At 34.7% G+C, this 115,343-nt stretch carries 80 protein-coding genes, 1 tRNA gene and 1 pseudogene (2 of these 82 cut by a window edge); 21 read left to right on the forward strand and 61 right to left on the reverse strand.

The genetic code is table 11. The features are described from left to right. A protein-coding gene (locus tag G9Q29_RS04735; protein WP_166133862.1) for a choice-of-anchor I family protein crosses the window boundary here: on the forward strand, nt 1–1,154 show its 3' portion. Its footprint begins 367 nt before the window's first position; only the last 1,154 of its 1,521 coding nucleotides appear in the window; its start codon lies off the left edge, out of view; its stop codon occupies nt 1,152–1,154. 76 nt (nt 1,155–1,230) lie between these two features. On the opposite strand, the gene G9Q29_RS04740 is transcribed toward G9Q29_RS04735, so the two are convergent. Together G9Q29_RS04740 and G9Q29_RS04745 are read right to left on the reverse strand one after the other, a co-directional pair. Continuing rightward, complete coding sequence (locus G9Q29_RS04740) at nt 1,231–2,118, reverse strand: carbon-nitrogen hydrolase (protein ID WP_166133864.1); 888 nt, start codon at nt 2,116–2,118, stop codon at nt 1,231–1,233. A 134-nt stretch (nt 2,119–2,252) separates the two neighbouring features. After that, entirely contained in the window at nt 2,253–4,958 is a 2,706-nt protein-coding gene (locus tag G9Q29_RS04745) for a S8 family peptidase (protein WP_166133866.1), read from the reverse strand. Nucleotides 4,959–5,500: 542 nt separating this feature from the next. Here G9Q29_RS04745 and G9Q29_RS04750 point away from each other — a divergent pair. The 3 genes from G9Q29_RS04750 to G9Q29_RS04760 all read left to right on the forward strand — a co-directional run bounded on the left by G9Q29_RS04750 (nt 5,501) and on the right by G9Q29_RS04760 (nt 11,979). Further along, nucleotides 5,501–6,331, forward strand: a complete 831-nt coding sequence (locus G9Q29_RS04750) for a M57 family metalloprotease (RefSeq protein ID WP_166133868.1) — start codon at nt 5,501–5,503, stop codon at nt 6,329–6,331. Between the two features lie 268 nt (nt 6,332–6,599). Next, entirely contained in the window at nt 6,600–10,958 is a 4,359-nt protein-coding gene (locus G9Q29_RS04755) for a PKD domain-containing protein (protein WP_166133870.1), read from the forward strand. 16 nt (nt 10,959–10,974) lie between these two features. Then, a complete protein-coding gene (locus G9Q29_RS04760; RefSeq protein ID WP_166133872.1) occupies nt 10,975–11,979 on the forward strand; it encodes a PorP/SprF family type IX secretion system membrane protein in 1,005 nt (334 codons plus the stop codon). Nucleotides 11,980–12,121: 142 nt separating this feature from the next. On the opposite strand, the gene G9Q29_RS04765 is transcribed toward G9Q29_RS04760, so the two are convergent. The 5 genes from G9Q29_RS04765 to clpB all read right to left on the reverse strand — a co-directional run bounded on the left by G9Q29_RS04765 (nt 12,122) and on the right by clpB (nt 20,667). Beyond that, nucleotides 12,122–12,511, reverse strand: a complete 390-nt coding sequence (locus G9Q29_RS04765; protein ID WP_166133874.1) for a hypothetical protein — start codon at nt 12,509–12,511, stop codon at nt 12,122–12,124. Nucleotides 12,512–12,685: 174 nt separating this feature from the next. After that, nucleotides 12,686–12,940, reverse strand: a complete 255-nt coding sequence (locus G9Q29_RS04770) for a PH domain-containing protein (protein ID WP_166133875.1) — start codon at nt 12,938–12,940, stop codon at nt 12,686–12,688. Between the two features lie 244 nt (nt 12,941–13,184). After that, on the reverse strand, nt 13,185–14,060 hold the full coding sequence (locus tag G9Q29_RS04775; RefSeq protein WP_166133877.1) for a DUF808 domain-containing protein: 876 nt from the start codon (nt 14,058–14,060) through the stop codon (nt 13,185–13,187). A 462-nt stretch (nt 14,061–14,522) separates the two neighbouring features. Further along, entirely contained in the window at nt 14,523–17,804 is a 3,282-nt protein-coding gene (locus G9Q29_RS04780; RefSeq protein ID WP_166133879.1) for a YCF48-related protein, read from the reverse strand. Between the two features lie 259 nt (nt 17,805–18,063). Beyond that, a complete protein-coding gene (gene clpB / locus G9Q29_RS04785) occupies nt 18,064–20,667 on the reverse strand; it encodes an ATP-dependent chaperone ClpB (protein WP_166133881.1) in 2,604 nt (867 codons plus the stop codon). Nucleotides 20,668–20,810: 143 nt separating this feature from the next. Between clpB and ytxJ the strand changes: the two genes are divergently transcribed. Further along, nucleotides 20,811–21,200 carry a bacillithiol system redox-active protein YtxJ gene (gene ytxJ / locus G9Q29_RS04790; protein ID WP_166133883.1) on the forward strand — a complete coding sequence of 130 codons (390 nt, stop codon included), beginning with the start codon at nt 20,811–20,813 and terminating at the stop codon, nt 21,198–21,200. Nucleotides 21,201–21,345: 145 nt separating this feature from the next. Here the strand turns inward: ytxJ and G9Q29_RS04795 are convergent, their stop codons facing one another. The 12 genes from G9Q29_RS04795 to fahA form a co-directional block, all read right to left on the reverse strand. Next, on the reverse strand, nt 21,346–22,509 hold the full coding sequence (locus tag G9Q29_RS04795) for a hypothetical protein (protein ID WP_166133885.1): 1,164 nt from the start codon (nt 22,507–22,509) through the stop codon (nt 21,346–21,348). Continuing rightward, nucleotides 22,493–23,494, reverse strand: coding sequence for a DUF2157 domain-containing protein (locus G9Q29_RS04800; RefSeq protein ID WP_225872887.1), 1,002 nt, complete (start codon nt 23,492–23,494; stop codon nt 22,493–22,495). Before G9Q29_RS04800 ends, G9Q29_RS04795 begins: the two co-directional genes overlap by 17 nt. Before the next feature lie 133 nt (nt 23,495–23,627). Further along, nucleotides 23,628–24,908: an argininosuccinate lyase gene (gene argH / locus G9Q29_RS04805; RefSeq protein ID WP_166133887.1), complete on the reverse strand. Its 1,281-nt coding sequence runs from the start codon at nt 24,906–24,908 to the stop codon at nt 23,628–23,630. Between the two features lie 144 nt (nt 24,909–25,052). Next, complete coding sequence (locus G9Q29_RS04810; RefSeq protein WP_166133889.1) at nt 25,053–26,123, reverse strand: M20 family metallo-hydrolase; 1,071 nt, start codon at nt 26,121–26,123, stop codon at nt 25,053–25,055. Between the two features lie 78 nt (nt 26,124–26,201). Next, the gene (gene argB, locus G9Q29_RS04815) at nt 26,202–26,987 is read right to left on the reverse strand and encodes an acetylglutamate kinase (protein ID WP_166133891.1); all 786 of its coding nucleotides are present in this window, start codon (nt 26,985–26,987) and stop codon (nt 26,202–26,204) included. Nucleotides 26,988–27,063: 76 nt separating this feature from the next. Beyond that, complete coding sequence (locus G9Q29_RS04820; RefSeq protein WP_166133894.1) at nt 27,064–28,005, reverse strand: N-acetylornithine carbamoyltransferase; 942 nt, start codon at nt 28,003–28,005, stop codon at nt 27,064–27,066. Between the two features lie 100 nt (nt 28,006–28,105). Beyond that, nucleotides 28,106–29,242 carry an aspartate aminotransferase family protein gene (locus G9Q29_RS04825; protein ID WP_166133896.1) on the reverse strand — a complete coding sequence of 379 codons (1,137 nt, stop codon included), beginning with the start codon at nt 29,240–29,242 and terminating at the stop codon, nt 28,106–28,108. A gap of 88 nt (nt 29,243–29,330) precedes the next feature. Continuing rightward, nucleotides 29,331–30,308, reverse strand: a complete 978-nt coding sequence (argC, locus tag G9Q29_RS04830; RefSeq protein ID WP_166133898.1) for an N-acetyl-gamma-glutamyl-phosphate reductase — start codon at nt 30,306–30,308, stop codon at nt 29,331–29,333. Between the two features lie 192 nt (nt 30,309–30,500). Beyond that, nucleotides 30,501–31,703 carry an argininosuccinate synthase gene (locus G9Q29_RS04835; RefSeq protein ID WP_166133900.1) on the reverse strand — a complete coding sequence of 401 codons (1,203 nt, stop codon included), beginning with the start codon at nt 31,701–31,703 and terminating at the stop codon, nt 30,501–30,503. A 103-nt stretch (nt 31,704–31,806) separates the two neighbouring features. Then, a complete protein-coding gene (locus G9Q29_RS04840; protein WP_166133902.1) occupies nt 31,807–32,430 on the reverse strand; it encodes a GNAT family N-acetyltransferase in 624 nt (207 codons plus the stop codon). Between the two features lie 465 nt (nt 32,431–32,895). Then, complete coding sequence (locus tag G9Q29_RS04845; RefSeq protein WP_166133904.1) at nt 32,896–34,080, reverse strand: hypothetical protein; 1,185 nt, start codon at nt 34,078–34,080, stop codon at nt 32,896–32,898. A 143-nt stretch (nt 34,081–34,223) separates the two neighbouring features. Continuing rightward, entirely contained in the window at nt 34,224–35,507 is a 1,284-nt protein-coding gene (gene fahA / locus G9Q29_RS04850; protein WP_166133906.1) for a fumarylacetoacetase, read from the reverse strand. Nucleotides 35,508–35,615: 108 nt separating this feature from the next. Here fahA and glyA point away from each other — a divergent pair, with 108 nt between their 5' ends. Together glyA and miaE are read left to right on the forward strand one after the other, a co-directional pair. After that, nucleotides 35,616–36,890 (forward strand): serine hydroxymethyltransferase, encoded by a 1,275-nt coding sequence (gene glyA / locus G9Q29_RS04855; RefSeq protein WP_166133908.1) that lies wholly within the window; start codon nt 35,616–35,618, stop codon nt 36,888–36,890. A 135-nt stretch (nt 36,891–37,025) separates the two neighbouring features. Continuing rightward, nucleotides 37,026–37,619, forward strand: a complete 594-nt coding sequence (gene miaE, locus G9Q29_RS04860) for a tRNA-(ms[2]io[6]A)-hydroxylase (protein WP_166133910.1) — start codon at nt 37,026–37,028, stop codon at nt 37,617–37,619. A 115-nt stretch (nt 37,620–37,734) separates the two neighbouring features. Here the strand turns inward: miaE and G9Q29_RS04865 are convergent, their stop codons facing one another. Beyond that, nucleotides 37,735–38,304, reverse strand: coding sequence for a pentapeptide repeat-containing protein (locus G9Q29_RS04865; protein WP_166133912.1), 570 nt, complete (start codon nt 38,302–38,304; stop codon nt 37,735–37,737). A gap of 216 nt (nt 38,305–38,520) precedes the next feature. On the opposite strand from G9Q29_RS04865, the gene G9Q29_RS04870 reads away from it, so the two are divergent. Further along, nucleotides 38,521–39,564 (forward strand): NAD(P)-dependent alcohol dehydrogenase, encoded by a 1,044-nt coding sequence (locus tag G9Q29_RS04870; RefSeq protein ID WP_166133914.1) that lies wholly within the window; start codon nt 38,521–38,523, stop codon nt 39,562–39,564. Between the two features lie 78 nt (nt 39,565–39,642). Here the strand turns inward: G9Q29_RS04870 and G9Q29_RS04875 are convergent, their stop codons facing one another. The 6 genes and pseudogenes from G9Q29_RS04875 to G9Q29_RS04900 all read right to left on the reverse strand — a co-directional run bounded on the left by G9Q29_RS04875 (nt 39,643) and on the right by G9Q29_RS04900 (nt 44,519). Then, nucleotides 39,643–41,796: a S9 family peptidase gene (locus G9Q29_RS04875; RefSeq protein WP_166133916.1), complete on the reverse strand. Its 2,154-nt coding sequence runs from the start codon at nt 41,794–41,796 to the stop codon at nt 39,643–39,645. A 261-nt stretch (nt 41,797–42,057) separates the two neighbouring features. Continuing rightward, a tRNA-Tyr gene (locus tag G9Q29_RS04880) sits at nt 42,058–42,138 on the reverse strand. A gap of 173 nt (nt 42,139–42,311) precedes the next feature. Continuing rightward, nucleotides 42,312–42,698 (reverse strand): annotated as a pseudogene (locus G9Q29_RS14960) (TlpA family protein disulfide reductase); the annotation flags it as partial. A gap of 18 nt (nt 42,699–42,716) precedes the next feature. Continuing rightward, nucleotides 42,717–43,481 carry a DUF4369 domain-containing protein gene (locus G9Q29_RS04890; protein WP_166133918.1) on the reverse strand — a complete coding sequence of 255 codons (765 nt, stop codon included), beginning with the start codon at nt 43,479–43,481 and terminating at the stop codon, nt 42,717–42,719. A gap of 215 nt (nt 43,482–43,696) precedes the next feature. Beyond that, nucleotides 43,697–44,137, reverse strand: coding sequence for a KTSC domain-containing protein (locus tag G9Q29_RS04895; RefSeq protein WP_166133920.1), 441 nt, complete (start codon nt 44,135–44,137; stop codon nt 43,697–43,699). Between the two features lie 136 nt (nt 44,138–44,273). Then, on the reverse strand, nt 44,274–44,519 hold the full coding sequence (locus tag G9Q29_RS04900) for a hypothetical protein (RefSeq protein ID WP_166133922.1): 246 nt from the start codon (nt 44,517–44,519) through the stop codon (nt 44,274–44,276). A gap of 86 nt (nt 44,520–44,605) precedes the next feature. Between G9Q29_RS04900 and G9Q29_RS04905 the strand changes: the two genes are divergently transcribed. Next, nucleotides 44,606–45,160 (forward strand): hypothetical protein, encoded by a 555-nt coding sequence (locus tag G9Q29_RS04905; protein WP_166133924.1) that lies wholly within the window; start codon nt 44,606–44,608, stop codon nt 45,158–45,160. A gap of 28 nt (nt 45,161–45,188) precedes the next feature. On the opposite strand, the gene G9Q29_RS04910 is transcribed toward G9Q29_RS04905, so the two are convergent. Together G9Q29_RS04910 and G9Q29_RS04915 are read right to left on the reverse strand one after the other, a co-directional pair. Further along, entirely contained in the window at nt 45,189–45,590 is a 402-nt protein-coding gene (locus G9Q29_RS04910; RefSeq protein WP_205729831.1) for a response regulator, read from the reverse strand. Further along, nucleotides 45,587–48,433 (reverse strand): PAS domain S-box protein, encoded by a 2,847-nt coding sequence (locus G9Q29_RS04915; protein ID WP_166133926.1) that lies wholly within the window; start codon nt 48,431–48,433, stop codon nt 45,587–45,589. Before G9Q29_RS04915 ends, G9Q29_RS04910 begins: the two co-directional genes overlap by 4 nt. A 320-nt stretch (nt 48,434–48,753) precedes the next feature. Between G9Q29_RS04915 and G9Q29_RS04920 the strand changes: the two genes are divergently transcribed. Genes G9Q29_RS04920 through G9Q29_RS04930 form a run of 3 tightly spaced genes read left to right on the forward strand, consistent with a single transcriptional unit; the run spans nt 48,754 to nt 49,555 of the window. Then, on the forward strand, nt 48,754–48,903 hold the full coding sequence (locus G9Q29_RS04920) for a hypothetical protein (RefSeq protein WP_166133928.1): 150 nt from the start codon (nt 48,754–48,756) through the stop codon (nt 48,901–48,903). 18 nt (nt 48,904–48,921) lie between these two features. After that, complete coding sequence (locus tag G9Q29_RS04925; RefSeq protein ID WP_166133930.1) at nt 48,922–49,164, forward strand: hypothetical protein; 243 nt, start codon at nt 48,922–48,924, stop codon at nt 49,162–49,164. Between the two features lie 7 nt (nt 49,165–49,171). Then, nucleotides 49,172–49,555 carry a YchJ family protein gene (locus G9Q29_RS04930; protein WP_166133932.1) on the forward strand — a complete coding sequence of 128 codons (384 nt, stop codon included), beginning with the start codon at nt 49,172–49,174 and terminating at the stop codon, nt 49,553–49,555. A gap of 92 nt (nt 49,556–49,647) precedes the next feature. Here G9Q29_RS04930 and G9Q29_RS04935 read toward each other — a convergent pair whose 3' ends face one another. Further along, nucleotides 49,648–50,106: a hypothetical protein gene (locus G9Q29_RS04935; protein ID WP_166133934.1), complete on the reverse strand. Its 459-nt coding sequence runs from the start codon at nt 50,104–50,106 to the stop codon at nt 49,648–49,650. A gap of 124 nt (nt 50,107–50,230) precedes the next feature. Then, nucleotides 50,231–50,863 (reverse strand): DUF4412 domain-containing protein, encoded by a 633-nt coding sequence (locus G9Q29_RS04940; RefSeq protein WP_166133936.1) that lies wholly within the window; start codon nt 50,861–50,863, stop codon nt 50,231–50,233. 330 nt (nt 50,864–51,193) lie between these two features. Here G9Q29_RS04940 and G9Q29_RS04945 point away from each other — a divergent pair, with 330 nt between their 5' ends. From G9Q29_RS04945 to G9Q29_RS04955, 3 genes are all read left to right on the forward strand, one after another. Next, nucleotides 51,194–52,312, forward strand: coding sequence for a vWA domain-containing protein (locus tag G9Q29_RS04945; RefSeq protein WP_166133938.1), 1,119 nt, complete (start codon nt 51,194–51,196; stop codon nt 52,310–52,312). Between the two features lie 142 nt (nt 52,313–52,454). Then, entirely contained in the window at nt 52,455–53,912 is a 1,458-nt protein-coding gene (locus tag G9Q29_RS04950) for an AAA family ATPase (protein ID WP_205729832.1), read from the forward strand. Nucleotides 53,913–54,035: 123 nt separating this feature from the next. After that, nucleotides 54,036–54,881: an EamA family transporter gene (locus tag G9Q29_RS04955; RefSeq protein ID WP_166133940.1), complete on the forward strand. Its 846-nt coding sequence runs from the start codon at nt 54,036–54,038 to the stop codon at nt 54,879–54,881. A 38-nt stretch (nt 54,882–54,919) separates the two neighbouring features. Here G9Q29_RS04955 and G9Q29_RS04960 read toward each other — a convergent pair whose 3' ends face one another. Both G9Q29_RS04960 and G9Q29_RS04965 read right to left on the reverse strand, forming a co-directional pair. Then, nucleotides 54,920–55,558, reverse strand: coding sequence for a response regulator (locus tag G9Q29_RS04960; RefSeq protein ID WP_166133942.1), 639 nt, complete (start codon nt 55,556–55,558; stop codon nt 54,920–54,922). Nucleotides 55,559–55,584: 26 nt separating this feature from the next. Continuing rightward, nucleotides 55,585–56,937 carry a sensor histidine kinase gene (locus G9Q29_RS04965; RefSeq protein ID WP_166133944.1) on the reverse strand — a complete coding sequence of 451 codons (1,353 nt, stop codon included), beginning with the start codon at nt 56,935–56,937 and terminating at the stop codon, nt 55,585–55,587. A 438-nt stretch (nt 56,938–57,375) separates the two neighbouring features. On the opposite strand from G9Q29_RS04965, the gene G9Q29_RS04970 reads away from it, so the two are divergent. The 3 genes from G9Q29_RS04970 to G9Q29_RS04980 are packed head-to-tail and all read left to right on the forward strand — an operon-like array spanning nt 57,376 to nt 69,845. Further along, the gene (locus G9Q29_RS04970; RefSeq protein ID WP_166133946.1) at nt 57,376–66,918 is read left to right on the forward strand and encodes a DUF7507 domain-containing protein; all 9,543 of its coding nucleotides are present in this window, start codon (nt 57,376–57,378) and stop codon (nt 66,916–66,918) included. 52 nt (nt 66,919–66,970) lie between these two features. Continuing rightward, on the forward strand, nt 66,971–67,885 hold the full coding sequence (locus tag G9Q29_RS04975) for a PorP/SprF family type IX secretion system membrane protein (RefSeq protein ID WP_166133948.1): 915 nt from the start codon (nt 66,971–66,973) through the stop codon (nt 67,883–67,885). 1 nt (nt 67,886) lies between these two features. After that, nucleotides 67,887–69,845 (forward strand): OmpA family protein, encoded by a 1,959-nt coding sequence (locus G9Q29_RS04980; RefSeq protein WP_166133950.1) that lies wholly within the window; start codon nt 67,887–67,889, stop codon nt 69,843–69,845. Between the two features lie 149 nt (nt 69,846–69,994). On the opposite strand, the gene G9Q29_RS04985 is transcribed toward G9Q29_RS04980, so the two are convergent. Beyond that, the gene (locus G9Q29_RS04985) at nt 69,995–70,327 is read right to left on the reverse strand and encodes an ArsR/SmtB family transcription factor (protein WP_166133953.1); all 333 of its coding nucleotides are present in this window, start codon (nt 70,325–70,327) and stop codon (nt 69,995–69,997) included. 179 nt (nt 70,328–70,506) lie between these two features. Here G9Q29_RS04985 and G9Q29_RS04990 point away from each other — a divergent pair, with 179 nt between their 5' ends. Beyond that, entirely contained in the window at nt 70,507–73,635 is a 3,129-nt protein-coding gene (locus tag G9Q29_RS04990) for a TonB-dependent receptor (protein WP_166133955.1), read from the forward strand. Nucleotide 73,636: 1 nt separating this feature from the next. Here the strand turns inward: G9Q29_RS04990 and G9Q29_RS04995 are convergent, their stop codons facing one another. From G9Q29_RS04995 to G9Q29_RS05040, 10 genes are all read right to left on the reverse strand, one after another. Then, on the reverse strand, nt 73,637–74,929 hold the full coding sequence (locus G9Q29_RS04995) for a type II toxin-antitoxin system HipA family toxin (RefSeq protein ID WP_166133957.1): 1,293 nt from the start codon (nt 74,927–74,929) through the stop codon (nt 73,637–73,639). Further along, on the reverse strand, nt 74,929–75,276 hold the full coding sequence (locus tag G9Q29_RS05000) for a helix-turn-helix domain-containing protein (protein ID WP_166133959.1): 348 nt from the start codon (nt 75,274–75,276) through the stop codon (nt 74,929–74,931). Before G9Q29_RS05000 ends, G9Q29_RS04995 begins: the two co-directional genes overlap by 1 nt. Nucleotides 75,277–76,002: 726 nt before the next feature. Further along, a complete protein-coding gene (locus G9Q29_RS05005; protein WP_166133961.1) occupies nt 76,003–79,275 on the reverse strand; it encodes a dsDNA nuclease domain-containing protein in 3,273 nt (1,090 codons plus the stop codon). 91 nt (nt 79,276–79,366) lie between these two features. Continuing rightward, nucleotides 79,367–80,494, reverse strand: a complete 1,128-nt coding sequence (locus G9Q29_RS05010) for a hypothetical protein (protein ID WP_166133963.1) — start codon at nt 80,492–80,494, stop codon at nt 79,367–79,369. 338 nt (nt 80,495–80,832) lie between these two features. Beyond that, complete coding sequence (locus G9Q29_RS05015; RefSeq protein WP_166133965.1) at nt 80,833–81,681, reverse strand: HNH endonuclease; 849 nt, start codon at nt 81,679–81,681, stop codon at nt 80,833–80,835. 7 nt (nt 81,682–81,688) lie between these two features. Next, the gene (locus G9Q29_RS05020; RefSeq protein ID WP_166133967.1) at nt 81,689–83,212 is read right to left on the reverse strand and encodes an AAA family ATPase; all 1,524 of its coding nucleotides are present in this window, start codon (nt 83,210–83,212) and stop codon (nt 81,689–81,691) included. Between the two features lie 228 nt (nt 83,213–83,440). Next, nucleotides 83,441–85,492, reverse strand: coding sequence for a DUF3732 domain-containing protein (locus G9Q29_RS05025; protein WP_166133969.1), 2,052 nt, complete (start codon nt 85,490–85,492; stop codon nt 83,441–83,443). Further along, complete coding sequence (locus G9Q29_RS05030) at nt 85,492–86,001, reverse strand: three component ABC system middle component (RefSeq protein ID WP_166133971.1); 510 nt, start codon at nt 85,999–86,001, stop codon at nt 85,492–85,494. Before G9Q29_RS05030 ends, G9Q29_RS05025 begins: the two co-directional genes overlap by 1 nt. After that, a complete protein-coding gene (locus tag G9Q29_RS05035; RefSeq protein WP_166133973.1) occupies nt 85,998–87,215 on the reverse strand; it encodes an ABC-three component system protein in 1,218 nt (405 codons plus the stop codon). The genes G9Q29_RS05030 and G9Q29_RS05035 overlap by 4 nt, the downstream gene beginning before the upstream one ends. 125 nt (nt 87,216–87,340) lie before the next feature. Further along, nucleotides 87,341–89,479 carry a KAP family P-loop NTPase fold protein gene (locus tag G9Q29_RS05040; protein ID WP_166133975.1) on the reverse strand — a complete coding sequence of 713 codons (2,139 nt, stop codon included), beginning with the start codon at nt 89,477–89,479 and terminating at the stop codon, nt 87,341–87,343. Between the two features lie 359 nt (nt 89,480–89,838). Between G9Q29_RS05040 and G9Q29_RS14910 the strand changes: the two genes are divergently transcribed. Together G9Q29_RS14910 and G9Q29_RS14915 are read left to right on the forward strand one after the other, a co-directional pair. Beyond that, nucleotides 89,839–90,120 carry a recombinase family protein gene (locus tag G9Q29_RS14910; RefSeq protein ID WP_166133977.1) on the forward strand — a complete coding sequence of 94 codons (282 nt, stop codon included), beginning with the start codon at nt 89,839–89,841 and terminating at the stop codon, nt 90,118–90,120. Next, the gene (locus tag G9Q29_RS14915; RefSeq protein WP_166133978.1) at nt 90,117–91,535 is read left to right on the forward strand and encodes a recombinase family protein; all 1,419 of its coding nucleotides are present in this window, start codon (nt 90,117–90,119) and stop codon (nt 91,533–91,535) included. Before G9Q29_RS14910 ends, G9Q29_RS14915 begins: the two co-directional genes overlap by 4 nt. 431 nt (nt 91,536–91,966) lie before the next feature. Here G9Q29_RS14915 and G9Q29_RS05055 read toward each other — a convergent pair whose 3' ends face one another. From G9Q29_RS05055 to G9Q29_RS05140, 18 genes are all read right to left on the reverse strand, one after another. After that, nucleotides 91,967–92,692: a superoxide dismutase gene (locus G9Q29_RS05055; RefSeq protein WP_166133979.1), complete on the reverse strand. Its 726-nt coding sequence runs from the start codon at nt 92,690–92,692 to the stop codon at nt 91,967–91,969. Beyond that, on the reverse strand, nt 92,689–93,858 hold the full coding sequence (locus tag G9Q29_RS05060) for a chromate transporter (RefSeq protein ID WP_166133980.1): 1,170 nt from the start codon (nt 93,856–93,858) through the stop codon (nt 92,689–92,691). Before G9Q29_RS05060 ends, G9Q29_RS05055 begins: the two co-directional genes overlap by 4 nt. A gap of 11 nt (nt 93,859–93,869) precedes the next feature. Continuing rightward, on the reverse strand, nt 93,870–94,361 hold the full coding sequence (locus tag G9Q29_RS05065; RefSeq protein WP_166133981.1) for a hypothetical protein: 492 nt from the start codon (nt 94,359–94,361) through the stop codon (nt 93,870–93,872). 64 nt (nt 94,362–94,425) lie between these two features. Then, nucleotides 94,426–95,295 (reverse strand): chromate resistance protein ChrB domain-containing protein, encoded by an 870-nt coding sequence (locus G9Q29_RS05070; RefSeq protein ID WP_166133982.1) that lies wholly within the window; start codon nt 95,293–95,295, stop codon nt 94,426–94,428. A 59-nt stretch (nt 95,296–95,354) separates the two neighbouring features. Beyond that, nucleotides 95,355–96,476, reverse strand: a complete 1,122-nt coding sequence (locus tag G9Q29_RS05075; protein ID WP_166133983.1) for an efflux RND transporter periplasmic adaptor subunit — start codon at nt 96,474–96,476, stop codon at nt 95,355–95,357. Next, the gene (locus G9Q29_RS05080) at nt 96,473–97,723 is read right to left on the reverse strand and encodes an MFS transporter (RefSeq protein ID WP_166133984.1); all 1,251 of its coding nucleotides are present in this window, start codon (nt 97,721–97,723) and stop codon (nt 96,473–96,475) included. Before G9Q29_RS05080 ends, G9Q29_RS05075 begins: the two co-directional genes overlap by 4 nt. 10 nt (nt 97,724–97,733) lie before the next feature. Continuing rightward, entirely contained in the window at nt 97,734–102,062 is a 4,329-nt protein-coding gene (locus G9Q29_RS05085; RefSeq protein ID WP_166133985.1) for a CusA/CzcA family heavy metal efflux RND transporter, read from the reverse strand. A gap of 115 nt (nt 102,063–102,177) precedes the next feature. Next, nucleotides 102,178–102,513, reverse strand: a complete 336-nt coding sequence (locus G9Q29_RS05090) for a hypothetical protein (RefSeq protein WP_225872888.1) — start codon at nt 102,511–102,513, stop codon at nt 102,178–102,180. Nucleotides 102,514–103,331: 818 nt separating this feature from the next. Then, nucleotides 103,332–104,558 carry an ATP-binding protein gene (locus G9Q29_RS05095; RefSeq protein WP_166133986.1) on the reverse strand — a complete coding sequence of 409 codons (1,227 nt, stop codon included), beginning with the start codon at nt 104,556–104,558 and terminating at the stop codon, nt 103,332–103,334. A 57-nt stretch (nt 104,559–104,615) separates the two neighbouring features. Next, nucleotides 104,616–105,056 (reverse strand): response regulator, encoded by a 441-nt coding sequence (locus G9Q29_RS05100; RefSeq protein WP_166133987.1) that lies wholly within the window; start codon nt 105,054–105,056, stop codon nt 104,616–104,618. A gap of 6 nt (nt 105,057–105,062) precedes the next feature. Continuing rightward, nucleotides 105,063–106,223 (reverse strand): sensor histidine kinase, encoded by a 1,161-nt coding sequence (locus G9Q29_RS05105; protein ID WP_205729833.1) that lies wholly within the window; start codon nt 106,221–106,223, stop codon nt 105,063–105,065. 1,550 nt (nt 106,224–107,773) lie between these two features. Then, the gene (locus G9Q29_RS05110; RefSeq protein WP_166133988.1) at nt 107,774–108,451 is read right to left on the reverse strand and encodes a DUF2461 domain-containing protein; all 678 of its coding nucleotides are present in this window, start codon (nt 108,449–108,451) and stop codon (nt 107,774–107,776) included. Continuing rightward, complete coding sequence (locus G9Q29_RS05115) at nt 108,448–108,906, reverse strand: DUF1905 domain-containing protein (RefSeq protein ID WP_166133989.1); 459 nt, start codon at nt 108,904–108,906, stop codon at nt 108,448–108,450. Before G9Q29_RS05115 ends, G9Q29_RS05110 begins: the two co-directional genes overlap by 4 nt. A gap of 274 nt (nt 108,907–109,180) precedes the next feature. After that, on the reverse strand, nt 109,181–110,779 hold the full coding sequence (locus G9Q29_RS05120) for a cryptochrome/deoxyribodipyrimidine photo-lyase family protein (RefSeq protein WP_166133990.1): 1,599 nt from the start codon (nt 110,777–110,779) through the stop codon (nt 109,181–109,183). A 252-nt stretch (nt 110,780–111,031) separates the two neighbouring features. Next, nucleotides 111,032–111,631 (reverse strand): GTP cyclohydrolase I FolE, encoded by a 600-nt coding sequence (folE, locus tag G9Q29_RS05125; protein ID WP_166133991.1) that lies wholly within the window; start codon nt 111,629–111,631, stop codon nt 111,032–111,034. A gap of 70 nt (nt 111,632–111,701) precedes the next feature. Beyond that, a complete protein-coding gene (locus G9Q29_RS05130; protein WP_166133992.1) occupies nt 111,702–114,038 on the reverse strand; it encodes a hypothetical protein in 2,337 nt (778 codons plus the stop codon). Nucleotides 114,039–114,124: 86 nt separating this feature from the next. Further along, nucleotides 114,125–115,009: an NmrA family NAD(P)-binding protein gene (locus tag G9Q29_RS05135; protein ID WP_166133993.1), complete on the reverse strand. Its 885-nt coding sequence runs from the start codon at nt 115,007–115,009 to the stop codon at nt 114,125–114,127. 170 nt (nt 115,010–115,179) lie between these two features. After that, on the reverse strand, nt 115,180–115,343 hold the 3' portion of the coding sequence (locus G9Q29_RS05140; RefSeq protein WP_166133994.1) for an endonuclease III domain-containing protein. Its footprint extends 499 nt past the window's final position; only the last 164 of its 663 coding nucleotides appear in the window; its start codon lies off the right edge, out of view; the stop codon is at nt 115,180–115,182.

Below are 115,343 nucleotides of genomic sequence, written 5' to 3' on the forward strand. Positions count from 1 at the left end.
AAGCAAATGGAAAAGTAGTTGTTTTTAAAACGACTGATTATAGCTTGATTAAAGAAATAACTGTGGGTGCATTACCTGATATGTTAACCTTTTCGCCTGACGGGAAATTTATTATGACAGCCAATGAAGGAGAGCCAAATGCAGACTATTCAGTAGATCCTGATGGAACTATTTCGATTATTGATGTAAATAATAACTATGCTGTTACTACTTTGAATTTTTCGGGATTCGAAAATCAATTAACAGCTTTGAAAGCAAAAGGATTTCGAATTTCTAAAAAAGCAAAATCTTTTGCAGCAGATATTGAGCCTGAATATATTACTATCTCTGAAGATTCTAAAACGGCTTGGATCACTTTACAAGAAAACAATGGAGTAGCTAAAGTCGATTTGACTAACAAAACCATAACGGCTCTTTTTGGATTAGGTTATAAAGATTTCAACAGCGTTGAAAATGGTATTGACGTTAGTGATAGAGACAATGCAATTGCCTTCACTCCATGGAAATTAAAAGGATTGTTCATGCCAGATGCAATTGCCAGTTATATGGTAAACGGAACTACTTATTTTGTAACAGCAAATGAGGGAGACGCTAGAGAATATGGTGCCTATAGTGATGTTGCACGATTGAAACCCTTGTCATTAGATCCAACTGCTTTTCCTGATGCAGTAACTTTAAAAACCGATCCTAAAATGGGACGTTTGAATTTAGTTGCTACCGAAGGTGATACTGAAGATGACGGTGATTTGGATGAATTAATTAGTTTTGGAGCGCGTTCTTTTACCATCTGGAACGGAAATACAGGCGCTTTGGTTTTTGATAGCAAAAATGATTTAGATAAACGTTCTCAAGATTTTGGAACCTATGACGATGCACGTAGTGATGATAAAGGTTCAGAACCAGAAGCTGTTGTAGTGGCAAAAATGGGGAATAAAAATATTTTATTTGTTGGCTTAGAACGAACAGATACTGTAATGGTTTATGACATTACTAACCCAGCACTTCCACAATATTTGCAAAGTTTTAAAACTGGCGATGCACCTGAAGGATTACTTTTTATACCACCATCAAAAAGTCCTACTAAAAGAAGTTTACTCGTTGTAAGTAGCGAAGGAGATGGAGTAGTGAAATTTTTCCAACCGGATTTGAATTAAATAGAGTCATTATTTAAAACAAACAAGCCTGCTGATTTTGAAATTAGCAGGCTTGTCTTGTTTTTACGATATAAATTTAGTCGATGGCTCTTTTTGTGATATCACCAAAAGCATCAATACGTCGGTCTCTAAAAAATGGCCAGTTTTGACGCACATTTTCTTGTAAGTCAAGATCAACTTCGGCAATTAATATTTCTTCTTGATCGTGTGAGGCTTGTGCTAAAATTTCTCCTTGAGGTCCGGCAATAAAAGAAGATCCCCAGAATTGAATTCCAGCTGTGTCAGGTAAATATTGCTCTAAACCAATACGGTTAGCTGCTGCTACGTACACACCATTTGCTACTGCGTGCCCTTTCATTACGGTCATCCAAGCATTGTGTTGGTTTTCACCATATTGCTCTTTTTCTTGCGGGTGCCATCCAATTGCGGTAGGATAAAACAATACTTCAGCACCTTTCAAAGCAGTCAAACGAGCTGCTTCAGGATACCATTGATCCCAACAAATTAAAGTTCCAATATTTCCTTTTTTGGTTGGATTGTTTTTAAATCCTAAATCACCTGGTGTGAAATAAAATTTTTCGTAAAAAGCAGGATCGTCTGGAATATGCATTTTGCGGTACAATCCAGCTTCTGTCCCGTCAGTATCAATAATGTAGGCACTGTTATGATAAATACCCGCCATTCTTTTTTCAAAAAAAGGAACAATAATAACCACTCCTAGTTCTTTTGCTAAAGCACTAAAAGCAGTAAAAGAAGTGCTGTACAAAGGCTCTGCAATCGAAAAATTTTCAACATCTTCGCTTTGGCAAAAGTAATGACTGCTGTATAACTCAGGCAAAGAGATAACTTCAGCCCCTTGTTGTGCGGCATCGCGAACCCAACTGATGCATTTCTTCAAGTTGTTTTCGGCAACATCATTCAAATTCAACTGAATAACCGCTATTTTGTATTTTTTATTTGACATGCTTTCTAATTTTAGACTGCAAAAATAGTGAATTTTAGAAAGAGTAAAAAATAGGGTATTAGCGAATTTGTTTTTAGAAAGCCTCGCTTTTTCATAGCAACCCTTTTTTTGGCAATTTTATTAGCACAATACCACTAGATTTTGATCAATTTCCCGGTTTGAGTCTCGCCTTTAGCGGTAATAAGCTTATAAATATATACGCCAGATGTGAAATTAATAAGCGTGATTTCCGAGGATTTTGAACTAATTGGATTGGTTTGCATTAATTGTCCGCTACTATTAAAAAGTTGTAATTCGCCAGTGCCTTCGGATTTAGCTTCAATTAAAAGTTTGTTGTCTTTTTGGACCAAGGTTGGAGTAACCAAAAATAACTGTTCAAAGTAATAATTAGTCTCGAATACGGATGAGTCGAATACAGTTCCATCAATTAAAGTTAATCTTATAAAGTAGCGATTAATACCAATTTCGGGATTGTCATCTGTTACGGTAATTGTTTTTGAATTGATGTTTAAGATTGTATTTATTGAAGTTTCTTGATTATTTTTTGTTTTAAGTATTTCTATTTTTTTTATCTGAAAAAGACTAAAAAGACTAGCGCTTATTTTAATTTGATTTTCTGATTCAATTTCAGCTAGAGTCGACTCAAAATAACAATCTGTATTTGGTCTTGTTACTACAGTTGATTCACTTTTGATGCCTTCAATTCCTTTAAAAACGGGTGCTACCGTATAATTTGTGGCATCGGTAAAGGTGTAAGTATTAGTTGTTATTTGCTCTTTAAATTGTAAGCTGCTGTTGCGTAATGTATAAATATTGAAAGCGGTCACAGCTGGTGGAGTAGACCAAGTAATCTCGGTAATTCCATTACAAACCAATGTTGTGGTAACATTTAAGTCGTACGATAAAATAAAGGAATCACTCAGATATTCTCGTTCGTTAATCTTCATTTTTAGTTTAGCTTGCTCAAAAAGAGGTTGAGCTGGTGCGTACAAATAGCGTTGATTTTGTATGTCGATATTATTTTGAATCGGTGTCCATGATAATCCGTCATCGAAGCTAATGGACAATGTTCCGTTTGTATTTGTTTGATTGGTTTTCCATTTAAAAGGAGAAGGATTTTTTCCATCAAATGGGAAATTATCATTGCGTTTTGGATACAACCATTCAAAGGTATCGGCTGATTCATAATCATAAACAATACTGTAATTTTGAAAATCATTTTGTAAAAGCTGACTTTTTACTGTTAAAGTATAAGTTTGCTCCTGAGGATTTGCTAATTCAATTTGTTCGATTGTATTGAGATGGTCCGGCGCCTTAGTTGCAGGAGCTGCTGGATTTGCTGCATTAAGTACCCAAGGTAATTCATTTTCTGTAGTTGAATTTAAAGATAAATCGAGGTCATTTACCAAACAAAAGGTACTATTGGCAGGCGCTTCGGGATCAGTCCAAACTAATGATATTTTTAGATTTTTTGCGGAGGCAGGCAATTCTATTTGATGGGTGTTAGTTTGCATGGATCCAATTTTCCCCAAGATAATCCGATTTTCATTTATAGTATTCAAACATTTTGTAGCATTTATATTCCCGAAACCGTAGGTAAAATCAGGACCTTTATTACCTAAATCTTTAGCACTGTTTATTAAAATGGCTTTGGCAGTATCATTACGTAGCGGCAGTTTGTTTTTTGCAGTATGCAGTTCGTTCATCAATGCGATAACTCCAGTAGTAATGGCTGCGCTATTTGATGTACCTTCTGTACTGTAGGCTACTATTTCGGGTTTAATTCGACCATCATTAGCAGGTCCTTTTGACGAAAAAGGCATTATTTGTTCATTAGTATCTACACAACCAACTACAATACTATTTTTAGAGTTTTTGAAGTTACCTGTAATGGTTTTGTAGCCCTCAGTTCCTCTGTTTCCTGCCGAAAATACATGGTTTAAGCTGGTGTTTTCAAATGAATTTTTGTCGTAAGCGTTTGCTAGTAGACCATAAAAATTTTCGATAGTTGTTCCATACGAATGATTTTGGACGGTTACACCTTGTAAGGAATTAATTGGATCAGGAAAAAGAGAATTAAAATTGGAGGATTGTAATTTAGCCTTTGGCGCGACACCTTTGCCTAATGCTGAGCTGTTGCCTAATCCAGCAGCTATAGTTGCCATAGCAGTTGCATGAGCACCTACTTGTGCTGACTCTGAGCTGGAGGTAATGTATTTTCCGAGAAGGTCAATATCGGCGGTATCAAACAAATCATCTTTAATGGAAATAATTTGAGTGGCGCCATCAACGAGTGGAAATTTTTCTGAAAGCCCGTTTATTTGATTTACGGTTAAATTTTGATCTCTAATTTTAGATTCAAGGGTGGGAGTAAAGGATTCTGTTGTAATAGATAATACAAAAGGTAATGGTAAAATATGCTCTTGTATTGTTTGTAAATCTGTGCGTAACATGATCATATCACCAACAATTTTGTGTGCTATTTGCAACTTGTTTAATGTGGCTTGAAGTAAGTTGGTATTAGATGTTGAGAGATTGAAATTGTTTTTTCTATTTTTTTTAAGGGTTTGTTCCGGGAGTTTCCAATCGTTGTTAACCCGATAAATTTGTTCCTTAAATTTTTCCGATGGTTCGTTCGAAACAGGAATAATACAAAATTGCGAGTCTAATTGCTTTATTATTTTATACTTGTTAGTCAATGCATTAGAAACAGTAGTTAGAAAATAGGTTGAAGGTTTCTTTTGGTCTGTTGTAGTAAGCAAATGTTTCCATCGATCTGTTTTTTGCGAAAAAGATATCAAAGGAATAAAGAGTAGTGCTATAATGATTTTGAAATTCATGTAATAAAGTATTTTGAATGCTATTTTTAGTTGGATTAAAATATATTGCACTTTTTTATTTTCTGATAATTTATTTGTAAGAATTTGTTATTTCGGACCATTTTGAAACTATTATATAAGTCTTTTTTTGATTTTAACAACTTACAAAAATTATGTTAAAATATATAAAATTATTCCTCTTAGTACTTATTTTTTTAACTAAATTGATTTTTTACTTTTTTTCAAATATAAAAAATAATTTCTAATTTTTCTTTTCATTTCATTAGTAAAAAATAATTGAATGTTATTTTATTACTCAATTTTAGATGATATTGTTTTTATTTAACAATAAAATTATCGTATTGACAAACGGCCTTTTGTTTTTAATTTGTTCTTGATTGTCTTTTTTTAAAACATTTGTTACAAATATAACTTTTTTAGTTAAATTTGTTATTTTAATAAAAATATGATTTTCGTACAAATTTAATTGTCTATTTTCGGCTTTTTGATTTTGCAAAGTGCTTCAAAAAAAACAATTAACTTTTCTTAAAATTAACCAAACGATGAAAAAAATTAAAAGAATTTTAATGTTGTCTTGTGCAGTTTTGGCTTTTGTAGCTTGTACTAAAGATGACGAAACTACTGCTGTAAAAGCAGATGCAACTAAGGTAACACCAGAGATCTTAGCTAAACTTAGTTCGCTTTCATTCAACAATAAAGATGTGAAAGTTGTAAAGCATGTAAACCAAAATGGTGTTACAGAAGATGCGTTTTTAATAGAAGGTGATATCATTATGACCAAAGCGCAAATTAATAGTATGGATTTGCATGGTGGTATTACCACAGAACAATACAGAACCAATAACCTTGTGTCTGGACCAAGAACAATTCGTGTTGTTGGTTTATCAGGAACTGGTGCATCGGCGCTTAGTGCAAACATGCGTTCTGGATTACAAGCGGCAATTAACCGCTACAATAACTTGAACCTGACTTTAAAATTCTCTTTAACTTTCAGTTCTAGTACTACCGGTGCAAACATTGTAGTACGTAGAGCTGCAGGTGGTGCAGGAGGAGTAGCAGGATTCCCATCAGGAGGAAACCCATTCAATACAGTGACTTTGTACTCTGGTATGGATACGTATTCAGTTGGTGTAAACTCGCATGTAGCTGCTCACGAAATCGGACATTGTATTGGTTTGCGTCACACAGATTGGTTTAGCCGTCAAAGTTGTGGAGAAAACACTAATGAGGGGACTTCAGGCGTAGGTGCTGTGCTTATTCCGGGAACTCCGTCAGGATATGATCCTACTTCATACATGAGAGCTTGTTTTAGTTCAAGTGACACAGGTGTATTTAATACTAACGATGTTACTGCTTTAAATTATTTATACTAGATAATTCTTCGAAGCACTTTGCAATAATTAAAAAAGGCTGTTTCTCTCACGGGAAATAGCCTTTTTTATTTTGAATATAATTCTTTGTAACAGTTTGTTTAATTTGATAAATAGGTATTGGGATGTGATTTGGAACAAGGCTAATTCATTCTTCCTGTTTAAGAAGTCTAAAACATGTTTCGTATTTATTTTTGTAAATAACTAGTATTACTATTGCCCAGTTAATTAATTATGATATTTTTGTGAGAAAATTATATATTTTGTTTTCATGCAAAAAAATACTCTTCTGTTCCGATGGTATGTGCTATTGGGACTCTTTTTTGGAATTAATTCGTTACTTGCCAAAACGATATACCCTAACATTGAGATTAAGGAATTTGCTCCCACTGTAGACTTTAATTTTAATAACAATAGTAGTTGTTCTGAAACCCCAATTACATTCAACCCAACTGTGAGCGGTAATGCTCCTTATACCTATCTTTGGGACTTCGGAGATGGAAAAACATCTTCAGACAGCAATCCGACTCATACTTTTACGGCTTTAGGTTGCGGTATCCAAACCTTTATTGTCAAATTAACAGTTAAAGACAAGAATGGGGAGGAAAGCATAGTTAGTAAACCTGTTTTGGTACAACAAAAACCCGATCTGAAATTTGTAAACAGAATGGCAGGTTCCAACTTGGTTTTTGAACGTTGCGGAGATAATAATTCCAGTTTAAGTTACACCATTGATGTTGGAAATGAATCGGCGTCAACTTCATGTGTTACTTCTTATAATATTGATTGGGGAGATGGTAGAACAGAGACCAATGTTGTTTTTCCTAGACAGCATACTTATGAAAAGTTAGGCTCTTTTAATATGGTAATTACGGCAGTAGGTGCCAGTGGCTGTAATAACCGTGTTTCATATATTGTAAAAAATTCAAATAACCCGATTGGAGCCTTAATTGCTCCGGGAAATACGACCAATTTTTGTCTACCTGTGGCACCAATGAATTTTGCAATTGGGTCTTGGGCTCTCAATCCTTCAGATACAAAATATCAGGTAAATTATGGAGATGGAACTATTGTAAATTACACTCAAGCACAATTAGAGAGCTCGATTTATTACAACAAGGCTAATCCAGCAGCTTCTCAAAATTTTCCAATTCCACATACCTTTACTAGATTCAATTGCCCAAACGGAAATACTGTTGCTTTAATTATTTCTACCTCATGCGGGAGCACTTATTTAACAGCTGGTCCTATTATTATTTTAGATGTTCCTGTGGTTGATTTTAACGTGAATCGCGTTAATTGTGTAGGTAGATCAGTGTTTTTCAATAATAACACTATTGCAGGTTACACTAATGACTGTAGTACTTTTAATGTTTATACTTGGGATTTTGGAGATGGTAGTCCTGTTTCAAGAGCAGTTAATCCATCACATATTTATAACAATCCAGGATCTTATACAATAACTATGTTTGCCCAAACGCCGTGCGGAATTGGAAGAACAGTTACCAGAACAATTTGTGTAGAACCAGTATTGCAACCTAGTTTTACCTATTCAAAACCATGTGCGAATTCAAATACTCAAATCACCAATACAACAGATGTACGACAAAGTTGTGGAACAGAAACGTACATTTGGGAGGTAATAAATTATTTTGAAGGTTTTTGTGGTAAAAAGCCAGAACAATGGTTTTTTGCTAATGGTACCGGACGTAATTCAAAGGATCCAGTAATTAATTTTGTAACTCCAGGAACTTATTATTTACGCCTTACCACTATAAATTCTTGTGGTGTAGAAAGAGTTAATGTACAGATTATAGAAGTTAAAACACCACCAAAAATCACTTTAAATCCAATATCCGATTTTTGTAATTCGGCTACTATCCAACCTGTTGGTAATGTGTTAGATGGTTGTGCACCACAATCAGAGTTGACTTACTTATGGAGTTTTCCAGGCGGAACACCATCAACATCAACACTTTTGAATCCGGGTTCTATTACTTATTCAGTTAGTGGAAATTACCAAGCTACTTTTAGTGTAACCAATAGTTGTGGTACCACATCTGCAACACGAAATTTTTCAGTAAATACGGTTCTTTCGCCAATTATTAGCCCAAAATCTGAATCAATTTGTAGTGGTTCTTCATTTTTAGTTCGTCCTACATCTAATGGTATTGATAATGTTCCTGCAAATACGACTTATACTTGGACTAATCCGGTTGTTTCGCCTGCAGGAGCAGTAAGTGGTGCTGTCGGACAGTTTTCTCCCGTTAGCGCCATTGGTCAAACATTAGTAAATAACACGAACACTCCTGCCACAGTTACCTATACCATCAACCCAACGGCAGGAAGTTGCCCTGGGCCAGCCTTTACAATTACTGTTGTGGTAAACCCCTTGATTAAAGTAGTAGAAACGAATAAAAAATCAAGTTGTTTTGGTGCAAATGATGCTTCGTTGAGTATTGTAGTTTCTGGAGGAATTCCATTTGCAACGGGCAGTCCATATCAGTTTTCTTGGTCAGGTCCTGACGGATTTTCTGCCAATACCAGCTCAATCCTCAATTTAAAACCCGGATTGTATACATTAAGAGTTATTGATAATGGTAATTGTCCATTTGTCAAATCATATCTGGTAGAAGAGCCAGGTAAGTTTCAGTTTGGAGCCTCAAAAGTAGATATCAGTTGTTTTAATAAAAACGACGGAACGATTGACCTCAATGTGATAGGAGGTAATTTGCCTTATACCTATGAATGGACCAAAGATGGGGTTTCATTTTCTACAACTGAAGATCTTAGAAATCTACAAGAGGGTATTTATAAGGTCACGATCAAAGAAGCTAATAATTGCGATATTTTAACAGGTACCTATGTGGTAATAAATCCGCCATTACTTGAGGTAAAATTAGAAAGTAAGGTAGATATTTTATGTTATGGTTTTAGTACGGGTGAAATAAATGTTACACCTAGTGGTGGACGAGCAGTTGAAACCACTCCTGGAAATTTTAATTACCGTTACAATTGGTCAGGTCCAAATGGGTTTAGCAGCAGCAATAAAAACCTAAGAAATGTTCCTGCTGGTACTTATAATTTAGTGGTTACAGATAATTCAAATTGTACAGCAAATTTACAAGTGATTCTTACCCAAAACGATGAAATTGCACTTGAGTTTACCAAAACCGAAATAGCATGTTACAATGACGCGAATGCATCTATTACAATTACCAATATTAAAGGTGGAATTCCTTTTGCAACAGGAGCGCCGTACCAAGTACAATGGAGTAATTTAGGAACAGGTTTGGTTCAGAATAATTTATCAGCAGGAACGTATTTAATTACCGTGACGGATGCCTTAAATTGTTCGAAGATTTTCCCAGTAATCATTGACAATGCACCAGTATTTACAATCAATCCTGATGTTAAAAACATCTCGTGTTTTGGGGCTAAGAATGCTTACATTCGTTTGAATTTAGTTGGTGGATTGACTCCTGTAAAATTAGTATGGGATGATGACTCAACTGCTGGAATTGAGCGAAATAATATAGGGCCTGGCCGCTATACTGTTACGATTACAGATGCTAAAATGTGTCAAATTAAAAGAACTTTTATAATTAATGAGCCTTTGAAACTAGAATTGAAAGCTGACGTAACTAATACATTAAGCTGTTCAAATGCCAATACTGGAGCTATCAATTTGGTAGTAACAGGTGGCGCGCAGCCGTTTAAATACTTATGGTCAAATGGTGCAACTACTGAAGATTTACAAAATTTACCTCCTGATAACTATACTGTAATTGTTACCGATGCAAATGGTTGCACGGAGACTCAATCATGGAAAATAACACGTTTTGATCAATTAACTCCTACTGTTGAGGTGCTTACGGATTATAATTGTGAAACTAAATTTGTAAAACAAACGTTTGTGGGTAAAGTAAAAGGAGGAATACCGCCCTATACTTTGAGTTGGTCTGATGGTATTGTTTCTGGAAGCAACAACGAGATTATGAATACCAACAATAATGGTTTGATCATTTTTAGTGTAACGGATAGTTTTGGTTGTAGCGCAGCCATTAATTTTAATGTTGCTACGCCAGTTCTAGGAACTCCAAATTTTGAAACAAGTTCGTATGGCAACGATGTTTACCAGCTTTATTCCATTCATGATCCTGTTCAATTTTCCAATTTAGCTACTGGCGATTTCACTAGTATTTCTTGGGATTTTGGAGATGGAAATTTCTCTGATCAAGCGAGTCCGCAGCATATTTATACAAAGCCTGGAACCTACACAATTAAACAAACTGTAAATTATCCTTTTGGATGTCAATATGTAAATACCAAAACACTACTTGTGCAAAAAGGCTATAGTGTAGTCATGCCTAATGCCTTTACACCAAATGGTGACGGAGTAAATGATTCATTTGCGCCCGTGTTTTTAGGTTTTATTGAGATGACATTAGATGTTTATGATAGCTGGGGAAGTATCGTTTATACTGAAAAGGGCCAAACACTTAGCGGTTGGAACGGGAAAGTAAAAGATTTAGATGCAGAAAACGGAAATTATTATTTCAAACTTTCAGCAACTACTTTTTACAATAAAACAGTTGTCGAAGAAGGCGCATTCACATTAATTAAATAAAGAAAAGCATTGTAGAATGAATTTTAAATTTTTTATTACCACTGTTATTACTGCTTGCTTTTTTGCGACAAGTACTGCACAAGATCCTGTTTTCACACAATATTTTTTGGTTCCTGAAACACTAAATCCCGGTTTTACAGGTTTTATGGAAACAACTTACACGGGTATAATTCACCGTGAACAATGGCCTGATTTGGCTTTAAAAATTGATACAGATTATGCTTTTTTAAATACTTGGAATGAAGAAATGAGTTCTGGTTTTGGAATTAGCATTTTGAATCAAAGAGAAAATGCCAGTAATTACACGTTCACGCAACTGAATGCCAACTATGCTTATCGTGTCCAAATTAGTGATAATTGGCAATTTCGACCAGCTATAGAGGCAGGTTTTGGCTTTAAATCATTTGCATTTCAAAACTTACTTCTTGAAGATCAAATTAATATTAGAACAGGAATTATCAATGCTAGTTCGATTGATCCTTTGCTTAGAAACGAGAAAATCAGCTTTTTTGATGTAAGTGCAGGAATGGTTTTTAATACCGATGGTATGTGGATTGGTTTATCAATGAAACATTTAAACAAGCCAAATATTGCGCTTACTCAAGATGGAAATTTACCTTTGAACACATTTTTTTCATTGAGTGCAGGATATGAATTTTTATTAGCCAATTACATTGATGTTAAATTCTTTCCATACGAAACAAAGTTGTTTTTGACGTCTAATTACATGCAACAAGGTCGCTACAATCGAGTTGATTTAGGAGCCTCTTTATTGTTTGAAAAAATGTTTTTTGGTGCCACTGCAGTGACCAATCCTGCTAAAAATGGTTTGAATAGTCAATTGCTAACTTCTGTCAATTTATTTACAGGCTTGCAATACGATCATTTAAGATTGGGCTTGGCTTATGATTTAAATACTTCAAAAATTGGTAAAACAGGCGGAATTTATGAGTTATCCTTAACCTATCAATTTAATCTGGATAAAAAGTGTTTTGGTTGTCCCAATTATACCAGACGTTAGGATTATATAGTTCTAGCGCTTTGCGAGGTTGGTATAAGAGATTCGAGATTATGGATTAAAGACAAAATTTCAAATACAAAACTATATTTTAATTCATCCTAAATTCCCAGTATTGCTAAACGCCTTTAATTTGCTGTACTTTTTACAAATAATTTTTCGTTATCAAATACATTGGCAACATTATACTCAGTATTATAAAAATTAAACCAAAAAGTCTGTCAGCAAAAAAATCTACATTTCCATTATAAAATAGTTCACGCTTTGGAATTTTCGGATCTCTTTTTTTTCTTGCCCAAAATGCGATTAATAATATTCTGTATAAGAGAAGAGAATATAATGGACAAAACCAAATAAGTGCAAAGTTTGGTTTTCCATTTTCGGCTGATTCTAAGTTTAAGATTGCCAAAATTCCGCAAAATATGCAAACACATAAAATTATTAAAAATGTTTGTCTTTCGCGTAATGCTTTTCGGCTTTTGAAAAAAATTGCTGGAATTAATATCAAACCAATAAAAGAGAAATCTTCGAGCATGTTTTTAGGTTTGTATTCTTTTCAGCGCAATCTTGGTAGTAAAACATATTATTACTTTTCATTTCTGATGAAAAAAGAATCTTTAGGTGGCTAAGTATTTCGATTTAAGTCTTTTAACTAGAATATTTTTTTTTTGATTAGCTTGCGCTAAAGCTTGGGCTTTGGTCTATTATTTTACTCTGAATCTTGTTCACCAACTTCTTCAATTTGATCTAGTATATTGGTTTGATTGGGTGAAATGTAGTTTTTTATTTCTGTGGGAGTATCTTTTTTAAATAGTAAATCTAAAGCATTATAAAGTTTTAAAAGTACGTCTCGATCTTCTTTCGCAATGGCTACGGAGTTGTTAAAATCAAAAACATAGTTGTTCGAGTTTCGAACTTCAACTTTAATGGTTTTGGGTGTGATTTTAAATTTTACAATATCCATAATACTATATTTTTAACGCTGATTCTCTTTTATATCTCGCTTATTTAGCAAGTGTTGTATTTTTATTTGATACTTCAAAACTACTAGAAATTTCTATAAATACAATAATCAAAAGAGGGTCTTTTTGAATAATCTTTTGTTGTATTCGAAAATAATCTTTTGAATTTTTATATCGACTAAAATTGCTTTCAAAAAAAAAATCAGTCCGAAGACTGATTTTGTAATCCGTGTATAAAGCGAACACTTAATGTGCTTTCTTACCAAAAATTTTCTTTGCTAACATTACTACGATCAAAACGGCTATTCCAAATCCTAAACCGTAAGCGAATTCCATTACAAATGCAGGAAGTGGTGTTTCAATATGGTGCAAAAATGGAATGTAGTGTGCAAATATGCCTCCTGCTACCAAAAGTAAAGCGATCGTACCAATTACAGATAAAGATTTGATGATTAGCGGTAATGCTTTGACTAATACTGTTCCGAATTTGTAAGTGAAACTTTTTTCATTGGGGTTCAATTGAATTAGTTTTAAACCTGCTTCGTCCATACGAACAATTAGCGCCACAATACCATAAACACCAACTGTTGCCAATAATGCAATGATTGACACTACTGTAATTTGTTTTGCAATAGGTTCACCAAGTACGGTACCAAGTGCAATGATTACTATTTCGACTGAGAGAATAAAATCAGTGATAATAGCCGATTTGATTTTTTCTTTTTCAAATGCGAGTATTTGCTCTTCGGTCAATTCTGCGGTAGTAATTTCTGTTTTTTCGTGTTCGTGCGGGAAAAAAAATTCGTAGATTTTTTCGGCTCCTTCATATGCCAAATACAAACCTCCCAATACCAAAATTACAGTTACCGCTGTTGGTAAAAAATAACTGAGCACAAATGCAATGGGTAAAATTATTACTTTGTTCAAGAGAGATCCTTTCGAAATGGCCCAAAGTACTGGTAATTCTCTGTTGGAAACGAAACCTGATGCTTTTTCAGCATTTACGGCCAAGTCATCGCCTAAAATTCCTGCTGTTTTTTTTGCAGCTACTTTGCTCATTACAGCCACATCATCCATCATTGCTGCGATATCATCTAATAATGCGAAAAATCCTGATGCCATAGTTCTAGTTTTTAGTAGGGCTTACACGAACTTCTTACCCGTAGTAGCCACCCTTTTGATTGTTTTGTGGTGCGAAGCTAAAACTTTTTTGCTTTAAAAAAAAGTATTAACGTTATGCTTTGTAGCAGTTTTATTCAATATTTGATGCCTTTGTTCTGAAGGGTTACGCAAATGTAAGCGACTGCTGAAAAATAGTTGTCGATTATAGCCCTGATCGTAGCGGTATCCACGGAGCGTAGCGTAGTGATTTAGCGTAGAGCAGGAGCAACCGTGATTGGAAGATAAGTTGGTGCTGCAAAAAAAATGCATCAGATTGTACTGATGCATTTTGTTATCAATGGACTTAAATAGCTATGCTGTTTTTTGCAATTATGAAACCAATTCTGTTTGATTCCTGAATACCAATTTGCCATCAAAGGCATCGATAAGAACAATGGTGTCGTTTATTGTTTTTAATTGAAATTACTGGAATAAAATCTTTTTACTAACAGTAGTATTATCTTTAAATTGTAGTTTTATAATATAAATGCCTTTTGCATGATTTGACAGCAAAAGTTTAAAAATATTGTTTTGATTTGGATTGTTTTGAGTCATTAAAACTTTGCCTGCTATATCGATTAATTTAATACTCGATACTTCACTAAGATCATCTGTGATAATATTTACCTCATCATTCGCAGGATTTGGATATAATGTGATTAATTTAGAATCAGTCTTAAAATCATTAATGCCTAGCGTTTTTGTTGTAAATTGATATTTGTTAGAGTAAAGTTTGTTTCCGTTAAATGTGGCCACCAATCTATAATAGTAGGTTTGATTTGGTAATAAATTAGTTGATGGGGATGTTATAGTGGTAGTATTATATCCAAATGCATAGTTAGGCGAACCACTAATTGTTGAACCGTAGCTTTCTGTTAGTCCATATTCAAATTGAATATCGTCGAGCAATTTTCCATAAGCATTGATAAGTCCAACGAAATTGAAGCCAGAGTTCGTCTCGATTATTGGATTAGGAATTATAATGACATTACCGGAAGTATTAAAAACATTTTCTTTGCTATAAATGACATCAGGTCCATTTAATGCTTTAATTCTAAAATAATAATTCAGATTTGGGTCTAGATTGCTAATTGTAGCACTTACATAATTTGAAGTGTTTACAGGTATCTGATTAATAGCAGTTGCGATAGATTTTTCATAATTTATGGTTCCATATTCAAAAACTATGTTAGTAATATTTTTACTATAACTGCTTATGTAGGCTTGCAAAGTAGCATTATTTCCATTAATATCAGGATTGTATAAATTGATTGCATATTCTGCTTTTGTTTTAAATGATTTTACTGAACTGTAAACGTTTTGCCCTTTATGTTCTGCCTTAATTCTGATGTAATATGTGGTTTTTGGAAATAAATTTGTCAAATCGCCGTTAATATTTTGATTGGTATTCCCAATGACAGTAGTACTTAGTGGTAAAGTACTAAATTCAGAAAATTCATTTTTGGTGGCATATTGAAACTCAATATTAGAAATTTCATTTTCATTAGATTTTATGTTTCCTGATACTTGTGCGGTATTTGATGAATAGTTGTAAATATCATTTATTGATAATACCAAATCAGGAAGTGTTGTAAAGCTCAATATTTGACTAGAATAATCGAGGTTGTTGTAAGTTCCTACTAGTTTATAGTAATATGTTGTATTTGGAGTTAAATCAGTTAGTGATGAAGATATATCCAAAGAAGTATCAAATGTTACTGAATTAAGATTTGTATTTTTAACATTCGTTAGGGCTAAATTTGTTCCATATTCAAATCTTATATTTTGTAATGTTCCATCGTTCGAGGCAGCATTACCAGAAATAGTTGCTCCTTTGTTTGTTAGATTAAGAGCGGGATAAACATTTATTGCAAATGGATTAAATGAAATAGCGCTTTTTAAAAGTTTACCATTACTACTACTTACATAGAGATCTTTTTGCACTATGGCCATATCATTAGATGGTGAGCCATACGAGTTGATTAGTGTTATATTTTCCCAATTGGCGCCTCCGTTAGAGGTTTTGTACAATTGTCCATAATTATCAAAAACGTAACCTACATTTTTAGAATAAAACTTTACAGTTCTTAAATCAACATAAGGAACAGTCAATTTTTCCCATGTTATTCCACCATTTTTAGTTTTATACATTGAACCGTTTTCAGCTGCAAAGTAACCGTTGTCTTCATCCAAAAAATGGATGGAATTAATGTTTTGATCTATATCAAAATTGATGGTCCAAGTACTACCTCCATCTTGAGTTTTGTATATCCTGCCACCTGAATAACCAATACGGTGCGCGTAGCCTATCTGATCATTTACAAATTGTATTTGTCCAAAACTTTGATCTAACACCTGCTGCCAAGTTGTACCTCCATCAGTTGTTTTCATTACTTTTTTTTGATTGAACCCTCCTGATACAAAACCAATGTTTTTATCGAGAAAAAAAATAGAACTAATCCCTTCATCAATAATGTCATTTCCATTGTTTAAAATTGTCCAAGTAACCCCTTCGTCAAGAGTTTTGTATACTTGTCCACCATAAGTTGAACTAGTTGTTGCGTAGCCTATACTATTATTTACGAATTGAAATTTACCTGCGAATATTGATTGGTTAAGCTTTAAAGAGCTAATGTTTTTCCAATTTTTGCCACTGTCAACAGTTTTAAAGAATTTATCTCCAACTGCTGCAACCCCAATGTTGTTATCAATAAACTGTATCTGTTTTATGTCGTCATAAGTAGGTGAGTTTTCAATCCAAGTTTTACCGCCATCACTAGTTTTAATAATTCTCCCCCGAGCACCAGTTGCATAACCTATGTTCTCGTCTAAAAAATGTAGTCCATACAAAGTTGAGTTGTTAAAACGTCCGTTTTGAAAACCACTCCATTTCCATGTGGTCCCACCATCTATTGTTTTGAAGATGACTCCACCATCACCAGTTATATAACCAATATTCTCATTTATAAATGAGATAGCATATATGGCATCAGAAATTCCATTTATTTTGGACCAGCTTTCTCCGCCATCAATTGTTTTGTACAAATCGCTATGTTCTTTTGTGTAAAAACCAATATTTTGATTTATGAAATGAACCATCAATAAATCTGATGGAACTATATTTGAACTCTGAGTAATGTACCAAGTGACACCCCCATCAACACTTTTTAACATTTTTCCATCATTACATGCGGCATGACCTATTAGGGGACTAACAAAAAATGTTTTATTAACGGTGTTGTTAGGGATAGTTTTCTTAGTCCAAGATGAACCTCCATCTGAGGATTTAATAATGCTATTGGAAGATGAAATAATAATATCAGTTGCATTTAAAATATTTACTGTATTAAAATTGTCAATAAACCCTGTTTGAATTTGTGCCCATGATGTTCCACTATCACTAGATTTTAAAACATATCCATTATTTCCAACAATAAAACCTATGTTTCCATTGAAATTTAGGTCATTCGCACTGTTAATATTTTGTTTTTTTTGCCAAGAAATTCCGGCGTCTAAAGTCTCTAGTATTTCATTAGAATTTATGATAAATCCCCTTCCTGCAGAAACAAAACGAATATCTAAACCAATATTACTACTTGGTTTTGGGTTTAACAATTCCCAATTGGTTTGTGAATTGATGTTTTGGAAAAAACAAAGACAAACGGCAAAAAATACCAATTTTAGTACTGTTGTAGAATTTTTCATGATTCTTGTTTTTTTTATTTTATAAGAATAGTTCTGTAAAAGTAAAGTTTTTATTACTGATTTTTTAAAATTACTTTTAAAATTTTGTTTTAGGCGGATAAAATAGATAGATAAAAATTTGAATTTTTTGTAATCATTTTTCAAGAAATTTCAAGGATTTTTTCTCTATGCATGATGATTTAACCAGAGTGATTTTTTTTCAAAAAAATAACACTAGCCTCTCGACCAGTGTTATACAAGTATTAAAGTTTATTTAATTTTAATCAACGAAATTGGTTTGATTCCTAAACACTAATTTTCCATCAAAGGCATCGATTAACACAATGCTATCGGTGGTAATTTTTCCAGAAAGTATCTCTTTTGAAAGCTCATTGAGTACTTCTCTTTGGATGACTCTTTTTACCGGTCTGGCTCCAAATTGCGGATCGTATCCTTTTTTTGACAAGTAATCAATTGCTTCGGGCGTTGCATCTATCGTGATTCCTTGCGCCGCTAACATTTTCACCACACTTTTTAATTGTAAACCTACAATTTGAGCGATATTAGAATGAGATAATGGCGTGAACATTACAATTTCGTCAATACGATTGATGAATTCTGGGCGAACCGTTTGTTTTAATAATCCTAAAACTTCAACTTTGGCAGCTTCGGTTGCGGCTTCAACGCTTCCGTTTAAATTATCAAATTTATCTTGAATGATTTGGCTTCCCATGTTAGAAGTCATAATTATAATCGTGTTTTTGAAATCGGCCAAACGTCCTTTGTTATCCGTTAAACGTCCTTCGTCTAAAACTTGTAACAAGATATTGAATGTATCAGGATGTGCTTTTTCAATCTCATCCAAAAGTATAACAGAATAAGGTTTTCTACGCACAGCCTCAGTTAATTGCCCGCTTTCGTCGTAACCCACATATCCCGGAGGCGCACCTACCAATCGGCTCACACTGTGGCGTTCCTGATATTCACTCATATCTATTCGGGTCATTGCGCTTTCATCATCAAAAAGGTATTCTGCTAAGGCTTTGGCCAATTCGGTTTTTCCAACTCCCGTTGTTCCCAAAAACAGAAAAGTTCCTACTGGTTTTTTCATGTCTTGTAATCCTGCACGGCTTCGTCTAACGGCATCGCTCACGGCTTGAATTGCTTCTTCTTGACCTACAACACGCAGGTGCAATTCATCTTCCAGTTTTAGAAGTTTTTCGCGTTCGCCTTGCAGCATTTTCATGACCGGAATTCCTGTCCATTTAGCAACAACTTCGGCAATATCTTCTTTGGTTACTTCTTCTTTTATCAAAGAGGTGCCCGATTGATTTTCTTGCAATTGTTTTGTCAAAGCAGCAAGTTGCTCTTGCGCTTCTTTGATTTTTCCGTAACGAATTTCGGCTACTTTACCATAATCCCCATCTCGTTCCGCTCTTTCGGCCTCGTATTTTAAGTCTTCTATTTGTATTTTGATGATTTGTATGCCATCAACAACATCTTTTTCTGATTTCCATTTGGCAAAAATCTCGTTGCGTTCTTCCTTCAAATTAGCCAAATCTAGACCTAAAATTTTGAGCTTATTTTCGTCTTTCTCTCGTTTGATGGCCTCGATTTCAATTTCGAGTTGCATGATTTTACGATCCAAAACATCCAATTCTTCTGGTTTCGAATTGATTTCCATGCGCAATTTTGAAGCTGCTTCGTCCATCAAATCGATGGCTTTGTCCGGAAGAAAGCGGTTGGTAATATAACGCTGTGATAATTCGACAGCAGCAATAATTGCCTCGTCTTTGATTTGCACCTTATGGTGCGTTTCGTATTTTTCTTTAATGCCTCGTAAAATTGAAATGGCGCTTTCGGTATCCGGTTCCTCGATCATGATTTTTTGAAAACGTCTTTCAAGTGCCTTATCTTTTTCAAAATATTTTTGATACTCATCAAGCGTGGTAGCACCAATGGCTCGTAATTCACCACGTGCCAAGGCCGGTTTCAAAATATTGGCCGCGTCCATAGCGCCCTCGCCACCGCCTGCACCTACAAGTGTGTGAATTTCATCTATAAAAAGAACAATGTCACCATTAGCAGCGGTCACTTCTTTCACTACCGATTTTAAGCGTTCTTCAAACTCACCTTTGTATTTGGCACCAGCAATTAAAGCGCCCATATCAAGAGAGAAAACCAGTTTGTCTTTTAAATTTTCAGGAACATCACCATCCACAATTCGGTGCGCCAAACCTTCGGCAATAGCTGTTTTTCCTACACCAGGTTCACCAACCAACATTGGATTATTTTTGGTTCTTCGGGTTAATATTTGCAATACCCTTCTGATTTCTTCGTCGCGACCTATAACAGGATCTAATTTTCCAGAGCGCGCGAGTTCGTTGAGGTTTTTTGCGTATTTGTTCAAGGAATTATAAGTTTCTTCTGCTGATGCTGATGTTACCTTTTCGCCTTTTCTGAGTTCGTCAATAGCAGCTTTTAGTCCTTTTGAGGTAACGCCTTGATCTTTTAAAATTTGAGCGACTTTGGCTTTCGATTCGAAAATAGCCAGTAGCAAATGTTCGATAGAAACATATTCATCATTCATTTTTTTACTGATGATTTCAGCGTCGTTCAAGGTGCTGTTTGCGATGCGAGAAAGCATGATTTCGCCTCCAGAAACCTTTGGAAAATTCTGCAAACTGCTATTGAGAATTTGTTGAAGTAACGGAAGGTTTACGTTCAGCTTTTTTAATATAAAGGGCGCTACATTTTCGTCTACTTCAAAAATAGCTTTTAATAGGTGTTCGTTTTCAATTTGTTGTTGTCCCAATTCCTGCGCCAATTGCTGTGCGCGTTGTATGGCTTCTTGCGATTTGATAGTAAATTTATTTAAGTTCATCTTTCGGTATTTTTAGGTTGAATTAAGTAACTTTGCGTGAGAATATTCAATTTATATTCCATTAGTAAATATACGACAAATTGACACATTAAAGCTGTTTTTTGCTTTTTTAAAATGTCAAAATGTCTTAAAAACAGACAATTATGAGTTTTTTGAAGAATATTTTTGGTAGTTCTGAGAATCAAGAACAAGCCCAATCAAAAATGCAGTGGAACAATTTAGAGACAATTTCACAGCTTGATGAATTAGTGGCTTTATCACAAGATAAATCGGTTGTTATTTTTAAACACAGTACACGCTGTAGCATTAGTCGCATGGCTTTGAAGCAATTTGAAAACGAGTTTGACTTTTCAGATCTTGTACAACCTTTTTATTTAGATTTAATTGCTTTCCGCGAGGTTTCAAATGAAATCGCAGCTCGTTTTGGAGTTGTTCATCAATCGCCACAATTAATTTTGATCAAAGAAGGGAAAGCGGTTTACAATGTTTCGCATAGCGATATCGATGCGGGAGAATTGAAAACTAAAATGTAATCATCAATTGATCATTATTCAAAGAAAAAACAACTTTACAATTCTTAAATGTAAAGTTGTTTTTTTATTTATTTATTTTTTCTTAGGCTGAAGGGTAATAATTTTTATTCGAAATCAATCTTTGAGATAGATAATATTTATAGATTTAATATTCTCCCGAAGCGCCACCGCCGCTGTAGCCACCGCCACCAAATTCCATCGGCGAATCGGTTGTTTGTTGATTGGATTGTGCACCACCCAATTGTGTTGAGACTATAATTTCGGCCGCTTGAAATGGAGTAGAATTACTAAAACGATCTGGCTTAAAGGTAATTCCAGTTGTTTGATTTTGTAATTTTTTGATCAAATAATAGGTAACTCCAAACAAAAATAATCCGCCAAAAGTTAATACCAACTCCAATGGTAAAACGCTATAGTAAAAACGAATGCTGTAAATGGAAAATGCTAATGCTGATAAACCAAGCCAAAGTAAAATTTTATTTTTTTGTTGTAACCCTTGATAGATATAACCAAAAGGTATAATAAATGTAAATAGATAGAAAAACCAAGCAAAAGGTATATCTTGACCAGGTTTGATGGTTTGCTCTAGTAAAACTACCGAGAGTTCCCGAACCACCAAATAATTCCCCGAAAGATAAAACAACAGATAGCTGTAATAACGAATTAAATCTAAATCAAATTTATAAAACGTTGAAGTATGCTGTAGCTTTTTGTTCCAAAGTAAAAAAAGGAGCAATGCAAACACCATGCTTACAATTGGTAGTATTGCTGCGATTTCAGTACCAAGGTTTAGCATTCCGTAAAAAATACTTGCCGTTGCGGCAACACAAGCTAACAGCAACATGCTACGGTGTAAATAACGCAAATAACAGAATGCGGCTGATGTTGTTACTACAATGGCTATCAAAAATTCATCTCCCGAAGTTATAATACCGATGGTAGCTGCCAAGCATATTTGAAATCCGATCATAAAAGCATCATCTAATCCATGACCGAAATAGTTTTGTCGGGCAAAAAATTCAGTTCCTGCAAGACCAATCAAGGCAAATACAAAAAATAGAACTTCAAGATGCTCTCCTGTAACTTGAAGGATTGATAACGCAAAAAATCCACAAATCGAAGAATATAAAAAACTCCCTAGTAGTAAAAATGCAATTCGTAAAAGCAAATTGTGGTTACTTTTAAAATCGGCTAACTCTATTTTAATGTTGCTGTGATGCTCTTTAGAAATAAAGCCAGTATCTTGTAATGCTTTGGCTTCTTCAAGTAGGTATTTGTTTTGTAGGAGTATTTTATCGTGGGCTATCATGTGCGATTTTTTTATTGAAGTCTTTAATAACTTTTATGAATAAAACAATAGAACCTATAAAATAGCCTGGAATTATCATAAAAAACAGGCTTACTAATTCACCAAGATCAATAAGGGAAAGTAGTCTTCCAAGTAGAATGTTGCAGCCGATATAACCATATAGACAAGTAAATACAAAAAGTGAAACTGCTTTTTCCTGATAACTAAATTTGTAAAACAAATAACAAGTATATCCAAGTACAATAGCAAAAATAGGCCAATATGTTTCAACAAGCTGCGAAAGACAAGCTAATGCAATAAGGTGCAGTGCGAAAGTGAGGTACAAAAATGTAAAATGGGTTTTTAAATCGATGCGTTTGCTGTATTGCGACCAAAATAGAAGTGTAAATCCAAGTATAATTGAGGTGTAACAAAGAAAATCGGTAGCGATGGTTTCGTTATTTAGTAAAGCTTGCGGGCTTACTGTAAGTCCAACTGCAGCAGCAAGGCCGGTGATTGAAAGCGATAAAATATTCTTGTTGTCAAAATAGTAAGCGCAATAAAAACCAATTGCGGTTGGCACCAAGGTAGCTAGGTTGTTATAAGTGCCAAAAACTTTATATTGGTATTGCAAATAGCCAAAAAAGACACAAGTTAAAAACTGAGCTGCTAAAAGGAGATAATCCAAAATAGGATTATCAAAGGAAACTTCCTGCTTGTGAAAACCTTTTGCATTCTTACTGCAAAAGTAAAAACAGCCGATAGTTGCCATTAAAATCAATCCTAAAAGTATCGTGTGGCCAATGGTATCAATGTTTTGATAAATTAGTATTCCAATACCGCTACTTATTGCCAATACGGATCCATAAAGCATCAATTTCAGTTCGTTGTGCAATGAAAATATCTTCAATTTTCGGTAGTCTTGAACTGCATCGAACTGTGATTTGTCGATAAGTTTTCGATCAAAAAGGTCTTGAGTAAGTTGCTCTTGGTGGTTATGCATCATTGAAATTGACTTTTTGTATTTCAAATATAAACATTAATTGCTAATGAAATCTTTAGGGCGATTATCAAAAAAAAATCCACTCAAAGCGAATGGATTTTTAAAAGTAGTTGTGGTTGTTGCAGTAGTTGCATTTTTAAAATGTGTTGTTCATTTTTTGTTTGATCTCATCTAGGCAAAGGTTGTTGATACTGCCTTCGTGAGTGTGTTGCGTAGCTTGAGGCGATTGGTAGCTGCCGTTTTCCAATTGTTCTGCAACGGCTTTGTAGGCATCTCTAAAAGGCATTCCAGCTACTACCATTTCATTTAAAGTGTCTACCGTAAACAAATAATCGTATTTTTTATCATTCAAGATATGCTCCTTAATTTGAATGTCTTTGATTGAAAATAAAGCAATATCCAAACAAGCTTTTAAGTTTTGTATGGCCGGAAACAGACCTTCTTTTAAGAGTTGTAAATCACGGTGGTAACCACTTGGTAAATTGTTAGTTATTAGCGTAATTTCATAAGGCAAAGCTTGAATTTTGTTGCATTTTCCACGAATTAATTCAAAAACATCGGGGTTTTTTTTGTGAGGCATGATGCTCGAACCCGTGGTTAAATATGCAGGTAAACCAATAAAATCAAAATTCTGACTCATGTACAAGCATACGTCCATTGAGAATTTTGCCAAAGTTGCTGCTACACTGCTCATGGCAAAAGCAACGCTTTTTTCTGATTTTCCTCGGCTCATTTGTGCAGCTACCGAGTTGAATTTTAAAGTTTTAAAACCCAATTCAGCAGTTGTAAAACTTCGATTGATGGGAAATGAACTGCCATAACCTGCTGCCGAGCCAAGCGGATTTTGGTCGACAATAGCAAGTGCTGCATTGAGCATGCTTATGTCGTCAATTAAAGTTTCGGCGTATGCAGAAAACCACATCCCGAAAGAGGAAGGCATGGCGATTTGCAAATGTGTATAACCTGGCAATAGTACATTTTGATGCTGCTTAGCCAAATCCATCAGCAAATCGAATAGTGCTTTTACTTGGGTTTTGAAATCGGTTACGACATCTTTTAGGTACAAGTTTACATCTACAAGAACTTGATCGTTACGAGAACGAGCGGTGTGTATTTTTTTACCAGCATCGCCGAGTTTTTCGGTTAGTAGGTATTCAATTTTTGAATGCACATCTTCAAAACTATCTTCAATTTCAAATTGACCAGCTTCCACATCTTTTATGATTTGTTCCAAGGCTTTGACCAAAGAGTGTGTTTCTTCGTTGCTTAATAAGCCAATGGAGCCTAACATTTTGGCATGCGCAATGGAGCCTAGCGCATCGTACTTAGCAAGTACTAAGTCTAATTCTCGGTCGTTGCCAACGGTAAAATGTTCTATTTGTTTGTCTGTAGGTATTCCTTTTTCCCAAAGTTTCATATTCGTTTTTGTTTCAGGTTTACCATTTCGATTTGTATTTGAAAAGGTAAAATAGGTTTTTATTAGTTTTGTTTGTAGCCATGGTAGTAGTGAAAATCCTTTTATGGCGGGGTTCGCCATGAAAGATTGCAACGTATAGCAGGATTAGCTCCTAAAAAAATCGCTTAGGATTTGAATGTACAATTGAATTCCTTCTTCGATTTCGTTGAGGTATATAAATTCGTTAGCTGAATGTGACCGCAGTGTATCGCCAGGACCAAGTTTTAAAGATTGGCAACTCAAAACCGACTGATCAGAAAGGGTAGGAGAGCCATATGTGGTGCGGCCTAGCGCAACTCCTGCCTGAACTAGCCCGTGATTTAAAGGAATAGACGAGGCGTTGAGGTGCATGGATCTTGGGATAACTTGCGCTGTAAGATGTGCTGCTATGGTTTGTAAAATCTCTTCATTGCTGTAGCAATCATTTACTCGAATATCGACCACCAAATGGCATTCGGCGGGAACTACGTTGTGTTGTTTGCCTGCATTGATTTGCGTTACCGTCATTTTAACCGGCCCAAGAACTTCTGAAACTTTATCGAATTGAAAACTATTGAACCACTCGATAATCGGAATGGCATTGTAAATAGCGTTATCCGGATTGTGATGTGCCGCATGGCTTGCTGTACCTTTAACGACTACATCAAGCACTAATAATCCTTTTTCGGCAACGGCTAGTTGCATTAAAGTTGGTTCGCCCACAATGGCGCAGTCTAGTTCAGGTAAGTGTTGCAAAACGCTGTTTAAGCCGTTTTTTCCGCTGCTTTCCTCTTCTGCCGAAGCTACTATTACTAAATTGTATGGTAGGTTTTCAAGAGGGAAAAAATGTGTAAAAGTAGCCAATAACGATACCAAGCAACCTCCAGCATCATTGCTACCTAAGCCAAAAAGTTTGCCCTCTTGTTCGATTGGTTCAAATGGATCGAGGGTATAACCTTGATTGGGTTTTACCGTATCATGATGTGAATTGAGCAGTAAGGTTGGTTTTGATGCATCAAAAAAGCGGTTGTAGGCCCAAACATTATTGTTTTCGCGCTCAAAAGGAATGGCATTGGTGCGAAACCAATTTTCAATCAATAGTGCGGTTTGCTGCTCTTCGCTGGAGAAAGATGGAGTCGCGATGAGTGCTTTGAGCAAACTGATGGCCTCTTGTGTAAGTTGTGCTGTGTTTTTCATAAGTTGGGTTGCCACAAATATGGGTTTGGAACGGTGAAAGGTTGCAATAAATTGTAAGTAGTACAGTTCCTAGGTGGTTTATAAGTTAATAGTGGTACAAATGGTTTTATTGTTTTGTAACATTTGGCGTTTGCCAATTTTGATGCTCTGCACACCTTGTTTAAGGCTTTTGAAGCAGTTGTCCAGTTTTGGAATCATGCCTGAATGTATGGCGTCTTCTTCTTTTAATTTGGCATACAAGCTAGCGTTTAATTGTTCGATTACCGAATCATCATCATTGCTATCAGATAGAACGCCTGCTTTTTCAAAACAATAATTTAAAGTTACCTCAAAATGTGCTGAAAGTGCAATGGCCAATTCACTGGCAATAGTATCCGCATTTGTGTTGAGTAATTGCCCCTGTTTATCATGAGTTATAGCGCAAAAAACAGGTACAATTCCGGTATTTACTAGTGTTTGAAGCAAAGTCGAATTTACATGAGTAACATCACCTACAAAACCGTAATCAATAGTGGGGTGATTTCTTTTTTGTGATTGGATTAAATTTCCATCAGCACCGGTAAATCCCATTGCGTTGATTTGGTTAGCTTGCAACTGTGCCACAATGTTTTTATTGATTTGGCCTGCATAAATCATAACGGCAACATCAAGCATTGCGGCATCAGTGATGCGTCGCCCATCAATTAAAACAGGAGTTAAGCCCATGCTCTCAGCCATTTTAGTAGCTGATTTTCCGCCACCGTGAACGAGTAATTTAAACCCTTCCATGTTTGCGAAATCGTTTAAAAACAGCGCTAATTCAGTTGGATTGTCAATGACATTGCCACCAATTTTTATTATCGTTATTGGTTTTTTATCTTCCATTTAAAAAGGTTTCTGAGGCACTGAAATACAAAGCTTCTGAGGACTTAGAGCCTTAGAAAGTTTGCATCCCAATGCCTTATTTTTTTAATATTTTTTGCAAGACCAATTGTGCAGAGTAAGTTCGGTTATTGGCTTGTTCAATTACAACAGAATTTGGACCGTCAAGTACTTCATCAGTTACAATTACATTTCTACGTACTGGCAAACAATGCATGAATTTAGCGTTATTGGTCAGTTTCATTTTTTCGGCCGTAACTGTCCAATTTGGGTCGGAATTTGTAATTTGACCGTATTCGTTGTAATTGCTCCAGTTTTTGGCGTATATAAAATCAGCATTTTCAAAAGCTTTGTCTTGATCGTATTCAATGTGCGAATCTTTAGTAATTTCTGGATTAAGCTCATAGCCTTTCGGATGAGTGATTACAAATTCGGCATCTTGTAACTGCATCATTTCTACAAAAGAATTGGCTACAGCTTGAGGCAAAGCTTTAGGATGAGGTGCCCAAGTGAGAACTACTTTGGGTCGTGCTTTTGTTTTGTACTCGGCAATCGTGATGGCATCGGCCAAAGCTTGTAGCGGATGACCAGTAGCACCTTCCATATTGACAATAGGAACGGTAGCGTATTTTAAAAACCCCGCCATTACTGTTTCAGCATTGTCTTTTTCTTTGTCTTGCAAACCCGCAAATGCACGTACAGCAATAATATCACAATATTGGGAAACTACCGCTGCAGCTTCTTTGATATGCTCTGACGAACCAGAATTCATTATGGCGCCATCTTCGTACTCAAGCGTCCAACCTTCGCTGCCAAAGTTCATCACCATGACGTTCATACCAAGGTTTAAGGCTGCTTTTTGCGTACTCAAACGGGTACGAAGGCTTGGATTAAAAAACAACATTCCTAGTGTTTTATTTTTGCCTAGTTTTTTATTCTTTAAAGGTTTTTTCTTGATTTTTATGGCTTGTTGAACCCATTGGTCCAAATTATCTATGTCTTTAATTGAAGTGTAATTCATGGTACAATTGATTTAATTTTCTAAAATCGATTTGTTGTGCAATGTATTGATTTAAGGTAATTGTTTACTTTAAGTAATTGATGTAATCATTTTATCCTTATTATTTTAATTCTGCTAATGATTCTTGTAATGCTTTGATAAAAGTATCTATTGCAGCAGTTGTAATTGTAAGAGGTGGTAAAATGCGCAATAAGTTTTTATTGCTTGATCCTCCGGTGAAAATGTGTTTTTCGATGATCATTTTCTTTCTCAAGTCGTTTACATCAAAATCGAACTCTACACCAAGCATTAAGCCGCGTCCTTTTACTTTGATGATTTCTGGAATAATCTTGATGGCTTCCATAAAGTAAGCTTCCACTTTTTGTGCATTTTCCATTAAATGCTGTTTTTCGATGATATCTAATACGGCAATACTAGCTGCACAGGCCAAATGACTTCCTCCAAAAGTAGTCCCAAGTAAACCGTAGCTCGCTTTAAAATGTGGTGCTATTAAAATTCCGCCAATAGGAAAACCGTTGCCCATACCTTTTGCCATGCAAATGATATCAGGTTGAATATCATGAAACTGATGTGCGAAAAATTTACCGCTACGTCCAAAACCTGATTGTACTTCATCTAAGATTAAAACCACATCATGTGCCTTGCAAGCTTTTTCTAAGGCTTGAAAAAAGCCTGTGGTTCCCATGTCAAGACCACCAACTCCTTGAATTGGCTCAATAATTACGCCTGCAACATCTCCTTTGGCTAATTCTGCTTCAACAAGTTCGATTTGGTTGAGTGGTAAAAAAGTAACCACTTGTTGCGCATTAATTGGTGCAACAATTTTTTTGTTATCGGTAGTAGCTACGGCTGCTGATGTACGGCCGTGAAAGGCATTTTCAAAGGAAATAATTCTAGACTTTTGGGTATGAAAAGAAGCCATTTTTAAAGCGTTCTCGTTTGCCTCGGCACCAGAGCTGCATAAAAATAGGTTGTAATCCGTATAGCCAGACATTTGACCGAGCCTTTCAGCTAATTCAACTTGTAATGGATTTTGAATGGCATTTGAATAAAAACTCAATTGAGCAAGCTGTGCGCTAACTTTGGCTACATATTCCGGTTGGCTGTGGCCAATAGAAATCACTCCGTGGCCAGAATATAAATCTAAATATTCAATTCCTTTGTCGTCAGTGATGATGCAATCTAAGGCTTTTACGGGAGTAATTGGATATAATGGGTAAACGTCGAATAAGTTCATTTTCTTTTAAATTTAAAGATTTAAAGATTTAAGAATTTAAAAATTTAGTATTGTATAAAATTTTAAATCCCTCAATCTTATAATTTTTTTAGAATCCTGATGGTTTTAATTGTAAACCAGTTGTTTCATCAAGGCCAAACATTAGATTCATATTTTGAATGGCTTGTCCTGAGGCTCCTTTTACAAGATTGTCAATTATAGAGGTGATTAATAGTCGGTCGCCTTTTTTCATGAAACTGATAATGCATTTGTTGGTTTGTACCACTTGCTTCATGTTGATGTTGGTTGTGGTGATGGTAACAAATGGATGGTCTTTGTAAAAGGCTTCGTATTGTGCAACTATTTCTTCTAAACTTTTAATGCAATGGGTGTACAATGTTGCAAATATTCCGCGTGGAAAATCTCCGCGATTGGGTATAAAAAGCAGCTCTTGACTGAAATTTCCTTGTAGTGAAGCTATACTTTGATTGATTTCTGCAAGATGTTGATGTTCAAAAGCTTTGTAGTGCGACATGTTGTTATTTCTCCAACTGAAATGACTTGTTTCTGATGGACTTACACCTGCGCCTGTGCTTCCCGTTGTGGCGTTAATATGCACTTCGGTTGTAATTTGATTGGCTTGCGCCAAAGGCAATAAGGCAAGTTGAATTGCGGTGGCAAAACAACCTGGATTTGCAATATAGTTGGCTGTTTTGATTTTGCTTTTTTGCAATTCAGGTAGTCCGTACACAAAGGTTTTGTTTTGAAATATTTGATCATCGTGCAATCTGAAATCGTTACCTAAATCGATTATTTTGGTATGATTTGCAAATTGGTTGGCTTCAAGAAAAGCTTTTGACTTGCCATGTCCGAGGCATAAAAAAACTACGTTGACGTTTGGATTTATGACATTGGTAAAATGCAAATCAGTATCGCCTAATAAATCATGGTGCGCTACTGAAATTGGTTTACCCGCATTTGTAGTGCTGTAAACAAAATCGATAGTAGCATACGGATGGTATAGTAAAATACGAATGAGTTCGCCTGCAGTGTAGCCTGATCCTCCTATAATTCCAATTGTTATCATAATTCTATTTTTTTCCTTGGCATTTTTGCCTATTTGATTCTTGTAGCGATGCAAATATGTTGTTGTATTCCTGCGCGTGTGCGTGAGGGGTAGCAGCGGTATCCTTTTGTGAGGCTTTTTGCCGAGCAAAAGATATAGCGGATGACCCGACCCGCAGTTTTTACGAAGGGTCACGCCCAAAAGAATATCAGCTTAATCCTCGTACGTCAATTGGTTTACCGATGAAAAGATGTTTTGCGCGTTACCTAATATTTTGATGAATCCTTTGGCATCATCAGCGGTCCATGCATTGTTCATTTCGCCGTATTGACCAAAACCAGTGTTCATTAAATCGTTCTCCGACTCGATACCGTCAAGCGAAAAATGATAGGGTTGCAAGGTCACGGTCACAATTCCGTTGACAGTTTTTTGGGTGTCTTCAAGAAAAGTTTCGATGTTACGCATTACGGGATCAAGAAATTGACCTTCGTGAAAAAGCATGCCGTACCAATTGCCTAGTTGTTCTTTCCAGTATTGTTGCCATTTGCCCAAAGTATGTTTTTCGAGCAAGTGGTGCGCTTTGATGATGATCATTGGGGCCGCAGCCTCGAAACCAACACGACCTTTGATACCAATAATGGTGTCGCCTACGTGGATGTCACGGCCAATGGCGTACGCGCTAGCAATTTTTTCGAGAGTGACGATGTTGTTTGATGGTTTGTCTGCAATGCCATTTACAGCAACAAGTTCACCTTTTTGAAACTCCAATGTTACTTTTTCGTGCCCTTCTTTGATTAACTGCGAAGGATAAGCCTCGCTAGGCAAAGGTTGTCCTGAAGTCAATGTTTCTTTTCCACCTACGCTGGTTCCCCAAAGTCCTTTGTTGATAGAATATTGGGCTTTTTCCCAAGAATAATGTACGCCGTTTTTGGCTAAATAATCAACCTCTTCTTGACGCGAAAGTTTTAAGTCACGAATAGGAGTGATGATTTCAATCTCAGGAGCAATGGTTTGAAAGATTAGGTCGAAACGAATTTGGTCATTTCCGGCACCCGTACTTCCATGTGCAATTGCGGTTGCTCCAACAGATTTGGCGTATTTGATGGCTTCAATAGCTTGAAAAACACGTTCAGCACTTACAGAAAGTGGGTACGTATTGTTTTTCAGAACGTTTCCATAAATAAGGTATTTGATAGCTTTGTTGTAATATTTATCAAGAATGGTAAGATTGGCGTGTTTGGCACTTCCTAATTCGTAGGCTCTTGCTTCGATAGCTTCCAACTCGGCATCATCAAAACCACCTGTGTTGATTAGTACGGTGTGTACTTCAAAGCCTTTTTCGTTTTTTAAATATTTTAAACAATATGAGGTGTCTAATCCGCCGCTGTAGGCTAAAACTACTTTTTTATTTTCCATTTGTGTTTTATTTTTTGTTGGGCTATTGCCGCTTAATGTCTATTTTTTCTTGTACACTATTTTAGCTTTAAAGTGTACTTTTAATTATTTAGGAGTGAACCTTTCAAAAAAGTTTTGGTAAAAAGAGCGCTTGCTTTATTTTCTTTAAACGGTTCCAAATCCGGACATTAAAATCGTGTTTTGGTGGAATCTTAGGTTTCTCAGCAGGATCGTATAACATACCTGTACAAAGACACATTTTGTATTCTTTGCTTTTTAAAATTTCAAAATTTGTACAGGTTTTACAGCCTGCCCAAAAAGTTGGATCATTGGTCAACTCTGAAAAAGGTACTGGTTTGTAACCTAAGTCCGAATTGATTTTCATCACTGCCAATCCCGTCGTAATACCAAATACTTTGGCGCCAGGATATTTTTGTTGAGAATACGTAAAAACAAAAGTTTTGATTTTTTTGGCTAAACCATGATTGCGATAATTTGGATGTACAATTAAACCAGAATGCGCTACAAATTGGCCGTGCTGCCAGCTTTCGATATAGCAAAATCCTGCAAAATTGCCATTTTCAAGAGCAATTACAGCATCTTTGGTTTCCATTTTTTTCTGGATGTACTCAGGAGTTCTTTTGGCAATACCAGTACCTCTCAGCAAGGCTGAAAGTTCGATGGTATCGCAAATTTCTTGCGCATATTTATAGTGTTCTTCCTGAGCGGTTACAATAGAAATATTCATTTCAAAAGCTGAATTTTAGAGTTAGAAAAGGAATAAAAAATTGGATTGGTATCAATGAAATAATACCTAAGAATAAGGGTTATTGTAAATAAATAAGTGTAGCTTATTGTATTTGAATAATTTGTGAATAAATTATGAGTTGTTATTGGATGCAAATATCCAATAGGTTTGAGCGATAAAATCAAAACGAGAAAAATGAAATATGAATACTAAACGAACAACGTGGAGACTATACAGATAGCGTCCGTACTTCGGGCGAAGTAGTTAGTGCTTTTGTCCGTGACAATGTAGTATGTAAACTTGTCTGATTCATTGCTGCAAAAGTACACTTATTTTTAAAAGTGAAACCTATTTTTAAAAAATCTAACAAATTTTTAATGGTTTGTTTGATTTTTGGTATAAAAAAAAACTCCTTGATATTTGTTTATCAAGGAGTTGTGTTATGAGAAGCTTTTGTTTTATATTTTAATTTCGAAAGCGATTTCTTGTAATAATGTCTTTTAATTTCGCTTTTAAGTCCTCGCCAGAATCATAAACCATCTGTTCGCTGCTTGGAAAAGGCACTGCTCTACGATCAAAATAGGAGAAATAGTTGTCGTCAGAAGCACGACGATCGCCTTTGTACGTAGCATAAATATTCTCGAAAACATACTCACTCGCCAATGGGAAAGATTGTAAAAGTTGGTTCGATCGTAAGTTGATATAATCAATTTTGGCTGTGACTTGACAAGCTTTGAATTGTTTGAACTCGTAAATGCGGGCATTAACAGTGACTAAATTGTCAATCATAACGGGTTTTCCTTTTTCGTCTAAGACTTCTTTCCCGTTTGCATCAATGAGTTTTTTAACGCCATCTTTAACAACTCGCTCTTTTACAAATTCTCGTTCTTTGATTTGTTCTGGTGAAATATTTATTTGTCTAAAATTGATCAACATGCCATAATCATAGGTTAAATTTCTAACTTTATTGCTATGATATACCGTCCATCTGTCGTTCAGTCCTAAGGTGCTGAAGTCTAATAAATCACTTTGCAAACGAACTGGAATGATCATATTTGTTTCGTTTTTGGTGTAAACATGCACATAGTCGGCGCCTTTTGCTAGGCATTCGTCCATTAAATCAACTGTATTTTTGTAGTTGGGATTGATTTTGTTCAAATACTGCAAATCATCGTAAGCTGCACGGTACTTCATTTTATCTGGCGTTCCCATTAGCTTTTTAGCATTTCCAAACAAATAAGCAGAAAGCGCATTTTTACTTTCAACTAATTTGTCATTGTAATTGTCCAAAGGAAATATTGCATTGCGTCCTTCTTTGAGCAGTTTCAATGGTAAAATGGGTTTAATTAACTCCTGACGTTGGTTCAATTGCAGGTAAATGTTGTAAATTTTTTCTAACTGCGCAGGATTAGCCTCTTTTACTAGCAAATTAATGGTGTTTAAATCGCGTTCTTTTGCTTTGGCAAAAGCCTCCTCAAGCATATAAACGTAATCTTGTTTGCCTTTTTTGTCTTTATTGCTGCGTAAGTTCGATACGGCATTTTCGATAGCTTGATCATAATTGCCTGAACTCAATGCGTTTTGTGTTTGTTTGACCCCGCAAGCCGTTGCAAGAGCGATAAAAGCGATTAGGAGCGTAATTTTTTTCATAAGCGGATGATTGAGTTCGTAATTGATTACTATTTTGATTGATGTTTAGTTGTTTCTATTTTAAAAAATTCAAATATAATGCCAAAAAAAACCTAACAAAAATAAGTTAATTGTTAGGTTTGATTTTTTAGTTTGATTATTTTTTATTGACGTACAAAAGGCGGTAACAATTTACTTGAAACTTCACCAAAACCAATGCGAACTTGTCCGTTTTGACAGAAACCTTTCATGATAACAGTATCGTTATCGTTAATGAATTTACGTTCAGTTCCGTCGCTCATTTTTAATGGGTTTTTACCTCCCCAAGTAAGTTCTAGCATCGATCCAAAACTGTCTGGAGTTGGTCCTGAAATGGTTCCAGATCCCATCATGTCACCTGAATTTACACGGCAACCGTTGCTAGTATGATGAGCCAATTGCTGGCACATACTCCAATATAAGTATTTAAAATTAGAGCGAGATACTACCGTTGCTTCAGCGTTTTCTGGTTGTATTGCTACTTCTAAATTAATATCAAAAGAGTGCTTTCCTTTTTGCTGTAAGTACGGCAAAGGTGTTGGTTCTTGTTTTGGACCTTTTGTTCTAAAAGGCTCTAGAGCATCCATAGTTACAATCCACGGTGAAATAGAAGATGCAAAATTCTTCGCTAAAAACGGTCCAAGTGGCACGTATTCCCATTTTTGAATGTCACGCGCGCTCCAGTCATTTAGTAAAACCATTCCAAAAATATAATCTTCGGTCTCGGTAACTGGAATATTTTCGCCCATGATGTTAACATCAGTGGTGATAAAAGCGGTTTCTAATTCAAAATCAACAGAGCGTGAAGAACCAAATACCGGACTAGTTTCTCCGTTTGGTAAAGTTTGGCCCATTGGTCGGTGTACCGGAATTCCAGATGGTACGATTGAAGAACTTCTTCCGTGATAACCTACAGGAATGTGTAACCAGTTTGGAAGTAAGGCGTTGTCTGGATCGCGGAACATCTTTCCTACATTGGTAGCGTGCTCTTTACTAGAATAAAAATCAGTGTAATCACCAATAAGAACTGGTAATTGCATTTCGACATCTTTGATATCAAAAATAACAATGTCTCGATCTGTCTGATTGTTTTGTAATTTCGGATTGTTAACATCAAAAATGTCTGCAATTCGGTTACGCACCAAACGCCAAGTTTTTTTACCGTCCGAAATAAAATCGTTTAAGGTATCTTGCATGAACATATCATCGGTCAATTCTATACCTTCAAAATAGTTCAATTGTTGTAATGCACCTAAATCAATGGCGTAATCGCCAATTCTAGTTCCTACTGTTACGATGTTTTCTTTGGTAAGGAAAACTCCGAAAGGTATATTTTGAATAGGGAAATCGCTGTTTGAAGGTACTTCAAGCCATGATTTTCTATTCGTATCGTTAGCTGTTATTGGCATATTTTGTTAATTGTTTTGTTAAAAAATTACTCATCAAATATATTATAATCTAAGTACTAAGCAAACGTTTTTTTGTATTTTTGCATCAAATTAACGAAAATCAAAAAAATGCAACGCGACGAACAAATTTTTGACCTTATTCTTGAAGAACAAGAAAGACAAATTCACGGATTAGAACTTATTGCATCAGAAAACTTTGTAAGTGACGAAGTGCTTGAAGCAGCAGGATCTGTATTAACCAACAAATATGCTGAAGGATACCCAGGAAAAAGATACTACGGAGGTTGCGAAGTAGTAGATGTGGTAGAACAAATTGCAATTGATAGAGCTAAAGAATTGTTTGGTGCTGCTTACGCAAATGTGCAGCCACACTCTGGTTCTCAAGCCAATACTGCTGTTTTTCATGCTTGTTTGAAACCAGGGGACAAGATATTAGGTTTTGATTTGTCGCACGGTGGGCATTTAACGCACGGATCGCCTGTTAATTTTTCAGGACGTTTGTATTCTCCTTCTTTTTACGGAGTTGATCCAGAAACAGGACGTTTAGATTATGATAAAATACAAGAAATAGCTACTAAAGAGCAACCAAAATTAATCATTGCAGGAGCTTCGGCTTACTCACGTGATATGGATTTTGCTCGTTTTAGAGAAATTGCTGATAGCGTTGGTGCTATTTTGTTAGCAGATATTTCGCATCCAGCGGGACTTATTGCAAAAGGATTATTGAGCGATCCAATTCCGCATTGTCATATTGTAACTACAACTACGCACAAGACTTTACGTGGTCCACGTGGTGGTTTGATCTTGATGGGGAAAGATTTTGAAAATCCTTTTGGTTTAACAACTCCAAAAGGAGAAATCAGAATGATGTCTTCATTACTTGACTTAGCTGTTTTTCCTGGAAATCAAGGTGGTCCTTTAATGCATATTATTGCTGCAAAAGCAGTAGCATTTGGTGAAGCTTTGCAAGATGAGTTTTTTACTTATGCCTTACAATTGCAAAAAAATGCGACTGCTATGGCAGAAGCTTTTGTAAAAAGAGGATATAAAATTATTTCAGGCGGAACCGATAACCACATGATGTTGATCGATTTACGAAACAAAAATATCTCTGGTAAAGAAGCTGAAAACGCATTGGTTAAAGCTGAAATTACAGTAAATAAAAACATGGTTCCTTTTGATGATAAATCACCATTTGTAACTTCTGGAATTCGTGTAGGTACAGCTGCAATTACCACTCGTGGTTTGGTTGAGGCGGATATGGAAACTATTGTTGATTTAATCGACAGAGTTTTAGTTGATCACACCAACGAAGATATTATCGAACAGGTAGCAAATGAAGTAAACGAAATGATGAGCGAGAGAGCTATTTTCGTTTATTAAATTTTTGTTTAAAGTTTCAGGTTAAAAGTTTAAAGTTTTGTGTTTACGGAATGGTATCGCAAAATTTTAAACTTTTTCAGTTCTAGGTAAAACTTGAAACTTGAAACTAATTTTAAAACTTGAAACCAATTTAAAATGGGAGTATTACGATTGCAATTGCCTACTGACCCGAGATGGGTGAATATTGTAGAAAAAAACATAGAGGAAATCTTAACAGATCATGCTTGGTGCGAACAAAAAGCGGCCACCAATGCCATTACGATCATTACCAACAACTCAGAGCATCAAGATTTGGTGAAAGACTTATTGGCTTTAGCCAAAGAGGAGTTAGATCATTTTGAACAAGTGCATAACATTATCATTAAAAGAGGTTTAACACTTGGTCGCGAGCGCAAAGACGATTATGTGAATGAACTTTATATGTACATGAAAAAAAGTATCGATGGTAGTCGCGTTTCCGGTTTGGTAGAACGTTTACTTTTTTCGGCAATGATTGAAGCTAGAAGTTGCGAACGTTTCAAAGTACTTTCTGAAAATATTCAAGATGAAGAGTTGGCTTTATTTTATAGAGAATTAATGGAAAGCGAAGCAGGTCATTACACCACTTTTATTACTTATGCACGCAAGTATGGAGTAGGAATTGATGTTGAAAAGAGATGGAGAGAGTGGTTGGCTTTTGAAGAATCAGTAATTGCTAATTACGGTACGGGTCAAACTATCCACGGATAATAAGTCTTTTGAATGCTTTCTTAATAAACATCATTTTTACAGATTATAATTTTTAAGAATCAAATAGGGTCAGTTTAGCAGTGTTACTGCAATGCAACTGATTTTATTTGGTTTTTTATTGCACGATAATATCATGATGTTGTAGCAATCCTTTTACGTTAGAGTTGCTAAAAACTGCTTTGGTGACTTTAGTTTTTTGAGGATTGATAGCAAAATTAAAACTACTTGCTAAGTTCGCCTTACCAAGATTGGCTTGCGCGAACTCAGCGCGGTATAAGTCACATTTTTCAAAAATAGCAGCGGTCAAGTTTGCTTTCATAAAATCGACAGCAACACAACTGCAATTGGTAAATACGGTTTCCTTTAAATTCAAATCGTAAAATTGAGAAAAATCTAAAATACAATTTTTGAAGGTGATTTCAAAAATCAGCCGATCGCACATGGCAAAATTAACTTCTACAATTTTACAAGACTCAAAAGTTACTGTTCGCAGTGCGACATGATTGATTTTTGCCTTGTTAAAAGTACAATTAGTAAAAGTGCAGTCAATGAAAGTAACATCGATAAAACTACAAGCAGAAAAAATACAATTCGTAAAAGTGCACGATTCGAACTCTTGAAAGTTCAATGCTGTTTCACTAAATATTGTGTCTAGAAAAATTTGTTCTACCTTGTATTGAGCCATGTGGAAGTATTACTTATTTATATTTTACTGGCTAAAATTACTCAAAAAAACCTTATCAATTTAAAATAGGAGTAAGGTTCTCGCCTTTGTTTCTAAATTCTTGATTGGCAGTTGTTCGAATTTTTTACATGATGAACGATTCTTAAAAAACGTTAAAAAACAGTTTTTACTGCTGCTTTATGTGTAAATTTAAAACTTAATTAAAAATGAAAAAATATGATACCATCAAAAGGTTACGCAGCTCAAAGTGCTACTTCAGATTTAGCTCCTTGGAATTTTGAAAGAAGAACATTAGGGCCGCATGATGTACAATTTGATATTCAGTTTTGTGGAGTGTGTCACAGTGATTTACATCAAATAAAAGACGATTGGGGAGGTTCAATTTACCCAATGGTTCCTGGTCACGAAATAGTAGGTAAGGTGGTACAAGTAGGAAGTCATGTTACCAAGTTTAAAGTAGGAGATATTGCTGGTACGGGATGTTTGGTTGATTCTTGCAGAAGTTGCGACAATTGTAAAGAAGGTTTAGAGCAATATTGTTTAAAAGGACGCACAGATACTTACAATGCTTTGGGTCAAGATGGAGTGACGCCTACTTACGGAGGTTACTCGGATTCTATTGTAGTGCATGAAGATTTTGTATTGCATATTTCGGATAAACTTGACTTAGCGGCTGTTGCACCATTATTGTGTGCTGGAATTACAACCTATTCTCCATTGCGTCACTGGAAAGTAGGGAAGGGGCATAAATTAGCTGTTTTAGGTTTAGGCGGATTAGGACATATGGCTGTTAAATTTGGAGTTTCTTTTGGTGCCGAAGTTACGGTGCTGAGTACTTCTGCAAGTAAAGAGGCAGATGCTAAAAAATTAGGAGCTCACAATTTTGTGGTTACATCAGATGAAGCGCAATTAACGAGTGTGGCCGGGACTTTTGACTTTATTTTAGATACGGTTTCTGCGCCACATGATCTAAATTTGTATTTGTCATTGTTACGCGTAAACGGAGTTCATATTTGTGTTGGAGTGCCACCTACGCCTTATCAAGTGCATGCTTTTAGTTTGATTGGTGGCCGACGTAGTTTAGCCGGATCGTTAATTGGAGGATTGCCAGAAACACAAGAAATGTTAGATTACTGCGCAGAACACGGTATTGTCTCAGAAATTGAAATGATCGATATCAAAAACATTCACGAGGCCTACCACCGTATGGAAAAAGGGGATGTTCGTTATCGTTTTGTAATCGATATGGCTACTTTGTAAAAAAAAGAGCTGCATTCAAATAAAAAATCGCTACCAGCAAATTGTTGGTAGCGATTTTTTTCATTTTAGGAGATTTTATTACTTGGTCAAAAAACGCTGAAAAAACTCGTAAGTTCTCAACATTTGATCCATACGTTGTCTGTTGTCGCCATTTCGAGTAATTTCGTGTGTAGCTCCAGGATGAACCACAAATTCTACCGGACGATCTAAAACTTTTAAACTTCTAAACATCATTTCGGCTTGTACAAATCCTGTTCTACGATCGTTTGCTCCGTGAAAAATGATAAATGGCGTTGTTATGTTTTGCACGTAATTAATTGGTGATTCACGAGCTAGTATTTCTTTAACTTTTGGTTCCCAAGGATATCCTCCAAAATAATTTGGTACCAATCTCCATGCATTTCCTTCTCCAAAAAATGTATTCAAATCGTACACACCTCTTTGAGCACAAGCCGCTTTAAATCGGTTGTCATGACTAATAATCCATGCGGTTAAATATCCTGCGTAAGAACCACCCGTGATGAATAAATTAGATTGATCTGCCCAACCCTCGGCAACTGTTTTGTCGAGAGCGGTTAAAACATCACTTGCGGGTCCTTTGCCCCAATCATTAACATTAGCTCTTAAAAAATCAAGACCGTAACCTCCAGATCCACGCGGATTGCTGTATACTACGCCATATCCTTTGCTACAAAAATATTGGTATTCATGCCACATACTTTCCTCACCCGGTCCCCACATAGCAGATGGTCCGCCATGAATTTCTAGTAACAAAGGCGCTTTTTCACCACTTGTGGTTTGAGTTGGTTTCATTACCCAATATTCAACGGTTAGTCCTAACTCGTTTACAAAACTTTTCTTTTCCGGATAAGATAGTTTTTTGGCTAAAACCCAATTGTTGAAGGTGCTTACTTTGTTTTCTTTCTTGAAATTGGAGTCAGCTGTATACAACTCTGATGGATTGCTTACTTGAGTCTTGCTGTAAAGAAAACCATCTGCAACTAAATCAAAACTAGAGATTCCTTGATCTGCTGCTGATAAAGCCTCAATTTTTTTAGATGATAGCGCAATTCGGTGTAAAACATTCCCACCGTTCATTTGCGATGTAAAATAAAGGAATTTGTCGTCTTTGCTCCATTTTAGATTAGAGATGTTGCGGTCAAACGGAATCGTCTGAATTGATTCTGGCCCGCCGTTCAATGGCATAATTGATAAAGTTGGTATGCTTACGAATGAAGTTGCTCCTGATAAAAATGCAATCCATTTTCCAGAAGTACTAACAGACGCATTGCTGTAGCGTTTACCGTTCTCGCCTAAAATCATTTTGAAATTACTACCGTCTGTGGCTACCGTGAATATTTCACTTTCTTGGGAACGGTCAGGGTTTTCGATATTGTCTACATCGCCAGACAAAAGGATTTGAGTTCCACTTGTAATATAATCTGCTGATGAAAAGCTATAGAATCCGGTGGTAATGGCTTTTGGTGTGCTGTTGATTTTTGCATCGGTCTCAAAAAAGTGATTAAAGTTAATTTCAGACGATAAATTACTTTCGCTTTGAAAGTTTAACTTGTTTAAAACAATGGCTTTTTTATCGGTAGCATTTTGGTTCAAATAGGCTCTTACTTCTGCCAATGAACCGTTCGGATTGGCTTTGATTTTAGTATTGGCTAAATAATCATTTGATGTAAAACCAGGCTTTTCTGTATTCCAACTTGGAACTGTTTTCTTAGGATTTAAAATGGAGTCTTTCAAAAGTTCCTGAAGCGAAATGCTAGCTGAAAACAGTATTTTGTTACCATCAGGCGACCATTTTGGGTTATTGGCTCCATATTTAAAATTAGTAAGCTGAGTCGCCTCACCGCCATCCATATCAAGGACAAAAATTTGAGTTTTATCTTTTACAAACCTCGTAAAAGCTAGCTTTTTACCATCAGGACTCCATGCTGGTCTAGATGCGCCATTTTTATCCGATGTAAGTTGCTTTAAAGTATTTTTAGCATCTTTTGTCCAAGTGTAAATTTGAGTGCGATAAGTGTAGTCTAACGAACTGTTTTCGTCGTTTTCAATGGAAGTTACTGTAAAGGCCGCTTTTTTTCCATCTGGAGAACTAGTGATACTGTTTACGTTTTTTATTTTTAAGAGATCGGTTAGTTCAATTCGATCACTGTCATTTTGCGCGCTTGCAAAATGAATGGGAATGAACAGTAAAAGGATTAGAATTTTTTTCATAGTTTTTTTGTTTGTTAATCGGCTTGTCGAAGCTGCTTTTAAAAGACCTAAGTTAATTATTCTTTGTCAGGATTCAAAATTCTAATTGGAATGTAATTGGACTTTAAACTATGTTGCTTGTATTCTTATGGAAATGTCTAAAATCTTATTAAGTCATAAAATGGAGTGTTGTGCTATCGTTTTGAATAAACAATAATTTTTAAATAGGTAATGTAAATTTTGGTAATAAAAAAAGCGCTTCAGAAATCTGAAACGCTTTAGTGGGGAGAGCAGGATTCGAACCTGCGAAGTTTTCACAGCAGATTTACAGTCTGCCCTCGTTGGCCGCTTGAGTATCTCCCCAAGACTTAAACAAGTGTACTTGTTTTGCTAACCGGGTGCAAATATAGGAACTGTTTTGATGTTTCCAAACAAAAAATGAACTTAATTTTGTACTTTTTTTTAATGTATTGGTAGTGAATAAAATAAAAAAATCTCCAAGAAGGAGATTTTTTTAAATGTTGCTTTTTCAAGCGTTATTTCTTTAATAATTCGATAACTTTTGCACGTAGTGCATCGCCTCGAAGATCTTTAGCAACTACTTTACCAGAGGCATCTAGTATAAAAGTAGCTGGTATCGATTGTACCTTGTACTGTGCAGCTATTGGCTCATCCCAAAATTTTAAGTTGGAAACGTGTGTCCAAGTTAAATTGTCTTTTGCAATTGCTTCTTTCCATGCTTTAGCATCTTTGTCTAAAGAAACACCAACAATATTTAATCCTTTACTATGGAGTTCTTTGTAAAGTGCAACTACATTAGGATTCTCTCTTCGGCATGGTCCGCACCATGACGCCCAAAAATCAACTATAGTGACTTTTCCTAAACTTTCTTTTAAGGAAATTACTTTCCCTTCGGGATTAGGTGCTGAAAAATCTGCTCTTCAGTTACCGGCTGGTGCAGCTGGAGCAGGAGTTGCACCAACAGCAGCAGGAGCTTTCATTTCCGCTAATTTAGTTTTGATTGCTAAACCTGGTTTTGTTTTTTTCAAAGATTCGTCTAAGCCATTGTACATTTTTTCAGCTTTAGCGATATCCATACTAGGATCATTCAACATACCTTGCACGATTAGAGCAGAGATGAATGATTTTGGGTGTGATTCAGCATAAGTGTTGTATTTTGCTTTAGATTTAGTAGTAACATCTTCTTGAATCTTTGCAAATTCTCCCATCAATTGGTTAATGACAGTTTGGTCATTTTTTTGCTGAGCTGCCTGCATTGCTGCCATGTTTTTAGTTTGGAAATCCATAAGTGGTTTTTGCACTTTTGTAATTTCTTCGTTAAAAGTCATGTATTCGTCGTTATTATATGTTCCTGACACTTTTGATTTTTGGATGCTGTCCTTGTTAATCTCAATTACAACTTCAGCATTTTCAAGGATAAAAGGAATTTTTGCTTGCGCACCTTCTAATTGAAGTGTATAAAAAGCAGGCTCAGTAATGTTTCCTTTCATTTCAAACTTACCGTTTTCAACTTTTACAGTATCTTTTGCCAACATCATTCCAGTAACATCTTGAGTTTCTAAAATGATTGTTTTTCCGTTGTCAATTCCTTTTGCAGTTCCTGTAATTAAGTACTCATCTTTTCCTACTTTACTACATGAAATAAAAACAAGGGCTGCTGAAAGTAATAAAATTATTTTTTTCATTATTAATTAGTTAATTGAGTTAAGGTTGCAAAAGTATTTAAAAATTGTAAAATAAAAATAATTTTTCAACCTAATTTTTTGTTATAATTCACTATTTATTCTGTATCTAAAAGTCAAATTATCAAATTGTATACTGTTGATTTCACAATTTAATGGTCAAAAAAAAAGCATTCTTATTTGGAACAAGAATGCTTTTTTATATTTAGAAATTGACCTTAATCTTGGTTTGTTGTTTTTCTCCAAGTGTAAGCATTTAAAATATGTCTTTTAGCAAAACGACCTGGTGAGTCAGCATTTACCATTTTTACATAAGTTGCTTTTGGTACGCTAATGTATTCGTAAGCACTACCATTTGAAAAATTGATGATTAATCTACCGTCAACAAATTTATAATCTGTAATGGTTGATGTAGAAATTGTTTCAGTGTATTCAGGTAAATTTGCTTTGATAGTTTCTGGGTTGATACTAACAAGGAAATGGTATGCCTCAATAATTTTTTTACTGTTTTCTTCTGCTGCTTTCAATCCAGCCTCGTCACCTTGAAATTTATCAGGATGAGCTTCTTTCATCGCATTGCGATAAATGGTTTTTAAATCTTTCAGCTCTGCAGTTTTGTCTACATTAAGCAATTTGCGGTATTCAACTATTTTTTTCATAAATATGTAACTACTTGTCTTTTAAGATGAAATGAATAGATCTTGATTTCAAAATTGACAATTTTTTGCAAAGGTACACTTTTTTTTATTTTTCACGTTTGTCACCTAAAAAATTAGTGTAAAAGTTTAGTTTTCTTTACTGTTGTGGTTTATGATTTGCTTTGTCAAAGTTTTTTGATTTTTTCGGATACTGTGCATGACTAATATCACTTGGGTTTTCAATTACAGATTTAATTGTGATCAAATCTCCTAATGTGTGTTTTAAAGCCATTTTATAATCAAGGAGATAAATGCCGCAAAAAAAATTGTTTTTGTCGTCTTTCTCCATAATTCCTGTATAAATTCCTTTTTGTAATATCTTATCGTCTTGAGATTTTGTCATTTTTGCGTTATTTATTTTCTGGTTACAAAGTTATGCAAATATCCTTAGCTCTGTTTTATTTTATAAGTTGTATGTACCTTTGCGTCATGAATTCTAATTTTAAACCACGTCCCGGATCTTTTAAAAATACTTTTTGTGTGTTTACAGAAGTAGAATTAACTGCTATTGAACATTTAAAAATACAGTACGAAAGTAAAGCAGGTAGTACTTATTATTACACCAAAGTAGGAATGTACCGTTTGTCAAATCATTGGGGACGCCTAGCGAATAGTAAGTGGCGCTTGGAGCCTATGAAACCTGAAACGCAAGGAAAAAGAAAACTTGGTTTTGCTAAATGGGATTCCTTCTATCCTGATAACGCAACTGATCGATTATACTATTTAGAAGCTGATTTTGAAAATAAGACAGTTCAATATCAACATGTAAATAACCCTTTGTATGATAAAAAAGCAGTACTAAGGACTAGTTTTGATACAAGAAAACGTATCAAACAAATTCGGAATTTACTCGAATTAGAATCTTGGGCAAAATACTTTGATGAGGAAGACATCGATATATTACGAAGAAAGATAATTACAAGGTTAATTGAAACTGATAAAGCTTTAGATGAAATAAAAAACGAAGTTATGTTAGGTAACTAAACTTCGTTTCGATCTCGACAGATTGGTATTATTCGTCTTTGGAAGCAATTAATATTAGGTCATTAACTGATATTGGTTTTGAAATGTAACCCAAAATATCATTGTATTTTTTCGATTTGCTTTTGTCCTCTACCGCAATAGATGAACTCACAATGTAAACTGAGAATTCTTTTTGAATTTGCGGCTTTAAAGTCGATAATTCTTCCATAAATTCCCAACCGTCCATTACAGGCATGTTGATATCTAGCAATATAATGTCAGGAATTGTATTTTTGTTTTCTAAAACTTGATACACAATATCCATAGCTTCTCTACCATTTTTAAAAGTACTTATCTCCGAAAACATAGCAGATCGCTGTACTATCTTGTTGGCGATAATTTGATAAATTGGGTCGTCATCTACAATCCATATTGATTTTTTTGTGATCATTGTATATCAATTTTAAATGTTGTACCAATATTAGGTTCACTTTCTACTGTAATGTTTCCACCCATTGCATCAATTTGGTTTTTTGTTATAAATAAACCAATTCCTCTAGCATCGGCGTGTGATGTAAAGGTTTTGTACATTCCGAATATTTTGTCTGCGTTCTTCACTAAGTCAATCCCGATTCCATTATCTGTAATTTGAATTATCTTCTTTTTATTTTCTTCATATAGGCTAACTGTAATCAAAGGTTGACGTGAATTATCTCGGTATCGAATGGAATTGGAAATAATGTTAAATAAAATGCTTTCTAAATATGCCGGATTGTATTTGATTAAAATGTTATCAGGAATTTGATTCTGCAAGATAACGTTTTGAGTTGAGATTTCGTCAGCTAATACAGCAGCAGCTCGACTAACATAATCCCTCAAATTTAAAGTTTCGGATATCAATCCGAGGTTATTTCGAATATTAATTACCTCATTTAAATGCAACATGGTTTCGTTTAATGATGCACTTGCAGATTTTAGAAGTTCCATCATTTCTTGGCGTTCTTCTTCAGATTCAGACGATTCTATCAAAGCTACAACAGAGGCAATATTGCTGGTATGTGATCGTAAATTATGTGAAACTATATAAGAAAAGTTAAGTAAACGCTTGTTTTGCTCGCTAACGATAGTAAATGAAATATTCAATTCATCTTGTGCTTGCTTTGCTTTGGTGATATCGATCATAATGCCGCGTAAACTGGCCGCTTTTCCGTTTTCATAAATAATATTTACTATATCTCGCAACCAAACAATCGAGCCATCTTTGGCTATCATGCGGTATTCAAAGTCATGGTCTTCACTACTTACAGTTTTTGTTTTGCAATATTCTTGTACCCAAGCTGTATCTTCTTGATAAATATGGTCACTCCAAAAATTAGGATTGGCCAACCACTCTTCGGGCGTATATCCTAAAATATGTTCTACTTTTTGACTAATAAAATTAAATGAAAAAGTGTCAGCGTCACATTCCCATACAATTCCATCAATAGTATTGATTAAGGACTCCACTTTTTGTTTGGTTTCCAAAATAATTTTCTCAGAAGTAAGTCGTTCAGTAATATCTTCACTAGACACAATTACTCGTTCAAAACTTCTTTTATTTCCTTTAATAACATTCCATCTTAAATTGATATCTCTATATTCACCCTCCGCATTTTTCATTTGAGTATCAATAGAAAACTGTTTTTTTCCTTGTGATATGCCTATTAAACTTTCTATAAAATGTTGATTAGAATGCATGTTATGTAAAACTGCTTGGTGCTGTATTAACTCTTCTTTCGTTTTAACTTTGTATAATTTAAGGCAGGCTTTGTTAACGTTTATCACTTTTATTAATGAATAGCAACTGTTTACCACATCTTGGTTTTTTGTGAAAAATTCAGCTAAAAGTGTTTTGTTTTTTTTGTAAAGATTATTTTCTTTCAAATAGTTTTTAATTGCAGAAAAGTCTTCTTCACGCAGTGGCAAAGGAGAATCATCAAAAAGACTTTTAAAGCGAGTTTCATTCTTTTTTATTAAAAATTCAGCTTCTTTTTTTTGTGAAATATCTTCTACAATTGAAATAACAGAGCTTAATTTTTTATCATTTTTTAGTAAAGGTGAAACGGTCAAATGTACCCAAACAATTGTTCCGCTTTTGGTAAAATATCTTTTTTCTACAGCATATTCTTTTATTTTACCATCCATCAATTGTCCTAACATTTGTAAATCTAATGCTAAATCCTCTGGATGCGTAATATTCTGAAAGTTTTTCTCTTTCATTTCTTGCTGCGAGTAGCCTAAAATAGAACAAAATTGGTTGTTTATTTCTATAAAATCTCCCGTATTAGCATCTACATGAGCAATCCCAAGCGCTGCTTGATCAAAAATAGATTGAAATTTGATTTCAGAGTCTAATAATTTGGTAGCTTGTATAGTAACCAATGATTGTAATTCTCTAGGTAAATTTAGTAGGCGATATACTAAAAAACCTAATAGTGCTGCTATGATAATACCTATTACTCCTGGAATTACAATTTGGGAATATAAATAATTTTGATTTTTAGATATCAAGTATAATTTCCAATCCCCGTCTGAAATTCTGTTAGATATATTGTAGTGCTGCGAAAAGTCATAATTTGCGTTTGGCAAATAGAAAACTTCTTTTTGAAGAGTGGTATCAAACTTTGAAAATTGAAAATAATATTTTGAATTATCAATGTTTTTAATCCCTGAAACATCCAAAAAGGTATCTAATTTTATAACAACAGCAGAAAATCCCCAGAATTTATTTTTGTAAAAAATAGGAAATCGACCAACAATTCCTAGGCCTCCCTGACGCAGTTTTAAAGGCCCTGCAAAATAAATTTTACGCTTTGCTATAGACTGCTGGGCTTCATTTTTTAGATAAGGGTCGGTTAAAATGTTTAAATTAACTGCTGCCTTGTTTTTTTCCAAAGGATAAATGTATTTGATTACACCGTTTGGTACTAATTGTACAGCAAATATGGATTTGTTAGATTCAATTAATCGCTTGCTTACATATTCGAAGTCTTTTGGGATTCCCTGATCGTTTATCGATAGCGCTAATGTGAGGGTAGTAGTGGTATAATTTTTAAGCGATTGTTCAATGTTTTGATGTACAACCTGAAGAATATTATTCATTTCTCTTCGGTCGTGTTCCTTTAGTAATTGGTATTGCTGGTGCACAATGAACCCTGCTACGACGCTCAAAAACAAGAATGTTAGGAAACTGGTGCTAACAGGTCTTTCTAAAAACCAAGAAATGAGCTTATTGTGTTTTTTGTCAAAGTTCATGCATCAAAAGATATGTTAACAAAGCTTTAGCATTCAGCAAATAAATATAAGAAAAATATTTATTATTATGTGCAAGATAGAAAATTAAATTTTCTGACAACTGTTTTGTAGGAATAAAATAAGAAATTTATAATATTTTAGTTTTTGATTAATGTAAAAGTATACTTTTTCTTAATGGTAGTAATTTAAATAGTTAACAATCAATTTATTAAGTTATTAATTGAATAAATCAAGATGAAACAATGTTAAAAAAATAATTCTGTTTGAACAATAAAGACGAACTTTGCCAAGCAAAACAAAAAATATATAAATAAAATACTGTGGGAAGAAATAACGAACGCAACATCAAAAAACACAATGATAAATTGCACAAAGCGCAGGATAAAGTAAAGCAAGCGGTAATTGCAAGAAAAGAGAAATTGAAGCAAATTACCAAAAAATTTAACGAGGATAAAAACAATCAAGAATAAGTTAAACAGTAAGCATACATGGAAAACCCTAAATTTGAAGAAATAAAAAAGAGTGTGCAGCATATTATTGATTGCATTGCTGCAAAGAATGCACAAGAAGCTTTACTAACTTTGGCAGATGTAAGTGATGAACTAGATGAATTACTCGATTATTCTGATGAAGATGATGATTTAATTGAAATAAGTAAATACCAAGTTTTATTAAATCAGTTGCAGCAAAAAATTGTTGGTTTAAATGATTCGAGTTCAATGATAAATTAGAATACGAATGAACTTAACTGATTTATGCCCATGCTGTTCTGGAAAAAACTATTCTGGCTGCTGTCAATTAGCTCATTTAGAGCATTCAAAAGTCCGTTCTGCTGAAACTTTGATGCGTTCTCGTTACAGTGCATTTGCATTGCGAAATGCAGAATATTTAATGATAACTACGCATTCGTCTCAGCAAAAATACCACTCAAAAGAAGAGTATTTAACTTGGGCTACTCAAAATGAATGGTTGAAATTGGAAATTGGTAAAGCACAAGATAATATCGTTGAGTTTAAAGCGTGGTACCATAATCAGGAAAAGGTTTTATGCCTACATCACGAACGATCAAGTTTTGTTCAGGAGAATGGGGCTTGGTATTATGTGGATGGAATTTTTATGTAAAGGGTCAATTTGCCAATGATCAATGTAAAATAATATGAATTGAAAATAAAAAAGAGACCACTAAAGTCTCTTTTTTATTTTGTACTGTACATTTATTTTTTAGTAAAGGTTAAAAAGTCTGTACCGCCATTTCCACCACTTACATCTTTTAGTTTTAGGACAGTTGCTGATTTTTCAATAATTTCCCAATCATCAGAAATTTCTAAAAATTGAGCCGGCGATGTAAATGCTAGGTTAAAATCTAGATCGTCAGGGCTATCATCATTACTGTTTTCATCAGTAACGGACCAAGTTCCTTTGTAAGTATTTGTTCCATTTGTAGCTGTAACGGTATTGTTGCCTTCAAATGTGAATGTAAATCCAGCAAAGCCATTGGTTTCTTCATGATCCGTATCATAGTAATAGCTCACTGCCCAAGTTCCTTGATTGACAATGCTTACTATTGCAGCTACATCGTTTCCGTTAGTGTTTAAGTCGTCATCGCTGCAACTCATTGCTGTTGTTAACATGGACAACAATGCAAGTAAAATGTTTGTTTTAATGGTTTTCATCTTTTAAAAATTTTGGTGGTTATTCTTTTGATAACAACGACATTAAACCATTTTTAGTGTAGTAACATAATGAAAACAAGGTTTATAGGGAATATTATATGAAAAGTATTATTTTATTTGTGATTTAGTATGGGTTTTTAGCCGTTTTTGCATTTGCTGGTAAAGCAAAAAAACTAGGTTCTAAAACTTTCTTTTCAATATTAGTTGCAGTTACTTCCATCGAAAATTGAGGGTTTTCTATGATATATTTTAAGGGTAATGCTTTTGATTGCGATACAAAGGCATGCCAATTTCCAAATTTATGATTCACAAATTTATCAGCATCTACGCCTATTTTGGCATTGTAGTAATATTTTTGAATACCGCTTTTGCAGGTTAAAATTACTTCATCACAACTATAGCCTACCACAGTAGTAACCGCTTTGTTAATTTCTACCTTGAGTACTTCGTCTGGATTAACAGCGCCATCATTCCACATAAATGTTTCGGAATTCGACATTTTTGTATACAACTTGTTTTCGGCATTAATGTAATTTTGAGATTGCAGTAAGCTACCATTAGAAATCGTTTTATAATCACCATTTTTTATGAAATACTCCATTGTATTGCCCATCATTGCTGCAAATTGAGCATCGGTTACATTGGGTAACTTACTTTTAATACTGTTTTGATAAACAATTTTGCCTTCAAAGGTTTGTGCTTGAACAACGAAGCATGTGAACAGTAATGATGTTAAAAAGAGAATTGATTTTTTCATTTTTTAATTGATTTTGAGGAATTGATTTATGGTTTTAAAAGGTGTAATTATCTGGTTCGAAATGTAAAAAAGACAGGAATGATTGTAAAATTTTGAAAGTAAATCAAAGATTAGTCTTGCAATACTATTCTGCAATCAAGTATTTCTTCACCTTGTTTTATAAATCAAAGATATCTTTTTTCATGGTTTGTAGGTTTTTTTACTTTTAATTATTTCAAAATAACAACTTTTTACATTCCGTAATGGTCAAATTAGTGACCAAAAGTTTTTAACTAAAAATTAATAAACGTTTCTACAGCATACTTTTAAAAAGCCGTAATTTTAACAATTATGAGAAACAAGACTACTAAAGGATTTTACTTCAAGTCGTATGAGGCGCCGTATCAGTCGCCCTTCGATAGGCTCTTTGGTATATTCAAGGAGCTAATTACCCATACCTCAGGTGATTTTGATGAAGCTATTGATTGGTTGCGAGAACTTGATGTAGAGTACAAACTCACAGATGATTCGTATACCATCGATGATTTTATCGAAGACTTAAAGAAAAAAGGTTACCTACGCGAGGAAATCAAAGACGATGGAACTCCAGGCTTAGGAATTACTGCCAAAACAGAAAGAGCCATTCGCCAGCAAGCCTTAGATACTATTTTTGGAAACTTAAAACGAGCTGGAAACGGAAATCACAAAACCAAACACAGCGGAAATGGTGATGAGCATACTGGTGAGTTTCGCGAGTTTCATTTTGGAGATGGACTCGAGCGCATTTCGCTAACAGAGAGTTTACGCAATGCCCAAATCAACAATGGCGTGGCCGATTTTATGCTAACCGAAAATGATTTGATTGTTGAAGACACTCAATTTAAGGCCCAAATGAGTACTGTTTTAATGATTGATATCAGCCATAGTATGATATTGTACGGCGAAGATCGTATTACGCCCGCTAAGAAAGTTGCCATGGCGTTGGCCGAATTAATAACCACACGCTACCCAAAGGATACACTTGATATTTTGGTATTTGGCAACGATGCTTGGACAATTGCTATTCGCGATTTACCGTACCTAAAAGTCGGCCCGTATCATACCAACACCGTAGCGGGTTTACAGTTAGCCATGGATATTTTACGTCGAAAAAGAAACACCAACAAGCAAATTTTCATGATTACCGATGGAAAGGCAAGTTGCGTACGCGAAAAAGACGGATCGTATTACATGAACAGCAACGGTCTCGACGAATACATCGTTGACAAATGCTACAATCAGGCGCAACAAGCTCGAAAGTTACACATTCCGATTACGACTTTCATGATTGCCAACGATCCGTATTTGCAAAAATTCGTCAATAAATTCACGGAGTCCAACCAAGGGAAAGCCTTTTATACCGGATTAAAAGGTTTAGGCGAAATGATTTTTGAGGATTATGAAACCAATCGTAAAAAAAGAATAAAGTAGAGTAGGGCGTTACCCGCCGCGGCGGGTCGGGCTGTACGCTGTATCTTTTGTTTTGCTATCGCTACACAAAAGGATGCCGCTTCCATCCCTAACGCAAACTCAAATACCATAAAAATAATATACATTTTCAAAATAGATCTCAATGAACCACATAAAAACACTTGGCGAATTAAAACAAGCCGGATACCAAACTAAAAGTATCAAAGACGAATTGCGTAACAACCTACGCGAAAAAATAAAATCAGGAAAACCAACTTTCGAAGGCGTTCACGGTTTCGAAAACACCGTTATTCCAGAGTTAGAGCGCGCTATTTTATCCCGTCACAATATCAATTTATTAGGTTTACGCGGTCAGGCTAAAACGAGATTGGCCCGAAAAATGATTGAATTGCTGGATGAGTATATTCCTTTCGTTGCTGGCTCTGAAATTAATGATGATCCTTTGGCGCCTATTTCACGTTTTGCAAAAGACTTAATTGCCTCACAAGGCGATGCCACACCAATTGCGTGGTTGCACCGTAGCGAACGCTTTTTCGAAAAATTAGCAACGCCAGATGTAACTGTTGCCGACTTAATTGGCGATGTAGATCCAATCAAAGCAGCCAATTTAAAACTTTCTTATGCTGATGACCGTGTGATTCATTTCGGAATGATACCGCGTGCTAACCGTTGTATTTTTGTGATCAATGAGTTACCAGATTTACAAGCCCGAATTCAAGTTGCTTTGTTCAATATTCTACAAGAAGGTGATATTCAAATTCGTGGTTTTAAACTGCGTATGCCGCTCGATATGCAATTTATATTTACAGCAAACCCCGAAGATTACACCAATCGTGGTAGCATTGTTACGCCTTTAAAAGACAGAATTGGTTCTCAAATATTAACGCATTATCCTGAATCGATTAAAATTGCGCGCACCATCACGGAACAAGAAGCAAAGCTCGATGCAAATCAGAGCGAATTGGTTTACGTGCCTTCATTAGCGCGTGATTTGTTGGAGCAAATTAGTTTTGAAGCCAGAGATAGTGAATATATCGATAACAAAAGTGGTGTAAGTGCCAGAATGAGTATAACTGCTTTCGAAAATTTACTAAGTACTGCGGAGCGTCGTGCCTTGAGAGCAGGAGACGATAAAACGACCTTGCGCTTGTCTGACTTCATGGGAATCATTCCTGCCATTACCGGAAAGGTAGAATTGGTTTACGAAGGAGAGCAAGAGGGAGCTGCAGCCGTAGCACAACATTTACTTAATGATGCGATACATACTTTTTTTCCAGCTTTTTTTCCGAAAATTGAAAAGTTAGAAAAACAAGATCAAAAAACGCCATACACTGATGTTATTGAGTGGTTTTTTGCCGAAAGTGGTTTTGAGTTGCTAGATGATTGCAGCAATGCAGAATACGAAAGAATTTTGAGTAACATCGCTCCATTGGATGCTTTGATTCAAAAATACCAACCGCAGTTAGAAAAGCAAGATCAAAATTTCATGAAAGAATTTATCTTGTGGGGATTAGTTGAATATAAAAAACTAAGTAAAGACCGCTTTGCAGAAGGTTATCAGTTCAAAGATATTTACGGTAGTTTTATCAGTAAACTGTAATTTCAAAAGGGTTTAGCTTCAGTTAAACCCTTTTTTTACATCTTATTTTAAAAAGTTATTCAAAAAAAACTTGCATGTATAGCGTTTTAAAAAATGTATTTTTGCAGTTCAAAATAAAATAAGATGTTGTTTTTACTTTTAAGTGTAGTTTGCAGTGTTACCGTTGGAGTTATCTTTAAAATGTCACGCCGTTATGATGCAAATCCGAAACAAATTGTAGCTTTTAATTATGCTACTGCTGTACTACTTTGTTACTTATTTTTTGAACCTAATTTCACAGATGAAACCGTCGTTTTTCCGTGGAAATTGTATGTTCCTCTTGGTATATTACTACCTACTATTTTTTTAGTTTTAGCAAAATCAATTCAACAAGTAGGCATTGTAAAAACAGATGCAGCTCAGCGCTTGTCCTTGTTTATTCCCATCCTAGCGGCTTGGTTACTTTTTGGTGAGAGCTTTTCTGTTTTTAAAGTAAGTGCATTAGTTATAGCTTTTCCAGCGTTGCTTTGTATTTTAAATAAGCCGAATCAAGATCAAAATTCGCAATGGATTTATCCTGCGATCGTATTGGTAGGTTTTGGTGCTATTGATATTTTGTTCAAACAAGTGGCACTGCATACTACTTTGCCATATACCACATCTCTATTTGTAGTTTTCGCGATTTCACTAACAATTATGGTTGGGGTGTTATTGTATCAAATAGGTATTCAAAAGCAAAAATTTGTTTTTAAAAACGTTCTTTTTGGTATTGCTGTTGGACTTTTTAATTTCGGGAATATTTTGTTTTATTTGAAAGCACACCAAGAATTTGCCCTAAATCCCTCAACTGTTTTCGCAGGAATGAACATGGGAGTTATTGTGCTAGGCAGTGTAGTGGGCGTACTAGCTTTTAAGGAAAAATTATCCAAGCTTAATTACGTAGGACTTATTGCTGCAATTGCTGCCATTATTTTGATAGTTCTTTCGTAAAAACAGTAGAATTATAAAGTTCCGGTATCTTGAAATTGTTAATTGTTTAAACCAGGCATTTTATTGCTTAGCTGAGAAAGTTCTATCACGTTTTTGATTTTCAACTTGTTGAAAATTTTGTTTTTGTGTGTGCTAACAGTAGTTAAATTAATATCAAGTTTGTTAGCTATTTCAATATTACCGTCTCCTAAAATCAGCAATTCCGTAATTTCTTTTTCTCTTTTGGATAGTTGCTCTAATGGATTCAAGCTGTTTCTGTTGGTACTTATTTGAATTAAATTTTGAAGGGTGCTTGGTGGTAAATAAGATCCGTTTTGTAAAATTAAATCAACAGCTGTTGTAATTTGATTTTTATCACAAAGTTTATTCAAATATCCATTGGCACCAGCCATTATGTATGGGCAGGCATGAGTTTTTTCGTCATAACCTGAAACCATTAAAATTTTTACTTCGGGTTGCATTCTCTTAATTTCTTGAATCATATCGGTGTTTTTACCCCCCGGAATATTGATATCCAGAAGTATTAAATCCAAGGTACTTTGTTCTAGTTTAGCTAGTAACTCAAAGTAAGTATCGGCAGTATCAATATTAAATTCAGGGAATCTTTCCTGTAATATTATTGAAATTCCTGTGCTTACTACAAAATGATCATCAACAATTAAGATATTTTTTTGCATTGTATTCTATTTTAATTCTACACAAATTACTCAAGTGGTATAGTAACCATTACCTTTGTTCCTTGCCTTAAATTACTTTCAAAATGTATTTTTCCTTTTATGATTAGGAGTAATTCTAGCACTAAATGTAAACCAATTCCGTAGGTGCTTAGTATTAATTTTTCAAGGTCTCGGTTGTTTTGAAGTGTCATATAATAGTTTATTTGTTCTTCTTTCATCCCTATCCCTGTGTCATTTACGTAATATATAAGATTTTGGTTTTCTATTTTAGCGCCAATAGTTATTGTCCCGTTGTGTGTGTTTTTGACTGCGTTGTCCGTTAGATTGTGAAGGATTACCGAAACGATTCGGCTGTTGATATTTGATAATAAATCAGGAGCTACTTCTGCAATTAAAACTGTTGCATTGTTTGCAGCAACTTCCTCAAAGAATAAAATTTTATTTTCAATTAGTTCAATGATTGAATAGGTCTTTTTTTCGCCGTGTCGTTCTTCAATATAAATTTTAGAGTAATCGATTAGATTTTTTGTAAAATCATTCAATTGCGTTGTTGATTTATAGATGGAAGCAATATATTTTCTAGACAAAGTGCCTTGCTGCGGATTGTCTAATAAGTGCTTTGCAATGACCTGAATGTATTTTAAGGGACTTTGTATGTCGTGACTTATGGTTCCAATAATTTTTTTGTGTTGGATGATTTCTTTCGACAGATTGTATTTGGTTTTTTTTAAATCCTTAATAGTGCTTAAAAGTTGTTTTGTTTGAGCGCCTATCTTTAATTTCGATCTTTGGATGCGTTTGGCAATAGCATAGTAGTATAGCGTGATTGTACTGATGAGAATCAAACTGAAAATTACATTGAACCAAATAAGGTATTTTTTTGTGGCGCGTGTACCATTGCCAAAACTTTGTGAAAATGCATCTTGATTAAGTTCGATTTTAGAATTCAATACGTTAATCTTCACAACCATTTCAGATCGATAATTTTCATTTAATTTATTTTTGTTACTTTCCTGATGGATATTCTGACCAAGTTGAAATAGTTCTCTGTTTAGTTGATCACCAAGTTCCCAGTGATAAATAGCTTTTTTAAAAAATGGTACTGATTTGAAGGTATTAAACAACCAAATCATATCGTCTAAATCTTCAACAGAATTTTTTCCTTCACTTAATGCATTTTTAACAATCTTTTTTTCGGCGCCACTTTGCATAGCAATTCGTGCTTTTTCATCTCCAAAATTTACTGCTAAACCATCTTCAAATTGTTGCCAATATAAATCTTGCTCGGTGAACAAAAATAGGAGTAAGCTATTAACAGCCTTGTTGTGACCTTTAGAGTAAAGAGATTCACCATTTACATAAGATCTAGTGGCTGACATAATCTTAATCGTGTAATAATTCACCAGAATTAAAACTGTACAAGCTACAAGTGTGATACTGATAACTTGCCGGAGATTTAATGCCTTTAATTTTAGTTTTAGTAATTTATTGTACAAGAGTTATGGCTTTTATATTGTTGTTTACTTCCAAATGTAATAAAAAACTTTGTTATTTGATATGTCTAATTGCTTAAAAAAGAGCAGTTCATGTAAAATTTGTAAGAAAGTGTCAGTTTTAATATTTATTTACGATGATTTTTAACTCCATTTATTTTTATGAATTGGTAGTTTTTTATTCGCAGGATAATCTACTGTTCCTTAAAAGATTACCTTAATTTTAACTAAACCCTAAAATCAAGTAATAAATAGATTAGTGTTAGGCTGCATGCGTAGCCACACAACGCCAAGCTTTTATCGATTTAACTAAAATTAGTCCTTATGAAACAGAGCTACCTACCATCCATTTTGAATTGGCTAAAACTTGATAAGACTTTAAAAGTAAATTTGCTGTCGCTAGTTATTCTAGGTTTATTCTTCTTCAGTACTAATATTGCATACAGCCAATGCAATTTTGAAGTTCCTCGTTCTTTTACGACTACCAATTTCGATAATTTATCGGTTAGTTCTTCAACGTCAGGTGTGTGTTCTTCATTGTTGGGCTGCGTTATAGCAAACGAAAGCAGATTGATAGATGCAGATGAGACCAATAATGCAACCGCGAGTTTTGGGGCACTAGGAATTGGTACTATACATCGTTTGCGAGTTACTGATGGAAATACAGTTTATGCTGCTGGATCATTTGCAGGATTTAAAATCCAACCCTTTGTAGGTTTATTAAATTTAGATTTACTAAACGGTATAAGTATAGTCACCTATTTGAGTGGTCAACCAGTAGAGTCTTTTTCAGGTGCCTCTTTACTAGGATTAAATGTATTAAGTAATCCAAACGATTTTATTGTAGGTTTTAATACGTCTTCTGCATTTGATGCAATAGAAATTGTTTTTAGATCCGGTGTTTCAGCATTGAGTTCTACCAAAATTTACCATGCAGTCCTTAGAGAGTATTGTGCTGGCCCAGCTTTAAATTGTAATGTGAGTACAAAACCTCAATTGCCTACTTTTCCAGTTGCTATTAACCAAACGGTGACAGGAATATCTGGAGTTGGATTAGGTACTGTTGCCAATGCTGAAAATGCTATTAACTCGGATTCAGATGATTTTGCAACTTTAAATTTTAATCTTGGTGTAGCGGCAACTGCGACGTTTGCGATAAAAAATCAAGTAGATGTATATCCAATAAACACATTTGCAGGTTTTGAAATCGAATATTCAAATTTAGCTGCAGTTGGCGCTTTGGGAAATGTAGTTATTGCAACTTACTTAAATGGCATTTTAAGAGAACAAAGCAACGGAAGTAATTTAATTGCGAATACCGGTTTGTTAAATACAAGTGGTCGTACACCCTTAGGATTTGTAGCTACTCAGACTTTTAATGAGGTTCGGCTTATAATCAATCAAACTTTGGCATTAAATTTAGGCACAACTAGAATTTTCGGTTCAGTTTTACAAAATTTTTGCGCAGGTCCTGATTTACTTTGTAATACACCAACAGCTATGACCGCTCCGCTATATCCTGTTTTTGTAAATTCTGCAAATACAGGCTTTGATGGTGTACTTTGTGTAGGTTGTAATGTAACTAATACTCAATTTTTGATAGATAATGATCCTTCTAATTTTGCGACATTTAATAATACAGTAGGAGTTGGTGTTATTGGTAAGCTGGCAGTTAAAAATCAAATAACAGATTATCCTCTTGGATCATTTGCTGGGTTCAATATCGAAACGCCAGCATTAGCCAACGTAGATGCATTAAATGGTATTACAATTAAAACCTACTTAAACGGAGTATTACAAGAAACTAAATCAGGTTCCGGAGCATTAGTAGCAGTAGGATCTAATTTACTGACTGGTTCAGGAAGGCAAACACTTGGTTTTGTGACATCAACTGACTATGATGAAGTTCAAATTAATTTTGAAAATACAGTAGCAGTAAGTTTCGGAACCATTCGGGTGTATAATGCAGTTATTCAGCAATTTTGTGAACCTACCGTAGTTTGTGATACTACTTATTTTTTATCAAATCCAGAATTTCCTGTTCAAGTTAATTCATCTCGTAGCGGAATTTCTGGGGTCGTTTGTGTGGGTTGTGATGTTACAAATGCATCAAATGTTGTAACCGCTGATTTTAGCGATTTTGCAAATATAACTCTTGTTGCAGGTGTAGGAAGTACAGGTTCTATTGCTGTGCAAGATCAGTTGTTTACCTATCCTCCTGGTACTTTTGCAGGATTTGTTATTGATGATTTGGGTACCTTGGCACAAGTAGACTTGTTTCAATCATTAACAATTAGTACATATAACAACGGAATCTTGGTTGAATCAAAATCAGCTGCGAATTTGATTGATCTTGCCGCACTTGGAATAAATGTTTTAGGTTCTGTTCCCGGAGTATATAATGTAGGTTTCAAAACATCACAAGAATTTGATGAGGTTAGAATCACCGTAAATGGATTAGCATCAGTCATTAATTCTATCAATGTTTATGGTGCTTTTGTAAATACTTCGGAGAGCAATGATGGTGCTACTGGAAATTTCAATTGTTTTTCTGCTTCTCTTTTACTTACAAAGGATGGTACTTACAATGATTTTAATGGTGACGGTCTTGTAAATGTTGGAGATAAAATTGATTATGTTTTTGAGATTAAAAATACAAGTAATGAAAGTTTGACAAACGTCTCCCTTACAGATAATAATGCCGTAACCTCTGGATTGCCGATCCCTTCTATGCCAGCAGGAGCAGCGGATACAAATTCTTACTCAGCAGTTTATTTTATAACTCAGCAGGATATTGATGCAGGTGTAGTTTACAATTTAGCTACCATCACCGCACGTACTTTTTTTGGATCGACAGTGACAGCAACATCTACCGATCCAACTCCATGCGTTGATTGCCCACCTAATCCATCATGTTCATCATGTACTGCCACAGCTCTGCGACAAGCAAATACAGTTTCATTAGTGAAAACGGCAGTTTATAATGGAAATGCTGCTGCTGCAAAAGTAGGCGACACCATTACCTACACATTCACGATTACTAATTCAGGAAATACTACGTTAACCAATGCTGTTGTGACAGATGCAAAATTAGGATTGACCAATGTGTCTGTCAGTCCGAGTACTTTGGCACCATCAGAAAGTGGAACTTTAACTCAAAACTACACTATCACCCAGGCAGATATTGATGCAGGAAGTGTAACCAATTCTGCAGTAGGAACTGCGCAAGATCCGGACAATAATACTCTTTCAGATACTTCAGGTACCGCAGTTGATAATGATGATAGCACAATTACTAATTTACCAAAAAATTCAAGCTTAGCTTTAGTAAAATCAGCCGTTTACAATGGCAATGCTACAGCAGCACAAGTTGGCGATACGATTACTTACACATTCACTATCACCAACACAGGAAATACAACTCTGACTAATGCGGTTGTAACCGATGCTAAATTGGGTATGACCAATGTAGCTGTAAGTCCGAGTACTTTGGCATCCAACGCAAGTGGCACTTTAACACAAAACTACACGATTACCCAAGCCGATATCGATGCAGGAACCGTTACGAATTCGGCAATAGGAAGCGCTAAAGATCCTTCAAATGCTACAGTCTCTGATATTTCAGGTACAACAACTACAAATGATTCGCCTACAGTTACGACAGTTCCAAAAACATCAAGTGTTGCTTTAGTAAAAACAGCCGTTTACAATGGCAATGCTACAGCAGCACAAGTAGGAGATACTATTACATATACCTTCACTATCACCAACACAGGAAATACAACTCTGACTAATGCGGTTGTAACCGATGCTAAATTGGGTATGACCAATGTAGCTGTAAGTCCGAGTACTTTGGCACCCAACGCAAGTGGCACTTTAACACAAAACTACACGATTACCCAAGCCGATATCGATGCGGGAAGTGTTACCAATTCGGCAGTAGGAAGCGCGACGGATCCATCAAATGCAACAGTTTCCGATACCTCAGGAACGACTACAACAAATGATACCGCAACGGTAACGAATCTTCCAAAAACATCAAGCGTAGCTTTAGTAAAAACAGCTGTGTACAATGGCAATGCCACTGCAGCACAAGTAGGAGATACTATTACATATACCTTCACTATCACCAACACAGGAAATACAACTCTGACTAATGCGGTTGTAACCGATGCTAAATTGGGTATGACCAATGTAGCGGTAAGTCCGAGTACTTTGGCACCCAACGCAAGTGGCACTTTAACACAAAACTACACGATTACCCAAGCCGATATCGATGCGGGAAGTGTTACCAATTCGGCAGTAGGAAGCGCGACGGATCCATCAAATGCAACAGTTTCAGATACGTCTGGAACGACTACAACCAATGATACGCCGACAGTAACGACAGTTCCTTCTGCGCCAAGCACTTCAAGCTTAGCGTTGGTTAAAACGGCAGTTTATAACGGGAATGCAGCTGCTGCACAAGTTGGCGATATTATTACATATACCTTCATCATCACCAACACAGGCAATACCACTCTAACCAATGTGGTGGTTACGGATGCTAAATTGGGATTGATTAATGTAGCGGTAAGCCCGAGTACTTTGGCAGTAAACGCTAGTGGTACTTTAACACAAAACTACACGATAACTCAAGCTGATATCGATGCAGGAACTGTTACGAATTCTGCAATAGGAAGCGCGACAGATCCATCAAATGTAACAGTTTCCGATACCTCAGGAACGACTACAACAAATGATACCGCAACGGTAACGAATCTTCCAAAAACATCAAGCTTAGCTTTAGTAAAAACAGCTGTGTACAATGGCAATGCCACTGCAGCACAAGTTGGAGATACCATTACGTATACCTTCACCATCACCAACACGGGTAATACCACTCTCGGCAATGCAGTTGTAAGCGATGCTAAATTACGAATGACTAATGTAGCGGTAAGCCCAAGTACTTTAGCTCCAAATGCCAGTGGCACCTTAACACAAAACTACACCATTACCCAAGCCGATATCGATGCGGGAACGGTTACGAATTCAGCACTAGGAAGCGCGACAGATCCATCAAATGCGACAGTTTCTGATACATCGGGAACGACTACAACAAATGATACCGCAACGTTAACAAATCTTCCAAAAACATCAAGCGTAGCTTTGGTTAAAACAGCCGTTTACAATGGCAATGCGACTGCAGCACAAGTCGGCGATACCATTACTTATACCTTTACAATCACCAACACAGGTAATTCCACTTTAACTAATGCTGTTGTAACAGATGCTAAATTAGGATTGACTAATGTAGCGCTAAGTCCGAGTACTTTGGCTCCAAATGCCAGTGGCACCTTAACACAAAACTACACCATTACCCAAGCCGATATCGATGCGGGAACGGTAACGAATTCTGCAACAGGAAGTGCCACTGATCCATCAAATGCGACAGTTTCAGATACATCGGGAACGACTACAACAAACGATACAGCAACGGTAACCAATCTTCCAAAAACATCAAGCGTAGCTTTAGTTAAAATGGCCGTTTACAATGGCAATGCAACTGCAGCGCAAGTTGGAGATACCATTACGTATACCTTCACTATCACTAACACAGGCAATACCACTCTAACCAATGCAGTTGTTACGGATGCTAAATTGGGATTGACCAATGTTGCGCTAAGTCCGAGTACTTTGGCTCCAAATGCAAGCGGAACATTAACACAAAACTACACGATTACTCAAGCCGATATCAATGCGGGAAGTGTAACGAATTCTGCAGTAGGAAGCGCGACGGATCGAGCAAATGTTACAGTTTCGGATACATCGGGAACAACAATTGCGAACGATACAGCAACCGTAACTAATCTTCCAAAAACATCAAGCGTAGCTTTGGTTAAAACAGCCGTTTACAATGGCAATGCGACAGCTGCTCAAGTAGGAGATACCATTACGTATAACTTCACCATCAACAACACGGGTAATACCACTTTAAGCAATGCAGTTGTAAGCGATGCTAAATTAGGAATGACCAATGTTGCAGTAAGTCCGAGTACTTTAGCTCCAAACGCCAGCGGCACTTTAACACAAAACTACACGATAACCCAAGCCGATATTGATGCGGGAATTGTTACGAATTCAGCAATAGGAAGTGCCACTGATCCATCAAATGCGACAGCTTCGGATACTTCGGGAACAACAACTACGAACGATACCGCAACGGTAACGACAGTTCCATCTGCGCCAAGCGCATCAAGCGTAGCTTTGGTTAAAACGGCAGTGTACAATGGCAATGCGACAGCTGCACAAGTTGGCGATATTATTACGTATACCTTCATTATCAACAACACAGGCAATACCACTCTAACCAATGCGGTGGTTACGGATGCTAAATTGGGATTGACTAATGTAACGGTAAGCCCGAGTACTTTGGCAGTAAACGCTAGTGGTACTTTAACACAAAACTACACGATTACCCAAGCCGATATCGATTCGGGAACGGTAACGAATTCGGCAATAGGAAATGCCACTGATCCATCAAATGTGACATTTTCAGATACTTCGGGAACAACAACTACCAACGATACAGTAACGGTAACGAATCTTCCAAAAACATCAAGCGTAGCTTTGGTTAAAACAGCCGTTTACAATGGCAATGCTACTGCAGCACAAGTAGGCGATACCATTACTTATACCTTTACAATCACCAACACAGGCAATACCACTCTAACCAATGCAGTTGTTACTGATGCTAAATTAGGAATGACTAATGTAGCGGTAAGTCCAAGTACTTTGGCAGCAAATGCAAGCGGAACATTAACGCAAAACTACACGATTACCCAAGCCGATATCGATGCGGGAACTGTTACGAATTCTGCAGTAGGAAGCGCGACAGATCCATCAAATGCGACAGTTTCGGATACATCGGGAACGACTACAACAAATGATACTGCAACGATAACAAATCTTCCAAAAACATCAAGTGTTGCTTTAGTAAAAACAGCTGTGTACAATGGCAATGCTACTGCAGCACAAGTGGGAGATACTATTACTTATACATTTACCATCACGAACACAGGCAATACCACTTTAAGCAATGCAGTTGTTACGGATGCTAAATTAGGCATGACCAATGTAGCGTTAAGTCCTAGTACTTTGGCTCCAAATGCAAGCGGAACCTTAACACAGAACTACACGATTACTCAAGCTGATATCAATGCAGGAACTGTTACGAATTCTGCAGTAGGAAGCGCGACAGATCCATCAAATGCGACAGTTTCAGATACTTCGGGAACAGCAACTACGAACGATACACCTACAGTAACGACAGTTCCTTCTGCGCCAAGTACTTCAAGCGTCGCTTTGGTTAAAACAGCCGTTTACAATGGCAATGCGACTGCAGCACAAGTTGGCGATACCATTACGTATACCTTTACCATTACCAACACAGGAAATACTACTTTAAGCAATGCCGTTGTCACAGATTCAAAGTTAGGAATGACCAATGTAGCGGTAAGTCCGAGTACTTTGGCTCCAAACGCTAGCGGAATCTTGACACAGAACTACATGATAACTCAAGCAGATATCGATGCGGGAAGTGTTACGAATTCGGCAGTAGGAAGCGCCACAGATCCGTCAAATGCTACTGTTTCAGATACATCGGGAACAACAACTACGAACGATACCGCAACGGTAACAACTGTTCCAAAAATAGCAAGCGTAGCTTTGGTAAAGACTGCCGTTTACAATGGCAATGCTACAGCTGCTCAAGCTGGCGATACAATTACTTACACATTCACCATTACCAACACAGGCAATACAACATTAACTAATACTTTTGTCACAGATGCAAAATTAGGATTGACCAATGTAGTGGTAAGTCCAAGCACTTTGGCACCAAATGCAAGCGGCACTTTAACACAAAACTACACGATTACCCAAGCCGATATCGATGCGGGAACGGTTACGAATTCGGCAGTAGGAAGCGCTAAAGATCCATCGAATGCGACAGTTTCTGATACTTCAGGAACAACAACTACAAATGATACGGCAACGGTTACAACTGTTCCAAAAACATCAAGCGTAGCTTTAGTTAAAACGGCCGTTTACAATGGTAATGCCACTGCCGCTCAAATTGGCGATACCATTACGTATACCTTTACCATCACCAACATTGGTAATACAATTTTAACCAATGCCGTTGTAACGGATGCTAAATTAGGAATGACCAATGTAGCGGTAAGTCCAAGTACTTTGGCTCCAAATGCAAGCGGAACATTAACACAAAACTACACGATTACTCAAGCCGATATCAATGCGGGAAGTGTAACGAATTCTGCAGTAGGAAGCGCGACGGATCGAGCAAATGTTACAGTTTCGGATACATCGGGAACAACAATTGCGAACGATACAGCAACCGTAACTAATCTTCCAAAAACATCAAGCGTAGCTTTGGTTAAAACAGCCGTTTACAATGGCAATGCGACAGCTGCTCAAGTAGGAGATACCATTACGTATAACTTCACCATCAACAACACGGGTAATACCACTTTAAGCAATGCAGTTGTAAGCGATGCTAAATTAGGAATGACCAATGTTGCAGTAAGTCCGAGTACTTTAGCTCCAAACGCCAGCGGCACTTTAACACAAAACTACACGATAACCCAAGCCGATATTGATGCGGGAATTGTTACGAATTCAGCAATAGGAAGTGCCACTGATCCATCAAATGCGACAGCTTCGGATACTTCGGGAACAACAACTACGAACGATACCGCAACGGTAACGACAGTTCCATCTGCGCCAAGCGCATCAAGCGTAGCTTTGGTTAAAACGGCAGTGTACAATGGCAATGCGACAGCTGCACAAGTTGGCGATATTATTACGTATACCTTCATTATCAACAACACAGGCAATACCACTCTAACCAATGCGGTGGTTACGGATGCTAAATTGGGATTGACTAATGTAACGGTAAGCCCGAGTACTTTGGCAGTAAACGCTAGTGGTACTTTAACACAAAACTACACGATTACGCAAGGAGATATTGATGCAGGCCAAGTAGTAAATTCAGCATTAGCTGCGGGGCGTACACCACAAAATGTCCTTGTTCAAGACACCTCAGGAACTTCAATTACTAATGATACTCCAACCACGACAATTTTAAATTCTGTTTCAAGTATTAGCCTTTTAAAAGAAGGTGTTTATATAGATTCAAACAATGATGGAATTGTAAATATTGGAGATCGAATAAATTATACATTCACTGTTCAAAATACGGGACAAACAACTTTGAGCAATGTGATGATTTCTGATCCTAATGTTATTGTTGTTGGGCCAGCAATTCCAACTCTGGTAGTAAATGCAATAAATAGTACTAATTTCTCAGCTTCATATCTCATTACACAAAGTGACATAAGTGCAGGTGTAGTTTACAATTTGGCAACAGTAACTTCCACAAACCCGAAAGGAATGACAGTAACAGCTACATCATCAGATCCAACGCCTTGTGTTACATGTCCAGTAAGTCCTACATGTTTAACATGTACGATTACTGAGTTGCCTATAAATGATTGTGCTGTTGAGGTTTTCAATGCAGTATCGCCAAATACGGGTGACGATTTTGAGCGTATTTTATATATCAAAGGAATTGAATGCTATCCGAATAATACGGTGCAAATATTTGATCGTTGGGGGGTAAAAGTTTTTGATCTAGCAGGCTACAATAATACAAATAAGGCTTTTAGAGGAATGTCAGAAGGTAGAGTGACCATACAACAATCCTCAGGATTACCGACAGGAACTTATTTTTATGTGATTGATTACACCAATTTTGCAGGTGAAAAAATAGAAAAAACAGGCTATTTACATTTAGAAAACGATTAAAGTTTCACTACTGTTCAATTTGCGCATTGCTTACTTTTCTAAAACAAAAACTATGAAAAAAATATATACATTTATCCTGCTTATTTTTATTTGTAGTGCTTCATTTGCACAGCAAGACTCACAATATACGCACTACATGTACAATACTATTAACATCAATCCTGCTTATGCGGGTAATAGAGGTGCTCTAAGCATATTCGGATTGCATCGTACGCAATGGATGGGCCTAGAAGGGGCACCTACAACTTATGCAGCCTCAATAAATTCGCCAATTGAAAACTCAAAATTGGGTTACGGATTATCTTTAGTAAATGATAAAATTGGTGCAGGAAATCAAAGTAATATTGCTGTTGATCTGTCTTATACGATAATGATTTCTGAGGAGTTTGATTTATCATTTGGGATCAAAGGTTCTGTTGATTTATTGAATGTGGATTATACAAAATTGAATCGTTATAATGTCAATAATCCAATTTTTCAAAACAATATCGACAATGAATTTTCACCAAATTTGGGAGCAGGATTGTTTTTTTTCTCTGAAAAAATGTACTTAGGAGCTTCCGTGCCTTACTTTTTAGCAACCAAACATTTTGATGATAATACTAGCGGTATTGAAATTGATCGTTTACATTATTATTTTATAGGAGGATATGTTTTTGATTTGAGTTCGAATGTAAAACTAAAACCTAGTTTCTTAACAAAAGTGGTTGCAGGAGCGCCTTTGCAAGTTGACCTCTCTGCTAATGTTTTGTTCTCTGAAAAATTCACATTAGGATTAGCCTATCGTGTAGACGCAGCAGCAACAGCAATGACAGGTTTTCAAGTAAACAAAAATTGGTTTATAGGTTACAGTTATGATTTTGAAACCACCAAATTGAACAATTATAATTCAGGTTCACATGAACTTTTTTTACGCTATGAACTACCTAAAATCAAGAGAAGAACAATAACACCAAGATTTTTTTAAGATGAAAAACTATCCTAAACAACATATACTTTTTACACTCTTTGTCTTTGGTTATACCGTTATTACCTCTGCGCAAAACACCGAAAAAAAAGCAGCTACTGACTACGAAAATTATGCTTTTGTAGATGCTAAAAAGACCTACGAACGCTTGTACGAGAAAGGATTAAAATCGCCTGATCTAGTATTAAAATTAGCAAACAGCTGTTATTTTAACGCCGATTTTGAGAGTGCAGCTAAATATTATAAAGCATTTTTTGATTTGGGACAAAATACAGTCTCAGCTGAATTGTACTACCGATACGCACAATCTCTTAAAGCAATTACGGAGTATGCCAAGGCAGATGAAATGATGGAAAAGTTTAAAAAACAAAACAGCAGTGATGGTAGAGCCAAATTAGCTTTAAACCAAAAAGATTATTTAGCTGTAATAAAAAGTAATTCTGGCAGATTTGATATCACTAATGCAGGAATTAACAGTAAATATTCAGATTATGGAACTGCATTTTACCAAGATAAGGTAGTTTTTGCTACTGGAAGAGATGTTAGTTCAAAATCGGATAAAATGGATCCTTGGACAGGCGAGGGGTATACCAATCTTTATTTATCAAATAAAAATGCCGATGGGACATTGGCTTCAGCCAAAATTTTAGAAGGGAATTTAAATACTAAATACCATGAGTCTACACCTGTATTTACCAAAAATGGTAAAACAGTATATTTTACTCGTAACAATTTTGTTAACGGAAAAATAGGAAATGATGAGAATGCAACCATTTTATTGAAAATTTATAAAGCCGAACTGATTGATGGGCAGTGGAAAAATATTGTTGAGCTGCCCTTCAATAGCGATCAATACAGTGCAGCGCATCCCGTCCTAAGCACTGATGAAAAAACACTCTATTTTGCCTCAAATATGCCCGGAACCATTGGGCAATCGGATATTTTTAAGGTAGCAATAGGCTTTGATGGTTCTTTAGGAACTCCCGAAAATTTGGGCAATAAAATTAATACCGAAGGCCGAGAAACTTTTCCTTTTATTTCAAATGAAAACGAATTGTATTTCGCCTCTGATGGGCATCCAGGACTTGGTGGATTAGATGTTTTCGTAGCTAAAGGTAAAAAAGAAGGGGTTTACGATGAGGTAATAAATGTAGGTGCCCCATTAAATAGCTCAAAAGATGATTTTGGTTTCATTATAAATACAGCTACTAAACTAGGATTTGTTACATCTAACCGAGACGGCGGAGTAGGTGGCGATGATATTTATCGCATCAAAGAAATTAAACCTTTGCAGACCGCTTGCGAGCAAACTTTGGCAGGCATAGTAACAGATAGCAATACCAAAAAAGCAATCGAGGGTGTGCAAATTGTATTGTATGATGATAATTATAAAAACCTACGCTCATTGATGACCGATGCTGATGGTAAATTTAATTTTGGTGTAGTCGACTGTTCCCAAAAATATTATTTACAGTTATCTAAAAAAAATTACCATGTCGAAGAAATTCCTGCCAATACGGGCGATCAATCTGGTGAAACATTTTTGCCTGTAGTACTTGAAGAAAGTATTCAAAGAGTGGGACTTGGAGATGATTTAGCAAAGGTTTTTAAAATTAATCCTATTTATTTTGACTTCAATAAAGCAGATATTCGCATGGATGCTGAAATCGAACTTTCTAAGATATTAGATTTTTTATTGGCTAATCCCGGAATCAAAATCGAAATTAGATCGCATACGGATAGTAGACTTTCTGATGCCTATAATTTTAATTTATCTAAAAGACGTGCCGATTCAACCAAAAACTGGTTGATAAAATATGGTGTAGATGCGAACCGATTAAAAGCCTACGGTTACGGAGAATCTCAACTACTTAATAAATGTGCGGATAATGTAGTTTGCACCGAAGCGGAACACCAACAAAACAGAAGAAGCGAATTTATTATCGTTGAAATTAAATAATTTTTTGAACCTAACAGAAAAGCTAAATAAGCAAGTAGTTTACAAAAAGCTATTTCGTTCTTTTGGCTTTTTTATTTTAAATTTCGTCTGTATTTTTGATAAAAGTTTTTAGCTATTTCAAATCTGACCAATCATAACCAAACATTACATTAACAACAATTTCTTTTCGGTCGATTGATCATAGTTCTTTTATTCAATCGATCAAAAATGGTAAAAACACGTTCCAATTTGTTCCATTCCAAAGTATAAAGCGATTGAGTTCCGCTAAATTTTCTACAAATTAGTTTTTCTTCTAACAAGTCATTCAAATGTTTTGATACAGTTGATTGTGAAAGGGGTAATTCTGCTACCAATTCTTTACAAGTACGGTCTTTATGTTTGGATAAAATTGTTATGATTTGAATTCGTGCTGGGTGAGACAAACATTTTGCCATTTGTGATAATTCCAATTCTAAAGCGTGAAAAGTATTGTTGTCTTTCATATTAATCGTATTTATTAGATGAATAAAATCTAATTTTTAAATTTTTTTTTGGTTGTTTTATATGTTGTTTATCAATTAGTTGTGATTTTTGTTTTAAATATTAATCGTTAAAGTACGATTGAAAGATACAACTTTCTTGTTAGTAGTTACGTATATTTCATAAATATAAATTACGCTACATGAAAAACATTTGTACTTTTTTACTTTTGTGCTGTTCTTTAATGGTTTGTGCTCAAGAAACTACAGGAATTTTAAAAGGAAATATTACTGATTCACAAGGAAATTTTTTACCAGCGGTAGCCGTTACGGTGCTGCAAAAAAGTACTGGAATTCAATACAATACGCTATCACAAGGTGATGGATATTACGAGTTCAATCAATTGCCGCCAGCAGCTGATTATCAGGTTAAAATTGTACTCGATGGCTACGAAGCGTTAATAATAGAATCGGTTCAAATTTTATTGGGAAAAGCCACCAAAAGAGATTTGCAATTGATTGCAAATGCCCAACAGCTTCAAGAAGTTACGGTAGTTTCTAATTCTGGCTCTAAAAAAAATAATGAAAAAAGATTAAAAATTGAGGTGATAACGAGTCTGCCTAGCGCAAACAGAAGTATTCAAGATGCTACACGATTATTACCAGAGGCCAATTTAAATTCGTTTGGTGGAGCTAATTATCGCTTCAATAATTTGTCTATTGATGGTAGCTCAACAAATGATGTTCTTGGTTTTCAGGAACCGGCTAGCGGTGCTGCGGGATCAACTGCATCAGGAACTCCTGGCGGTTTAGCAGGCACACAACCAATTGGATTTGGTGCCATCAGTGCTTTGTCTGTAAAAACAGCTCCTTTTGATGTAACTTTTGGTAATTTTACCGGTGCTAGTATTAATGCAGTCACCAAAAGTGGATCCAATAATACTGAAGGTTCGGTGTATACTTTTGTAAAAAATAAAAATTTAATAGGTTCACATGCCAATGGAATTCGACAAGAAAATGCCGTTTTTACTGATTATACCTACGGTGTAAGTTTGGGTGGTAAACTAATCAAAAACAAATTGTTTTACTTTTTTAATGCTGAAGTTGGTGACCGCAATGAAACAGTGCTAAATGCGCCAGGAAGCGCCACTTCAAATATAGATCCGGAAACAGTTGCTCAAATTGCTGACCGATTAAAAACAAAATACAATTATGATCCAGGAACAGCACTTGATGCTCAAATTGAACGAAAAAACACCAAGCTCTTTCTGCGTTTGGATTATAATATTTCAGATAATCATAAGCTCACACTTCGCAACAATTTTGTTACTGGATTTGCAGATAATCTAGAATGGACACCCACAGTTTACAATTTCACCAATCAGGGTTACCGTCATAACTCGACCACAAATAGTATTGTAGCAGAATTAAAAAGTAAATTTTCAAATGCTTTGTCTAATAAGTTGACCGTTTCGTTATCTACTGTAAATGATGATCGAACTTATTCCGGACGCGTATTCCCACATATTGAAATTATAGACAATACTGCCAACACTATTTTTGCAGGAACGTATCGCGAAGCATCCGTTTATGGATTGACTTTAAACACAATTCAACTAACCGATAATGTAACCTATTATGTGAAAAATCATAAATTTACAGCAGGTGCGTCAACAGAGATAAATGCTATTGAATATCGTTTTTTAACAGCCTTTAACGGAAGATGGCAATACAATTCTGTTGCTAATTTTTTAAATGATCAACCAAGTCGAGTTCGAGGTGTGTACAATATCGAGAACAATGATTTTGAGTTGAATAAAAGAACGCCATCTGCTGACTATTCGGTGCTTTTGTCAAGCGCTTATGTGCAAGATGAAATCAGACTTTCAAAAAAGTTTTCGATTCTTGCCGGATTTCGATTGGACTGGCAAAACACACCAACACCTTTTCCAGTTTCAGATGATATCAAAAATACACCTGAATTTGCTGGCTATCAAAACAAGATTAATAGCAGGCCAATAATCAATCCTCGCTTTAATTTTAATTATACAATTGATTCGGCTGGAAAGTACAATTTAAAAGGAGGAACAGGACTTTTTACAGGGCGAATGCCTTTTGTTTGGTACGCCTATGAATACTATATCTCGGGAACCAAATATTTTAATATCGATTACCGACCAACGGGAAGCCTAGATTTAAATGAAGATTTGAGTCAACTAGCACCTTTACAAAGCAGAAGATTGACTGAGGTGAATTTGATAGACAACAATTTTAATTTACCTCGAGACTGGAAATCGAATATATCTCTTGATGTAGCTTTAAAAAATAATTTTGCTCTTAATTTTGAGGCTACCTACACCAAGACCTTAGATGGTTTATTGTTTCAATCCATCAACAGAAAAGAAGATCAAAAAAGTAATTTTGTAGGAGCTGACAATCGTCCGTACTACAACACATCGGCAGAAAGCATAAAGATCAATCCGAACTTTACAAACGTATTTTTGTTAACCAATACTTCACAAGGATACCGATACAATCTCACTTTTGGCTTAACCAAAACAGAGGAACGCTACAATGGATTTTTAGGATATACCTATGGCGTAAGTAAAGATATTTCGAGCACCAACCGTAACTCACATGCGGCTAATTTTGAATGGAATCAGGCTTTGGTTGCGAATGCTCCTGAACTTACAGCATCTAATTTTGACTTGCGTCACAAAATAGTTTCTTATCATTTTTATGACCTTCCAATCAAATCAAGAACTTTAAAATTTGGGCTTTTGTACAACGGAAGATCAGGAAGTCCGTTTAGTTTTGTCTACGAAGGTGACGTAAACCGTGATGGATCGGCTAAAAATGATATCCTTTATATTCCTAGAGACCAATCTGAAATTAGATTGCAAAACATAGTAAATAGTAGCAATCAAGTGGTAGTTTCGGCTGCAGACCAATGGTTACAGTTGGATGCGTACATTAATCAAAATGACTACTTGCGTAAAAATCGTGGTAGTTATGCCAGTCGCAATGCGGCGCGCACGCCTTGGAATCATCAGGTTGATTTGAAAGTTATTTTTGAAACAAAACTCTTTAAAAACAAACTCGAATTTGGACTTGATGTTTTTAATGTTGCGAACTTAATTTCTAAAAATTGGGGAACTCAAGTATACGTTCCTAATATCAATAATTCGGGTTATGCCTTACTTGATTTCGTGCGTATCGAAAATCAACAGCCTGTTTTTCAATTTAAAAATCCACAAGGTAAACCGTGGTTGGTTGATAATTTGAATTCAAGATGGCAAGGACAATTGAGTGCGACTTATCATTTTATGTAATTTACAGCTTCAAGTGGTAGCTGCCAATGCGCTCTTTGAATGCAGGATCTACTTGAGCTTGATCGGCAAAAGTGTACCAATTAGCAACTTTCAATTGAATTTGGTCTATAATATTAGTTGCTTTTTTGATATTCATTGATTTAGCAACTAGTAAAAGATCTTCTCTTTGAAAATTTTTTCTTTTGCCGTTAATGCTTAAGTTGTGTTGGCTCACCCATTCGCTGTCTGGGCGGTACGCAAAGCAAACATCGTACGCGGGAGCAAGTTCCCAAGCACCACCTTTTTGAAGTCGAAAAGCAAAATTTTTTGTATGATCGTCGCAATTTCTAGCAATCACATTAAAAACCATTCTGCGAAATAATTGCTCGGCTTGCGGATAGGGCAGGCGCAACAAACGCATGGTTTGAAAAAGTTGCTCGTAGCTAAAACTGCTTATTTGATTAAAATCGTAATGCTGCATGGCGCACAAGGTCTGAATGTGATGCTTTTGTTGGCCTCCATCACGATCAAAGCGCTTGGTCATAAAATGCGCTCGATTATTTTCTTCAAGTAAACGCGACTCCATCATGTCAATTCCACAAGCTTTAGCCATATAATAGTACGCTAGTTCAATACGGCCGTAGCCTGTGCTTTCGCCAAATTGTACATCGCTCACCGTATCGAGTTTGATTAACCAATGTTCAAAACCACTTGGAGCATTGGTTTGACCTGACTTAACTTGTCCTGTTTTTGCATTATACGCAATGATCGCTTTTGGGCGTGCTCCACCTGCCGAAGTTCCTATTTTAAGAATATCGAGCATGGCTTTTTGTTCGTCTTGAGTTAAATTGGTTTCAAATTCGTCTCTACGAGAAAGCATTTTTTGAGAAATTTGAATCAAACTATCAATTTCTATATCAAAAGCTCTTTTAGTAGGTTGTAGTTGCGATGGCTCAAATTCTAAAGCGCCCATACCACGAGTGCCTATAAAACACAAAAGCTCCACAGGATTCATACTGTTTTCAGGGCGGCCGTTTTGTGCAAGCCAACTATTGATTAATTGGTTTCCGTAATCATCGGGTAAAACGTCGGCTAGTAAACCGGGTAATCCTTTAAAAGTTTTGATTTGCTGTAATTCTGGAAACGAAAAAATACGATTAGTTGCGTTGGTAATGGGCATTTTCAATGGAGCCAAATCAGTTTTAGTAGCAACAAATTTCGGATCGTATTCAAAACTAGCCAATCCGGTTGCAGCATTCCATGCAATCGCTCCCACGGTGGTTCCCCAAATTTTGACAAAAGCAGTTGTTATCATTACCAAGTAGAATTTGAGGAGTTATCTGTATTGTTATTTCTGGCGCGTTGTCTTTTTTGTTTTTCTTGCTTGGCAAGTTGCAACGGACTTATTTGTTCTTGAATTGTAAATGAATTCAGGACATATAATAAATCTAAAACACGAAGCACTTGCAAAAGTGTTGGTAGCGTAACTGTGCCGCCTTTTTCTAATAAACTTAGTGTAGAGCGGCTTATGTTGGCAGCTTGCGCGATTTCCTCTTGTGTTTTGTTTTGAGACAAGCGATGGTGTTTTACAAATGCTCCGATCGTTTGCGATAAAGCCAAATCACTCATTGCTACCCGATCTATGTATGGTTTATCATTCATAATGTTATTAATTAAGTATTAATGATTGCTTTGTCATACAAAATTACAACAAAATATAGTATTGCTTACATAATGTTTTCTTTTTTATTTTAAAACATCTAGTGTTGAATACAAGTAGAGTTCTAGATTGTAAAACTATTTATCTGGTTTCTTAGAAAAGGAAGGAGGGTGGTTTTATAAGGATTACTATTTGTACTTTAGATACTAACAAAGTAAAAATAGAGGTTTCAAAAAGTATAAACATAAAAAAACCCCAACAAATGCTGGGGTTTTGTGAACTCCTTGGTACAAAATTCGAACCTTTTATTGGAAGATTTCCAGATTTTAAGCGAGCTAACAGAGGTTTGAAAAGAAAAGCATTTTGTTTTACCAAATTAATGAAATCAAATTTAGTCTCAATAAAATCGATTATGGATTTATCTAAAGAAACTGATGCTATTGAAACTGTAAGGGCTTCAAGCTTCATGAATTGAAAACCCTTAAGACCTGACTGTCCAATAAAAATAAAGATGCTGATGAGATATTTACTGTGATTATGAGGAAAATATATTTTAAAGAAATCTTTCAGCTTTTAAAGCTACATTTAAACAGCTAAAGCTGTATTTTTCATTCTTCCAAGATTTTTTCATTTCCTAAGTACTGAGAAAATAACAACATTTCTTTAGGAAACCAGACTTAAGATTGACATAAAGCGAAAAGCGAAAGCTCTGTATTATCTTGAAAAAATTATAAATCTTTTAAAGGACTTTCTTCGGAATTATCATCCGAGGAAAATCCAAAACGTATAGAGAGATAGCTGTGCACAGCACTGAAGTTTGGATATTTCATGCCATTTTGTAACCCGTAAGAATCCAGGACATCAACGGGTACTTTATTCATGTAAAATGAAAATTCAGGGGATGTCAGCCACTCCAGTGGTATTGGAATATAATTTTGATCTTCGAGCTGTCTTCTCATTTCTATCGATAGTTTTGCTGCTAAAGCTGCAGCCTCTTGCTGAGTTGAAGGAGGATTTCTCTGTAATAGGATATTGACTTTTTTTGCAATCACAAAGTTTCTCAGAGCTGAAAGGATCTGCCAGTCAAGAAAACCTGTACTACGCAATGAATTTATAAGTATTTTAAAATTGGGATCCCGTTTCCAGATTTCAAGACTGACGGATAAACTTTTATAATTACGCTTATATCTGCCGGCAATTTTTTCTAATGACGCAGCCTGATCATATTTCGCGCTGACTCCTTTAAAAGCTATATCAAGTCTGGATCCTTCGGAATTAAAATCATCAAAGCTGACAGGGTTAAAAGCTGAACGATGCGATTCACTAAACTGTTCCTCTGTTAAATGATTGAAATATACTTTCTGATAGGTATTTATAATTAATCCCTTATGTCCTAAATTTTGTTTTTTGTAAAGTGAATCAAAAGCTTCGTAGAATTCTTTACTCGGCAGCAGGCTTAAATTACTTAAAAGAGTTCTAATACGACTCGTTAAAAAAGCATAGTGGTATTGAATCTTTAGCTGATCTGTTACCTCTAAGGCAGGGATTGCTAAATCCCAGACTGCTTCATCATGAGAAATTCGCTGTTTGAAATCGTGGGTGTATTCATTGTCTTGGCTTAAGTGAATTGTTACCGGCATTTTTAGAAGATGCAGATCGACACTCATTAAACCAATCTCACAGAGTATAATTTGAAAAAGGGCAGTAAATTCTTCTGCAATTGCATTCATCTTTACTTCATTTGAGAATACAATATTCCATTTTATTCCATGGGTGTCAAATTCTATTTTCCTTGACGGTCCTATATCGCTGAAAGGAATCATGGTAAGTTTTCTTTTGAGTAATTCTTTTAACTTGTTTTGATCTCGAAATTTTGCTTCAGTATGCTGGCCAATTTCCTGTAGAAATTCGGTATAGATCCAACCGATTTTTTGCTTCTGATGTTGAATAAATGCCTGCAATTCTGGATGAATTATAGCCGCAGTACTTAGAATAAAGCCAAGTTCCACTAAAACATTTGCCAAAACATGATCTCTTTCCAAATCAAGATCATCAGCATTAAATTCAATTCTTGCGTGGATGTAATTTTGAAAATCATCTAATGCACTGACCCAGCTGCCCTGCTGGTAGTCGGCGTGAAAAACGGAAGCATAGCTATCACCAATAATCTTCAATATAGTATGATCGCCAAAATGGACAGACCCCCAGAGAGCAGTCAGACCATAGTATTTAGAGGCAATATTCATTCCCAAAGCCCAATATACTTTTGCAATGTTGTTAAGTACCATTATTAATTGGGGGCGGGCATCATCATTATTACAGTAATCTTTAGCTTTATGCAGGCAGCCTAGGGCTTTAAGATAGTTTGCAACTGAAGGTCTGCTAAGATAACTGGAACTTCTTTGAACCAGCGTTTTTGCCGTTTCAAGGTTTTGTCCTGTTTTCATTGCCAAAACTTCGATGCTATCCAAATATTCTTCCAATACTTGTATGGCGGCAATCTCTGTATCGAGTCTTATAAGTAGATCTAATATGGCGGAGGTTTGATTATTAAGCGTCGTTATACTGTAGGTACGGGCCTGCGGGAGAATTTCAGGGATTTTACTGTAGAATTCTACTGACTGAATCGTCTTATCAAGAATAGAGATGGATGGATCGTTATGAAAATGAAAGTTTCCCATTAGCTGTAAAGCCAGGCAAAGCTCATCGATATTGTTATGATTTGATATTTTATTATCAATGGTTTTATGTATTGAATTTCGCCAATTTTCTATCTCGTGGAACGTAATAAGTTCTGGAAAACTCTCAGAATACTTAGCCGCTATTTCCAGCAGTATTATATCATCTTCTATATCAGAAAAGGAATTTCTATCGTCAAGATTTTCAAAATAATATCTGATTAAGTGTTCTGTACCTTCAATTGTATTTTTTATTGTGAAGGTTTTTGAATCGGGAGATAAAAGAATAAAAATATACTCGTAGATTGCTTTTCGACGGCAGGATGTTAATGTTTCCTCCTGTTCTATGTACTGTTTTAAAAGGCTACACCAAAGTTCGTCATGATCGGTTTCGAACAGCTCCCATCTGCAGTGCCTTGTCGCAGCAATTATTTCATAGAATTCTCCGACTCTGAAATCATTAATCGTTTCCTCTTCTTTCCATTTTTCGTAAAGGGCGGCATACCATCTGTCTTTTTCTGATCCCATATTAAGCAGTAGGATATCAAGCGACAGATTTGTGAGAATTTTTTTCTGCGTATCTTTTTCCGCAGTCCGAGCAGCTATTTCTGACAAAAGAACCGATATATAAGTAGTGGCCTGATCTGGATTTAAAGAAAAAGGAAGCTGTATTACTAATTCCTCCAGTTCCTTAACAAGCTGTGGGATGGCATTTTCTTGAGGTACTGCATCAAATTTCCATCTGATAGATCTTACGAAATCATTCCAGACATCATTAGGCAGTCTGTCATATATTTCCTTGGCTTCTTTCATTGCTTTGTCCATTTCTGGAGAAAGCTTTGCGCTCATAACACTGGTTATATATTCATCAATTATAGATTTTACTTTTATCCTGCATCTTTCAAGCATCTCGTGTGAGAGTTCATCCTGATTCTGCCACCACTCCTTCAAAAGTTTTGGGTCCTCGGTTTTATACTGTCGTGCTGGCCGAGAATTAGTTTCAAAAATAAAGGTCACATCATCCAATATATAATCACCTTTACAGTAGAGCATAAAAAAATGAGCTATGCTTTTTACTATTTCTTCCTTAGAAAAAGAAAAATTGTCAGAATATAATTTTACTTGCCTAAAAGTGGAAGTTCCAGCGTCTACACTGCGTTCGAAAATATCCTCTTCATAGTCACAATAGATGTCAGTATCGTTCTGCTCAAGCCTGTTTAGAAGCCATGTTCGCAGCGTTATGAGTTTTTGAAAGTAAAAGCCCTGCTCGGTAGCAGTGGCATCGGTATCTTTTGTAAATAAATGAAGCTTGGTTAAACTCATGTGAACGTAGTGCTTTTTTTATAATTGAAAATGAGCTAATATTATCTATTGGCAAACTTTGAAAATTAATATTTCTTTTGAGTTATTCAAATTATGGTAAATACCATGTTTTCTTTTTAAAACTTAAGGTATCTTTATCCACATCATCTAGGAACTCTTCTTTTGCATTAGACAATGGATTATACCAATCTAATTTCTTTGATGCCCAGTCAAGCCATTGCTCAGTTTGTAACGATTTCTCCGGCTGAGTGTTTATATAATCAAAATACTCTTTTAAGACATTAAAATTTTTCCACCGGTGTGCATCGTTATAGAACTGTTTGAACTTATTCAATTCATTCTCTTTTTCAAGTTGTTTTTCAAGTTCTATTTTTTCTAATTCTTTTCTTTTTATTTCTTCAAGTTTTCTTCGTGCTCTCATTTCATGCATTGCCAAAAAATCACTTTCAATTTTGATAAGAATTTTTGCAATTTGATCTTCGATGAGGCTTTTGTTAGAATCGACAAATTCATAAGCTCCGAATCGTCCCGCTTTCAGCGCAAGTTTTCCGTTAGGGATGAGCTCCCTGGTTTTCCATCTAAAATCAGTTTCTACCTGGACAGAATTACAGATTTCTCTAATAGAAATTTTCATCTCGTCGTCTTCATAGGCGATGATAGTTAACCCTTCTTCTTTTAAAACTACTTTATAGTTTAACGCGAGGAAGTTTTTAATAAGATTATCGAGTATTCTTAAAGATCGTGAAATATTTTTTGGAGTAACAATAATACTTGGCATTCCTCTGCCAGTTTGTACAGTCCCTTTAATTCGACTGTATGCATCTGGTTTTATCTCTTTTAAATAATTTTGAGTATTTACAACTATAATGTCGGGTTTGCTTAGCCTATCTGAAACTTTTAGTACAAGGCGCTTGTTGTTTTTTATACTTTCAGAAATCAAATCAATTTTAGGATCCTGTTGATAAGAGCTCGACTTTGATTGATCAATATTAATTTTTATTTGCTCTTCTTTATTTTTATTTGGCAGCTTAATTACAGTAGTTTTTTTCCCGTACTGAATTTTCTGCCAGTGCCCCATTAAAGGTGTAGGTATATTGTGCTTTTTACATATTTTCCTTAGACCATTATCCGATAAATTGAATTCTTTGGCTAAAACAACCATTGGTGTTGACCATATTTTTTCATATAGTTCCAGTCTTGTTAATATTAAAACATTCATATAAAAATTTTACATATTATAAGTTATTTGGAGTGCTTGATTAAAACTACTAATTATAAACGTACTGTGAAATATAATATGAAAAATTTCTTAGTTATTTAGCAGATATTTTGTCTTATGTAAACAAGATATTGAGACATATATGCATTTTTTTGGAGGCTCGATTTTATTGATTCTATATTAAATGCTAAGTTTTTAAATGGAAGCTTAATTATTTCATTTGGTAATTTTAAATGTAGAGCTATGTTTAAACTAATCCCTCCAAAATTTTCTCAGTAATTCTTTGATAACATATCAAATTAACATGCTCTGTAATTTTCCTTTCCATATCCAATCCACTATCCAATTAGACGAAAGCCAGTTGAACAAAACCAGTCATCTTCTGACAATGCTTTAAACATTGCAGTTTCCCATGAATTTAAATTTATAGCTGCATTTGATGCTGCTTCATCAGCCAGATATTTTACGATACCTGCCTGCGCAGCTCCGCTGGAATAAATTTTCTCCAAATTATATTTCATTCCAGATAATCTCCTAGCAGCTTGTGATGCATATAGAATATTTAATTTAAAACAATCTAGGTGTGTAGTTACTCTATTTTTCAGCAAGTTATCCCAGCTTGTAGGAGCCTTAACATTAAAAGACAGTGAAACTGGAGTTGTCTTATTAACTATAGCGTTTAGCCAAATTACATTTTCAATATTATCATAATAAGGATGAAGTGTCTCATCATCAGGTCCAGTGGGATAGTCTGCTAGTTTACCTGTATTACAGTCCTTACAAGAAGGTATTAAGTTTATCGGAACAATAGAAAGTCTTGGATACTTAGATTTAGGCAAATAATGATCCAATGTAGTTGCCTCCCTATGGGAACAAAGTGGACAAAGCCCTTCTGGTGCGGCCATGATAAGCTGATCATAATACACTCTTCCTTTAGGCTTTCGAACCATTTGGGCTGTATAAACATTTTTTAGCTCCTTATAAGTTACATTTCCATTAACTACGGTTTCCCTCGCAATTGTGTAGATTTGACCTTTGGTAATTTTAGCTTCAAACTCTGTTTCAGCATCATTTATCAAAGTCTGGCAACGTTCAAGTCTGCCTCGAAGTCCGTTGTCTCCAACTGTTGTAAGACATTCAGGATAGACCATTGCTGCTGTTAATGCTGGTTTATTTATTTTACGCATTCTATTTTTATTCTTTATTAGCAATTAAAGCCATAACAATTGATCTCGCTTCAGATCCCAATTGATTGTTAAAGGAGTGTATAACCTGATCATAGTTATAATCGTTATTTTTAACTATTTCTGCCAACATTTTATAAAAACCGGAATTTGTAACTTCTAGACCAAATACGTCATTAGTTAAGACTCCTACATTCTCCCCGAAAGATTCGCGATTCAAGCGATCTGAAGCAGTAATATCTCCACTTCTTCTTAATTTCCACACACAGCTTCTAGGTACTTCCTGCAGAATTACTGGAGAGTGTGTTGAAACAATTGCTACACCATTTGTTTTGATAAGGAGATCTGATACCGATCTGATAAATGCTGCCAAAAGCGGTGGATGAAGATGAGCTTCAGGCTCATCCATAAGTAACAAACTCTTTTCCTGTAACTTTTCAACTAATGTAGTAATTGTAAGCAAAATAATTTTATGTCCTGAACTAAGTCTTCTAAAGGCCGTGGAAATAACCATTTCTGACTTATCCAATTCACGGCGCATGATTAATTCAACAAATCTTTCTCTTCGGAAGTTAGGATCTGATTGTAAAGTTTCAAGAGCTTCTACTAATCTTGGAAGTAAACCTCTAGACTTGCATACTTTTAAACTTTCGTAAAACTCAGCTGAGAGAACATTTAAATCTTTTATTTCTAAATCAGATTGTACTCCTTTCGTTTTCCTTAAACCTATATAAGAATACTTCATACCATTAATAAATTCCTCATCAGATCGCAGATCCAATTCATCAAAAACACTAAATGAAACGGAAATTAAATTAGCAAAGGAATTTCCTTCATCATCATACATATTTATTTTATTAAAATAAAAACTACCTTGTACGGGAAGAAAACCAGAAGGAACAACTAAAGAATGAATCATATTATCAATTAAAGTTGTTTTACCTACACCATTTCTCCCAATTAAAACATGAATATTAGTTGGAGGGAGCGATTCCGGAATTACATCAAACACTAGACTTAATCCATCTTGATCATTTTTATCTCCTTTATTAAATCGAAAACTATAAGGCGTTAATTTTGCACCTCCATTAGCCATTCTTCTATATTGTCCTGTTATTGTACCTGGATGTAGATCTCGAAGAAATGAAACTTCAACGACCCTTTCTTCTTTAACACTGTTAAAAATATCTTGCTTTTTTGCTATATCGTTTAACTGATTAAGTATTAAATCTCTAATTTCCACTGGCAGCTTATTAAGGTGCTCGTAATATTCTTCTGAATTTCCTAATGAAAAATAATCATCTCCAATGTAATCAAATGCATAATCGATATGAAAAACTTTATCGCTTTCTTGTTGTCCTTTAAAACCAATTTTAACTCCGCCAAGGTCATGCTTTTGTGATTTTTCATCTACATAAAAAATACCGAATAAAGTATAAAAGCTAAAGTCATTCCAATTGTCCCATACAAGACAAACTTCGTTTTTGGAGTTTGGATCATGTTCACCCCAAGTATCTAAGATTCTAAAAATCATTGTTTTTTATTATTAGTTATAAAGCAAATAACAATTACAAAAAATGCTCCTATCATTTGTACATAATTCAATTTACAACAGCTTAATTATTAATATATTCATTTTAAGTACAATATTCACTCGCTCAAAGAGCATCCGTTCAATAAACTTTTTTTGAAATCGAAAATTTAACTTTACAATTTTATTCTCATAACGTTTGGTTTGAAGTTTAAATAAACAATTAAATTGTTAATTATTAACAAACCAATCTTTCCTTATAAGAGCATCAAATTTAGGATCATCAATATCATCTCCTCTCCATTCTCCTACTAATTTAATATTCAGATCTCCTTTCCATGTTGATTCTGGAGCATGCTCTAAAATTATTATTTGAGTTTGAAAATTTGTTCTCGTCATAAAATCAGAACATGTGCTAAAAATCAATCTTGTATTTTCAATATCTTGAGATATTTTTTCCTTTTTTTTCTCCTCTACATTATCATTTGGTTTTGGATACTCCTCTGGGAAATATACCTGACTTGGTTGATCCAGGACTAAAAAAGATGGAATGTAATTAATTTTATCTTCTTCCGGTAGCTTTAAAAAATACTCATGCAAACCTAACATTGTAGCCAAATGATAACACATATGATTTGCCCCACTTCCTATTTTAGACAGATAATTACGAATTCCGGTTTTTGTGTCCTCAACCAAAATGCCAACACTTTTATCGGGATCTAGCCAAACCTTCCTATTTTCTTTTGATTCGATTGGCAACTTTGCAATGTAATTATCTATTGTATCACTTACTTTTTTCAAGCATGAATTTTTGTCAAATGTCTTATTAAGCCTAATAAGTTCTTCACGTTTTCCACTTAAAATTTCCTTTTGTTTGATAAGTTCAGCAGTCAATTCTCCTGTGGGAGCTAATGAATCCAAAGTTTTTAGAACATGTTCGATTTTTCCCGTAAATTCAAAAACATCTTGATATTTCTTATAGTATTCTTTATTCTCATCAAGCAATATTTTAATGTTTGAATTTACACTCTGTAACATTTTTTCCTTATTTCTAACATCATTTTTTAGAGAATATTTTTCTTTTTCAAAACTGAATGACATTTTTTTCGACTCTCCAATAATTGAAAGATTATTCATTTCGCTTTCCTTTAGAGATAACAATTCGTTTATCGCTTTTTCAGATTTTGAATCGCAAAATGGACAAACATCTGTTCCTTTTTGATTTAAAAACCAATCTATTGGCTTTAGCCTTTTATCAAGTTCTAGAACAACATCATTCAAATATTCGTTCTTTGATCTATCAAATTGCTCTATTTTTGATAAATCAACTTTTAATACATCAAGCTCTCTACTTAGCTTAATCCTATCTTTATCAAATTCTTCTAATTTTTCTGAATATCTTAATGATGAATTTTCTTTTAGAAAATTATTGTTTTTCACATTTTTTACAACATTTTTTAATTCATTCTTAATTTGCTCAACATGGGATGTCTCTATATTAATATCAGCATTTGTTAAACCTAAACTAATTGCTTTAGTATAATATTCGTAAACATCTTTTTGCCAATTCTCATAAGCTTTTTTCAAATCCTCAATCCTCTTTTCTTTATCTCTATATTCTTTTTCAAGAACATCTATATCTTTTTCTAAAATCAGCATATCATAAGACTTATAACCTAAAACTAAAGGAAATAAATTTTGAAGCCTCTTCAAATGAACAAATGTATCTGTATTATAAAAAATAGTTGTGGAATTTGCAATAATCCCTTGAGGCTGAAACTGAAATGCAGTAGTATCCCTAAAACTTGCCGGTGCATCTAAAGGATTACTTTGAGAATCATCATTATCGCTGATGTTTTTAAAACCAGCAGCTACTGTTAAATAATTTTTTAATGATTCTCTGTTTATTTTATAATCATCTTTATCTTCAATCCATTCATTTGTTCTCAATGATTTATTTTCACCTTTTACATTGACATTATAATAGTACATAGATTCAGAAGTACCAATATCAGAGGTTGGGCAATCTCTAGCAATAAAAATTTTTTCTCCGTTGAGATTAATAAAAATTGCAAACTTATCAACTTTGTTTCTTATTAAATCAATAGGAATATTACAATCTTTACTACCAAGGCAATAATCAATAATAGAGATTATTGCTGACTTGCCTCTTTGACTATATCCAGTTATAACGTTTACTTTATCTTCATCAAAAACTATAAATCTTGGTTTATAATTTTTATCTTTAGGATAAAGCATTATTGTTGCTATTTTAAGTTTCATTAGAAATTAATATTTAGTTCTATTTGAATGTTTCTCTTATTCTTTTTTGCAAATATTGCGCCCAGCTTATATGCTGTTAATTGAATCTTTCTTATACTATTTTCTGTACTTAAATTTTGGTCATGAAATTTAATTCGTTCAGTTTTAAACCCAGGCAATATTTCAATTGTTTTATCATCTCTGTTATATGATAAAATCTTTTTACTAAATGCAACGTTAAGACCATTAAATGTCTGCTCAGACATTTTTTGCGCCCTTTCCTGTAATCCTAAAGTTATACTATGATCTTTCGAAATAGCCGTGTAAAGTTGGTCAGAACTTTTAAAAATTTCCATAGCGTTATTGTTGTATACAATAGGTAAAACAAAAAAAGTATATTCAATTCTTGGGAATTGAATTTTCTCATTTCTTCCCTTGGAAACTTTATTATAGCCAAGTGCAAAGCTATGTAATGCAAGAGCGCTGATTGCTGAGTTTTGAATTAAATCGAAAAGATTTTCTGTTCTCATTTACTTTGATATTTTATTTTCCAATCAGGTCTCCAACCTATTTCTGGTTTGTTGGATAAATTCAAAAAACACCCATTTTTAACATATTCACTTTCAGTAGTAAAACCAAATCCTTCTTTAAATTTCAACTCAATACTTTTCATTATCGAATCATAAATATCAATCGATATTAAATTTTTCTCATCCTCATTATATTCATCAATTTCTTTTAAAACTTTTACATCATATAATTCTTGCCAATGATTTTTACACTGTTTAACAAATACTTCAAAATCATATTCTGTATAATCACCCTTAATTATAATATGCTTAATTTCTACATCCGAATATATAAAATCATGAATTGCTCTAACAATTATTCTTTCCTTAGCTTCTTTATTCCTTGCCATATCTTCTATTTGCCTAACAAACATTTCCTTCCTAGCTTTCTTAATTAAGCCATCATCAATTGTACCAAGCCTCTCCTTAGTTCTAAATACAGCATTCATTATAGAAGGATTAGTTTTAATTTGATAATATTTATCATCAAATTCATTTTTACTAAAATGCGCTACGTCAGAATTTAACCATTTAGATTTTGCTCGCAAACTAATCCATCCATAAAATTCTTCATAAATAGAATCTCTAATAGTATCTGTATAACTCTCAGAACTTAGATGTAACTCAACAATAAACTTTTCTTTTACGCTTTCTTCATCTTCAATTTGTAGATTATTTTTTATAGTCTCAAATACTGCTTGATTTTTTAAAACAAACTCTATATAATCTATTGTTTTTTGAATATGTGTTCCTTTTTTTGCTGTTAATAATTTAGCTTTTTGCACCGCTAGTAAATCATTTACTAAAACAATTACATTACTGAAAGTTTCATTTTTTATCTTGGACAATAAAGCGTCATTAGATATTTTTTTATTTGTGGAACAAACAAAAATAGTTTTATCATTAAAAATATTAGTATTGATTTTTTGTATCCAAATTTCGAATGTTCTCCATAATGCTTTGCTAGTATCTTCAAAAGTAGTTCCAGAAGTTAATATACTGTGCTTTGCCTGAAAGGTCATTAAAACAGAACCTTTTTCATTATGAGCTGCAACATCATCTACGCTTTCAATAGAAACAAAATCTTTATCATTTTGTAATCCTGAAAGAGTAAGCAATGCTTTTTCAAATTGATAGATGTACCCTGAAGCTGCACCTGAAGCTAAATCAGACATAAGTTTGTAATAATTTAATGATTTAAATCTCTATAATGGTATAATTTAGAATGCCAAATTACGCTTTTTAAAGAATCTATTTTAATAAAAAAATAAGGATTTATTTATATTTTTTATCCTTTTATCTATTGAGTAATTATAAACCAATGGAATACAGAAATAAGTGTTTCGTCATTAATTGGATCTTGACTTGACACTTCAGAAGGATTTATTTCAGTTACATTAAATCCTTCTAATTTTAGTAGGTTATCATTCAATAACTTTACATCTACAACATCTTTGATTGCGTCAAAATTTAACTGAAAAAAGCCAGATTTATATGTTCTTGGTATATAATCTGCTGAAGAAGTCATAGTAATAGTCGGCGTAAAAACCTTCAATAATTTCAAAGCAAAAACAGGGTTGTTCTTCTTTTTTAAGTTCTTATCCCAAAAAGCTTTTAATGTCTTTTTATATTGAAGTGAATTTATCCACCAACTTAATATTCTCCACAAATTTCCATCCGATAATAAAGTAAAGAAGTTTTCATCTGTGATTGCATCTTTAAAAATAGATATTAGGAAATCTTTAATTTTTAATTTCTCCTTTTCAGAGAAAATTGAATTTACTGGATCTTTTCCTTCTTGAATCATTAACCAATGATGAATTACCATACTATAATCTAAAGACTTACTTATGGAAAATACATTTAATAATAATGATAATTGATTTTTCTTAGATTGGATTCCTATCAATCGAGTAATTAAAATAGCTGACTGAGTATAAGTAGAAGAAAAATATAAATCTTGATCTTTTGGTAGAGTATGTCCTAATTCAACCAACGCTAAAGATAAATTATAGGATTGTTTCTCATTGAATATTCCTTCTTGCATCCTTAATTTTTGGATTAGGTCAGATGCAGAATATCTGTCTATGGTGTCATTAAGTCTTACTACAATTTTGTGAATGCTATCATCCTCAAAATCTTTAACTAAATTTTCAAAGTAATTATCCGGAATATCTCCTTCCTGTACAGAATAAGAAAAATATCGATCGAAATATTTAGTTGAACATATTCTTTTCTCTTTAGTCCATCTGACATAAATATCATCTGGATAACCAGTATTACTATATATACTTTTAAGTTGTGGAAATAATTGTTCAAGCATTCCGATAATTACTTTATGTTTCTTTTCATCATACATAACGGTTGCTTGTGAAATTTCTTTTTTTATTTCATCTTGCTTTTGCTTTTTATTATTAAAATCTGATTGATCTCCATCAGTCCTTTCTAAAAATAATTGTCCATTGCTTCTTATAAAATCATATAAGCCAGGATAGAAAATTTTAACTCCTTCTAAAATCATTAGGTTGCTAATGTTTACTTCTCCATTTAATAATGGCAGTGAAAAAGACAAGCTGTTAGAAAATCTTATGCCTAACCTTGGATTGTCCATAATGGGGAGAAAAGCATTATTAAAAACTTCTAGAAATTCATTAGATTCAACTTGATTTAAATCTATAGAACTCTCGTCCAAAACTTTATTGAGAAGATCTAAGGTATATTTGGATAGAGCCGACTTACTTGCTTTAGGTATTTTAAGAGGAATTTGTATGATTTTTTCTAAAAAATTATATCCAGCAGATTTACTATCTCCTCCATATTTTGGAGATAATGCAGCGGAAACCATTTCATCGTCAAATGACAATATATAACATGTCCTAGGGAAATCGCCGACTAATTTTACTAATTTAAAAACATATTGAACTTCAATGATATCTAACCTATCAATATCATCTACAAAAACAACAATGCTTTTTCCAGATTGAATAATTAATTCATCAATTCTTTTCTTTAATTCTTCCGTAGAGGTACTTTTGAGTTTATTACCTAATTTTTCCAAACCATCAGTATTAAAGCCTACAAATTGAGTAACAGACCCAATAGCTCCCCCATAATCGCTTAAAAGTTCTCCAATCTTTTCTTTCTTAGATTTATCTGAAGCACCTAAAGAATCTGAAATACTAGTAAAAAATGATTTTAAAAGATGTTGTTCATCCGAGAAGAGCCAAGGATTAAAGTTTACAATAATTGTTTCCTTAGGTAATTCTTTTTGAATAAAATTCATCACAGTTGTCTTGCCTTCTCCCCATCTGCCATACAAACCGATTATAAGAGATTTGTCTATTGAAGGTTTTGTGACGATTGAAGCGATGCGCTTTGAAAATTCATAGCGTTGAAAACAATCCTCTGATTGGATTGATGCGGGTTTATCGGTATACATATTGATATTTAATTTTCCTTTTTGTCATTGTCTCATCCTAAGTTTAACTTGTCACCAAAACACAAGTAATTCAGAAAAGTATCTAACAGTTTTTCCACTAAGACAAATATTACCTTTTAATTCATTTCTTTTTTATGGAAAACCGTATTTTAATTTTTAACAAACAATTTCAAATATATCGATTCGCAAAAATCAACCACCACGTATTTATACCTGTTTAATTATAATTAATGCCACTAATATTTCCTTGTTGATTTATCCGAAAGATTACTGTTTCGTAAATTTATATAACTAATTTGAGATGTCTAGATGTGTTCCCTACTAAAAGCAAATCAAGAAATCTCTACATAATTTTTGTTATGGAAAATGCTTATTTATATGTCAGAGTAAGTACTGACGAACAAAGAAGAAAGGGTTTTTCTCTGATTGAACAGGAAGACCGTTTATTAAAATTCTGTGCGCTGAGCCAAATAAAGGTAAAGGGAATTTTCAGAGAAGATTTTTCTGCCAAGGATTTCAACAGACCCGAATGGACAAGACTTATTAAAACAATAAAAAAAAATAAACATCGTCCAAAAGAAAATATTCTATTATTAAATGGGATCGTTTTAGCCGCAACATCGAATATGCTTATCAAATGATCGGGATATTAAGAGAGCTGAATACTCAAGCTATGGCTATTGATCAGACAATCGATTTTGAAGTTCCTGAAAGTACTGTAATGCTTGCTATGTATTTATCAATTCCGGAAGCAGAGAATAGCAGGCGAGGGCTAAATACCTCTGATGGCATGAGAAGAGCGAGAAAAATGGGCAGATGGCCAGGAAAAGCACCTATTGGTTATATCAACAAGGTTGCTTCTGATGGCAAAAAGATTATCGTGCTCAAACAACCTGAGGCCGATTATATTCGGTGGTCATTTGAAGAATATTCAAAAGGTAAATTTACAATTAGCTACATTAGGAGGACGGCGAACCTCAAAGGGCTTATCTGTAGCAGGAATAATTTTTGGAAGCTTCTACATAACCCATTTTATTGTGGATTAGTCTTTGTTCCTTCAAATAAGACGGATGAAGAATGTTTTGTAGAAGGTATACATGAGCCAATTATTTCAGAGAAGCTTTATAAAGAAGTTCAGTGCCTGCTAAGCAGCCGTCGCACCACAAATTCATTTAAGCAAAAAATGAAACCAGTTTTCCTTTTGAGAGGATTTTTAATCTGTCCATTCTGTGGAAGAAGATTAACTGGAAGTATATCGGCTGGAAGATCTGCGAAGTATCAATACTACCATTGTGCAGTTAGTAAGTGCAAAGGGCGTATAAGAACCGAAATTTTGGACTTTGAATATGAAGAACTATTAAAAAAAATAAACATAAAATCAAAGGTTTATGAATTACTTGAACTTATACTGGAGGATGAAAATATTTTGACTGTGAAACAGGAATTTATAAATGATCAAAAAAAGATTCTTAAAGAGATTTCAAATCAAGAACTTTTAATATCGAAAATAAGAAGGTATTTTATTCAGAATAAAATTGATTTTGAAGATTTTAATGATTTAAAAAAAGAATACAAACAGATGATGGATTTCCTTACTGAGCGACTTACACTTGTCAAAGAGAGTCTAACTAGTTGTAATGCTCGCAAAAACATCAAAGATTTAAAAGAGGCTGAAAACAATGTTTTAACATTATATAAAAATCAAGATGTAGCAGGTAAACGATATATCATAGAGTTGTTTACACCTCTTTCGTTTGATCCCGTAACGAAGAAATTAAATCCTCTACAAATAAATCAGACTATATCCATGATAATTACTTATAATGATCAATATATTACTAACACTAATTTTTTACACACCAAAATCATTGATCAAATTCCAAATAGTAAACCCAGAGTCTTCTCAGATAGAAGCATCTCTGTCAATCAGGCAATGAAAATATTGAAAAAAAATGGCATCGAGACAAGTGTAGCACAGGCAAAAGAGATACTTGATTTCCTATATATATTTACTAAAGTATATTCGAATCAAGATGTTCAAACATATTTGAGTTGACAATAACCCGCTAGAGGATATCGAACATCAAATCATTGTTCTATTATATACTATGGTATTTTTTTTTACGTTTTTTTTTAAATCAAAAATATCGAACCAGTAAAAATTAGAAAAAATAATAAATAACAAATTGAAAATCAATGAATTAAATCAAGTAAAAAAGGGGGCGATCATTTATGATCGTCCCCTTAAGTGATCCTTGGTACAAAATTCGAACCTTTTACTCGAAGATTTCCAGATTTTAAGCGAGTTAACAGAGGTTTGAAAATGAAAGAATTGGATTCCTTAAACTTATGAAATAAATATGACCTTAATAAAAACTATAGATTTATGCTCATATTTCTCTCAGCACTGCTGAGAGTTTTTAGAAAACATTGCGAATTAATAAATCTTTTAATCTGATATAATTATAAAAACTTAGAATCATAATTCTATTTCATCAATTTCTCTGCATCGTTCAATCTTTGTGCGACATTATCCCAGTTTATTATATTGAATAAGGCATCAACAAAATCGGTACGTTTGTTTTTATATTTCAGATAGTAGGCATGTTCCCATACATCAATTACCAAGATTGGGATTGCACCCCATTGTGTCAGCTTTTCATGATTTTCACACTGTAAAACTACAAGACTGTCACTGTAGGGCTGATAGGCTAAAATTCCCCATCCGTTTCCATCTACATTTTTTGATGTGGCTGCAATCAGCACTTTTAATCTATCAAAACTTCCAAAACTTTTTTCAATTCTTTTTAAAAGATTGCCCGATGGCAGATTGCTTTTATTGGTAAGGTTGGTCCAAAAAATGGAATGCAGTATATGCGAGGAGAAATGGTATGATAATTTTTTTGTCCAGAAATCGACTGTTTCCAAATTATTTTCATCTAGTGCCTTTTTTATCATTTGGAGATCTTTATTGGCTCCTTTAACCGCGCCGCCATGATGGAAAGTATAATGCAGGTGAAGTGTTTCTGCATCCATATACGGTTCAAGAAAATTCTCATTATAGGGAAGGGTCTGCTGGATGTAATTTCCGTTAGCATCTACCAATTTATCAATGGAATTATCGGCTAAGTTTTTCGAAAATGCATCAGTTGTAGGCAGTACCAATGCTGCTCCGAGCAGGCTGCCTGTTTTTAAAAAGTCTTTTCTGTTCATATTATTACTGATTTTATGATGATACCTAAAATAGCTGCTATAAGAACAATATAAGGTTCCTGAATTTTCTTTATATAAAGTAAAGCAAAAATACTCACAATAGCTATAAGTGTGGTCGGAATGTCAATTATGCTCCTTTTTGCAATTACAATAACAGATCCAACCAAAGCTCCCACCACCGCAGCAGTGATACCTTCGACAAACGCTTTAACTGGTTTATTTTGTGCAATTTTTTTAAAAGACGGAGCCATTGCAATTGTAAAGAAATAACAAGGTAAAAATGTTGCCAGTGCTGCCACTAATGCGCCCATAATTCCATTAACCAGATAGCCAATGAATCCTACCGTGATTACGACAGGACCTGGTGTTATCATGGCGACCGCTACCGAATCCAGAAATTGCTGCTCTGTGAGCCACTGATTTTCTACCACTACGCCCGAATGCAGGAAGGGAACAATAGCTAATCCACTTCCAAAAACAAAAGTACCGGCTTTGGCAAAGAAAATGGCAATTTTGGTAAGCATTGTACTCTGATAATCCCAAAAGGCAACCTGTAGTACAACTATTGAATTTACAGTTTTTGTATTCCACCATTTAGGAGGTGCTTTTAGGATCATGTATAAAAGACCGGCCGCAATAAACAATAATACCTGTTCCTGTTCAGTCCAATAGGTAACAACTACGGCGAGTATAAAAAATAGCCATAAGATCCATTTTGATTTGAAAGATTCCAGATTTAATTTGCCGATAGACTTTAAGGTTAGTTTATAGGAACTTAGCGCGATGATTCCAATAACCGCAGCGCCCACACCATAAAAGACAGCCTGTATCCAAGATAAGCCACCGTATAATTTGTAGATCATTCCCAGTAACACTACCATTACAAAAGATGGCAATACAAAGGCAAATCCAACGAGGGTGGCACCAAGAATCCGGTAATGTACAAATCCCAGATAAATTCCAAGTTGTGCTGCTAGGGGTCCTGGCGCCAATTGAGCCAATGCCAGTCCTTCTTTGTATTCTTCTTCAGAAATCCAGTTTCTGTTTTCTACCAAATCCTTATGCATATAACCCACTAAGGCAACCGGACCGCCAAAGCCAATAGTTCCTAATTTTAGAAAGTAAAGTACCAGTGCTCTTAAGCTGTATTTTTGATTTTCTTCCATGATGCATTTTTTTAGAAGGCAATTCCACATTGAAAACCAACTGTGAATGTTGCGGGATGGTCATTTCCAAAGCGTACTGGCAGTGGGACAGCCACGAAATAGCTGCTGTTTGCATTTTTTATTACAGTCTTGTTGATCACAGGTGTTATGCCGTATCTGCCTGAACTTTCAAAAGCCATCCTTCCGGCAAAAGTGTAACCATTTCCCAAGGCACCCAAGACACCGGGATGAAATACGATATTGGTTACTTTATCGCTGGCACCCTGAACCCTGATATTGGGTACTATTTCAAAAGAAAAACCTATTTTGGAGCTTTTCCAGATGTTTATGCCGGTTGGAAAACCAACGGCATAATAATCCCTAAAATTTAAATTGGTCTGCTCGCTCGAAGTTGTAATTATAGGATGATAAATTCCAAAATAACCTGTTATTTTAGGATAGGTTTCCTGGGAAAAAGAAGTTATGCTTATAAACAGCATTATAAAAAGCAAGGTCGGTTTCATTGTATTGGTATAGTTTTGTTTCACAGAACAAAACTATATACACAAAACCTATAGAAATAGAAGGTTATTTACTTTTTGTATCTGGATTACTTTTTTGCGTTTTTTTTCGGTACGAAGACGGATTTTTTCCGGTATGAAGCTTGAAAATCCTTGTAAAATGACTTTGGTCTGAAAAGCCGGTCATGTACGCAATTTCGGTTAAGCTGTAAGTAGAATTTTCAATTAGATTGATTGCTTTTTCGATCCGTAATTTCCTGACGTATTCCCCAAAATTCAAATCTTCAAAGTATTTGGAGAATTCTCTGGACAAGTAGGAAGGATTAAGTTCCAGATCAGTTGAAATCTGCTTTAAGTCGAAAGTAAACTGGGTGTCGATCTGGTCCTGAATCATTTCTTTTAAGTCCTTCACCCATGAAGGTGTTTTTTTATTTTCAGATTTTTTATTATTTAAAAATTTGTTGTACACCTGGTGCAGTAAGTTTTCAAAAGGACTATTTTGAAGATGGTTCTGTTTGTAGAGATGGGCCGCCCAGCTATAGAGCGCATCATAAAGTACCATACCATTTTCCAGCAGCTGGTAATCATCAGTGATATTATAGGAAAGCCCGGCTGAAATTGCCCACAGTCCGGCAGATTCCTTTGCAATATCATGCCTGTCGGTGTCTGCTCCCCGGACAATCCCTGCTATAATGAGTATAGCAGGATCATCAATTTTATATTTTTTAATTATGTAGTCAAAAGTACAATGCTCATTATAGTGCGTAAATTCCACATCAGGAATATCAAAAGGAATTGCATCAAGTTCTTTGGCCTTTACCAGTACGTCACTGTAAGGAACATAAATAAATTCTGCCTCTCTGTCAACAAATTTCTTTATGAGCCAGGGACATGCAATACGGTCTATTTTTGGTCTTTCTCTGGTAATCCATTTCATAATATACGTTCAGTTTTTAAGGAAAATACAATTATAAATTTAGGCTAATTTACATTTTTTTATTCTTCGACATTTTTCATTTTCATTAGAATAGAATAAGCGCCTTTGGTTACGATCTGTTGATTATCTATATCCTGTGATACTATCTCAGTAAAACCATTTTCAGTATTCCCGATACTGATTTCTTTCATCTGGTATTGATTGCCTGCATTGGCTATAAAAATATAGTTTTTGTTTTCATAATTTATAACAGCATCGGCCGGCAGTACATTTGACATCTTACTTTTTATTTCCACTGTGGCATTCATGTACATACCCGGTAGGAGTTCTTTATCATAGTCGGAAAAATGGCAGTGTATTTCTGTGCTTCTGTTCTGGGAGAAATCTTTTCCTATGAGGATGATTTTACAGGCATATTTTTTCTCGGGATCAGTATTGGTATAAGCCAAAAGGGACTGGCCAATTGTAAGTTTGTTGATATCTTTTTCAAAAACAGTCAATGCCAGATGAATGTCCGATGGGTTTACGATTTCAAACAGCACATCCGAGGGAGTGACGTATTTGCCTGTATTGACATTTACCTTAGAAATATAACCGCTAATTGGAGAATAAATGTTAATGCTTTTTGAAATATTGGCAGCTGTAGTGGAGGCAGGATTTATTCCGGCAAATTTAAGTTTCTCGCCATAGGACTGTATCATTACCGATAGCGAATTGTATTCCATTTTTGCCTGCTGGTACACCTTATCGCTGCTTGCCTTGCTTTGGTTGAGTTCTTTTTGTCGCTCGAACTCAGCTTTTGCGTACCCGATTTTGCTTTTTGCCAGTAGATAATCTTCCTGCAGCTGAATGTACTGTTGGTCTTCAACCACACAAAGAACCTGACCTTTCTTTACAAACATTCCTTCCAGTAATTTAGTGCTTTTTAGATAACCGCCCATTGGTACGCTTATAGAAACTAAATTTTGTGGAGGAACATCTATTTTTCCATTCAGTTTCAAAGTTTCAGATATTTCTTTTTGTTGTATTCTGCCCAGTTCAATGCCGGCATTTTTAATCTGCGCATCTGTCAGAGTTGTTGTATTATCAATTTTTACTTCCTGCGGCTGTTCTTCTGATTTTGTGTCTCTACAAGAATTGAGCAGTATAAGTGAGGTTAATGCAATGAATATATTTTTCATGACTGAATGTTATTATTTTGAAAATTAAAAGAGGGTTTAAAAATGATGATGGCAGCAAAAGCTAATACTAATGTTAACAGTCCGCCATATAAAAATTCTGATTTTGGAAATTGAGATCCAAGATATCCTGCAACTGGATAAGCGACAGCCCACCACAGATGTGAAAATGCAAAGTGCGAGCCATATACTTTCCCCTGGTTCTCAGGTTCAATGGTTTCAGCAATCAGGGTTTCCGATGGTATCTCAGCAAGACTCTGTCCCAGTCCCGCAAACAGCCATAGGACAAGTAATACTGGGTAGCCTACGTAATTGACCATTAAAATAGAAATGCCCAATAGGAGTGCCCCGCAGATTAGAGAAGCGCTTCTTGTTTTGGATTTGTCAAGACTTCCCAGCACAAATGCTGCTACTGCGGCTCCGATTCCAAAAATTGCCATAGCCCATCCATAATATTTGTCATCAAGCAATAAGGTATTTTTAATATGCCCAATGGTATTGACCAAAATCATGGCTCCGGCAATAGCAGAAACAAATTCTATGCTCAGGGCAAAACGCAGTATCTTGTTTCCAAATAACAGCCTAATGCCTTTTATGACATCCCGACATGTATTTTGCGGCTCCGTAACCGGACTTGTAACACCTCTTTGCAGCTCACTGCCGGGAATGGAAAGAATTAGAATTCCAGCCACAACAAATGAAATCCCATCTAAAAAAAAGATATCACGAGCACCCAGCCATACTGCTATTATTCCTGCCAGGGCGGGACCTAAAACGCCCAGCAATTGAAATGTAGCTGTGGAGAGACCTACGGCTTCGCGAAAATACCTGCCTTCGATTATCTGCGGAATAATTGCCCTGTAGGTTGGTGTAAAAAAAGCATTGAAGATGTTTAAGGAAAATACAAGTACATAAATTTGCCACTGCGCTGTTATAAAAGGCAAGCAGCAGATAATTGCCATTCTTATAAAATGGGTCACATACAATATCTTTTTTCGCTCTATCTTGTCGGCAAGAACACCTGCAAAAGGAGTGAAGATAATAAATGCCGTAACTCTTAAGGTCAATGCTGTTGCGAGAATCACCGGTGAATTTTCCTTGTCAATCTGATAGGCAAGTAATGCCAGACCAACCCATGAAAAAGCATCGCCGAGAAGACTGATGGTCTGAGCTAAGTAAAGTTTTGCAAAGGTTTTGTTTTGCAACGCTTTAAACGGCTCAATGAATATTTGATAGATTTTAGAGTTCATTGCAATACAGTTATTTTGTTAATGAGTTGAGCTCGATAATGCTGCTGTTGAGTTTTCGTACTGTTTCAATATAATTATTTTGAATTTCGGTATTTTGGTTGATCAGCATTACCCATTCCAGATAATTGATATCGCCGTTTATAAACTTTTTGTTGGCAGCCTCAGTAACTAGATCCACATTTTTGAGTGCCTTATTCTCGTAATATTCAACAGTTTGCTTGTTTTTAGTGTGTTGCTGGACGGCTTCTCTGTACTGGTTTTGGAGTTTAAATTTTTCATTTTCCAGATCATTCTGCGCGATTTTTGTATTGATCTCCAGGGCTTTTTGTTTGTTGCCAATTGCAGAATTAAACAGCGGAATAGCTACTCCAAACTGTCCATAAACACCATTGTAACCATCCTGAAATGCACTGTTTGATTTGAAAGTCTGCCAGTATATTCCTCCGATGAGCTCAGGCGATTTTTTTGATTTTTCTAAAGATATCTCCGATTTCTTAATGCTCAATTGTTGTTCTTTGAGTTTAACAATGGGCTGGCTGGCTATTGTATTCTCATTCCAATTATCATTGGATTGTATTTTGAAATTAGTTGGTGCAGCATCATAATCCTTGTCTTCATTGAGTACATATTGGAACTGGGACTGTACAATTTTATAGTCACTTTGCAGTTCCTGCAATTGGATTTTTATCTGACCGGCCTGATTCTCAGCTGTAGATTTCTCAAGGATGTTACTTTCTCCTTTTTCAAAACGCAAGGTTGATTTTCTAAGAAATTCCGAATAGATGCTGTCGTTTTTCAGCAGCAGTTTCTCTTTCTCTTTCAAATACAGAAGTTCGTAATATAGAAGTGTAACTTGTCTGATAACTTCCTTTTTTTGAAAAGCTTCATTCCATTGACCTGCTTTGGCCTGTTCCAGCAAAAGCTGTTTTTGCCTTTTGTATACCGTCGGGAATTTTATGATTTGGGAAACGCCCACCTTAATGTCATTGACATTGCTGTTGAACTGGCCGTACTCTCCAATTATTCCGGTATTGGAAATATCATATCCCGTTTTGGACATCCTTTGAAGATACTCTGAATTGAGCTTTTCATTTTTCATACGGATATTATTCTCAAGCGCTGTTTCGATTGCTTTATCAAGTGAAATCTTTTCCTGAGCCTTCACATTTTGAGCAGAGAAAAAGATACCCAATATAAAGATCGTTGTAATTGATGTAGTCTTATTGGACTTTAGATTAATTCCTTTTTCAAACATAATGTATAGAATTGGTAAAACAAATAAAGTAAGGAAAGTGGCAATTATTAATCCGCCAATAACCACAGTAGCTAACGGCTTTTGCACTTCTGCACCTGATCCCGTGCTGAGCGCCATAGGCAAAAATCCAAGGGATGCCACCATTGCGGTCATCAGGACAGGTCTCAGTCTCACTTTTGTTCCCTGCAGTACAATTTTTTTCAGATCTGTTTCTCCGGCTTTACGAATGCTGTTGAATTCCGCGATCAAAACTAAACCGTTTAACACCGCTACTCCAAAAAGGGCAATAAATCCAACACCCGCGCTAATGCTGAAAGGCATTCCTCTAAGGGCCAGGAAGAAAATTCCCCCAATTGCCGAAAGTGGGATAGCCGAATAAATAAGAAGCCCCTGTTTTACGGATTTAAAGGCAAAGTAGAGTAATAGAAAAATCAGGATTAATGAGACTGGTACAGCGATCATTAGGCGTGTTCTGGCCTCATTTAAATTTTCAAAAGCACCTCCATAAGTTGGATAATAACCAGCAGGAAATTTTATTTGGGTATCCACTTTCTTTTGAAGCTCTTCCACAATACTCTGCACATCACGGCCGCGAACATTAAATCCGACCACAATTCGGCGCTTGGCATCCTCACGCTGTATCTGGTTTGGACCTTCTGTGATCGCCACTTTAGCAAGTTGTGAAAGTGGAATCTGTGTTCCATTTGGTGTTGGAATTAAAAGGTTCTGAACATCTGCCAGATCCTGACGTTTCTCGCCTTCGAGACGAACCACTAGATCAAAGCGTTTTTCTCCTTCGTAAACCACTCCGGTACTCTGCCCTGCAAAAGCAGTATTGACAATCCGGTTAATATCTTCAATATTCAGGTTGTACTGTGCAATCGCGGCACGGTCGTAATCTATAACTACCTGAGGCATTCCGGTAACCGTTTCAATATAAAGATCAGAGGTTCCTTCAACAGTATTGACAATTTTCCCTAATTTGTTAGCATAAAGCGCCAGCGTATCTAAATCTTCTCCAAAAATCTTGCAGACCACATCTTGTCTGGCTCCTGTCATAAGTTCATTAAAACGCATTTGTACCGGATACTGGAAACCAAAAGATACGCCTGGAACAGCTTCAAGTTCCTTGGCCATCTTCTCTGATAATTCATCAAAGGTCGATGCTGATGTCCACTGGCTTTTATCTTTTAGGATAATCATCATATCACTGGCATCTATTGGCATTGGATCGGTAGGTACTTCACTGCTTCCAGTTTTGCCGACTACTTTTTCTACTTCAGGAAATTTTTCCAGCAGTATTTTCGAGCCTTGGGATATAGCAGTCATCGAAGTCTGCAGGTTACTTCCCGGCAGAACTCGTGTTTCGACTGCAAAATCGCCTTCTTCAAGTGAAGGCATAAATTCACCTCCCATAAAAGAGAGTGTGATAAGGGCTAAAACAAACAGTGACAGTGTTATTGTGATAATTGTTTTTGGAATTGACAATGCCTTATTTAAGAGAGGCTGGTAGAAATTCTCCAATTTCTCCATGATACGGTTAGAAAAATTCTTTTTATGACTAATATTTTTACTTAAAAACAGAGAAGTCATCATTGGCACATAGGTAAGGGAGAGGATAAAGGCACCAAAAAGGGCAAAAGCAATAGTCTGCGCCATTGGCAGGAACATTTTTCCTTCAATACCTCGCAGGGTAAAAATAGGAATGTATACAATTAGGATGATTAGCTCTCCAAATACGGATACGTTACGCATTTTAATGGATGTTGTTATCACCGTATTGTCCATATCCTGCTGCGATATTTTGGTCACTTTCCTGCTGTGGAGGCTAAAGAGGCAGGCTTCGACAATAATAACAGCTCCATCTACTATAAGTCCAAAATCCAGCGCGCCAAGACTCATTAAATTACCGCTGACTCCAAAGATATTCATCAGAATTACGGCAATAAGCATCGCCATTGGTATAACGGAGGCAACAATTAGACCGGCTCTTATATTGCCTAAAAAGAAAATCAGCACAAAGAGTACAATTAGGGCACCTTCAAGCAAGTTCTTCTCAACCGTTGATATGGAATTATTTACCATCTTGGTGCGGTCCAGAAAAGGCTCTACAATTACACCTTCAGGCATTGTTTTTTGAATTTGTTCTATTCTTTCTTTGATTTTTTTGATCACAACATTACTGTTGGCACCTTTAAGCATCATCACTACAGCTCCGGCAACTTCGCCTTTTCCGTTGTAGGTCATAGCTCCATAGCGAATAGCACTTCCAATTCTTACATCGGCTACATCTCTTATAAATAAGGGATTGGTGCTATTGTTGTTTTTAATGGCGATATCTTTGATATTATCTATGCTGCCAATCAATCCTTCGCTGCGGATATAAAGCACTTTTGGTCCCTTTTCTATATAAGCACCGCCCGTATTTTCATTGTTTTTTTCAAGGGCGCTAAATATATCACTGATGGTAATATTATAGGATTGGAGTTTGTTGGGGTCAATGGCAATTTCAAATTGCTTAAGTTTCCCCCCAAAGCTGCTCACTTCGGCCACACCTTCCACGCTTAAAAGCTGTCGGCGGACAATCCAGTCCTGAATAGTGCGAAGCTCTGTTATATCGTACTTGTTTTCATATCCGGGTTTAGTCCTGACCATATACTGGTAGATTTCCCCCAGACCTGTGGTTACAGGAGCCAGAAAAGGTTCGCCAATTCCTTTGGGGATCTGGTCTTTAACAGCGCTTAATCCTTCGGTTACCTGTTGTCTTGCCCAGTATACATCCGTTGCATCATCAAATACAATGGTTACAACCGATAAGCCAAAACGCGAGAAACTGCGAATTTCTTTGAGTCCTGGAATGTTACTGTTGCTTTGTTCTATGGGAAAGGTAATAAGCCGCTCTATGTCGGTTGCGCCCAGAGAGGGGGCTGATGTAATAACCTGAACCTGATTATCTGTAATATCAGGTACAGCATCAATGGGAAGCCTTGTAAACTGGTAGCTTCCATATCCAATAAGGGCGAAGATAAAGAGTCCAACAATGAGTTTATTCTTTATCGAGAATTCTATGATTTTATTGAGCATGATTTTAGTATTAACGAAATTATACCAATGGCATTACGCAAAAAAAAGCGCATGACAAAGCATTTAAAATCTACGGATTAAGGTTTAATCTGAGAACTTATTGAAATGAAGTTCGTTAACTCAATTTGGGCGGGAGCCAAATATTGACAAAAACCCCTGAATTATACAATTGGGGATTGAAAACAATAGCATTGCTTTTAGGTGCTGCTATATTTTTTCTAAATATGAAAACTTCCGATTTGTGAAAAGCCAAAAGAATGGTCGTATTATGGCTTATGGTTTTAAAGGGAAGACTTTGGTGGTCATTATCTCCTTTTTTATGATGATGCTCCTTATTGGAGTAATGAATCTGGATAAAATCAAGAAGTGAAATATCCTCATTATGATCGTGTTCTTCATTATGTTCAAGGAAATGATGCAATAGGTTGGGTAATTTCAATAATTGCCCCATTTCTGTATTAGCACACAGAAATATAAAAACAAATGATATGACAATAGCTTTTTTCAGAAAATTACTTTTCACAAAAATAGAAAACTTTACTGAGTTATGATTGGATCTAAATATTAATCTTTCACTTTCTTTTGGGAAAAAGAGTTACAGCTACTTATTGCGTATCACAAAACTTTATTAATTTCTCGCACCACTGGTGCGAGTTTTATGATACAATACTTTTAATAGATTTATAAAGTTAAATTATAGATCAAATATACTTTTAAATCAAGTAAACTTTGGTACAAAATATGTTTTGACAAACTTGTTGGGATTCGAACCTATAACTTACTATTTATCAGGTTGTTACATTTTTTAGTGTTTTAATTAAAATCAATTCGAACCCTAAAAAAGCCTGTAAAACAAGGGCTTTACAGGCTTTTTAAAAATTATTGTGACCCCTTTTGTACAAAATTCGAATCTTTTACTAGAAGATTTGAAGTTGCTAAGCGATATTTTATAAATTTAAAAAGTCCGATTTTTTATTAAAATTAATTAAAAAAGAAAACGAATTTACTAAAAATTGTATGCAAGTTTATGTCGATATGACATTGATTTCGCGGATTTTTTAGATAATGATTTGTTATAGCCTAAAGCCTAATAATTTAATGTGATTTGAATATTAAATTTTGAATTAAAAGGCTCCAAAAGAGTGAGATTTTACTATAATTGGAGCAAGAAGTACATCAGTAATATTGTATAGCGTTAGAAAGAAAGAAAGTATTAATTAAAATACGTTTTTACAAAGATTGATTAATCAGTCGAGATATTTGCAAATTTCAATTTTCTACTATTGGAATGTAAATTTCAAAGGTTGCGCCTTTATCAATTTCTCCTTGGGCTATGACAATTCCGTTATGATTTTCCACAATTTTTTTTACTATTGCTAAGCCAATACCGGTACCTGAATTGTTATCATTCGAAACCAATCTTTGAAATATTACAAAAATTCGTTTATTAAATTGTTCATCGAAACCAATTCCATTGTCTTTAATGGTCATGTTCCAGTAATTACAGTTTTGTGGTAATGATTTAATTTCTCGAATTGCAGTATCACTACGTTTAATGATACTAGTTTCAATAGTAATTATTGGTATCCTATCTGTGCTTGTGTATTTCAAGGCATTACTCACCAAATTTTGAATAAGCTGGCGGAATTGAAATACAACGATTTTAACAGGTATTAAGTTATTTGCTATAATTGTAGCATTTTTCTCTGTTATGATTTCATTTAGTTCGTATTTTACCTCTTCTAGGATTGGATGCAAGTCAGCAAATTCATATTCCCGATCTACTGTACTTATGCGAGAGTAAGAAAGGAGATCATCTATAAGGCGTCTCATTCGAGTTGCAGAAGAATTTATCTTGTTTAAATTTTTTCGACCTTTTTCTGTTAGGTTTTCTTTTTCTTCGGTCATCATTTTGGAGATGAAAGTCTGAATTTTACGCAATGGTTCCTGTAAATCGTGACTTGAGATAAAATTGAAGGCTACCAATTCTTTATTTGCATTCAACAATTCGACCGCTCGCTTTTCCTTTTCGTCATTTTGAAAAATTAATTCTTTGTTTGCGACAAGCAAAGTTGCAGTTTGTTCTTTTAATCTTTCAAGAATTTCTTCTTTCTCCTTTATTTCACTAAATTCTTTTATTGCACGAGTGATTTTTTGCGGAAGTGCGGAAAGATTATTTTTAGATGCAAAATCGGTTATACCATCTTTTAGCAGCATAACCGCTTTCTCTTCGCCAATGATACCCGACACTATGATAAATGGTATTGCATTATCTGTTTGCTTCAAAATTTGAAATGCTGAAATTGCATCAAACGATGGCATAGCATAATCCGATAATACGATATCTGGTTTAAATTTAAAGAGTATTTCTATATACTTACTCCTAGTTTCGGTTATTTCAATTAAAAAATCAATTCCCGATTTGGTGAGTTGTCGCACCAATAAATCTGCATCAGCAGGATTGTCTTCAAGTAATACTATTTTAATTGTTTTCACTATAAAGAATTATAAATTTTGATGCAATAAATGTGTTTTTTGTAATATTATAACAACTTAGGTTGATGGCTGACTTAATATCATCCAATACATTCCCATTTCTTTTATCGCAATGAAAAATTTATCACTATCAACAGGTTTCACAATATAACTGTTTGCTCCCAAATCATAACATGTGGCAATATCGGGATCTTCTTGTGATGAAGTCAAAATTACTACTGGAATTGCCTTTAAATCAGGATCGCTTTTAACTTTTTCCAGCACTTGCATTCCTGATACTTTTGGCATCTTTAAATCTAGCAGCAATAGCTTTGGATGCGATTTCGGGTTTCTCTCTGAATAGATACCTTTGCAATATATAAAGTCAAGTGCTTCCGCGCCATCTTTAACGTGCAAAAGCTTATTTGTAAAACCACTTTTAGTCAGTGCGCGAATCGTTAGTATAGCATCATCAGGACTATCTTCTGCAAACAAAATTTCAACATCGTCGTAATTCATTTTTTTTTATTTTGTGTCCACAGCGGAGAGACTAAAGTAAAAGCTCGTACCAATACCTAGTTTGGATTCGGCCCATACTTCTCCGTTATGGCGGTTTATAATTTTTTGTACAATTGCTAGACCAATTCCAGTTCCGTCAAATTCTTCCTGTGAATGTAGCCGTTGAAATACTCCGAAGAGTTTATCATAATATTCCATATCAAATCCTGCACCCCAATCTTGGACACAGAAGATAACACTGTCATTCTCCTCTTTGGAGCTAATTTTGATTTTGGTTTCAGACTTATATTTCGAATACTTTATTGCATTTGATATTAAGTTTATCCATACCTGCTTAATCAAAGCTTGATCGCCGATTGCTGGCGTCAGATTGTTTATTTCAAAAATAGGGCTTTTAGCTTCATTTTCATTTACTACATCGGCCAGAACGCTATTGACTAACTTATTCATATTTATTTGGGTTGTAGTTACCTGCTTCCGACCAAGTTTGCTGAACGCAAGTAAATCGTCAATTAACATTCCCATTTTTTTTGAATTGTTAAGTACTGCCTGAAGTACTTTTTTTCCTTCGTCGTTCAGAGCATCCGAATAGTCTTCAATTAGAATTTGAGTATAGCCGTTTATTGCCCGAATAGGTGCTCTTAAGTCATGGGAGACAGAATAGGAAAATGCACCTAATTCTTCTTGTGCTTTTTTGAGTTCTATGTTAGCAAGTGTTAGTTCAGAGCTTCGGTTTTCCTGATATGCAAGCTCTTTATTTATTATTATTAATTCAGCAACACGTTTTTCTTTTTCAACTTGTAACTTCGCTTTTCTTACGTTCTCTCGTGCTAGTATATTGTTGGCGATAGTCAGTTCAGCGGCACGCTTTTCTTTTTCAGTGTTTTGGAATTCCAACTCTTGATTGGCAATGACTAATTCTGCAGCTCGTTTTTCTTTTTCAGTATTTTGGTAAAATAACTCTTTATTTGCAGTGATTAGCGCTGCTTCAAGTTTTTCTTTTTCCTGAATTTGATAGGTAAGTTGCTTGTTAACAATAAGCAATTCTGTTGCACTTTTTTCTTTTTCACTAGTGTAACTAATTAAATTTTCAACTGGATTTTTCTTAGTAATCTCATTTGAATTTATAAGTACCTCTTGGTTATCATTTAGATTTTTTTTGTTCATTTAGCCGAACTTTTGTTTAAAATAATGGCAATGGTTTACTAAAAAATGCCCATCTTTCTTGTTATGAAAGTTATAAGTATTATTTGAGATATTTAATTTCGGTTCGTTATTCATCAGATATGACAAATAACCCAAAGAATACTCCTTAGTAGTAAGTGATTGCGAATGTACTGAATAATTGCGGAAATAAACTGATTTTGTGACTAAATTTGATATGGTAGAAGAGTATATCGAAGACAGATTTTAAAATTTTTATAAGAAAGAAAATATTCTACAGAAATGGTATTATTTCGAAAATATAAAAAAGAGATGAGATTTCATTCCAATTATTTTTCTGTTTTGAAAATTCATACTCTTTCATACGATTTTTATTTTGAGGATGCCGTTTGCTTAGTCGGAACTGGAATTTTTCAATTATCAGTAAATTGTCTTATGAAAATAGGAAACATCTTCTAAAAAAAATGCAAATACTTAACTAGTGCGTTTGCAGAAGCTCAAAGTAAGTGTGTCTTTTTTTATTTGCTTACTGTGATTTTCTGATTGATTTTACTATCAGCTTGATGCCAACACTTCCTAAAAATGATAGATTTGATTTTAATTTGAATAGTCTTTTGAAACAGCTAGTCATCAAGCTGATGGAAAATCAATTTACCAAGTGTTTCTGGCAAATAAAAAAGATACTCTTGCTGACTCCTTTTGGTTTTGTGGGTAGAAAAATAACTTTTACCTTAGGCAAATCCACTACACAATAAAGCCATTTTTCTACTTACATAAGCAATGCAAACACTACCGATTTAAGCATAAAGTTGCTAAAAACAGTTAATGTAAACGTTCTCAAAAACAATTATAACAGTAATGTTTCCGATGAAATAGTGAATGTTGTTATAGACAGTGTCGAAGGACGGTGTTTTTTGTAGCTTGGTGATGCGTTGGGAGCTGCAAAAAATGTTGTCCTGCAGCCACTGGCAAGCGCATTGGGTGGAGCGGCTGTTTTACATAAATGATATTATGACATCATTGCAAAAACCAATAACCAATAAACTCGCTTTGTGATGAATTGCAATGCTTAATTAAGGTTAACAGCTTAGGAAAAAAATTACTGGTATGAGTTGCGTAGCGTACGTGTTTTTTCTAAAAACTGTGCCAGTAATTTTTTTGTACGTTGGGAAGGAGTGGCAATTGAAAACCTAAAGTATCAATTTACCACTAAATGAAAAGTACCATTATCATAAATGAAGATAAATTTGAAAACAACACATTAGCAATATTATTCTATTTATACATATTATTTTTAACTGTTGATTTTTTGACTTGAATTTATATATGTGCTAATAACCGTCTTTTCTTACTATCGACTTAGATATCGTAATGTTTTTGATTTCCTTTTGTAAAATAGAATATGTAATCTTGAAGTAACTTTACTAAGTATATCTAATTCTGTTGCTTACCATAATTGAGGACTTCGAGCCAGTTCCTCTAAAGATAATTTTCTTTCTTAATGCACATGGAGGATTACAATAAAATTCGCAATGTACCAAGAAGTTTGACTTTTATTCTTCAAATTCTATAGCTCTATTTAGATATTCAATCAATGGTTTTGTAGTTTTAAAATAGTTAACAATTATTTTTATCGCGTCCTTACTTGTCAGAATATTATCTTTTATGAATTCTTTGGTGCAAAAACCTTTCATTTTAAGTAATTCAATAACTTCTTCTCTTTCTTCCGGTAAATCAGTGAATTTTTTTAGCTTACTTTGACCTTGAATACCGCTTGGAAATATATTTTGAAATTGTTTATTTGAAATTATTTCGTTAATTTCTTCGAATGAATAACTTATTTCTTTTCGAATTTTTTTTAAAAATTCTGGCGTTGTTTGCCAAATTCCACCGCCAACCATACAGTTTCCTGGTTCAATATGAATAAAATATCCTGCTGTATTACCGTGTGGTGCATTCTTATTAAAAACTACCAAAACGTAGTTTTTATAAGGTGTTTTGTCTTTTGAAAATCGTAAATCTCTGTTTACACGTGTTAAGCATTTTTTAGGAATTAAATTTGCATTTGCTATTGATAAATCGTGTTTTGATAATTCATTTAACAAATTTTCCGTGAACAAAATAATATCATCTTTGTAATTTTGATAAATTCCTTTATTTTGTTCAAACCATTCTCTTGAATTGTTTTTTTTAAGTTCTTTTAAAAAGTCTAAAGATGTTTGCTTAATCATTTGCTTAATTTATCTATGTGTTTTATAATAACCTTGATTTGTTTTTCTTCGATTTTTTGGGAAATGATACTCTCAAAAATTTCATTTTTTTCAGATTGATTTAGTTTATTGAAAGCTTCTAAAACTCCTGATTCCTTGAAGGTTTCTATAATTTGTTTTTCGTTTATTTTTTCATTTTTTGATAAAAGATAAAGTGAAACTGTAACAATATCGCCACCTTGTTTATTTATAGCTTTTCTTATTTCGCTATTTATGGAAAGCATCATATCTTCTCCTTTAGTGGGAGCTAGGTTTCTATTTTCAATTATGTAATTGTCGATTAAACCAGACACTCTTATATCTCCCCATTTTCCTGGGATATTCTTTGTGTTTGGAATTCTTAAATGATAGGTCCAAGCACCTTTTCCGTATTCATATTTAAGTTCGAGTTTTTCCTCTTTTATGATATAGTCCATTTTTTTTTAGATTGTATTTTGTGCTAAGTTATCATTATTTGTATAAAAACACCCTTTCACAATAATACTACTGTTTAGTAAAATTTAGTTTAAGTTTTTCTGCTTTACTTCTCGAACTGAATCTAAATAAAATCCTCACGCTTAAATTAGCAATTAATATAAAAGTAAAAAACATCCGCTTGAAAAAAAATTGAACTTAAATAATCTAATGTCAATTATCTCTATACATGCTCAAAATGCCAATAAACTAGTTTCTATTTTGTACAGACAGAAGTCAATCTTTAATAGGAGGCTTTTTTGTGCCTGCTTTATTTGTTAGACGAGGTTCGAAAAGTATTTCTCTTGCCTCTTTCCCTGTTTTTATGGCATCCACTATAGGAAAAGGATAATCCTCGCCAATTATTACTCCACAAAATTGTTGTTGTAGAAGTGACATTTTCCAAGGTTCATGGATATCTGCTTCGTCGCAGTTTGCCAATTCAGGAATCCATTGTTTAATGAATATTCCTTTTGGATCGTGGTCCTGAGATTGCTTGACAGGATTATAAACCCTTACAATTTGATGGCTGCCCATGCCAGATTGGAGCTGCATTTGTGAGAAATGAATGCCAGGCTCAAAATCTAGAAACAGCTTTGCTAGATGTTTGGCGCCTTCCTTCCAATCTTGAAAAAGATGGTGCGTTAAAAATGAAATTAAAAAAGCCCTCATTCTAAAATTGACAAATCCTGTTTTAGCAAGGCAACGCATCGAAGCATCTGCAAGTGGATAGCCTGTTTGCCCGTTGCACCAACGCTCAAAACTTTGTTGGTCAATATTTTTTTTAATACCACTAAAAAATTTATTTACATCTTCAAATTCAATGTTGTCCTTATTTTCAAAAGATTGGACAAATGATCCCTGACACATTAATCTGTTCGAATACAAGTTAAGCTCCTTGGATAATATTTTATCGCCCGGAGCTTTTCTTCGCTTTACCTCTGTAATCGCTTGAAAAACCTGTCGTGTACTGATGCATCCCCAAGCAAGGTATGGAGATATCCTACTGCAATTTGTACGACTTTCTAAAGGCTTGGATAACGAAATGGTATAATTTTTTAGATTATTTTTTAAAAAAATATTCAAATAGTGAAATGCGTGTTTTTCACCTCCTAATTGAAAATTTGTATTTTCTTCTTTCCAGCTTTCAGGCAACTTCTCACCTGGGTTATTTTTAGAAATTTCATCTGTTAGAACTAAAGGTTTGAACAAACTAAAATCAGGATGCATTTGAGGTTCATTCATGATGGACTTCCATCGTTCGTATCTCTTTGATCTGTCTTTGATCTTTCGGATTATTCCATTGTTTGTGTACTCATTCCATTGAATACCATAATTTTTACATAAAGTCGCAAAAGCAATATCCCGATCGTAGGTAATTTTCATTCCAGTTTCTTTGTGAGAAAAAACTTTTGCCAATTCATATTCATTTCGTAGCTCCTCAAATACTGCTATTACTTCATCCATAAAAATGTTGATACACCATGCTGGGTCGGCTTTGTATTGCTCAACAGATTCTTCAATTTTGATGTTTGGGATGTTTGGATATTCATTTACAATAAATTGAGGGTCAAATGCTTTCTTCATAACCTTGAGTTGGCTGTTTATAGAAGTAAGGCTTTGGAAAACAAATCGCCAGTGTCTTTCATCATAATGTGGGTTTGCAACCAGCGAAGGTTCATAAATATAAATCAGCAGTAAACGCCTACCTTTAGTTTTACTGGTTTCTTTTATTGCATGGGCAAGAGTTGGATTATCGCGTAAGCGTAAGTCCCTTTTGAACCACATTACGTTAATTACTTCTTTTTGCTTGGTTGATTCAATTGTTGTTTCCATTTTGTTTTAGTGATAGTAAAATTACACGTATAGTATATTAAACCTTTTTTACGATGCAAATGCTTTTATTTTAGTCATGCTCATTTATGAAGTTTCACTCCATGTTCTAATTCTTTTTTTAAGAAATCCATATGTACAGATTGACTTGATTTATTTTAATATTATTTGAAGATATTTCAGATGTACTAGTATAATTTGGAGTTCGGTTTTTATAAATAAAACTTCATAAAGCTAAATATAATTGTTTTCTTATCAACTATATCTATTAGAAATTAGGCTTATAAATTCTTTTCTCGTTTTGTCTTTTTCAAATTCACCCATGAAAGATGAAGTCGTAGTAATACTATTTTGTTTTTGAATACCTCGCATTTGCATGCACATGTGTTGACATTCAATTACAACTGCAACTCCAAGTGGTTCTAATGCTTCTTGAATGCATTCTTTTATTTGATCGGTTAGTCGTTCTTGAACTTGCATTCTTCTTGCAAAAGCCTCAATAATTCGAGGAATTTTACTTAATCCAACTATTTTGCCATTAGGAATATAAGCAACATGAACTTTCCCAAAAAATGGTAACAAGTGATGCTCACACATGGAATAAACTTCGATATCTTTGACCACTATCATTTGTTTATGATCTTCTGTAAACATTGCAGATTTTAAAATTTCAAGTGGATTTATGTCATAACCATGTGTTAAAAACTGAAATGCTTTTGCCACGCGTTCTGGAGTTTTTTCTAAACCTTCTCTAGTTATATCTTCACCTAAATTCTCTATGACGCTTTTAAAATTTTTAGCAATTTCATTAGTTTTTTTTTCGTTGTAACTGTCGATTTTTTTGTAATTAATCATTTTAATTTTTGATTTAGTTTTTTATGAATATTTTATGGAAAGTTGTTGAAATAAAATGTTAGGATTTTCTTTAGTCTTGGAAAAAGCTGTAGTTTATTGCAACCCTAAAAGCCTTTAAACCGCTTACACCTTGCATATTTTCTAATTCTAGTTCTTCATAAATAGGATTATAAATTCCTTTGTTAATTAAAAACTCTATATGCTCACGGTATTCACCTGCTTCGATTGGACTAGAATATACTATTGCCACATAATCGGGCTTTGTTAAACGCTCTCCATTATTTTTGATTTCAATTTTGTCGATTCTTTTTTTCATTATTTCGTAGCGAATATTATATGAACCTTCTACATCAAAACGGCGCTCGTCTTTTCGAAAGCTTATTGCTATTGGTTTATTATGAGCTAGAATAAGTTGTGTTGTTTTTAATGGAATTTTCATTTTGTAGCTACTTTTTTGCGTAGCATTTCCGATAAAAGCCATTGTACTTAATTGCCACAAGCGCAAATTTTTAAGGTACATGGGATTAAATTTTTTATCAGGTTTTAGATTTTGACCTATGTAAATAGTGAATTCTAAACCATCAGTTCTATATTTTTCAAAATAATGCGGGTATATTTTTTGTTGTTTTACCCTTTCGTTTTCAAGAACAGCATTAATGGTGTTATTTATTTTTTGCAAACTATTTTCATACTCCCGATTATTATTATAAAAAGAACCTGTTTTTAAATTTGATTTTTCCATATAGTCATTTATTTCTTGATACAGATCTACGTAGCTTTCTGATAAATGGGTTAAAGTTGGGTGTATTTCTGTTGCAAAAAAGTCGACTATTTTTTGCTCTATTGTTGCAGTGAATTCTTTCTCTATTGTAGTTAATAACGTTTCAACTTTGAAATGGATTACTTCTAAAAGTGGCATTTCAATTTTAGAAAGAATGAATTTAATAACACTTTTTGTAGTTTCTAATTGATTAGCAATATCAGTTTGTGTTGCTTTGTTTCGTTCGATGGATGAATTTCGAATGTCAATTGCGCCATACAATGGATACACATCTTCAAAACTAACATTTGGTATGGTTTTCTGGTTTGAATTTGCACTTAAAATTTCCCATGCAACTTCATTAAATTTCCACTCTACAGCAGATTGTAAAGGTGTAAATTGCTCTTTGATAATTGTCGTTATTTTAGCATCAAATTGATTAATCATAAACTCAAACATGTCTGCAATTAGGTGCAGTGCTGGATCTAACTTAACTACTAACTGTTTTGAAGTTCCATTTGATTGATGCGTTGCTAATTCTAAAATACCAAGTAGTTGACCATTTGAATTTCGTATTGGTGTTACCATGTAACTCCCAATGTTTAATAATTTTAATCCAGTTAAAACAGAATTTTCAACCTTAGTATCATCATTTACAACTGATAGAATCACAGGTTCATATTTATCTTTAAAATGATCTGCAGCCGATCTTGGGTTGATGTATGCGCTAGGTTGTTGATCAACTGTACTAATCAATATGGTTTTTTTGTAATAACTTGTGTCAGTTACAATTTGATTATTTACTTTAAAAAAAGGAACTAAACCCACTTGTACATCTGTATTTTCTAATAAAATTCCCAAAATACGTTCTAATTCATTTAGTGAATCTGCTTCGTTTTCGTTCTGTAAATTCAAAACTAACTTTTTGAGTTGATTCATCGCTTCAAAGTTGGTAATCTCCTGTGCCAAGAAAATTGTAAAACCTTCCATTTTAAACAATTCAGACGGTAACTCTTTTGTAAGTTTTTCAAAATTATCACCATTATCTATTAACATTGTTGGCCACTCTTCATTGTAAGTTGGTAATTTCGCTTTTGGTTCTATTTCAATGAACTGTGTATTTGGGAAAATTTTATAATATTTGATAGTATTTCTTTCTTTATTTTCAATAGTAATGTATTCAAAATTATAGAAGTCGGTTTTGATATTATAACATTTATCTAATACCATTGCGTAGAAAAGTCTAAAAGTATTACTACTGTGATTTATTTTATCAAATAAAAAATCTTGATTGTCTTTTGAAATAATAGCTTCAAAAGTATCATCTAAATAAAATAATCGCGCAGGAAAAATGCTACCGATTGCCAAAGGCTTCTTGTTATAAGCATTCGCCAAAGGAGAAATACTCATTAGCAAAAGATCAATTAATTCGGGAGTTTTATTTAGAAATTCAAGTTTTGTGAATGGTTTAATTACCTCCGGAAATTTTTCTAATTCTTTGACAATACATTCATAAATTGTTTTTTTGACTGAATTATTTGGAGCTTGAGTATTTTTGAAATATCGAAGTAAAGGTCCGAATGAAATTGCAACATCTAATGATTTCCACTGTTGTTCGTTTTCAGTATTTAGACGAATTGTTTCCATAGTTTTAAGTATTCAGTAAAATAAAATCTTGAAATTAGATGCTAATTATATTTATTGTAATTTCAACAAATCAAGTGTGAGTGATTTTATTTATTGTAAGCAAGTGCAAACTCTTCGGCAAAGATTTGAATTTTCAAGTTACCTTTAAATTTGTAACGATCTAAATCGAAATCTTCTCTAATTCGACCTGTATGTATGGCTTTCCCCATAGCGATGAAATTAGAAATCAAATGTTCTGGCATTTCTTTTTCACGCATTGATTGCGTGGTGTTTTCATCGGTAAAAGTGAGCCATTTTAAATCGGGTTTATTAATAGCAAAACCTAAAATTGAAGCTACTTCGCTTGCTCTAGTATCATCGCTGAAGATGTATCTTATTTTTTTGTCGACTGTAACTTTTTCAAGTTCGTATGCAGCAGCAACAGCTATATCGTAGGGATGCGAAAAAACTATTTTATCATCACCTCCAAAATTGGTTCCAATAAATCCAACCTTTTTAATCATATCTACAAAATTTAACAAATTATAGTAAAAATATCCTGGTCTAAGATGTGTTAACTCGATGTTTTTTATCTTATTAAAAAAAATTTCAGCATGATGAGAACCTAAAATAAATCCTGTTCCAGTTTCTAAATGTGCACCGCAGCTGCTAAGATGGACGACTCTTTTCACGCCTGAAACTTTAATGGCTGAAGCATAGTTAGCACTAATTGATTTATAATATGCTACTTGATCTATTTGCGAAAAATCGGATGGAATCATACAATAAACGGCATTCACACCTGTAAATGTTTTGGTTAAAAATTCAACATCGTGGAGTGAGCCTATTGCAGCTTTTGCACCTAAAGCTTCAATGGTATCTTTTTTACATGAGTCGGAACTAATTACGGTTACTTGATGACCTTTTAAACTTAATTCCATTACAAGCGGTAAACTTATATTTCCCAAAGAACCTGTTACTACTATTTTCACTTATTTTGTTTGTTTGAATTATTTATAAATTTGGTTACTCATTTTTTAAATTAGCCTCCTTCTATTTTGATTGTTTTCTATTTTTTTTATTGATTTACAAGCAATTTTCCTGACTTGTTTCATCCTTTAATTTTTTTAGAAAATTAAGATTTTTTGTAAAGGCTTATTTATTAATTTGTTTTATTCACTACTTTGTATTCACTGCAAATAGTTACTAACAAACAATTGGAACATTTAGGTTTCCTTGCCGTACAAGTATTCATACCTTGCTGAATTATCCATTCGTGCGCATGTTTTTTAAATTTTAGAGGAGTTATTCTATTAATTATTTCGG

The sequence above is a fragment of the Flavobacterium turcicum genome, assembly GCF_011365745.1.
Lineage (GTDB): Bacteria > Bacteroidota > Bacteroidia > Flavobacteriales > Flavobacteriaceae > Flavobacterium > Flavobacterium turcicum.

Coding starts and splice junctions, on each gene's coding strand:
- G9Q29_RS05105 (WP_205729833.1), bottom strand. CDS start 106,223: ATGAACAAAAAAAATCTAAATGATAACCAAGAGGTACTTATAAATTCA.
- G9Q29_RS04975 (WP_166133948.1), top strand. CDS start 66,971: ATGAAAAAAATATATACATTTATCCTGCTTATTTTTATTTGTAGTGCT.
- G9Q29_RS05010 (WP_166133963.1), bottom strand. CDS start 80,494: ATGAATGTTTTAATATTAACAAGACTGGAACTATATGAAAAAATATGG.
- G9Q29_RS05005 (WP_166133961.1), bottom strand. CDS start 79,275: ATGAGTTTAACCAAGCTTCATTTATTTACAAAAGATACCGATGCCACT.
- G9Q29_RS04990 (WP_166133955.1), top strand. CDS start 70,507: ATGAAAAACATTTGTACTTTTTTACTTTTGTGCTGTTCTTTAATGGTT.
- G9Q29_RS04945 (WP_166133938.1), top strand. CDS start 51,194: ATGAGAAACAAGACTACTAAAGGATTTTACTTCAAGTCGTATGAGGCG.
- G9Q29_RS04955 (WP_166133940.1), top strand. CDS start 54,036: ATGTTGTTTTTACTTTTAAGTGTAGTTTGCAGTGTTACCGTTGGAGTT.
- G9Q29_RS05020 (WP_166133967.1), bottom strand. CDS start 83,212: ATGATTTTTAGAATCTTAGATACTTGGGGTGAACATGATCCAAACTCC.
- G9Q29_RS04835 (WP_166133900.1), bottom strand. CDS start 31,703: ATGGAAAATAAAAAAGTAGTTTTAGCCTACAGCGGCGGATTAGACACC.
- G9Q29_RS04890 (WP_166133918.1), bottom strand. CDS start 43,481: ATGAAAAAAATAATTTTATTACTTTCAGCAGCCCTTGTTTTTATTTCA.
- argH (WP_166133887.1), bottom strand. CDS start 24,908: ATGAAACTTTGGGAAAAAGGAATACCTACAGACAAACAAATAGAACAT.
- G9Q29_RS05115 (WP_166133989.1), bottom strand. CDS start 108,906: ATGGACTATATCATAAAAGAGGAAAAACTCGAACTTAAATATGAATAC.
- G9Q29_RS04930 (WP_166133932.1), top strand. CDS start 49,172: ATGAACTTAACTGATTTATGCCCATGCTGTTCTGGAAAAAACTATTCT.
- G9Q29_RS05080 (WP_166133984.1), bottom strand. CDS start 97,723: ATGAACTCTAAAATCTATCAAATATTCATTGAGCCGTTTAAAGCGTTG.
- G9Q29_RS04795 (WP_166133885.1), bottom strand. CDS start 22,509: ATGATAGCCCACGATAAAATACTCCTACAAAACAAATACCTACTTGAA.
- G9Q29_RS04900 (WP_166133922.1), bottom strand. CDS start 44,519: ATGACAAAATCTCAAGACGATAAGATATTACAAAAAGGAATTTATACA.
- G9Q29_RS04760 (WP_166133872.1), top strand. CDS start 10,975: ATGAATTTTAAATTTTTTATTACCACTGTTATTACTGCTTGCTTTTTT.
- G9Q29_RS04910 (WP_205729831.1), bottom strand. CDS start 45,590: ATGATCACAAAAAAATCAATATGGATTGTAGATGACGACCCAATTTAT.
- G9Q29_RS04770 (WP_166133875.1), bottom strand. CDS start 12,940: ATGGATATTGTAAAATTTAAAATCACACCCAAAACCATTAAAGTTGAA.
- G9Q29_RS04980 (WP_166133950.1), top strand. CDS start 67,887: ATGAAAAACTATCCTAAACAACATATACTTTTTACACTCTTTGTCTTT.
- G9Q29_RS05040 (WP_166133975.1), bottom strand. CDS start 89,479: ATGTATACCGATAAACCCGCATCAATCCAATCAGAGGATTGTTTTCAA.
- G9Q29_RS04970 (WP_166133946.1), top strand. CDS start 57,376: ATGAAACAGAGCTACCTACCATCCATTTTGAATTGGCTAAAACTTGAT.
- glyA (WP_166133908.1), top strand. CDS start 35,616: ATGCAACGCGACGAACAAATTTTTGACCTTATTCTTGAAGAACAAGAA.
- G9Q29_RS04875 (WP_166133916.1), bottom strand. CDS start 41,796: ATGAAAAAAATTCTAATCCTTTTACTGTTCATTCCCATTCATTTTGCA.
- G9Q29_RS04950 (WP_205729832.1), top strand. CDS start 52,455: ATGAACCACATAAAAACACTTGGCGAATTAAAACAAGCCGGATACCAA.
- G9Q29_RS04740 (WP_166133864.1), bottom strand. CDS start 2,118: ATGTCAAATAAAAAATACAAAATAGCGGTTATTCAGTTGAATTTGAAT.
- G9Q29_RS05030 (WP_166133971.1), bottom strand. CDS start 86,001: ATGAGAACAGAAAATCTTTTCGATTTAATTCAAAACTCAGCAATCAGC.
- G9Q29_RS04895 (WP_166133920.1), bottom strand. CDS start 44,137: ATGAAAAAAATAGTTGAATACCGCAAATTGCTTAATGTAGACAAAACT.
- ytxJ (WP_166133883.1), top strand. CDS start 20,811: ATGAGTTTTTTGAAGAATATTTTTGGTAGTTCTGAGAATCAAGAACAA.
- G9Q29_RS04995 (WP_166133957.1), bottom strand. CDS start 74,929: ATGATAACAACTGCTTTTGTCAAAATTTGGGGAACCACCGTGGGAGCG.
- G9Q29_RS04965 (WP_166133944.1), bottom strand. CDS start 56,937: ATGTCAGCCACTAGATCTTATGTAAATGGTGAATCTCTTTACTCTAAA.
- G9Q29_RS04865 (WP_166133912.1), bottom strand. CDS start 38,304: ATGGCTCAATACAAGGTAGAACAAATTTTTCTAGACACAATATTTAGT.
- fahA (WP_166133906.1), bottom strand. CDS start 35,507: ATGCCAATAACAGCTAACGATACGAATAGAAAATCATGGCTTGAAGTA.
- G9Q29_RS04940 (WP_166133936.1), bottom strand. CDS start 50,863: ATGAAAAAATCAATTCTCTTTTTAACATCATTACTGTTCACATGCTTC.
- G9Q29_RS04745 (WP_166133866.1), bottom strand. CDS start 4,958: ATGAATTTCAAAATCATTATAGCACTACTCTTTATTCCTTTGATATCT.
- G9Q29_RS05065 (WP_166133981.1), bottom strand. CDS start 94,361: ATGAAACCGACCTTGCTTTTTATAATGCTGTTTATAAGCATAACTTCT.
- G9Q29_RS04780 (WP_166133879.1), bottom strand. CDS start 17,804: ATGAAAAATTCTACAACAGTACTAAAATTGGTATTTTTTGCCGTTTGT.
- G9Q29_RS14910 (WP_166133977.1), top strand. CDS start 89,839: ATGGAAAATGCTTATTTATATGTCAGAGTAAGTACTGACGAACAAAGA.
- G9Q29_RS05130 (WP_166133992.1), bottom strand. CDS start 114,038: ATGGAAACAATTCGTCTAAATACTGAAAACGAACAACAGTGGAAATCA.
- G9Q29_RS05110 (WP_166133988.1), bottom strand. CDS start 108,451: ATGATTAAGCAAACATCTTTAGACTTTTTAAAAGAACTTAAAAAAAAC.
- G9Q29_RS05100 (WP_166133987.1), bottom strand. CDS start 105,056: ATGAATTACGACGATGTTGAAATTTTGTTTGCAGAAGATAGTCCTGAT.
- G9Q29_RS05025 (WP_166133969.1), bottom strand. CDS start 85,492: ATGAAACTTAAAATAGCAACAATAATGCTTTATCCTAAAGATAAAAAT.
- G9Q29_RS04775 (WP_166133877.1), bottom strand. CDS start 14,060: ATGGCATCAGGATTTTTCGCATTATTAGATGATATCGCAGCAATGATG.
- G9Q29_RS04820 (WP_166133894.1), bottom strand. CDS start 28,005: ATGAATTACACTTCAATTAAAGACATAGATAATTTGGACCAATGGGTT.
- G9Q29_RS04960 (WP_166133942.1), bottom strand. CDS start 55,558: ATGCAAAAAAATATCTTAATTGTTGATGATCATTTTGTAGTAAGCACA.
- G9Q29_RS05075 (WP_166133983.1), bottom strand. CDS start 96,476: ATGAAAAATATATTCATTGCATTAACCTCACTTATACTGCTCAATTCT.
- G9Q29_RS04935 (WP_166133934.1), bottom strand. CDS start 50,106: ATGAAAACCATTAAAACAAACATTTTACTTGCATTGTTGTCCATGTTA.
- G9Q29_RS04840 (WP_166133902.1), bottom strand. CDS start 32,430: ATGAATATTTCTATTGTAACCGCTCAGGAAGAACACTATAAATATGCG.
- G9Q29_RS05060 (WP_166133980.1), bottom strand. CDS start 93,858: ATGGAAGAAAATCAAAAATACAGCTTAAGAGCACTGGTACTTTACTTT.
- G9Q29_RS04905 (WP_166133924.1), top strand. CDS start 44,606: ATGAATTCTAATTTTAAACCACGTCCCGGATCTTTTAAAAATACTTTT.
- G9Q29_RS04925 (WP_166133930.1), top strand. CDS start 48,922: ATGGAAAACCCTAAATTTGAAGAAATAAAAAAGAGTGTGCAGCATATT.
- G9Q29_RS14915 (WP_166133978.1), top strand. CDS start 90,117: ATGATCGGGATATTAAGAGAGCTGAATACTCAAGCTATGGCTATTGAT.
- G9Q29_RS05070 (WP_166133982.1), bottom strand. CDS start 95,295: ATGAAATGGATTACCAGAGAAAGACCAAAAATAGACCGTATTGCATGT.
- miaE (WP_166133910.1), top strand. CDS start 37,026: ATGGGAGTATTACGATTGCAATTGCCTACTGACCCGAGATGGGTGAAT.
- argB (WP_166133891.1), bottom strand. CDS start 26,987: ATGGAAGATAAAAAACCAATAACGATAATAAAAATTGGTGGCAATGTC.
- argC (WP_166133898.1), bottom strand. CDS start 30,308: ATGATAACAATTGGAATTATAGGAGGATCAGGCTACACTGCAGGCGAA.
- G9Q29_RS05000 (WP_166133959.1), bottom strand. CDS start 75,276: ATGAATGATAAACCATACATAGATCGGGTAGCAATGAGTGATTTGGCT.
- G9Q29_RS04845 (WP_166133904.1), bottom strand. CDS start 34,080: ATGAAAAAAATTACGCTCCTAATCGCTTTTATCGCTCTTGCAACGGCT.
- G9Q29_RS05035 (WP_166133973.1), bottom strand. CDS start 87,215: ATGTCTGATTTAGCTTCAGGTGCAGCTTCAGGGTACATCTATCAATTT.
- G9Q29_RS04985 (WP_166133953.1), bottom strand. CDS start 70,327: ATGAAAGACAACAATACTTTTCACGCTTTAGAATTGGAATTATCACAA.
- G9Q29_RS05085 (WP_166133985.1), bottom strand. CDS start 102,062: ATGCTCAATAAAATCATAGAATTCTCGATAAAGAATAAACTCATTGTT.
- G9Q29_RS04800 (WP_225872887.1), bottom strand. CDS start 23,494: ATGATGCATAACCACCAAGAGCAACTTACTCAAGACCTTTTTGATCGA.
- G9Q29_RS04765 (WP_166133874.1), bottom strand. CDS start 12,511: ATGCTCGAAGATTTCTCTTTTATTGGTTTGATATTAATTCCAGCAATT.
- G9Q29_RS04915 (WP_166133926.1), bottom strand. CDS start 48,433: ATGAACTTTGACAAAAAACACAATAAGCTCATTTCTTGGTTTTTAGAA.
- G9Q29_RS04750 (WP_166133868.1), top strand. CDS start 5,501: ATGAAAAAAATTAAAAGAATTTTAATGTTGTCTTGTGCAGTTTTGGCT.
- G9Q29_RS05090 (WP_225872888.1), bottom strand. CDS start 102,513: ATGGGGCAATTATTGAAATTACCCAACCTATTGCATCATTTCCTTGAA.
- clpB (WP_166133881.1), bottom strand. CDS start 20,667: ATGAACTTAAATAAATTTACTATCAAATCGCAAGAAGCCATACAACGC.
- G9Q29_RS04810 (WP_166133889.1), bottom strand. CDS start 26,123: ATGAAAAACACAGCACAACTTACACAAGAGGCCATCAGTTTGCTCAAA.
- G9Q29_RS04755 (WP_166133870.1), top strand. CDS start 6,600: ATGCAAAAAAATACTCTTCTGTTCCGATGGTATGTGCTATTGGGACTC.
- G9Q29_RS05055 (WP_166133979.1), bottom strand. CDS start 92,692: ATGAACAGAAAAGACTTTTTAAAAACAGGCAGCCTGCTCGGAGCAGCA.
- G9Q29_RS05120 (WP_166133990.1), bottom strand. CDS start 110,779: ATGGAAACAACAATTGAATCAACCAAGCAAAAAGAAGTAATTAACGTA.
- G9Q29_RS05015 (WP_166133965.1), bottom strand. CDS start 81,681: ATGCGTAAAATAAATAAACCAGCATTAACAGCAGCAATGGTCTATCCT.
- folE (WP_166133991.1), bottom strand. CDS start 111,631: ATGATTAATTACAAAAAAATCGACAGTTACAACGAAAAAAAAACTAAT.
- G9Q29_RS04825 (WP_166133896.1), bottom strand. CDS start 29,242: ATGAACTTATTCGACGTTTACCCATTATATCCAATTACTCCCGTAAAA.
- G9Q29_RS04870 (WP_166133914.1), top strand. CDS start 38,521: ATGATACCATCAAAAGGTTACGCAGCTCAAAGTGCTACTTCAGATTTA.